The following is a 114,530-nucleotide window of genomic DNA, read 5'->3' as shown; positions in this document are numbered from 1 at the left end:
GACCACCGCGACCACCTGGGCGACGCCCACCGAGACAGCTTCCGGACCTCGCAGCATGACGTAGCCCAGCGCGGCGCTGGTGGCGATCGGAGCCCGGTTGCGCACGCGGTCGACGTTGAACTGCACCATCTCACCGACGGCGATCAGCAGGCCGAACACGACCGCGTAGTCCCAGCCCACGGTGCCGTGCTCCAGCGTCACGACGACCGACGCCAGACCGAGGACCGCGCAGACCGCGACGATCACCAGCCCGCTGCCGGAGATCCTGAACTGGATATGTTGGGCGGCCATCACAGCACCGGCCCCGCGGCGGACCCGGAGGCTCCGCCGCCCTCGCCCAGGCTGAGGTCGTCGTGGTCGATCGCGGGCTGGATCGCGCCGTCCGGCTCCGGTTGGCCGGTGGGCGCGCGCCAGCCGCGTGCTCTGATCACCTGGACGAACGCGTCGACGATATCCGGATCGAAATGCGTCAGCCGGTCCTTGAGCAGGACTTCCAGCGACTCCTCGACACTGCGCGCGGGCCGGTACGAGCGGGTCGAGGTCAGCGAATCGAATGCGTCGACAATGCCGATGATCCGGGCGAAGTACGGGATGTTGGTCCCGGCCAGACCCGCCGGGTAACCGGTGCCGTCGTACTTCTCGTGATGGTGCAGCACAGCCGACTTGACCTCTTCGAGGAACGGAATGTTGCCGATCAGCTCGACACCACGCGCCGGGTGCAGCCGCACGGCGTCCATCTCGTCGTCGTCGAGCCGGCCCGGCTTGCGGATGATGCTCGTCGGGACGCCGACCTTGCCCACGTCGTGCAGCAGCCCGGCATGCTCGAGCGCACTGAGGCGATCCGGACTGAGCCGTAGATGGCGACCGACCATGCCGACGCCTTCGCTGACCCGCTCGGAGTGGCCACGGGTGTACAGGTCCTTGGTTTCGATCACCTGGATGAACGCGCGCAACGTCGCCGCCTGCGCCTGCTTCTCCGCCTCGTACTGCGACATCGCCCAGCGGACGACGACCAGCGGGCCGAGAATCAGCACGCCGGCGAGAATGCTGAGCCCGCCGACCCAGACGACGGCCATCGCGAGCCCGAGCAGGCCGTACCCGAGGACAGGTAGCGCAGTGGTACGGACGACATGCCGGAGGAACTCGCCGACGGCGCCCAGACCGCGTTCGAGGAAGAGCACCATCGACACCAGGAGGGCATTCACGATCGGCAGTGCCGCACTCGCCGCCGCCGTCGCGAGCAGCGCCTGCGGTACCCGGTCGAAGACCTCGGCTCCGACGGGGCCGTCCGCCAGCGCGTAGGCGACGGCGGCGCCGGCCGCGGACAGAATCCGCTGCGCGCTGTTGAAGATCCGCTTGATCGGCGGCGCCGGGGCCTGGATCACTGATCCTGCCGCCGCGACGACGACCGCCGCGGCAGGGCCGGCTATGACGTAGACAGCGACCATGATGACCGAGACGAGTTCGATCTGGCGCTGGGTATGAACTGAACGAAGAGCGCTCGCGGCCAGTGCGAGCAGGCAGAGCCCGATCAGGGCCGCCAGGTGCGTCGAGATCGCAACGCAGTAGCCAAGGACAGCCAGAGCGATGACAGCCGTAATAGCGACCGCTGCACGCAACGCATCAACGCGCGGGCGCCATGTCATCTCCTGCCCTCCATGGCAGACGAATCACCAGTCCCAGATGTCGCCGGACATGTTACGCCACCTCCGTTCAGCGGTCGCTAGTCTTGCGCTCGGCGCGAGCGCAGGGGGGCAGACAGCACATCGCTGACTCGACTGGATTTTTGCTCATCAGGACTGCGCCGAAACACTGTAAGCCAGACTGTGACCCCCCGCCGCCCGCGAGCAACTCAGCGTGGTATGAGAGACTGTGACTCTTTGCAGTTGTTTCAAGGAGGCTTAGGAATGGGCAAGACCGGCCGCAAGCGCCGCGCACGCAAGAAGAAGGGCGCTAACCACGGTAAGCGCCCCAACGCGTGACATCAGGCGATTACGCAAAGCAAGGACCCCGGCCGAAAGCCGGGGTCTTTGCAATTTGGTCACAACGACGCGCGGACCAGCCGAACCACAGGTCCTGTATTCGGAGCGTCTTCGAACGCATACTGAATGCGATTTTTCAAACAGGTGTTGGGCATTCCGGGCTGAACCGTGTAACGATCCACAGCGCCGACCGGGCGATCGCTGCCGCCGAAGGGTGTGGATAACTTCCGCCGTCCGTCGGCGCAGCCTCCTATTGTTAGCCCCGGACACCCGCCCCGGCCGTCACCCGGGGTCGAGCACGGGAGGGAGGTGGGTCAGTTGGCCGAGGAGAGTCTGAGCGACCTGTTACGTCGGTACCGCAGCCGGGCCGGGCTGACCCAGGCCGCACTTGCGGCCAAGGCCGGATTGAGTGACCAGGCCATCAGCGTGCTCGAGCGCGGCACCCGCCGCCGGCCCCGGATCGACACCGTCCGGGCCCTCATCTCCGTACTTCGTCTTGACAAAGCCGAGGCCGAAAACTTCCTGGCCGTTGCACGCGGCAAGAACGGGCCGGCCGGTCCGGAAGTATCGCCTCCGGCCGGCGAAACAATGCCGCTGCCCTGGCAGTTGCCGCCGTCCGTCCCGGATTTCACCGGCCGATCTGCCCAGATCGAAGCAATTCTCGACGTCCTGCGAAATCCGCGCGGCGGCGGTTTGGTGGCTATCACCGGGATGGGCGGTATCGGCAAGACCACACTGGCCATCCACGCGGCCCACAGCCTGGCCAAGAGCTATCCCGACGGTCACCTGTATCTCAACCTCCGCGGCTACGGTCCCGGCCAGCCGATCTCCACGGCGGACGCCCTGCGTCAGCTGCTGCGTTCCCTCGGTCTCGACCTGCAGCTGATCCCGGACGACGTCGAGGCGGCGTCCGGGCTGCTGCGCTCACAACTCGCCGGCCGCCGGGTCCTGCTCCTGCTGGACAACGCGGCCGATGTGTCGCATGTCGTGCCGCTGCTCCCCGGCAGCTCGGGCTCGGCTGCGATCATCACCAGTCGCGAGTCGTTGGCGACCTTGTCGGGCGCCCGACAGATCCGGCTCGATGCGCTGTCGCAATCGGAGTCCGTCGAGCTGTTGTCCGGTGTCATCGGTCAGGACCGTATTGCCGCCGAGCCCGCGGCCGCAGCCGCGCTCGCGTCGTTCACCGGCCGGCTGCCGCTGGCTGTCCGCCTGATCGGCGGCCGTCTGGCCGCGCGTCCGAGCTGGCCGATCCACCACCTGGTCGAGCTTCTCGAAGACGAGGAGCGCCGCCTCGACACACTCGGCTCCGACGACTCGGGCGTCCGGGCCAACATTGCCAGCTCGGTCGACTTCCTGCGAACGAGCCGCCGGACCCTCGACCGGGAGGCCGCGGACGCGCTTCCGCTACTCAGCATCCCGGACGGCCCGGATCTGCTGCTCGTCGTCGCGGCGCATCTGCTCGATCGACCGATCCGGCGCGCGGGCGAGATCCTCGAGCGGCTGGTCGACCTCAACCTGCTGGAGTCGATCGCTCCGGAGCAGTACCGCTTCCACGATCTGATTCGCGTCTACGCCCGGGAGCTCGCCGAGCAGGACGTCGCCGAGTCCGTGCGAAAGGCCAGTCAGGAACGTCTTCTGCGGTTCTATGTCGGCGCCGCCTGGCAATGTCAGGCGCAGACACATCCGCGCAGTCCCCGGCTGCAGTTCGCCACCGTGCAGGTCGAGCCGGTGGCCGCGTTGGCCACGCGGGAGTCCGCGCTGCGCTGGTTCGACGACGAGCACCGCAACATCAGTGACCGGCTCGCTCCTGACGACTCCTCGTCGTTCCTCATGCCCGAGCTCGCGCTCGCGATGTTCGGGTACTACGAATCGCAGCGTCGCTGGTTCGAGATGCGCCGCATGGGCCAGGGGATGGCCGAGCTGGCGACGTCACTCGGCCGCCATGAGATCGCCGCGTGGCTGTTCCACGACCGGGCGATTCCCGAGGCGGAGAACGGCGACCTCGCGGCCGCCGCGCTGCACCTGGAGCAGTCGCTGGAGGCGTTCCGGGATTTGAAGGATCTGACCGGCCAGGCGCGCTGCACGTCGTCACTGACCTATGTCCTGGGCAACCTCGGGCGGATCGACGACGCCTTGATCTACGGCAGCCAGTCACTGCAGATCAGTCACGAGATCGGCGACAAGTCACTCGAAGGAGTTGCCTACACCGCGGTCGCCTTGCTGTTCGACCGAGCGGGTGACTATGCGAGCGCGGACGACGCGTTCGACCGCGGCATCGCCCTCGCGCGGGAAACGGGTGATATCCGATCGGAGATGAAACGCCAGATCAACGCCGGCTTCTCACACCTGCTCGTCGGCCGCCCGGAGACCGCCTTGGAGCGCGTTCTGCCGGCGCATGCCCAGGCCACCGAGCTCGGCGACGAGGTGTCGATCACGGAGGCCAGCCACCGGCTCGCGCTGGCCTACGCCTATCTGTCCGACTACATCACTGCTCAGCGTTACGCCGAACAGGCGCTGAAGCTGTCCAGGAAAACCAAGAACCCGATTCGCGAAGGTCGTCTGCACCTCGAACTGGCCAGAATTCAGGCCGCCGCCGGGAATCGAACCGCCGCACTGACCTCAGCCGCTCGGGCCGCGGCGATGCTGGCGCGGATTTCCCCTCTTCACGAGGCCGACGCCAAGGAACTCCTGACCACCTTGCGGCGCGGCGAGCCTTATCTCTACACCGTGTCGCCGCACTCGTTCTGAACCGGTCTGCCGGAGCGGTTCAGTCGGTGGTGGTGATGGTGGTTTCGACTTGGATCTGGGTGAGGCGGACGAGGATTTTCTGGCGGAGGGCGTCGGGGGCGTGGTCGGAGCCGCAGGAGCGGTGGACGAGTTTCTTGATGCAGCGTTCGAGGTCGTACTCGTCGAGGCAGGGGGCGCATTCCTCGAGGTGCTGGCGGATCTCGTCGGTGCTGGCGTCTTCGAGCTCGTTGTCGATGAAGACGTAGACGCGCTGCAGGATCTCGCTGCAGTCCTTGTCGTGGGGATCGCCGCAGCTCACGACTCCTCCTTCTTCGCGGTCGCGTCGTCGTCCGGCGCGCCGATCAGGCCGCGGTCGCGGGCGTAGTCGGACAGCAGCTCGCGCAGCTGGCGACGGCCGCGGTGCAGCCGGGACATCACGGTGCCGACCGGCGTACCCATGATGTCGGCGATCTCCTTGTAGGCAAAGCCCTCGACATCGGCCAGGTAGACGGCCAGCCGGAAGTCCTCCGGGATCGCCTGCAGGGCCGACTTCACGTCGGAGTCGGGCAGGTGCTCGAGCGCGACCGCCTCGGCCGACTTCAGGCCGCCCGGGGTGTGCGACTCGGCGGCGGTGAGCTGCCAGTCCTCGATCTCCTCGGTCGGCGACTGCGTGGGCTGGCGCTGGCGCTTGCGGTAGCCGTTGATGAACGTGTTGGTCAGGATCCGGTACAGCCACGCCTTCAGGTTGGTGCCGGGCGTGAACTGGTGGAACGAGCTGTACGCCTTCGCGAACGTGTCCTGGACCAGGTCCTCGGCGTCGGCCGGGTTCCTGGTCATCCGCATCGCGGCGGCGTACATCTGGTCGAGGAACGGCAGCGCCTCGCGCTCGAAGCGCTCGGTCCGCTGCTCGGGTGTCTCGGTGGTGGTCGGTGTCGGCATCGTGATCGAGAATACCGGGACCTTTCCAGCCTTCCGCGCCGGAGCCACACTCGTTGCCGTCATGCTGATCACAACACGCCCGGCCGCGGGGTAATTCCCGCTCAGCCGCGCCCCCGGCGGCCGTCCACTATCCGGACACTTCGCGGACGACCCACTCCAGGACCGCCTCGACGAGCACCTCGTAGCTCTCCTCCTGGGTGAGCACGGCCTTCTTCGGCACCTTGAACGCGTGGTCGGCGTCCGGGACGACGGCCATCTCGGTCAGCGGCGGGAACTCCTCGGGGGTGCCGAAGGTGTCCCGCTCCCCCTGGACGACGAGCGTCGGCAGCCCGGCGCCCTGCAGCTCAGCCACCCGCGACTTCTCCGGCTTGCCCGGCGCGTGCAGCGGAAAGGCCAGTGCGAGGACGCCGGACGCCCCCAGGCCACTCGCCGTCCGGCAGGCCACCCGCGCGCCCGCGCTGCGCCCGCCGATCACCAGCGGCGTCCGGACCCGCAGCTGCCCGATGATCGCGATCCACGCCTCGTCGAGCACCTTCGGCGCCGGCGCCAGCTTCTTCCCGGCCCGCCGCCACGGCTGCTCGATCAGGAACACGTTGATGTCCAGTTTCGGCAGCCGGGCCGCCAGCGCGGCCAGATCCCCCGACTCGATCCCGCCGCCGGCCCCATGTCCCAGTGCCAACGTCGCCACCGGCCGCCGAGCCCGATACGCCACGATCCGGGCCTCCCCGTGCGGCGTCCCCACAATCCGTTCGTCGGTCACCCGCCCCATCCTGTCATCCGCGGGCAGGTTCATCGCACACCAAACCGCCCGCGCTCAGACTCAGAACAGCGTCGTGCCGTCCTCGCCGCCGGTGGGCGGGGCGCCGTCCGGCGGCAGCGGGTCGAGCAGATGCGGGCCGTTGTTGCGGACCGAGCCGACGGCCGTCGAGACGGCGTACGCCTCGAGGCGGCCGGGGGCCGCGGGGACGAGCAGCTGGAGCAGGTCGTCGGGGTCAGAGGAGCGCGGGTCGAGCCAGGCGTCGTACCGGTCGCGCTCGACGAGCAGCGGCATCCGGTCGTGAATGCGGCCGAGGTCGTCGGTGCTGGAAGTGGTCAGCACCGTGCACGTCCAGAGCCAGGCCTCGTCGGACTCGGCGTCCGCGACGGATTTGTCCCGCCAGATCTCGTAGAGGCCGGCCATCGCCAGCACGCCGCCGTCGGCCGGGTGGATGAAGTACGGCTGTTTGACCGGTTTGCCGTTCTTCTTCTCCTCGGCCGTGTACCACTCGTAGTACCCGTCGGCGGGCAGGATGCAGCGCCGGGCGGCGAAGGCCTTCTTGAAGGCCGGCTTCTCCGCGACCGTCTCCATCCGGGCGTTGATCAGCCGGGAGCCGATCGAGGTGTCCTTGGCCCACGACGGCACCAGCCCCCACCGGACCGTCGTCAGCTTGCGGACCGTCTCGTCGGGGACCTCGCGGTTCTTCCGCTCGACGACCGCGAGCACCTCGTTGGTCGGCGCGACGTTGAAGTTCTGCCCGAGCTCCTGGACGGACTCGCGCACGTTCCCCGCCGCGATCTCGAACTCCTCGACGAGATCGGACGGCGACCGGCTGGACGCGTACCTACCGCACATACCGACAGCCTAGACAGGTCCGCCGACAAAACCGCACAGCGACGGCGGAGCGCTCACCCCGTGATGAGCGCTCCGCCGCCGGCCCGAGGCGGCCGGGCATCCCCCTGTTGACGCCCGGCCGCGAGTACTACGGCCTGGCCAACTCGTCGAGGACCCGCGCGGCCATCTGGTCGGACGTGGGCAGGCCCTCGATCCAGACCCGGGCCAGCTGCGGGACGTCGGTGTCCAGGCGCCACTGGGTGATCAGGGCTCGGACCGTCTCGACCTGCTCCGGCAGGTTCGGCTCGCGGCCGACGAGCGCCGCCGCGCGCCGTGAGCCGACGCGGCCCAGTACGTCACCGCCGCAGAAGACGATGCGCAGGCACTCCGCGACGTCGACGAGGCGGAGCTCGCGCTCGAACGGCGAGGTGCCCGGGGGATTGAGCGGCTCGACAACCACCAGTGCGTGGGTCTGCGGTACGGAAGTTCCACGGAACTCCGCCTCTCGGTAGAGCTCTCCCAGCCGGGACCGCAGGTGCGCCAGGCTGGACAGCCCGGTCAGCGGGTCTTCGCAGGACAGCGTGTGCAGGTAGATCAGCGAGGCCTCGGCCCAGCTGGAACTGAGTGCGCGTACCGCGGCGAAAGCCGGCTCGCCCCCGGCGATCGAGCGGTACAGCGCACTCAGCCCATCCAGTGCCTCCACCAGTGAGACTCCGTCGGCCGCCAAGCGGCGTCCGACCTCGTCCGATGCAGGCACGACGTCGGCCCCGTCCTGCAGCGCCTCGGCAATCGCGAGATAGGCGCTGTGGTCGGTGCCAGGTCCCCCGTGAGTTCCCCCGTGTAGTTGTGCTCCGTGCGGCTCCCTCCGACCGCGCGGACGCCCTGACGACCCCAGATCAGGGGACGACGCCTCCGACCGCACCCGGGCGGGCGACCCCGCCAGGTTGAGGGACTTCGACGGACGCAGGTCGAACCGTCGGCGGATGTCCGCGAACAGCGACATGGCCCTCCTCGAAGGTCCCTACAGTCTCCCGACCGGGTGGCCGGAAGCGTCGTTCCAGGGGTGAGACAGCCGGGGCCGCGGTTCATGACGCGGATTCGCGGAAGTTTTTTCGCGTAACTTCCGGACTGGTCATCTCGTCAGGAAAGAGGCACAGTTCCGCGTCAGAAACAGATGCGGACCGGCGTCGCACGTGGGAGCCTTGTCTCCGGCAACTTTGTGACGCAGGGTGACTGTGATGTGCCGATAGAGTGAAGGGACCGCGGGGGAGAACGATGGAGACGCCGGAAGGGCCGAGTGACGGCGAGCTGATTGCGCGCGTCCGCAACGGCGATCTGGAGGCGTACGGCGAGCTGTTCGGCCGGCACCACCATGCCGCCGAGCGGATGGCCCGCCAGCTGGTCCCGGCCAACGACGCCGACGACCTGGCCAGTGACGCGTTCGCCAAGGTGCTGGACGCGCTCCGCGGCGGCGGCGGCCCCGACATCTCGTTCCGCGCCTATCTGCTGACCACTGTCCGCCGGGTGCACGTCGACCGGATCCGCTCCGGTAAGAAGGTGCAGACGACCGACGACATCGCTGCGTACGAGCGGGAGCCGGAGTCCTTCGACGACCCGACGGTCACCGGGTTCGAGAGCGGTGCGGCGGCGAAGGCGTTCGCCAGCCTGCCGGAGCGCTGGCAGGCCGTGCTGTGGCACACCGAGGTGGAGGGTGAGAAGCCGGCCGCGATCGCTCCCCTGCTCGGCCTCACCGCGAACGGCGTCTCCGCGCTGGCCTACCGGGCGCGGGAGGGGCTCCGGCAGGCCTACCTGCAGCAGCACCTGGCCGACGTCGCCGGGGACCGCTGCCGCTGGACGACGGAGCGCCTGGGCGCGTACGTCCGCGGCGGTCTGACCAAACGCGAGAACCGGAACGTCCGCGAGCATCTGGACGACTGCGCCAAGTGCACCGCGGTCTACCTGGAGCTGGTCGAGGTCAACAGCGCGCTACCGGCGCTGCTCGCCCCGGCGCTGCTCGGCGCCGCCGGCATCGGCTACCTGGCCGCGGCGTCCGGTACCAAGATCGGTCTGGTCGGTTTCTTCGTCGGCATCTGGCGCAAGGCCACCGAGAACAGCACGCGGACGGCGGTGGGCGGCGGAGCGGTCGTAGTCGTCGCAGTGGCCGCTGTCGTGGCCGCAATGGCGCTCACCGGTAACGAGACGCCGCCTGCTGCCATCGACAAGCCGTCCGTGCCGCAGCCGACCCAGCCGCCGGCCAAGCCGCCCGTCGTCCCCCCGGTGAAGCCGCCCGCGACTCAGCCGCCGCCTCCAAAGCCGACGACGGCTCCGACTACCGCACCGACCACGGCGCCCACGACTGCGCCGACCACACCGCCGGTGCCGACGCCGACGCCAACTCCCACACCGACCCCGACTCCCCCGCTGCCGACCACACCGATCCTGGACGAGGGGCTGCTGACGATCAGCATCCCGCCGGGCCAGCGCAGTTCCGGCGGGGGCAGTGCGCCGGCCGTGGCGGCCGGTGAGGGGATGCGGTTCGTGATCACGATCAAGACCCCGGCTGCGAACACGAACCCGGTGGTGATCGGTTTCAAGTACGGCAAGGCGCTGCAGTGGCCGCTGAGCGGCAACCCGCGCGGCTGGAGCTGTGACAAGGCCGCCGGGAGCTGCACGGCCAACAACCCGGCCAAGCCGGAGCCGATGACGGTCGAGTTCGCGAACCCGACCGGCGGCTCGGCGGCGGACCGGACGTTCACTGTCTCGGCGAAGTCCGGTCGCCTGTACGACGACGACTCGCGCACGCTGGTGGCGCCGCCGCGGACCGACGAGAACCTGCTGCGGATCCTGAACGGCCCGAAGGACTCCGATGTGCATCACCGCGTCCTGGTCGTCGCTCCGGGGCTGGACCGGTCCGCCGTCACGCTGAAGCTCAGCTACGGCTCCAGTCTGTCCTGGCCGATCGGTAAGAGCCCGCTGGGCTGGAGGTGCTCGTCCAGCACCAAGACCTGTACGTCGCTGACTCCGTTGAAGCCCTTGCCGCTGAAGGCGGTGTTCGAGGTGCCCGAGGGCGGCTCGGCCGGAGCGCGGACGTACACGGTCAGTGCGACCGCGGGGCTGGTCAGCGACGTCGACTCCGAGACGCTGCCCGGCGTCCGGACGGACGAGTCGCTGCTGGAGATCCTGACGCCGTCCCCGGGGCAGGACCCGAGCCCCTTCGTCTACAACCGCTTCCTCAAGGTCAACGGCGTCACCGATCGCCGAGTGACCCTGGAGATCTCCTGGGGCCGGAACCTGCACTTCGTGTCCGCTCTGGATCGCGGCTGGACCTGTTCGCGGTCCACCGACATCCGGCGCGCGACCTGCTGGACGGACAGCTACCGCAGGCCGTTCAACTCGGAGTGGAGTGCATGGCTGCCTGGTAAGGGCTCTGCGAACGCCATCACCGTCTACGCGCGCGTAGGCGGCCGGGAGGACACCGACTCGGTGCAGATCCCGCCGGCCAAGGGCGGGCGCTGAGCAGAGCCATCGATGAAAAGGTGTTGCCGGTTGCTCTAGGCTGGGACTGTTCGCGCTGACGGAACCGAGTAGCGCCGTACGCCACGTTCGAGAGAGTCGCCGGTTGCTGTGAAGGCGGCACGTGGAGCGGTGTCGAAGACACTCCTGAGCGAATGCATGGCAAGAGGCCGGGTCACTGCGACCCGGCGAAGGTGTGGTGGCACCGCGAGATTCCCCTTCGCCCACACCTCCGGGGTTCGGATGTAGACCTGGAGGTGAAAACAGCAATGCGTATTCTCAGCCATGAGATCCCCTCAGCAGTGGGCCAGACCGTCACGGTGGCCGGCTGGGTGCATCGAAGACGACGGCTCGCCGCCGTCAGCTTCCTGATCCTGCGCGACCGGTCCGGCCTCAGCCAGATCGTCGTCAAGGGGCCGGAGGCTCAAGCCCAGCTGGACGGGCTCGGCGAGGAGACAGTCGTGCAGGTGACCGGAACGGTCGCCGCGAACCCGCAGGCGCCGGGTGGCGCCGAGCTGATCGACCCGGTGATCGAGCCGCTGACCGAACCGGCGGTGACGCCGCCGATCGAGCTCTGGCGGCCGTCGGTCGGCGCTGGGTTGCCCGTCGTCCTGGACAACGCACCGGTCGCTCTGCGGCATCCGGTGGTACGAGCCGGGTGGGAGATCGCTGCGGCGGCGCTGCACGGTTTCCGGGCCGCTGCGGACACTCAGGGCTTCACTGAGATCCAGACGCCGAAGATCGTCGGTACGGCGACGGAGTCCGGTGCCAACGTGTTCGCACTGGACTACTTCGGCGGTCCGGCGTACCTGGCCCAGTCGCCGCAGTTCTACAAGCAGACGATGGTTGGGGTCTTCGAGCGCGTCTATGAGGTCGGTCCGGTCTTTCGGGCCGAGCCGCACGACACAGTGCGGCATCTGGCCGAGTACGTCTCGCTGGACGCCGAGTTCGGCTTCATCAACGACCACCGCGACGTCCTGGCCGTACTGCGGACCGTCATCGCCGGCATGTTGGCAGCGGTGGGCGAGCGGGCGTCGTCAGCCGTGGAGCGCCTGGGCATCACGTTGCCGGAGATTCCGGTCGACGTTCCGGTCGTGCACTTCACCGAAGCACTCAAAATCGCCGGCGCGAACCCGGACGAGCCGGACCTCGCACCGGCCGACGAACGAGCCATCGGCGAGTGGGCGCTCCGCGAGCACGGCAGCGCGTTCGTAGCGGTCGAGGGCTACCCCATGGTGAAGCGCCCCTTCTACACCCACCCGCAGCCGTCCGACCCCCGATGGTCCAACTCGTTCGACCTCCTCTTCCGAGGCGTCGAGCTGGTCACCGGCGGCCAACGCCTGCACCGCTACAGCGACTACGCAGCCGCCCTCGCCGCCCGCGGCGAGTCAGCCGACGCCCCGGCGTACAGCAGCTACCTCCAAGCCTTCAAACACGGCATGCCACCCCACGGCGGCTTCGCCATCGGCCTGGAACGCTTCGTAGCCCGCCTCACCGGAGCCGAAAACGTCCGCGAGGTTACCCTCTTCCCCCGCGACCTCCACCGCCTCACCCCCTAACAAACCAGTCCGGGTCGTCCTCCCCACAACGACGACCCGGACTGGCTGTTGGGACTACTGCAGCCGGATCGCCTTACCAGCTTCAGAAATTTGCTGTTGGTACGGCGGCGGAGCTGACCGAGCGGTACGAGGCTTTGTGCCGGCCGTATCGGGAGGTGGCGTTGCCTGGTGACGATCTGGTGCACGGGGACCTGAATGTCGGCAACCTGCTGGTGTCTGATGGGCAGCTGACCGGAATCGTCGATGTGGAGGCGGCCAGCGGCGGCTCGCGGGCCTATGACCTGGTGGCGCTGGCGATGTCGGCGGCGCGGGACGGCGCGCCGGCGGGAGTCGACGCGTTGTTTTTGGAGGCGGCGTTGCGGGCTGCCGGTCGGGCGACGGTGGCGGTCTGTGCGGGGTCGGCGTGGGTGAGTATTGCTGCGTTCGCCCGCGAGCAGTGGCCTGGCTCGGAGGAGCTGGTTGCCGTGGGCGCGCGGCGCGTGCTCGAGCTGCTCGATGCATGATGTGGCGATGGTGAGTGAGGTTGAGCAGAGGGTTTTGGCGGCTGTTGACGACGAGCGGGTGGTCGCGGAGTTGCGGGAGCTGGTGCGGATCCCGAGTGTTGATGGGACTGCGGCTGAGGGGGACATCCAGGCTTGGTGCGCGGAGCGGTTGCAGGAGGTTGGGCTGCGCGTTGACCACTGGGAGGTTGATCTTCCTGCGCTCACCGGCGACAGTGCGTTTCCCGGGTGGGAGGTTGAGCGGGAGCGAGCGTGGGGCTGTGTTGGGGTGCTGGGCGGCGATGGTACGCCGGGTCTGATCCTCAATGGCCACGTGGACGTCGTACCGCCGGGTGACCTTGCGCAGTGGCCGGACGGCGATCCGTTTGCGGCCAGGGTCGAGGACGGGGTGATGTGGGGCCGTGGCACGTGTGACATGAAAGGCGGCGTCGCTGCGATCCTCGGCGCGGTGGCCGCCGTCGCTGCCGCCGGGGTGCCGCTGCGCAAGCCGCTGGCCGTGCACACCGTGTTCGGGGAGGAGGACGGCGGTGCGGGCGCGTTCGCGACGCTACGCCGCGGCCACACCGGAGAGGCGTGCCTGATCGCGGAGCCGACAGCCGGCGCGGTCATCCCCGCGAACGCTGGATCGCTCACCTTCCGCCTGGAGGTCCCCGGGCTGGCCACCCACGGCTCGACCCGCAGCCGCGGCGTCAGCGCGATCGAGAAGTTCACCGTGCTCCAGACCGCGCTCCACGCCCTCGAAGCCGAGCGCAACCTCGACCCGCACCCGCTGCTGGCTCACCTCGATCTGCCCAACCCGCTGTCGGTCGGTACCCTCCACGCAGGCGACTGGGCTAGTACCGTCCCGGACCTACTGATCGCGGAGGGCCGGTACGGCGTCCGCCTTGGAGAGTCCGTCGACGCGGCACGCGCTGCGTTCGAGGCGGCAGTCGCGACCGCCTGCGTCCAGGACGACTGGCTACGCGACCATCCGGTGACGGTCACCTGGCCGGGCGGCGAGTTCGCCTCCGGCCTGCTGCCAGAGGGCGACTCGCTGCTACCGGACACCCTGCAAGCGGCTGCTGACGCCGGTGTGCCAAGGCCGCAGGTCGCGGGCGCGCCCTACGGCTCCGACCTGCGCCAGTACGCCGCCGCGGGGATCCCGACGCTGCAGTACGGACCGGGCGACGTCCGCTACGCACATGCGAGCGACGAGCACGTCCGGCTGTCCGAGGTGCTGCACGCTACCCGCGCGTACGCCCTCCTTGCCGTCCGTCGTTGCGCTTGAGCTGATAGAAACGGCGCTATGGGGCCGTTGCGTGGTCGTTCGGAAGAGCTCGGGCGACTGTTGGAGGCGCTCCGGGTAGCTGAGGGTGGCCGGGCCTCGTTGGCCGTCATCACCGGTGAGCCCGGGCTGGGCAAGTCGGCGCTGCTCGCCGCCGCGGTGGAGCAGGCCGAGCGGCAGGGGTTCCTCGTCGCGAGCGCCACCGCCCAGCAGACCGACGACATCAGCCCGCTGTCCTCGCTCGCGCCCGCACTGCGCGCCGGGAAGCAGCCGCTGATCGACACCGAGCACTTCATGGAGCTGGCTGCGCTGAACACGCAGCCGCTCTGGCTCGCCGAGCGGCTGGCCGAGCTGGTCGGCCGCCGACTGGACGGCACCAAGGCGCTAATCGTTCTGGACGACGCCCAGTGGTCAGACCCGCTCTCGGCGTTCTCGCTGCGCGTACTGATCGCTCGCCTCTCCGGTCACCAGCTGCTCTGGCTGATCGCGACCCGACCCGCCCCAGGCGGTGTCGCCGACCAGCTCATCAGCGCGGTCAACACCCAGGTCCCGACCCAGACCGTCGAACTACGGCCGCTCAGCGCCGAGGCGATCCAAGACATCGCCAAGGACCGCCTGAACGCCCCCGTCGACCCAGGCCTCGCCGTCCAACTCGCCGGCGTCCAAGGCAGCCCGTTCCTAGCCGAGCAACTGATCGCCGGTCTCTACCTGGACGGCGCAGTGCCAGGTACCACCGGGACGACCTCACCCGTCGGCCCACTGCTGGCTGCGGCCCTCCCGGGCGGTCCGCTCTCCCCTGGTCTGGTCGAGGGCGTCCGCCGACGCAGTACCGGCCTGTCGGAGCTGGCCCGGACCCTCGTCCGGACAGCAGCTGTGTTCGGCAGCGAGTTCCGGCTTGAGGACGTCGCAGCACTGATGTCCGAGCCGGTGGCCAAGCTGGCGGCTCCGCTGGATGAGGCGATCCAGGCAGGACTTCTGATGGACGGCGGCGCCGCGCTGCGGTTCCAACATGAGCTGCTGCGCTCAGCAACGCTGGCCGACATGCCGCCGTCCGCGCAACGCGCTCTGCATGGCGCGATCGCCGACCAGCTGATGGCAGCCGGGCGGGGCGCAGCAGTCGCCGCACCACACGTGCTGGCAGTTGCACAGCCCGGCGACACTGCTGCCGTCGCCGTCCTCCGCCAAGCGGCCCAAGAGCTGTTGGCCACGATGTCGACCACAGCCGCCGAGGTCATCCAGCAGGCCTTCGACCTCACACCGGTCGACCAACCACTCCGTGCCGAGGTCGGCGCCGACGTCATCGCGATCCTGCTGGCCGCCTACCAGTGCAGTCGAGCCAAGGCATTCGCCGACGACCTGCTGGGCGGTACGCCGCTTTACCAGGGGCCGATCACCCCGGACCTCCGCGCCTCGATCCGCCTGCAGCTGGCCCCACGCGAGTGGGCTGTCGGTCACCTGGACCGCAAAGACCTGTTCGCACCCGGCGCCGCGCCGCATCTGACCGAGCGCCTCACTGCCTACCGCACCCTCTTGGCCCCCGATGAGGTCTCGCCCACCGACCTCCTCCCCCGGATGTCCGATCCGGTTGCCCGCTCGATCCTGCTGGTCGCGGCCGCCCAGATTGCCCGGGCAGAAGGCCGCTACGCGACCGCCCGCGACCAGTACGCGGAAGCGCGGCAGACGCCCGCCGAGATCGGCAGTCTGCCGGACACCCTGCTCGAGGTGGGCGAGCTCTACTGCCGTGCCGAGACCGACGAGCTTCCGGCCGCGCTGACGCGAATCCGGCAGCTCCTGACCGCCGGCGACTGGCAGGCAGCGGCTCACATCGCCGCCTTGCACACCCGGCTCGAGTACGCGGCCGGCAATCTGGATGCGGCCGAGGAGGCTGCTCGGACCGGGCTGCGGTGGATGGGCGAGTTCCACGACACGCGGATGATGCCGGCTGTGCAGCAGGTGTTGGCGCTGGTTGCTCTGCTCCGCAACCAGACCACTCAGGCTAGAGAGCTAGCCGGCACCGATCCGACCGTCAGCACGTTGCTGGCCATTGTCGACGGCAACGAGAAGGCGGTGAGCCGACTCCGTGACGTACCGCAGGGCTTCCCGGAAAGGGTTGAGCTGCTTGTCAGAGCCGACGCTGAGGACCTACTGGCAGCGCAGAACGCGGCCAGCCCGTGCCTGGCTGCGTTGGCCGCCCAGGAGCTGGTTGCGGCCGGTACGGACCTGAAACGGCTGGCTGCCGCCACCGAGCAGCTGAGGACCACGGACCGGCCGCTGCTACTCGCGCTCGCCGAGGAGCGGTACGGCCGCGCCGAGCTCGACTCAGGCGACCGCACTGTCGGCGTGGCCACTCTGGAGCACGCGCTCGACGCTCTGACCGCGCTCGGCGCGACAGCACCCGCAGGCCGGATCCAGGCCACCTTGCAGGCGGCCGGCGTCCGTCGGCGGCGCTGGGCGGCCGTCCCGGCCCGGGCCGAGGCCGGATGGGAGGCGCTGACGCCGATGGAGCGCCGAGTCGCGCTGCTGGTGGCAGAGGGGCACACCAACCGGACGGCGGCCGAGGAGCTGGTCGTTTCGGCCAGCACGGTCGGCACCCACCTGAGGTCGGTTTTCGGCAAGCTGGGGGTCAACTCCCGGGTCCAGCTCACCCGTCTGGTGCTGGAGCGGTTCGCACCTCCCCCGAACGCATGAGTTTCGGGTGCACCGGCGCTCCCGGCCCCCTGATCGACGCCTGACAAGTTCGGGTGATCGGTCGATCCGCGGGAGCGGGCGATCGGGACATTCTTCTCGCATCACCTACTGAAGGAGAGCGAGAACAATGACCGACAAGACCCCCACCGTCGTCCTGGTGCACGGGGCGTTCGCCGAGAACTCCTCCTGGACCGGCGTCATCGCCGAGCTCCAGAGCCGCGGCATCCCGGCGGTGGCGCTGTCCAACGAGCTGCACGGCCCGGCGTACGACGCCGGCCGGATCGCCGCTCAGGTCCGCGAGATCGACGGCCCGGTCGTCCTGGTCGGTCACTCGTACGGCGGCGCGGTCATCACCAACGCCGCGAACCTCGCCGACAACGTGACCGCTCTGGTCTACGTCGCCGCGTTCGTCCCGGACGAGGGCGAGAGCCTGCAGGACCTGCTCGCCAGCTTCCCCGCCAACGACTTCGGCTCCGGTCTGGTCCCGCACCAGCTGCCGACCGGTGACGGCGGCGAGGAGACCTTCCTCAGCATCGACCTGGCCAAGTTCCAGCACCTGTTCGCCGCCGACGTCGCGGACCACGACCTGCTAGGCCGCACGCAGCGGCCGATCGCCGCCGCGGCCTTCGAGGAGAAGTCCGGCCCGGCGAGCTGGAAGCGGCTGCCGGTCTACCAGCTGGTCGCCACCGGTGACGAGGCCATCCACCCGGAGGGCCAGCGGACCATGGCTGCCCGTGCCAAGGCCACCACGATCGAGGTCGACGGCTCGCACGCCGTCGCCGTCTCGCAGCCGAAGGCCGTTGCCGCCTTCATCGCGACTGCGGTCGAGGGCGGTGCGAACTGATGAAGATCCGTCGCCTGCTCGCCGCTGCCGCCGCCGTCCTCGTCACGCTGACCGGTGCCACCACCGCGGTCGCCACTCACAAGCCCCAGCCGAAGCCGACCATCGTTCTCGTCCACGGTGCGTTCGCGGACGGCGCCAGCTGGTCCGAGGTCACCAAGAAGCTGCAGCGTGACGGCTACACCGTCGTCGCACCGGCGAACCCGCTGCGCGGAATCGCCAGCGACACGACGTACCTGACCGGCGTCCTCGCAAGCATCCCCGGACCCAAGGTGCTCGTCGGCCACTCGTACGGCGGCGCACTGATCACCCAGCTCGCCGGTGCGCCCGGTGTGAAGTCGCTGGTCTACGTAGCCGCGTTCGTCCCGCAGAAGGGCGAGACGATCGGCGGACTGAACGCACAGTTCCCGGGCAGCGAGATCAACGAGAAGACCACCAACACGATCACCTACCCGGGTGGTGCGGACCTGGTGATGAAGCCGGACGCGTTCCGGTGGGTCTTCGCGGCCGACCTGCCCACCCGGCAGGCCGACGTCCTCGGCGCCTCGCAGCGTCCGGTCGCCGCCTCGGTCTTCACCGAGACCGTCCTGAAGAGCGCTCCGGCGGCGCTCCCGAAGTACGCCGTCATCGCCGGCAAGGACCGGGCGATCGCACCGGCCGGGGAGCGCTTCATGGCCAAGCGCGCCGGCGCCAAGATCGTCGAGGCGCCCGGAGCCTCGCACCTGGTGATGCTGTCGGAGCCCTCGCTGGTCACCCGCACCATCGAGCAGGCCGCCCGCTGAACCGCCGCTCGGCCGGTCCACCCCTCACCGGGTGGACCGGCCGAGCACTCGTTCCATGGCGGCCTCCCCTGCGGGCCGCCAGGTCGGTTTGCCGCCCGGAATCCCCTTCTCGCCGTTCACTGCCATCGCCAGCACGAACAGCGCCCGGAAGGCAGCCCACCCCCGAGCACGCCGGAAGGTGGCCTCGTCCATCGGGTAGGCCGCGAAGAACCGCTTGGCCGCACCGTCCGGCAGCAGCACCCAGGCGGCCGAGATGTCCACCGCCGGGTCGCCGGCACCCGCGTCACCGAAGTCGATGACGCCAGCCAGCCGCCCGTCAGCGACTACTAGGTTCGCCGGGTGCAGGTCAGAGTGAACCCACACCGGAGGCCCGTCCCAAGCCGGTGCTGCGACGGCGTCCGTCCAGATCTGCCGGACCGCCGCAGTGAGCGCGATGCTCTCGGCGAAGTTCTCGATGGTCTGCTGCCGCAGCTGCAGCCCTCCCCGGTCCTCCTTCGGCAGGTCGGCGGGAGCAGGGACATGCAGCGCTCGAAGGAAGTCCGCCAACGCTGTGCCGGACTCATCCGCAGTCACGAACTCGCGGTCCGCGGGCTCGCCTGGCACCCACTGCGTGATCAGCCACGGTGACGGGAACCGCTCCGAGGGCTCACCGACCCGCACCGGCTTCGGAATCGGCAGGGGCAGTCGCTCTGCCAGGCCCGGCAGCCACTCCTGTTCGCGACGAAGGAGCTCAGGCGCCCGCTGCGTCCGGGGCATCCGGACGGCGAGGCTGTCGCCGAGACGCCACATCTGGTTGTCCCAGCCGCCCACCACCTCGCGCAGTGGCAGATCGGCCAGATCGGGGTGCTGTTCGGTGAGCAGGGTCCGGATGAGGTCTTCGGTGAGCTCCACGCGCGTCAGACGCATCACATCCGGAATTGGTTCGACGTCGGCGGTGTTGGCAACTGTCATGCGTATTGATGTCTGGTCCGATGTCGTCTGCCCGTTCTGCTACATCGGTAAGCGCCGCCTCGAGCAGGCGCTGGCGGAGAGCGGCGACAGCGCGGAGATTGTCTGGCACAGCTTCCAGCTGGACCCGTCGTCCACGAACGACGACCCGCGCGACCTGCCGACTCGGCTCGGCGAGAAGTACGGCCGGGACCGGGCGTGGGGTGTGCAGGCCAACGAGCAGGTGACGCTGGCCGCCGCAGAGGTCGGGCTGGAGTACCACCTGGAGGATGCGAAGTCGGCCAACACGCTGGACGCGCATCGGCTGCTGCACCTGGCTCTGGACCTCCAGAACAACGGTGAGCTGCCGGCCGACGCGCAGAGCCAGTTGAAGGAGCGGTTGCTCAAGGCATACTTCGTCGACGGCCTCCCGGTCGGTGACGCTGCCACGCTGACCTCTCTGGCAGTGGAGGTCGGTCTACCGGCCGACCGCGTCGCTGAGGTGCTGGCCGGTACGGAGTACGCGGACGACGTCGCTGCGGACCAGGCGCAGGCCCTCGCGTACGGCGCCAACGGCGTCCCCTTCTTCGTGATCGACCAGAAGTACGGCGTCAGCGGCGCACAGCCGCTGGAGGTGTTCCAAGAGGCCCTGCGCCGGGCGAACGCCGACCGCAAGCCGGTCACGCTGATCAGTACGCCGAACTCGGACGACGCCACCTGCGGACCGGACGGCTGCGCCATCTGACGGTTGGCCCTGGGTACCGGGAACACCTCGTGACGTGGTGTATGAAGGAGGCATGACTGTCGTGCGTGCACTGGCCAGGCCGTTGCTGTCCGTCATTTTCGTCGTTCAGGGTGCGAACTCGGTCCGCAACCCGGAGCCGCTGGTGGCCAAGGCGCAACCAGTCACCGATCGGCTCGTACCGGTCTTACGGAAGGCCGCGCCCGCGCAGGTCGGCGATCGCATCCCGGAAACCACTGCGAACCTGGTCCGGCTGAACGGCGCTGCCCAGGTCGTCGGCGGGCTCGCACTGGCGACCGGCAAGGGCCGTCGGCTCGGTGCGACGCTGCTGGCTGCTTCGCTGGTGCCGACCACGCTGGCCGGGCATGCCTTCTGGCAGGAGGACTCGAAGGCCGCCAAGGCGCAGCAGCGGGTCCAGTTCATGAAGAACCTCGGTCTGATGGGCGGGCTGCTGCTGGCCATCGTCGACACCGAAGGCAAGCCCGGTGTGGCTTGGCGGGCGTCGCACGGCGCGAAGGCGACCAAGCGGGAGACCAAGCGCGGAGTCAAGGCTGCCAAGCGCGAAGCGCGGCAGCTGGCCCGCGAGGCGAAGGCGGCGGCTCGACTCGCCAAAGCCGAGTTGCACCTCGGCTGACCTGCCGCACCTCTAATCTGTAGGCCGTGCCTACGTACAGTGACGACGGCCAGTGGTGGTGGGACGGCCGTGCCTGGCAGCCCGTCACCCAGCAGCCTCCAGGACCCCAGCAACAGCAGCCCTACCCCGGCGCGCCCCAGCCGTTCCAGCAACCGCCTCCGCAGCCGCGCAAGCGGAAGAGCCGGACGGCGATGATCGTCGCGGGTGCGGTCGCGCTCGTCCTGATCGTCGCCGTGGGCGGAGTCCTGGTCTGGACGAACCTGTCCGGTGACGAGCCCGCCGCCGCGACCGGCGGCCCGCCGGCGGGCGCGAAGATCATCGAGCCCGGCCAGCCGGTCACCGCACAGACGCTGAGCGAGGTACACCCGCAGGCGTTCGCGGAAAGTGTCCTCAAGCGGCAGATGGTGGCCCCGATCGGTCAGCTGAAGACGATCCGGTTCGAGAACCCGGAGAAGTTCCTGGCGAAGAACGACTACTCGATCACCGACTACGCCGTCGACCACCGAACCAACAAGTTCTCCTTGGAGTACACCGGTTTCAGCGGTACCGACACCACGGACCGGAAATGCATCGACGGCAAGTCGATGATGTACATCGACGGCGAAGGGCTGGGCTGGCAGGAGGACAAGGGCGACGACGACTGCACCCGCCAACCGTTCTACACCGTGGACGGGATCGTCTCGAGCGGACTCACCGCCGAACAGGCCGACAGGGTGCTCAACTACTTCCACCAGGAGGGCGACGGCTATCTGAACGCGGCGCAGCCGACCTTGCTGACGACCGGCGGCCGCACCTACATCCGCCAAGTGGTCGACTTCAAGACCATCATCCGCGACGACCAGCCCTACGGGACCGCGGTCTCTCAGTTCGCCTTCCGCGACTGCGGGCACAACCGGGACACCGCGCGCTGGTTCTGGGCAACGCCCTTCAACCTGGCGGCGGGTCTGCACGTGGTCTATTACCTCGACACCAAGACACTGCTGCCGGTGGCGGCATACCAGGCGTCGGTACCGGCCGCGGGGTCGTACCCGGACAAGACGGTGCAGCTGGTCAACTATGCGTTCCCGGCCGCGGTCCCCCAGGTCAAGCAGCCCAAGGGGCCGGGCTCGCTCACGTTCAATCTGCCCGAAGGCTGGAAGACTCGATAATGCCTACCTACAGTGACGACGGGCAGTGGTGGTGGGACGGCCGCGCCTGGCAGCCGGTCACCCAGCAGCAACCACCGCAGCAGCAGTACCCCGCTCAGCCACCGCAGCAGTACTCCGCTCAGCCGCAGCAGCAGCCGTACGGCGCTCCGCAGCAGCCCTACCCCGGCCAGCAGCCCTACCCGGGCCAGCAGCACCCCGGTGGGCCGCAGGGCTTCTACCAGCGGCCTAAGAAGAAGAACCGCGGGCTGCTGATCGGCGCGGGCGCCGTAGCGCTCGTCCTGGTGCTCGTTGTCGGCGGTGTGGTCGCCTGGCAGGTCACCTCTGGCGACAAGGACGCGGCCACGGGTGGTGCACCGCCGAAGAACGCCAAGAACCTGGAGCCCGGCCAGCCTGTCACTGCCGAGGCGCTGGCCGAGGTGAACCCACAGGCGTTCCACGAAGGCGTCATCAAGCGGCAGATGGTCGCTCCGATCGGGCGGGTCATCTCCACGACCTTCCCGAGCGAGGAGGCCTTCGAGTCGCGCAAGCTGTACACCGTCCGCGACTACGCGGTCGACATGAAGAACAACCAGTACTACTACTTCGAGAGCCTGCTCGACGCACCGATCGAGCAGGACAAGTCGCCGTACAACATGATGTGCGTCGGCGGCAAAGAGATGGAGTGGTCGAACGTCTTCCAGCAGTGGCGACCGCCCCGGAGCCCGAGCAAGAAGTGCACCCAGAAGTTCTACCTGGGCGCGAACGACGGAGTGGCCGCCAACGGGATGACAGCCGACCAGGCGGACAAGGCGATCGAGTACATGCGCGCGGCCAAGGGTTTCGTGAACCCGGCCCAGCCGACGCTGATCTCGGCGAACGGCAAGACCTACATCCGCCAGGTGGTCGACTTCAAACCAGCAGTGCTGAGCGACGGGCAGTCCTGGGGCTCTCAGATCCCCCTGTGGTCCTACCGCGACGCGGGGCTGGACCCGAGCACCCTCCCGTGGTCGAACCCGTTCGGCCCGAAGGAGGGCATCCACATGGTCTATTACATCGACACCGAGACGCTCCGGCCGGCCGCATCCTTCCAGCGCGGCACTGAGGCCCCAGGGATGCCGGACGACGCGGACGGGATCCAGGTCGTCAACTACTCCTACCCGGACGCCCTGCCGGTGGCCAAGCTGCCGAAGAACGCCGGGACGCCGAGCCTCACGCTCCCGGAAGGCTGGAAGCTCCAGTAGCAGCACATGCCCTAGGCTCAGGGGTAGACGAGCTGAGGGAGTGGAATGAGCCAGGAGCAGGGCTGGGCGGCGCCGCGAGCGGTCGGAGCGGTCAGTGGCCGAGTGACGGTGCCGGGATCGAAGTCGATCAGCAACCGGGCCCTGATCCTCGCAGCGATCGCGGACGGCCCGTCGCACCTGACGGGCCTGCTGGCGGCGCGCGACACCACTCTGATGCGCACGGCGCTCACCTCCCTGGGTGTCGGCATTACCGAGAGCGGTACGACGGTCACCGTGACGCCGGGCTCCCTCAAGGGCCCGGCGGGCGTGGACTGCGGTCTGGCCGGCACTGTGATGCGGTTCGTGCCGCCAGTGGCCGCACTGGCCGACGGGCTGGTCGCCTTCGACGGTGACGCCTACGCGCGGGAGCGCCCGATGGGCGTCATTCTGGACGCGCTGCGCGCCCTCGGCGTCCAGATCGACGACGGCGGTACCGGCCGGATGCCGTACACGGTGTCGGGCACCGGCTCGGTCCGCGGCGGCAAGGTCACCTTGGACGCCTCCGGTTCGAGCCAGTTCGTGTCCGCGCTGCTGCTGGCCGGCGCCCGGTACGACGAGGGCGTCGACATCCGGCACGACGGCAAGCCCGTGCCGTCCCAGCCGCACCTGGACATGTCGGTGGCGATGCTGCGGGAGCGCGGCGTCCAGGTCGACGACTCCGAGCCGAACCGTTGGGTGGTTGCCCCCGGCCCCATTCAGGCGCTGGACGCCGCCATCGAGCCCGATCTGTCGAACGCCGCGCCGTTCCTGGCCACCGCCGTCCTGACCGGCGGCGAGGTGACTGTCACCGGCTGGCCGGAGCACACCACTCAACCCGGCGGCCACCTCCCCGAGATCTTCAGCCGGCTCGGCGCCGAAGCCACTCTGACCGCCGACGGGCTGACCGTCCGCGGCACCGGCCGCATTGTCGGCGCGGACCTGGACCTGAGCGAGGTCGGCGAGCTGAGCCCGGTGATCGCCGCGGTGGCCGCCCTCGCGGACGGGCCGTCGTACCTGCGCGGGATCGCGCACCTGCGCAATCACGAGACCGACCGGCTGGCCGCGCTGGAGCGCGAGTTCAACGCGCTGGGCGGTGACGTGACCCAGACGGCCGACGGCCTCGAGATCCGCCCGAAGCCGCTGCACGGCGGCCTGTTCGCGACCTACCACGACCACCGGATGGCGCACGCCGCCGCTGTGCTCGGTCTGCTCGTGGACGGCGTACTGATCGAGAACATCGGGACGACGGCGAAGACACTGCCGGAGTTCCCCGAGCTCTGGTCGGGGCTCGTCGGCTGATGTCGCGGTACGACGAGGAGGCCAAGTACGACCGGCCCAAGCGCCGCACCCGGCCACGGACCAAGGACCGCCCCTCGTACGACGACGCCGTCATCGGCTTCGTCACCACCCGGGACCGCGGCCGCTACACCTGTTGGGTCGACGACCGGCAGGTGACGGCGATGAAGGCCCGCCAGCTCGGCCGCAAGGGCGTGATCGTCGGCGACCAGGTGAAGCTCGACGGCGACTCCAGCGGCGAGGAGGGCACCCTGGCCCGCATTGTCGAGGTGGTCCCCCGGACGACGCTGCTGCGCCGGTCCGCCGATGACGACGACCCGGTGGAGCGCCCGCTCGTCGCGAACGCCGACCAGCTGGTCATCGTGGTCGCAGTGGCCAACCCGGAGCCGCGTACCGGTCTGATCGACCGCTTCCTGGTCGCGGCGTACGACGCCGGCATGCGTCCGCTGCTCTGTCTGACCAAAACCGACCTGGCCGACCCGACTCCGCTGCTGGACATCTACCGACCGCTCGGGGTCGAGTCAGTGGCCACTCAGCAGGGCGGCAACCTGGATGCGCTCCGCGAGCAGCTGGACGGTCGCACCAGCGTGCTCGTCGGGCACTCGGGCGTCGGCAAGTCCACTCTGGTCAACGGGCTGATCCCGGACGCCAACCGGGCGATCGGCATCGTCAACGAGGTCACCGGCCGCGGCCGGCACACCTCCACCAGCACCGTCGTCCTGCGGCTACCGGACGGCGGCTGGATCATCGACACCCCCGGCATCCGGTCGTTCGGTCTCGCACACGTCGAGCCCGACAAGCTCATCGACGCCTTCCCGGACCTGGCCGACATCACTGCGGACTGCCCGCGCGGCTGCACCCACACCGAGACGGCGCCGGACTGCGCCCTCGACGAAGCCGTCGCCGAGGAGCGCACCGAAGCCGACCGCGTGGCTTCCTTCCGCCGTCTGCTCGCCAGCCGCGAAGGCCGGGAGCAGCGCGACCCGGAGCCCACTACTTAGGCAGTTGCCCGTCCCAGACCGCCTTCGCACCGGCGTCCCCGGTGCGAATGGTCTGGTAGATCACCAGTACGCCGATCACGACCACGGCCGCGCTGGTAACCAGCTCGAGCGGTCGGCCACGCCCTTCCTTGGCGCCCTTGCCGCTGGCAAGGGCAGACGGCCCACCGAGCACCAGGAAGGCCACTACGGCCACCGCTGCGAAGATCAGGCAGAAAATGAACAGCAGGTCGCCATGCTGCTTATGGACCTCGACGGCCTTGGCCAGGGTCGGCACTGCGGCGACAAAGGCCTCTCCACTCGCCTTGGCGACGTACGCGAGGACCAGCGACCCCAGGCCGAGCAGCAGCACCGGCCAGCGCAGCAGCCACCGCCAGCGCGGTACCAGCGCGAAAACGATCGCGGTCAGGGCGGACACCGGTAGCACCAGCACAGCGGCGTGAATGACCAGCACGTGCATCGGCAGGTCTCCGAAGCGCTCGAACATGACGCCTCCAGGCAGTCGTGAAGTTCTGATACCCACTGCACGATCTGAACCCGCATTCGGTTCACCTCACCTACAGGCTAGCCTTCCGCCATGCCCTCGCACACGGATGACCTGCGGCTCGCCCACATCCTGGCCGACGATGCGGACTCGACCACGATGGACCGCTACAAGGCGCTGGACCTGCATGTCGCCATGAAGCCGGACATGACGCACGTGAGCGAGTCGGACAAGAAGGTCGAAGACGTGATGCGCAAGACGCTCTCCCGGGCCCGCCCGCGGGATGCGTTCGTCGGCGAGGAGGAGGGCACCACCGGCTGGGGCGTACGGCGCTGGGTCGTCGACCCGATCGACGGCACCGCCAACTACGTCCGCGGCGTCCCCGTCTGGGCCACTCTGATCAGTCTGATGATCGAGGACCAGGTAGTGGTCGGCGTCGTCTCGGCTCCGGCGCTCGGCAAGCGCTGGTGGGCGTCGTACGGCGACGGCGCCTGGACCGGTCGCGCGCTGCACTCCTCGCAGCCCTGCCGGGTCAGCGACGTGAGCAACATCGAGGACGCGTCACTGTCCTACTCCTCCCTCAAGGGCTGGGACAAGCTGGACAAGAAGGACCAGTGGGCTGGTCTGATGGACGACTGCTGGCGCACCCGTGCGTACGGCGATTTCTGGTCGTACATGCTGGTCGCCGAGGGCGCGGTCGACATCGCCGCCGAGCCGGAGCTCAACCTGTACGACATGGCCGCGCTGGCGATCATCGTCGACGAGGCCGGCGGCAAGTTCACCTCGGTCGACGGCGCCCCCGGCCCGAACGGCCCGAACGCGCTGGCCACCAACGGCCGGCTGCACGACGAGGTACTCAAGCGCCTGGCCTGATCCGACCACGTAGGGTGGCGGCATGCCCCTGAACTACCCCCTCGCGGAGCAGACGCTGGACAACGGCCTCCGGGTCGTCGTGAGCTCGGACCGCGCGGTCCCGATCGTCGCTGTCAACCTCTGGTACGACGTGGGCTCGCGGCACGAGCCACCGGGGCTGACCGGCTTCGCGCACCTGTTCGAGCACCTCATGTTCCAGGGCTCGCGCAACGTCACCTCGGGTCAGCACTTCAGCCTGCTCGAGACCGCCGGCGGCAGCCTGAACGCGAGCACGTTCTTCGACCGCACCAACTACTTCGAGTCGCTGCCCAGCGGCGGGCTGGATCTGGCCCTCTGGCTGGAGGCGGACCGGATGGGCTACCTCCTGGACGCCCTCACCCTGGAGAACCTGGACAACCAGCGGGACGTGGTGAAGGAGGAGAAGCGGCAGAGCTACGACAACCGGCCGTACGGCGACTCCTACGAGCGGCTGGTCAAACTGGCCTTCCCCGAGGGCCACCCGTACGCGCACATGACGATCGGCTCGATGGCCGACCTGGACGCCGCCTCCCTGGAGGACGTGCACCAGTTCTTCCGCACCTACTACGGCCCGAACAACGCCGTCCTGACCATCGTCGGCGACGTCTCGGTCGAGGACGCGTTCGACGCCGCCAAGCGGTACTTCGGGCACCTCCCGGCCATTCCGACGCCGCCACCCGCACCGGACGGCACGATCGGTCCGCTGACCGAGGTGCTGCGCGACGACGTCCTGGACGACGTACCGTCCGATCTGGTCACCATGATGTTCCGCCTCCCTCCGGACGGGACTCCGGAGCTGGACGCGGCCGGTCTGGCCCTCGACGTCCTGGCCGCCGGGCAGAGCGGCCGGTTGAACCGGCGGCTGGTCCGCGACGAGCAGATCGCGCAGTCGGTCTCCGGTGGCGCGCTGCCGCTGATCGGCGGCGTCTCGTTCGGCACGCTGACCGGTATCGCTTCTGACGGCGTCGACCTGCAGCAGGTCGAGGACGCGCTGCTCGAAGAGGTGGAGAAGCTGGCCGAGGGCGGAATCACCGCCGACGAGCTGGCGACCGTACAGGCCCAGGCCGAGCGGGACTGGCTGGAGCAGCTCTCGACGTGCGCGGGCCGCGCCGACGAGATCTCCCACCACGCCTTGCTGTTCGGCGACCCGAACCGGATCAACACCCGCATCGACCAGGTCCGCGCAGTGACGGTCGAGCAGGTCCAGGCCGCGGCCCGGGAGTGGATCCGCGCCGCCGGGCGGGCCCAGGTGACCTACCGGCAGAACGAGACCAGCACGGCCGAAGAGGCTGGAGAGCAGGCATGAGCCAGATTCTGACCACCCCGCCCGCGGTCGGCGCGCCCCGCCCGTGGAAGTTCCCCGAGTCGACCAGTACGGCGACCCGCGTCGGAACGCCCGTCCACATCTTCGACCGCCCCGGCCAGTACGTCGCGACCGTCCGGGTGACGATCGCGATGCCGCTGTTCGCCGAGCCGCGCGAGCTCGAAGGCGTCGCCACGATCATGTCCCGCACCCTCGACGAGGGCACCGAGCTGCACTCGGCCAACGACTTCGCCGCCGCCCTGGAGCGGCATGGCGCGGCCTACGGCGTCGACGTCAGCTCGGACGCGCTGCACGTCGAGATCTCCGTCCCGGTGTCGCAGCTGGCGCCGGCCGTGAAGCTGCTCGCCGAGGCCGTCACCCGGCCCGCCTTCAACGTGGCGGACGTCGGCCGGCACGTCACGATCCGCCTCGGCGAGATCAACCAGGAGAAGGCGAACGCCGGCTACCGCGCGCGGGAGGCGTTCGCCGCGCACCTGTTCGACGCGTCGACCCGCCGGTCCCGTCCGACCGCAGGTACGCCGGACACGATCCGCCCGCTCACCAACGTCCAGGTCGCGGAGTACTACCGGAACAACATCGGCCCCGAGCGCGCGCACATCCTCTTCGCCGGTGACGCCACCGGTGTGGACGTCGCTGCGATCGTGGACGACGCGTTCGGCGACTGGGAGTCGTCCGCCGGGCCCGCGCTGGAGGCTCCGGAGCCGCTGTACCTGCCGGGTGACCGTCTGGTTCTGGTGGACCGCCCCGGCTCGGTGCAGAGCCAGCTGGTGATCGGCTGCCCCGGTCCCGACCGCCGCGACCCGACCTGGGGTACGGCGGCCGTGGCGAACCATGTGGTCGGCGGAACGATCACCTCCCGCGTGGACACCGTGCTGCGCGAGGAGAAGGGCTACACGTACGGAACGCGCAGCAGCTTCACCGCACCGCGCAAGGGCGGCACGTTCACGCTCGGCGGCTCGGTCCGCACCGAGGTGACCGGAGCGGCGATCACGGACGCGCTGCGGATCCTCCGGGAGGCCCGCGATGGGCTCACCGAGCAGGAGGTGCGCGAGGCGAAGGACAGTCTGACCCTCACTGCTCCGCTACGCTACGAACAGGCCGACTCGATCGTCCAGCAGGTGGGTAGCAACCTCGCGAACGGCGTCCCGGTCGACTTCGCGGACACCTACATGCAGCGGATCGCGGCCACCACCGCGGCCGATGCAACCGAGGCGTACCGCCAATGGGTGGGAACCAACGGCCTGCTGGTCGTCGTCGTAGGGGAAGCCAAGGACGTCCGCCCGCAGCTCGCCGACCTCGGGCTGGGTGACCCGATCGAACTGACCTAGGAGCGCACGATGTCGACCCCCGAGCGGCCCACGGACCGGCCCGAGCAGTACTACCCGGTCCAGCCCGGTTTCCCGGACCGCCCGGCGTACGGCGTCCTGCAGGACCACAGCCGAGCCACCGTCTCCCTGGTGCTCGGCCTGGTCGCGCTCTGCGCGGGCATCATCGTTCTCGCGCCGGTGGCCTGGTGGCTCGGCAACCAGGCCGTCCGCGAGATCGACGCCACCCCCGGCGTCTACAACAACCGGGGGATGGCGCAAGCCGGCAAGATCCTCGGCATCATCGGCACCGTGCTGCTGATCATCGGCGTCATCTTCCTGCTCGGCATGATCGCGATCGTCGTCTTCGGCACCGTCTGATCACTTCGGCACGACGAGGCAGGTGGTGCCGCGGTCACCGAGGCTCCAGCCCGTCTCGACCGGGTGCAGGAAGAAGATGTTCGACGGCCGCTCGGTCTGCCGCTTGGACTCCGCCCACCGGTCGGTGCAGCCCTTCTCGGCCGCGGCCTGGACGGCGCTCAAGCCCGGCCACTTGCCCGACGGCAGCTCGAACAGAGCGAACACCTCGCCGCCGTTCGGCCCGCTGCACGGCACGATCTTGATGTCGCGGACGTCGGCGCCGTCCCCGATCGTGCCGACGCAGTCGCCGACCCGGAGCGCGGTCGGCTTCACCGTCTGCGTCGCGGTCACCTGCCCGCTCGCGTCCCGGTCCGGCTGCCCGCTGCCGCCGAACGCGATCGCCAGCCCGATCGCGACGATCCACAGCAGCGAGATCACGATGCCGGCGATCGCGAGCCCCTTGCCCTTCTGGTTCTTCGACGGGATCTGGATCAGAGCGATGATGCCCAGCACCATGCTGATCACGGTGGTGCCGAGGATCGCCAGGACGAACGAGAAGATCGCCAGCAGGCTGTACTTGCGCGGCGGTGGCGGCACCGGCGCACCCGGGTAGTACCCGCCGGCGCCGTACGGCGGGCCGTAGTCCAGCCCCGGGTTGCCAGCCAGCGGCGGCATCCCGGGGTAGGGCTGACCCGGCTGCTGCCCCGGCGGCTGCGCCGGATACGGCTGGCCCGGCTGTTGGCCCGGGTACGGCTGATCGGACGGCGGGCCGGGTGGCCCGGCCGGGGGTGGAGTCTGATTCATGATCGGACTGTAAGCCCCGCGGACCGGGCCTGACCGGAATTATCCGGCGATGTAATTGGACAGTTGCTCTTTCTCGAACTCCAGCTCGCCGATCCGGGACTTGACGACGTCGCCGATGCTGACCAGGCCGGTCAGGGCGCCGTCGACGACGACCGGGACGTGCCGGATCCGGTGTTCGGTCATCAGCAGCATCAGGTTGTCGATCAGATCGTCCGGCGTACAGGTGTGGACCTCGGCCGTCATGATCGCGCTGACCCGGACCTCCCCCGCGTCGGGGGTGCCGTTCCAGAGCCGGACGATGTCGCGCTCGGACACGATGCCGGCCACCGAGCTGCCGTCCGCACTCACGACCACGGCGCCGATGTTGCGCTCGGCCAGCACGGTGAGGAGCTCGGTCACGGTGGCCTGGGGCGAGATGGTGACGACCTCGTTGCCCTTGCCGCGCAGTACGTCGTTGATCTTCACGGAGCCTCCTGCGATGTCGAGGGGGGACCAATACACCAAGGTAGCGAAAAGACCAGCGAAGCGGCAGGTCTCATTTCCGTGACCAGTGGTGATCAAGCGATCACTTTCCGACGTGAATTCCTTCACAAGGTCGGGCGGCCGGCCGGGCTGAATCCGGGAGACGGTCGGCCGTTCCGCCCATAGGATCGCCCGGTGAGTTGGCGGGAAGATCTGGCCGTACTGCGGCACCGGGACGTGCGATTGTTCGTCTCCTCGCGGTTCGTGTCGATTCTGGGCTCGACGATCGCGCCGGTCGCGCTGGTGTTCGCCGTCCTGGACGTCTCACCCGTGGCGAGCGCGGTCGGGCTCGTGCTGGCCGCGCGGAGTATCCCGAACATCGTGTTCCTGCTGGTCGGCGGCGTGATCTCCGACCGGTTGCCCCGGCATCTCGTCATCCTGACGGCCAACGTGGTCAGCGGGCTGACGCAGGCGCTGGCGGCGGCCCTGGTGCTGTCCGGCCACGCGACGATCTGGCAGTTGGTGGTGATCGAGGCGGTGAACGGCGCGGCGTCGGCGTTCGTGATGCCCGCGATGACCGGCATCCTGCCGGCGCTGGTCGACAAGAAGGACCTCCCGCAGGCGACCGCGATCTCCGGGTTCGCCCGCTCGGTCGCGATGATCGGCGGCGGCGCGGTCGCCGGCGTGATCGTCGGGCTGACCGGCCCCGGGATCGGCCTCGCCGTGGACGCGGCGACGTTCCTGCTCGGCGCGCTGCTGATCTCCCGGCTCACGCTGCCGCCGATCGCCCGGCGGACCACCTCGATGATCGCCGACCTGCGCGAGGGCTGGAGCGAGTTCGTCGCGCGGCAGTGGGTGTGGGTGATCGTGCTCGCCTTCGGCCTGCTCAACGTGCTGTTCACGGCCTGCTACCAGACCCTCGGGCCGGTGATCGCCGACCGGACCTTCGGCCGGGCCGGCTGGGGCGCGGTGAGCGCCTGTTTCGGCGCCGGCCTGGTCCTCGGCGGAGTGCTGATGCTGCGACTCAAACCCCGGCACCCGCTCCGCGCCGGGATGGCCGGGATGTTGCTGGGCGTGCCGATCATCGTCTGCCTGGCGCTGTATCCACAGGCGGTCGCGGTCGCCGCGGCGGCGTTCGTGCTGGGGCTCGGTTTCGAGATCTTCGGGATCGGCTGGGAGACCGCGCTCGGTCAGAACATCCCGCTCGACAAGCTGTCCCGGGTCTCGTCGTACGACATGCTCGGCTCGTTCATCGCGAACCCGGTCGGCCAGCTGAGCGTCGGCTACGTCGCCGCGGCGTTCTCGATCACCGCCGTCGAGCTGACCGGCGCGGCGCTGTACACCGTGATCGTCCTCGGCACGCTCGTGGTCCCGTCGGTCTGGAAACTGCGTAGGCTGACCACATGAGTGCAATCGTTCCGGGGCCGTCGAAGAAGATCGAGCAGGAGATGGAGGCTGCACGCGCCGGTGAGAAGGCGCTGTCCGCGGGCGATCTGAACCCGACCGCGCCGAAGCACTCCGCCCTGACCGGCCTGGAGGATTGGCCCGACGCCCTGCGCAAGACCGTCGAGGCCGACTACGAGCGCAACACCGCGCTCGACACCGGGCGCCGGCGGACGGCGGACAAACACGTCCCCGCGCTGGTGACCGGGCTGCTCGAGCTCCTCGACCAGATCGAGAAACACCTGCAGTCGACCAAACCGGGCCTGCTCCGCAAGGGCCCGGCCGCCGAAGCGCCGGACGCCGTCCTCGCCGAGCTGCTCGGTCTGCCGACCGACGTGGTCGAGGCGACCCCCGGCCGTTCCGAGCACCGGGACGCCGCCCGCACGGTCAAGTCGATCCGCGACCAGCTCAAGTCGATCGAGATCCGCCTCGACCCGCTGGCGAAACCGATCCCGGTCGACCACGCCAAACTCACCCGCCAGGTGACGTTCGTCGTCCGGCTCGCGGTCGTCCTCGAGCAGGCGCCGACGGCCGCCGCGCTGATCCCGGCCGCCCTCGACCACTTCGCCGAAGGCCTGCCGGACCCGCAGTGGGAGGAGAGTTTCGCCGAGAAGCTCGAGTTCTGGCAGGAGACCTACGAGGACCTGGCCGACTGATCGGCGTACTTCTGCTCGGTGACGACCTTGGCGCCGGCCCACCACGACTCGTGCTCGCGGTACCAGGCGATCGTGTCGGCCAGGCCGGCGTCGAAGTCCACGTGCCGGGGTGACCAGCCGAGCTCGGTCCGCAGCTTGGCCGAGCTCGTCGCGTACCGCAGATCGTGCCCGGGCCGATCGGCGACCTGGTCGTACCCGTCGGCGGGCCGGCCGAGCAGCCGCAGGATCGTCTCGGTGACCTGCTTGTTCGACCGCTCCTGCCCCGAGCCGATCAGGTAGGTCTCGCCGATCCGCCCGTCCTGCAGGATCCGGCGGACGGCGTCGTTGTGGTCGTCCACATGCGTCCACTCCCGGACGTTGACGCCGGTGCCGTAGACCTTGGGCCGGCCGCCGGTCAGCACGGTCGTGATCCCGCGCGGGATCAGCTTCTCGACGTGCTGGTACGGGCCGTAGTTGTTGGCGCAGTTGGAGATCGTGGCCGCGATCCCGTACGACCTGGCCCAGGCCCGGACGAGATGGTCGGAGCTGGCCTTGGTGGCCGAGTACGGCGACGAGGGGTCGTACCGGGTCTCCTCGGTGAACCGGGTATCGGCGTCCAGCGGCAGCGCGCCGAACACCTCGTCGGTCGAGATGTGATGCAGGCGGACGTCGTACCGGCGGACGGCCTCGAGAACGTGGAACGTGCCGACGACGTTCGTCCAGATGAACGGCGCCGGGTCGCCGAGCGAGTTGTCCACATGGGACTCGGCCGCGAAGTGCACCACCGCGTCGGCCTGTTTGATCAGCCGGTCGACCAGCTCGGCGTCCCCGATGTCGCCGGTCACGAACTCGATGTCATCGGCAACCGGCGCCAGATTGCGCCGGTCGCCGGCGTACGTGAGCGCGTCGAGCACGGTGATCCGGTGCTCCCGGACGGCGCTCTGGACGAAGTTCGCCCCGATGAACCCCGCTCCCCCGGTGACCAGCATCCGGCTCATCGGCGGACCAGGCTCGGCCGGTTCAGCAACGCGAGCAGGTACTCGCCGTAGCCGGAGTTACGCAGCGGCTCGGCCAGCAGCCGGAGCTCGTCGTCGCTGATGAAGCCCTGCCGCCAGGCCACCTCCTCCACGCAGCCGACCTTCAGCCCCGTGCGGTTCTCCAGCACCCGCACGAAGTCCGATGCGTCCGCGAGCGACTCGATCGTGCCCGTGTCGAGCCAGACCGCCCCCTGAGCGACCTTCTCCGCGCGCAGCTTCCCGCGCCGCAGGTACTCGCGGTTCACATCGGTGATCTCGACCTCGCCGCGCGGACTCGGCGTCAGCCCCTTCGCGATCGCCACCACATCGTTGTCGTAGAAGTACAAACCGACCACCGCGAAGTTCGACCGCGGCTCGGCCGGCTTCTCTTCGATCCCCAACACCTGCTGATCCGCGTCGAACTCCACCACGCCGTACCGCCGCGCATCGGCCACCGGATAGGCGAACACCACCCCGCCGTCAGGCTCCACCACCCCGCCGAAGTCGTCGCCGTAGAACAAGTTGTCGCCGAGGATCAGCGCCACCGGGTCGGCCCCGATGAACTCCTCCCCCACCACGAACGCCTCGGCGATCCCGTTCGGCTCCGCCTGCACGGCGTACTCGAACCGGCACCCGAACTGCGCCCCGTCGCCGAGCAGCCGCTCGAAAGCCGCCCGGTCGTCGGGGGTGGTGATGATCAGGATCTCGTTGATCCCGGCCCCCATCAGCGTCGCCAACGGGTAGTAGACCATCGGTTTGTCGTAGATCGGCATCAGATGTTTCGAGACGCCCCGTGCCATCGGGTACAACCGCGTCCCGGACCCACCGGCGAGCAGTATGCCTTTCATCTGACCTCCGTCAGCCCTTGATCGCGCCTCCGAGTGCGAACGCACCACCGAGTTTCTTGCTCAGGAGCAGGTACAGCAACAGGACCGGCGTGGTGTAGATGAGTGAGTACGCCGCCAGCTGGCCGTAGTTCGGCTCGCCGTACTGGCCGAAGAAGGTGAAGATCGAGACCGAGGCGGGCAGGCGTTCGGGGGACAGCAGGAGCATGAACGGGACGAAGAAGTTGCCCCACATCCCGATGAAGGTGAAGATCAGGACGACGGCGATCCCCGGCCACATCAGCGGCAGGACGATACTCTTCAGCGCCCGCATGTTGGTCGCGCCGTCGACCCAGGCGGCCTCCTCCAGCGAGATCGGGACGCCGTCCATGAACGTCTTGGTCAGCCAGATCGCGAACGGGAGCGAGCTGGTGGCCATGAACATGATCGTGCCGCCGATGGTGTCGACCAGGTTGAGCTGGACGAACAGGCCGTAGACGGGGACCATCACCGCGGTGATCGGCAGCCCGGTGCAGAACAGGACGGTCAGCAGGAAGGGCCGGTTGAAACGCGACTTGAACCGCGACAGCGGGTACGCCGCCAGGACCGCGCAGACCATCGTCAGCAGCGCCGACCCGCCGCACAGCACCAGCCCGTTCAGGACCGGCCGGTACGTCGTGTCGGTGTTCAGCACGGCCTGGAAGTTCTCCAGCGTCGGCGACGTCGGGAACTCGACCCGCAGCCCCGCCGTCCGGTTGATCGAGGCGAACAGCACCCAGAGCAGCGGGAGGACGAACAAGATGCCGATGGCAAGCAGGACGAGGTTCGACGTCAGCTTGCTCAGCCGGTCGCGGGCGATCACGCTGCCTCCGAGTTGAGTCCACGCAGGTAGATCAGCGAGAAGACCGCGCCGATCGCGAGCATCACCAGGGCGATCGCGGTGCCGTAGCCGATCTGGGAGAAGCTGAACGCCTGCTCGTACATGTACAGCGGCAACGTCTGCGACTTGGTGCCGGGACCGCCGCGGGTCATCGCGTAGATCAGGCCGAACACGCTGAGCGTCTGCAGCGTGATCAGCATCAGGTTGGTCAGCACGGCGCGGCTGATCATCGGCAGCGTGACCCAGATCAGCCGCTTGCTGCCGGCCGCGCCGTCCATCTCGGCCGACTCCTCGATCTCCTTCGGGATCTCGCTGAGCGCCGCCGAGTAGACCAGCATCGAGAACGCCGTCCCGCGCCAGATGTTGGCCAGCGAGACCGCGATGATCGGGGCGGCGTACAGCCAGTCCTGCCCGGGCAGGCCGACCGCGTGCAGCATCACGTTGAGGGTGCCCTCGTCGTTGAAGAACGCCGAGAGCAGGTACGCCGCGACCACCTCGGGCAGCACCCACGCGCCGATCACGGCGGTCCCGACGAAGTTGCGGACGACCTTGTTCGCGCGCCGCATCAGCAGCGCGAGACCGAGCCCGAGGGAGTTCTGGCCGACGATCGCGGACAGCAGCGTGAAGATCAGCGTCAGCCAGATCGCGTTCGAGAACGCGCTGCTGCCGAAGGCCTTGCGGAAGTTGTCCAGCCCGACGAACGTCACGTTCGCCGCGCCGGTGCCGGTCAGCGCCATATTCGTGAACGCGGCGTAGATGCAGTAGATGATCGGGCCGGCCAGGAAGACCAGCATGAGTCCGATGGCCGGGGTGAGCGGCAGCATCTTCAGGAGGTTGGCTGCCCGCGGCTTACCGCTCCGCCCGGTCTTGCCGGACGGAGCGGAAGCGGCGGCGACTGAGGTCGTCACAGGGGAGAATCCTTCGCCGGTGGGCTACTGGCCGGAGGTCGTCTTGTCCTTGCCGACAATGCTCTCGACCGCTTCGTCGTAGTTCTTCGCGGCTTCGTCGACGGTGGACTGACCGGTCATCACCGCCTCCATCGCGGTGATGATCTCGTTGGACACCTTCGGGTACTCGGCGTACGCCGGGCGGTAGACGGTGACCGAGACCAGGTCGGTGAAGAACTGCGTGCTCTTCGAGGAACTCTTGTAGCCCGCGTCGGCGGCGACGTCCTTGCGGACGGCGATCTGCGCGCCGTCGGTCGCGTACTTGGCCGCGTTCTGCGGCGTCTGCAGGGTCTTGATCAGGTTCCAGGCGGCGTCCGGGTTCTTGGACTTGGCCGGGATCGCCCAGGTCCAGCCGCCGGAGAGGCTGACCTTGCCCTTACCGCCGCCGTCCTGGGTCGGCATCGCGGTCTGGCCCATCACCTCGGTCCACTGCGGCCACGGCTTGGCGCCGGTCTTCTGCCAGTTGCCGTAGATCCAGGAGCCGTCGAGCGCGATCCCGAGTTTGCCCTCGGGGATCAGCTCGGTGCCGACCTTGCTGCCCATGTTCGGGTCCAGCGCCTGTTTCGGCGTCGGGCCGATGCCCTCGGTGAAGACGGTCTTGACGAAGTTCAGCGAGTCCTTGAAGCCCTGGCTGCCGACGACCCACTTCTGCTGGTCGCTGTTGTAGAGCGAGTCCTTCGTGCCGTACAGGAGCATCTCGAAGCCCTGCATGGCCGAGGCCTCACCCATCGGCTTACCGGAGTAGACGTTCAGCGGCGTGACGCCAGGGACCTTCTCCTTGATCGTGCGCGCCGCGCTGAGGACGTCGTCCCAGGTCTTCGGCTGCCAGTCGGCGGGCAGGCCGGCCTTGGCGAAGACCTGCTTGTTGTACCAGAGCGCGCGGGTGTCGGTGCCGTCCGGGACGCCGTACGTCTTACCGTCCAGCGCCTTCGCGGCACCCTTGGCGGTCTCCTCGAACTGGCCCCACTGGTCCCAGTCCTTGAGGTAGTCGTCGAGCGGCCGCAGGTAGCCCGCGGTGATGTCGGAGTTGATCAGGAACGTGTCCTCGTAGACGACGTCCGGCGCGGTGTTCGGCGACCGCATCATCAGCTGCAGCTTGGTGTAGTAGTCGTTCTCACTCGCCACGATCGGCAGGACCTCGACCGTCGAGCCGGGGTTGGCCGCCTCGTACTCGGTCTTCACGCCGGCCAGGAACTTCTTCATCGTGGTGCCGGGGCCCCACTGCTGGTAGGCGATCTTGATATTCGCCGGACCGCTGCTCTGGCCGCCGCCGGCGTCCGGCTGCTTGGTCGTCGAGCCCTGGCTACAGGCCGCGACCGCGAGAAGCATCGCGGACGCGGCCAGCGCACCGGCCGCCTTGAAACGCTTTCTTGTCACCATCAGGTCCACCTTCGGGCAATCGTTGTCATCCCGGTACCACGACCCAAACAGAGCGGGCTTTTGGCGAACTTAGGAGGCTGAAGGCGAGGAAGTCAATGGGTGACAGACAACGTTGTCGCTGCCGTCAGGTGATAACGCGGTGACCTTGTCATAACAATCAGGTCACCGCGTCGGGACCTGGTTCAGACGGTAACGGGCGAAGTCTCGGGACGGCCATGAACAACGCGTTGCGACCTCATCGCGCCCAGGCCGCAGAGCAGCACGCCGAGTGCGAGCCAGGCGCTCAGGACGACGAACGCCGTCCCCGACCCGGCACCGTCGAAGAAGCTCACCGACCGCAACGCCGTACCGGCCGCACCCGGCGGCAGCAGCTGACCGAGCGTGCCCCACCCCGCCGGGAGCATCTCGGGCGCACTCGCCAGCCCGGACAGCGGGTTGCCGAGCAGCATCATCACTGCGGCGCCCACACCGAGCCCAGCCGCGCCGCCCAGCCACTCCAGGCCCAGCAACGTCAGACTGATCGCAGCGATCGACAGCGCGATCACGCCGGCGTTTGCGAAGTAGTTGCCCTCGAAAGAGCCCAGCCAGAACTGCAGTACGGCGGTCAGCGCCAACCCGCCGGCCACCGCGAGACTGACCGCGCCAACCAACCGCTGCGCGCCGGACGGCACCAGCCGGGTCAGTGCGACCGCACTGAGGATGCCGCCGAGTACCAGCGGCAGCGCACCGGCCGCGAGCCCAGCGCCACGCGGGTCATCCTTCGGCAGCGGTACGACGTCCGTCACCTTGGCTGGGTGCTCAGGCGACAGTTTGGTCGCCAGCTGGGTAAGGACCTGCGCGACCGCAGGCCCACCGGCGGACGCCGTCAGCACCTCCGGCTGCTGCGCGTCGAGCACGATCGCGCCGTACACCTCCCGGTCCTGGATCTTCTGGACGGCGCTCGCCCGGTCGGCGACCGCGGTGACCTCGAACCCGCCGGGCATCGCCTGGTCGAGCCCCGCGCCGACCTGCCCGGCGACCTGACTCGGACCGGCGACCGCGATCGGGAGGTCGCGGGGCTCGGAGCGCGCCGCCGGCCAGGCGAACGCGATCAGCAGCACCGTCAGCACGGCGGTGAGCAGGGTGACGACGGCGATCAGGGGCGGACGTCGGTGGGCACTCATGCTGAACCTCTCTCGATAAAACCGAATGACCGTTCTTTATGAGATCGAGAGTGCTCCCGGCGAGCGCGACTTGTCAAGAACGGACATTCGTTTTAGGTTGCGGAGATGCCGAAGGTCACAGCCGAGCACCGGCTCGCCCGCCGCGCCCAGATCGTCGCGGCGGCCCGCACACTGGTCGCCGAGCAGGGTTTCCACAAGACGACGATGGCCGACCTGATCGAGGTCTCCGGCCTGTCCGCGGGCGCGGTCTACGGCTACTTCAAGAGCAAGGAGGAGATCGTCGCCGCGATCGCCGAGGAGGCGCTGGGCACGGTCGAGAACCTCTTCGACGAGTTCGTCGACCCGCAGGAGCCGATGAGCCCGATCGACGCTCTGGAGCGCCTGCTCCAGCATGTCGTCAGCCTGGCCGAGCGGCCCGGCGGCGACGTCACCCGGATCGCGCTGCAAGCCTGGGCCGAGGCCCTGCACAACCCGGCCGTCATGGCGATCGCCGGCGCCAAGTACACCGACATCCGCGGCCGGTTCGAGCTCGTCGCCCGCCGCGCCCAGGCCGCCGGCATCCTCGATCCGGACGCTGACCCGCGGCACATCGCCCAGGTCCTGTTCGGCCTGCTCCCCGGCTTCGTCCTGCAGCGGCTCATCATCGGCGACACCACTCCCGAGACCTACACCGCGGGGTTGCGCGCGGTGCTTCGCGGCTAAGTCATCAGACATCCCGAAACTGAGAGTCCGTACCACTTCCCTACCCTCAGCGAGCAATTCATGACTGAGGGGTTGAGTCGCGGCACTTGCCCGGTTAAGTTGTCCGAGGTCTTCTTTCAGAGCTTGAAGAAAGGGGCGGTGGCAGCCGGGATTCAGCCAACCGACGCTGGGGAGTCGACTGGTGCGCGGACGATCTACCACGGACACTGCGACACGATCAGGCGCTGATCTGTCGTGGTACTGGAGCAGTCAGACGGCGAGTTTCGTCGGCGACCGATTGACCGGTTTCGCCGTGCCGAGTATCGCGATCCTGACGCTGGACGCGTCCGGCGCGCAGGTGGGCGTGCTGTCGGCCCTGGGCTGGTTCGCCTATCCGGCGTTCGGGCTGCTCGCGGGCGCCGCGCTCCCGCACATCCCCCGCCGCCGGGTGATGATCGGCGGCGAGCTGATCCGATGCGCGGCGTTCGCGACGATCCCGCTCGCCGCGGTCCTCGGCGGGGTGGGGATTCCACAGCTGTTCGTGGTGGTCGCCGTCGCCGGGGTGGCGATGGTCTTCGTGGACGTCGCCGGCCAGTCGTACCTACCGGCTCTGGTCGACCAGCGGGAGCTGGTCGGCGCCAATGCGAAGCTGCAGAGCTCGGACAGCGCCTCGAAGCTGGTCGGGCCGGCGCTGGCCGGTCTGCTGCTGCGAACGACCGGTCCGAGGGTCGGGCTGTTGCTGAGCGCGCTGCCCTTCCTCGCTTCGGCGTACGGACGTACTCGGATCACTGCGCTCGAACAATCGGCTGCACCAGCGACTGAGCCGCTGGTGCAGCGCATTCGAACCGGGATCGGTTTCGTACGCCGGCATCCAGTGCTGCGCCAGCAGGTTGGCGCAGCCGCCGTACGGAGCTTCGGGACCGGCATGGTGGACGCAGTGCTGCTGCTGTTCGCGTACCGGGTGCTGGGGCTGTCGAGCCTCGCCGGTGGGCTGTTGATCGCAGCAGGCTCGGTCGGCGGGCTACTGGGGGCTTTCGTCGCCAACAAGCTCGCAGCGGCGTTGGGCACCCGTCGTACGCTCGTGCTGACCGGAGTGGAAGCCCTGTGCTGGTTGGCGATCCCCCTCTGTCTGGTGACTGCGCCTGCGCTCACTCTGGTGCTGATCCGGGTGATGGCGGGTGTCTGGCTGCCGGTGTGGAACGTCGTCACCACGAGCGTGCGTCAACAGGTCACACCGGCCGCGCTGCAGAGCACTGTGCACGCAGCGGCCCGCACGCTCACCTCGTCCACCGTTCCCCTCGGTGCGCTCACCGGCGGCTTCGCCGGCGGCGTACTGAGTAATCAACTCGGGGCCGCGAGCGGCCTCGTCCTCGTCCTGGCGACAGGAGGTGTGATCGCCGGAGCCAGCGCTCTGCTCGTCGCCCGAGCCACCACTTCATCGGAGGTCTGATGCGCCCCACCACGACCCGCACGCTGAACAACAAAGAGTTCGCCGACATCCTGCACACGGTCTCGATCCGGTCGAAAGCCCGGAAGAATCTGCTGATCGACCCGTCGTACGCCGCACCGCTGCCGCAGGAGGTCAGCCTGCAGCTGACATACCGCTGCAACCTGCGCTGCACCCACTGCTACCAGTGGAACGAACAGGGCTTCTTCCGCGACTTCAGCTCCGAGCGGCAGCGCACCGAGCTCGACCTGTCGGTCATCGAGGATGTCCTGCGGACGACGGCCGAAACGCGCTCCAAGCTGTTCCTGTGGGGCGGTGAGCCCTTGATGCACACGAAGTTCGACCAGGTCGCCGCACTGCTGGAGAAGTACCCGCGGACGGTCAACATGTGCACCAACGGCCTGCTGTTCAAACGCAAGGTCGACGACCTGCTCCGGATCGGCGAGAACCTGAACCTGCTGGTCAGCCTGGACGGTCTCGGTGAGGACCACGAGGCACTGCGTGGCCGCGGCACGTTCAAGCGGACCATGGAGAACATCCAGATGATGCTGGACCTCAAACGCGACGGGAAGTGGGACGGCGAGCTGTCGTTGTCCTGCATGGTCTCGCACGTCACCGTGCACAAGATGTACGAGTTCATGGAGTGGGCCGAGGAGCTGGGCGTCAACACCGTCTACTTCCAGTTCCCCTGGTACATCAGCCCAGAGGTGGCCGAGTCGATGGACCGGCTGTACGAGAAGACGTTCTCCTGGCTGAACCCGAGTACCGACACCAAGAAGCCCACCTGGCACAGCTACACCTACCAGCTGCCGGAGGAGGAGCTGCCCGCGCTGCGCGAGTCGATGGCTCGGCTGGCCTCCCGTGCCTGGAATGTCCGGCTGCGCTACCAGCCGCAGCTCGAGGACGACGAGGTCACCGACTTCATCCTCGGCACCTCACGGCCGGCCCAGCACCGCAGCAAGTGCCTCGCGGTCTCGAACCGGATGGAGGTGCACGCCGACGGCGCCGTCAGCTCGTGCAAGTTCTTCCCGGAGTTCGTCGTCGGCAACCTCTACGAGCAGTCGGTCAACGACCTGTGGCAGAGCCAGTCGTTCCGTGAGGTCCGCCGGATCATGTCCGAGAACGGAATGATGCCGGTCTGCTCGAAATGCATCCTTCTCTACCTGAACGGAGTCTGAGGTGGACATCGAAGACCGCGTGAAACTCGTGCTGGCCAAGGTGCTCGACAACGGCACGACCGCCGAGGAGATCGGGTCGGACGCCGATCTGGTCGAGCAGTACGGGCTGGACTCGCTGCAGACGATCACGTTCCTGCTGGCGATCGAGGACGAGTTCGACCTGGAGCTCGACTACCCGTCGCTGCAGCTGGACGATCTGCGCCGGGTGAGCCAGTTCAGCGCGTTCGTGGCGCGGCTGGCCGCACCCGTGCAATGACGATCCGCTTCGGCACGTTCGACGCGGAGACGTGGTGGCGGCCCGCCGACCTGGCCGAGCTGCCGTCCGTCGGCGGCCGGGACCCGGCGGTCGACGCGATGGACGAGCTGCTGCTGGGCTTCTGCGCGCCGGACGACGTCCTGATCACCCGGTACCCGATCGACCCAGGGGTCGTGGCCGGCCTGGGCTTCCCGATCCGGCACCAGGCGGTCGACAACCCCGGACCGGGGCCGGTCGAGCGGTACCTCGGCCCCCTGACGGGTGAGGTCTCGCCGTACGCCGTCCTCCCGGACACCGCCCGGCTGGCCGGCTCCAGCCTGCCCACAGCGGAGGTGGTCGCCCAGGTCAACTCCAAGACCTGGTCGAACGAGCTGGTGATCGAACTCGGCCTACCCGGCGCGGGCCGAGTCGTTCGCACACCTGAGGAGTTGGTCGAGGCCGTCACCGCGCTCGAGTTCCGGGCGCTGGTGAAGGACCCGTACGGCGTTTCCGGCCGCGCGCTGCTGGAGGTGTCGACCCCCGGCGTCCTGCGCGCGGTAGAACGCGTACTGCGCAAACAGGTGGACGCCGGGCGCCGGGTCGAGCTCCTGGTCCAGGAGAAGCTGCCGAAGCTGCATGACTTCTCCGGGCACTTCGAGCTCGCCCCGGACGGTACTGCGGAGTTCCTTGGCCTACAGCAGATGACGAACAAGGGCTTCCGGCATCTGGGCTCGCACCGCCCAGCGCCGGCGCTAGTCGACGCAGGCTGGTACGCCGACGCCCTGACCGGCGTGACGGAGGCTCTGGCGCGTGCCGGCTACTGGGGCCCGGTCGGAGTCGATGCGATGCTGCTGACCGACGGCAGCGTCGTACCGGTGCTGGAGATCAACGCCCGGCAGTCACTCGGGCTGCTGACTCTCCAGCTGGACCAGCGGTCGCCGCTGACCGCGCATCTGTGGCAACTCGAACTGAACCTTGCTCCTGGCAAGGGAATCACCGATGTGCTGACCGCCTTCGACGGTCTGCTCAGCACCGGCGACCAGCCCGGCGTCCTCGTGCTGAACGGCAGCACGCTCGCCGCGCCTGGTGGCCGCGTCTACCTGGCGATCTTCTGCCGCACCGACGACCTCGACCAGTGGCGACGCCGCCTGGTCGACGCGGTCAACGCTGCCGGCCTGACACCACGAGGGATGACCGATGCCGCTTGAGATCGGACTGATCGGAGCCACCGGGATCGCAGCACGCACCATGCTCGCCCCGGCGGACGCCGTGAACGCGCACGTCCGTGCGGTCGCAGCCAGCGACCCGGTACGGGCCAAGGAGTACGCGAACCAGCACTGCATCGAGGTTGTGCACGACAACTACGCAGCACTGCTCGCGGACCCCAAAATCGACGCCGTCTATGTTTCACTGCACAACTCGGCCCACCACCGCTGGGCGGTCCGCGCTGCCGTGGCGGGTAAGCATGTGATCGTTGAGAAGCCCCTGTGCCTCACTGCGGACGAGGTGGCCGAGCTGGAGTTCGCAGCGGACGGCGCCGTCCACATCACCGAGGCTGTCGCCACCGCACATCACGAGTGGCAGCAGGTGGTCCGCTCGTACATCAGGGACAGCCGGTACGGCGTACTGCGCTCGGTGCACACCCGGATGACGTTCGCCGAGCCGAAGCCAGGTGGGTATCGCGACCGGCCAGAGCTGGGCGGGGGCATCTTCTTCGACTGTGCCAGCTACTGGTTGCAGGCACTCCAGGCCACAGTCGGGCTGGAGGTGACCGAGTACGCCGGCGAGTCGGCGTTCGACGGCCCGAACGGCGTCGACCGGGAGTTCCGGGCCACCCTGCGCTGGCCGGAGACCACAGCGACCTTGGACTGCGGTGTCGGGCCGAATCACGTCAGCGAGCACGTCTTCGAGTTCGAGGGCGCGACAGTCAAGCTGCGCAACTTCCTCCGGCCGGTGATCGCCGCCCTCCCGCTGAACCTGGTCGTCACCCCGGCCGGCGGCGAACGCGAAGTCATCGGCTTCGCGCCGGTCTCGTACTACGAACGCCAGCTCGCGCGGCTCGTCGACGGCCGCTCCGATCTCGCGGACGCCGTCCCGCGGATCGAGCTGATGGACGCCATCTACCAGTCCGCCCGAAAGGCCACCGAATGAACGTCAACGACCTGCTGGCCGCCGCCGGCCGCGACCCGGGCAAGCTCACTGCCGTCGCCGACCTTGCCGACGGCACTTACAACCAGGTGCAGCGGTTGAGCCTGACCGACGGCGATCTGGTGCTGAAGATCGCACCGACCGGTCCGGGGCTCACCTACGAGCAGGACCTGATCGGGACCGAGACGCTGTTCTACCAGGCGGCGCTCGGCAAGGCGCCGGTCCCAGAGGTGGTGCACACCGGCCCGGGCTTCCTGCTGATGACCGCCCTGCCCGGAGTCACGCTGCACAGCGTCGCTGACACGCGGGCGCAGTACCGGCGCGAGCTCGGCGGGATCGTCTCCAGCCTGCACGAGGTGACCGGGACGGACGGCTTCGGCTACCCGCAACGCGGGCTGAAGGCCAGCTGGAGCGCAGCCTTCCTCGGGATGTTCGACGACCTCATGGCCGACGCCGAGCGCTACAACGTCGCTCTGCCCCCGGCTGTCCGCCGGGAGCTCGTCACCGACCGGAAAGCCTTGCTGGACTCGGTGTCCGTGCCGCGGCTGATCCACTTCGACCTGTGGGACGGCAACATCCTGGTCGAGGACGGGCGGGTGACCGGGCTGATCGACGGCGAGCGCGCGTTCTGGGGTGACCCGGTGGCCGAGTTCGTCTCGCTGACGCTGTTCGCCGAGGTGGACGCCGACCTGCTGGCCGGGTACGGCGCCGACATCGACCGGGAACGTCTCGCGCTGTACCGCGTCTACCTCTACCTGATCATGCTGATCGAGGCGACGCCGCGTGGCTCGACCGACGTCGGCTTCCAGAAGCTGATCGAGCGGCACCTCGACAAGGCGCTGGCGGAGCTGTGATCGAGGTGCTCACGTCCGGTGTCGCACTGGGCGTGCACGTCCCCGGTCTGCTGCTGGCCGACCGGATTCGCGAGCAAGGCGGACAGGTGTCCGTCTCAGTGCTGGAACGGCTGATGCCGGCGAAAACCCTCGCCACGACCGCGCAGTCCAAACTGGCCTTCCACCGCGACTTCCGCGTCGCTATGGCTGGTCAGAAGATCGCAGGGAACGCCTCTCGGGCAGCAGACCCGGCCGCGGTCGCAGCGCTCTTTGCGGACTGGCATGCGCGCGGCGTGACCCGCTTCGTCGTCCTGTCCGGCTTCTGGCTCACGCTGCTCACGGAGTACGTCGAGCAGTACGGTCCGGTCGACGTGGACATCTGCCACGTGGACTCCGTGTCGTCGCCGTCGTTCGACAAGGTCGGTACGCCGTCCATTCCGGTGCGGCGTATCTGGCTGGGTGACGCGGACGCCGGGACGGTGCCCTGGAGCATCCCTGTCAGCCGAGACGAGCCAGTCCCCTGGGCTGACCGGGACCGGAGACTGCTGGTGCACGGCGGCGGCTGGGGCATGGGCACCTACCGCGACTACGCCGATGAGCTGGTCGCTGCGGGCTTCGCACTGGACGTGGTGGCCTACGAACAGCAAGACCTGACCACGGACGGCGTCCGGTACTTCATGATCGATCCGGAGTGGCATCCGTGGCTGGACGACGGCTATCCGCCGTTCGGGTTGGCCGGGGAGCCGTTCGAGCAACGCACTGGTCACCACGGGTCGTTCGACCTCTGTCGGCAGGCGCTGGCCACGGTCAGCAAGCCCGGCGGCGGGACGCTACTCGATTCGCTGTGGTCCGCGACGCCGCTGGTGCTGCTGGAGCCGTTCGGCGCGCACGAGCAGCGGAACGCGGACCTGTGGATCTCACTCGGTTACGGCATCTCGTTCGAAGACTGGGCGCGAAAGGACTTCGCCGTCGACATCCTGCAGGAGCTGCACGAGACGCTACTGAAGGCTGATGTGCCGGACTACTCGAAGGCGCTGCTGTGAGCGTTCCGACCTCGCTGTGGCAGACGTTCGCATTGCACCTGGACGCCATGCGGCCTGGGTTCGCCTGCGGGCCGTGGTTCACGATGAACGCCGTCCTGGAGATGGACGAGCCACTGGACCACAGCGCGCTGGCTGCCGCGTTTGCTGAGCTGCAGCGCCGGCACGACGTCCTGCGGACCGAGATCGTGGCTGGGCCGGCGCAGTACGTGCATCCGTTGCCGACCGCGGAGTTGGAGGTGGTCGACTCGGTTGAAGTGCATGCGGAGGTGCCGATGGCGGCGCCGGTGCGGCTGCGAGTGGCTGGTCCGCGGCTGGCCTTGCACCTGCATCACATGGTGTCCGACCCAGTGACGCTCTGGACGACATTGGACGAGCTGGCCGCGCTGTACCGCGCACAGCTGACTGGCGTCGACGTACCGCCGCCCGCTGCGCAGTACGCCGACTACACGCGGAACGAAGCTGAGCTGGTCGAGCGGCAGCACGGTGCAGCGTCGGAGTGGTGGCAGAGCCGGATCACCGAGGCCAAAGCCTGCCCGCAGCCGTCGAGTGTTGGCCGTAGTGACTTCGCCTACCGCGGGGAGCTGCTCAGCGCAGAAGAGCTCAGCAGCGTCGAGCTGCGCAGCCAGTCCTACCGCAGCACCCCGCTGGTCACGCTCCTGGCCGGGCTGGGCGCAGGCATGGCTCCGTACGTCGGCCCCGGCGACTCCCTGATACTCAACACCCTCCTCAGCAAACGGGACCGGCCGCAGTGGCAGCGAGTCCTCGGCCCCTGCATCATCCCGTCGGTCCTGGCGATCCCGCTCCCGACCGGCACGCTCGCCGACGACGTCCCCGCAGTCCGCGAGGCTGTCCTCGGGTGCGTCAAACACGCCCGCTTCCCGATCCTCGACGTGCCGGTCCCAGCGCGGACGCCGTTCTTCGAGTACGTCCCCCAGCAGTGGCCGAGCGGCTACGACTTCGGCCCGTCGCACGGCACCGTTCACGCCGTCGCCGGCCCCAAGGACACCGGCCTCGCCGACGCCCTGGCCATCCGCCTCCGCCCGACACCCGACCAACAGCTTACCGGCCATTTCAGCGGTGACGGGACCGACTGGACCAGCCCTCTGGTCTCCGAGCTCTGCACTGGGATGCGCAGCTACCTGCTCGGCTGAGTCAGCGGGCCGGTGTGGGCTCAGGGACCGGCTGGAGGGCAATAGCGGTGGCTTGGATGATGGCCGCGTTGGCACGCAGCCAGCTGGCCAGGACCACCTGCAGGTCGTCGAGGTCCCGCTCCTCGAGGATGACGCCGGGAACCGGGACGCTCGCACCCAGCTCGGCCAGCACCGGCCGCAGGTGCTGGTCGGCAAGCAGTTTGTGACTGGGCGCGGCCGAGACCGTGACCGGGACGACGACCGCGCCGGCCAGGGCCCGCGCGGGGAGCACGTCGAGGAAGCTCTTCAGTAGCCCGGTGTAGCTGCCCTTGTAGACCGGGGTCGCCGCGACGATCACCGAGGCCGAGGAGACCAGGTCGATCGCGCTCTCCAGCGCCGCCCGATCCGGCTCGGCGGCACCGGCGAAGATCGCCGGCGCGACCGTGACCAGGTCGATCAGCTCGTCGAGCCGGTACGGCGTCCCCAGCTCGGAGGCGAGCAGCTCAGCGACGCTGGCCGCGGCGGCCGCCGTCCGCGACCCGGCTCTCGGGTTGCCCACCACGGTGACGACCGACTGCGGCCAGATCTGCGGCTCGAACGCGGTTGAGGACATCTGACCCATCTCCTGTACTCGGCAAGTGATGGGTCGAGCCTAGTCAAAGTCGAGCTTTTTACTTGACTTTCTCAGCTGGTGAACGCTTGGCCCGGATCTTGACGACGACGAACCAGGTCACCGCCAGCACGGCGCCGGCGAGCACGACGTACTGGAAGACGCCGACCGACGACTCCACCACGTGCCAGCGCTCGCCGAGCTGGTAGCCGGCCACGATCAGCAGCGTGTTCCAGACGGCGCTGCCGAAGGTGGTCAGCAGCAGGAACAGCGGGATCGACATCCGCTCGACGCCCGCCGGTACCGAGATCATGCTGCGGACGATCGGCACCACCCGCCCGATCAGCACCGCCTTCGGGCCGTGCCGGTTGAACCAGTCCTCGGCCTTGTCGATGTCCTCGACCTTGACCAGCGGCAGTTTCGCGGCGATCGCGCGCGTCCGATCCCGGCCGAGGACGGCGCCCACGCCGTACAGCGCGAGAGCGCCGACCACCGAGCCGAGGGTCGTGAACACGATCGCCGCGACCAGGCCGAGGTCACCGCGGCTGGCGGCGAAACCCGCCAGCGGCAGGATCACCTCACTGGGCAGCGGGGGGAACAGGTTCTCCAGAGCGACAGCGAGACCGGCGCCCGGGGCGCCCAGTTTCTCCATCAACTCGATGGCCCACCCGGCCACACCTCCGGTTGGCTCCTGTGTGGCCTGCAACGCGGTCATCATCACCTGGTCCGTCATGTCGAGAAACGCTAGTCGCGAGACACCTTCTCGCGAATTGAGGTCAACCCCAGTCTTTCCCGGGGGCTATCCCACGGTACCCATCGGGGGGAACCCCCATCCGCACTGCGAAACCGCAGGTCAGCGTCGCCACCGCGGGACGGGAGCAAGCATAGCGGCGTGGTGCGCGGCGATCCGCGCCGCCGGGAGCTCCTTGCCGTAGACGGCCACCTTGCCGACCGCGCCCTGGAACCAGGAGCCGAAATCCCGGGTGCCGACGCGGAACGGCGCCGTGCCGTCACTGGGCACGATGATCTGCCCGCTGATACTCAGGTCGTCCTGGTCGCGGAGCACGCCGTCGCGGTAGATCTTGGTGTAGCCGTTCGGGTAGGTGGCGCTCTTCGCGTTCGCGTTGATGACCAGCACGTAGTGAATCCACGTACCGGCGCTCAGCGAGTCCTGGAAGTAGGAGCCGGCGCCGAGCCCGCCGGTGTTGTTGAACAGATAGCCGGAGATCCGGTTCGGCCGGTTCTCGGTGTTGGTCAGCGAATACATCCGGGAGACGTACTCGTGCTGCCCGGCCTCGCCCTTACCCATCCAGTGCACGTAACCGCTGCTCTGCGCGTGCGGGAACTGCAGTGTGTCCGGCCGCACCCACGCCTCCAGCGTGAGCACACCGGCCGTGGCCGGGCTCAGGACGGCGTTGTCCGGCACTTGGAAGTAGCCGGTGGCCCCGTCGAAGGCAGCAGCCGCCTCACCGTTCGGCAGCGTGGTGGCCGACCGCGTACCGGCGTACGTGCCGGTCAGCTGGGAGCCACCGACGACCGAGGCCTCACTGCTGAACCCGGCCCGCGACATTCGCCAGTACGCCGCTGGCCGGTCCTGCTGGACCGCCGCGTCGTACCCGCTGCACACAGTCGCGGTAGCGGGCAGGACAACCGCCGGAAGAAACAAGAGCCCAATCAGAAATGCCACAACTCGGTACATGGTGCCCCCTCACAGGAGATGGTCAGCCGGAACGCGGCGGCGCGGCCGTCGAGTTCCGGCGGACGACGGTGGCCTTCACACCCACTGACTCCGCCTGGTGCGTGCCCGACTCCGGGCCCGGCCCCGAGACGGGCCCCGATCCGTCGAGCAGCCTGGAGATCGCCAGTTGACCGACCCGGCCGCTCTGCCCGGTGACGGTGGTGAGCCCGGGGTGCACGAGCTCAGAAAGGATGTCGTCGTGTCCGGTCACGCTGACGTCGTCGGGGACGGACTTACCCCGTCTGCGCAGTCCTTCGACCAGACCGGCCGCAAGGACGTCGTCGAACGCCATCACCGCCGTGACGCCCAGCTCGAGCACCTGGTCCGCTGCGGCGACGCCGTCGGCGTGCGTCCCGTCGGTGGGGTCGAGCCGGATCATCTCGACGTCCAGGGCACGGGCTCGGTCTGCGACTGTCCGCCCGCGCTGGGTGTTCGACCACGAGCCGGCTGGGCCGGGCAGGTAGGCCAGGCGGCGGTGCCCCAGCTCGACCAGCTCATCCAGCAGCTCGCGCAGCGCGGCCCGCGAGTCGGTGAAGACGCTGGGGATGCCCTCGACCACTCTGTTCACCAGGACGAGCGGCACGATCCCACTCAGCTCGCGGATATGTGATGCGGTCATTCGCGGCGCACAGAGGATCACACCGCGGCTCTGCTGGGCGAACTGCTCGCACACCTCCCGCTCGATGTCCGCACTGTCGTCGGTGTCGGCGACGAACACACCAGTGGCGTGCAGCCGGGACACCTTCTGCGCAGCCTTGAGCAGCGTGGTCATGTACGGGTTGGTGATGTCGGGAACCACCAGACCGATGTTCGGCGACCGCCCGGTGATCAGCGAGCGCGCCATCACGTTCGGCGTGAAGCGGAGCTTCCTGGCCACCTCACGGACCCGCTCCGAGGTCTCCGGGGAGATGCGCCCGGGATTGGAGAAGACTCGGGACACTGTCGAGATCGAAACCCCCGCTCCCTTCGCAACGTCCTTGAGGGTCGCAGGCCTCGTTCGCTCAGTCATCTCTCGCCTCCAGCTCGGCGAAGAGGCTACCAGTGCGGACGACGCGGTCGATGAGGTCCGACAACCCTGCCGGCGCAGCGATCCGGCCCGGAGTGCCGACGAGTTCGACCGCCTTGTTCACCACGGTGACGAAGGGCTCCATCGCGTCCAGGTCGAGCAGCGGGTCCGGCGTCCCGTCCAGGTTCTTCAATGCCGCCAGCAACGGATGCGGCCCGCCGTGGTCCCGATGCGGCACAGTGATCTGCCCAGCTGTCCCGTGCACAGTGATGGCCGGTTCGTCCACGACGTCGGCAGCTGTCGTACCGACTGCCACCACGACCGGGCCAGTGGCCGACCGGATCCGCAGTACGCCGGTGTCGTCGCCAGTGATGTCGTGGACGGCGTACAGCTCCGCCTCGACGTCGGAAGGCCACCAGGTGTTGTCGATCCGCCGGGCGAGCATCAGCGCCGTGTGGACCACATGCGCCAACGGATTGAACAGAGCACCGTCGAAGACCGCCACACCGTCGTGGAACCACGTACCGGCCCACGGACTGCGCGTGTAGTAGGAATCCGGCCGGAAGAGGCAGCCGTGCGCAGTGATCCGGGTGACCTCACCAACAGCCGGCATCGCTGCCTCAACGGCCTCGATCGTCGCCCGGGCGTACTGGAAACCGACCTCGGCCCGACGCCGCGGCTGGATCGCTCGTAGCGCATTCAGCTGGGACAGCAGTGGGACCGGTGGCTTCTCCAGGTAGAGCGCGCACCCGCCCCGCAGTACTTGCTCTGCCAAGGCGAAATGCGTGTGCGGTGGCGTAGCAACCACCACCAGGTCAATGCCGGTCAGATCGAGGTCGTGACGCCACTCCGGCTTCGCACCGGCCGCTGCGACAACGGCTCGGGTTTCGTCGTCGAAACGCAGGTCTACCAGTGCAGCCAGCCGGAGCAGACCATCACGCTGCCAAGCGAGTAGCTGATCCAGATGCTGCCGGCCGTAGCCCGACGTACCGACGAGTGCGACAGTGGGCGTCATCCCTTCAGCGCTCCCTCGGCCAGGCCGCGGAAGACCTGCTTCTGCATCAGGAAGTAGACGAGCAGCGGCGGCAGCATCACGACGATCGCAGCGGCCGAGATCACCCGCTGGTCCGCCGAGAACGTCCCGGACAGGTACTGCACGCCGACGTTCACCGGGTACTTCGCTGGGTCACTCAACGAAACCAGCGGCCAGATGAAGTGGTCCCACGAGTCCAGGAAACCGAGCACAGCGACCACTGCGAGCGAACCGCGCACCGACGGCAGCATGATGTGCCAGAACACTTGCAGCGGCCCAGCGCCGTCCATGTCCGCCGCTTCGGCCAGCTCACCCGGGATCCGGACGAAGGCCTGCCGCATCACGAAGATCGACACGATCGAGACAGCCTGCGGCAGGACGACGCCGATCAGCGTGTCGTTCAGGTGCAGCCCGCGTGACACCAGCAGCGTCGACACCAGGATGACCTCGAACGGCAGCACCGCCGTGGCCAACAGAATGGTCGTGTACGCCGCACGGCCGCGAAACGCGATCCGCGCGAGCGCGTACCCGGTCAGCGTGGCCAGAACCAGATTGAGGACCATCCCCAGACCGGCGATTGCGAGCGAGTTGCCGACGTACCGCAGGAGTGGGATCTCGGTGAACGCGGTAGCGAAGTTGTCCAGGGTCGGCTGCTTCGGCAGCAGCGTGCCCGGGAAGCCGACCGCTGACTCGCTGGAGCTCTTCAGCGACATGGTGACCTGCCACAGCAGCGGTGCGAGCACCGTAGCGGCGGCGATGATCATCAGCGGCCAACGGATCAGTTTCTCTCTCATGAGCGCGCCTTCCGCGAGATGAGCCAGCTGACCGCGGACACCGACAAGACGAAGGCGAACAGCACCAGGCTGATCGCAGAGGCGTAGCCGGCGTCCGTACCGGGTGCAATGCCCTTCTGGAACAGGTAGACGACGATGGTCTCGGTCGCATCCCCCGGACCGCCGCCGGTGATCACGAACGGTTCCGTGAACACGCGCAGCGTTGCGATCGACGCCAGGATGGCGATCATGATCGTCGTCCCGCGGATCTGCGGCAGGGTGACGCTGAGCGTCCGGCGGAGCCAGCCGGCGCCGTCCAGCTGTCCGGCCTCGTCCAGCTCGGGCGACACGTTCTGCAGCGCTGCGACGGTGATCAGCGTGTAGAGCGCACAGCCCTTCCAGACCGTCACCATGGTCAGACTGATCAGTGCGAGGCTGGGGTCGTTCAGGAACGGCACTGGTCCGCTGACGACGTGCAGGCCCTGCAGGATCTGGTTGACCAGGCCGTCGGAGTTCAGTAGGTACTGGAAGACGACTGCGATCACAGCCAGCGGCAGCACCATCGGCGAGAACAGCAGCGACCGGACGACACCGGAGCCACGTAGCCGCGTGTTGACCAGTACGGCGAGAGCTGTCGACAGCACGGTCAGAACCGGCACTGCGATCAGCATGTAGAGGAAGGTCCGGCCGACGGCGTGCCAGAACGCGTCGTCCGCTGCCAGCTCGGTGAAGTTGGCCAGGCCGGTGAAGGTACCGCCGCCGATCGTGCTGGCGTTGGTGAACGCCAGAATGAAGGTGTTGGCCAGCGGGACGAACAGAAACGTCACCTGCAGGACCAGCGCAGGCCCGATGAAGAACAGTGGCACCCACCAGCGATGCCGTTGCAGCTTGCGAGCCTTCTGGCGCGCTGTCCGGACGGGGATGGCCACGGCGGTCACTGCCGACGGTCCTTGAGGATCTTGGTCAGTTTCGTCTCGGCGTCCGCCAGTGCGTCGGCCGGGCTGGTCTTACCGAGGATCGCGGGCTGCACCGCCGACCACAGCGTCGCTGCGTACTCCGAATCGGCCGCTGCCGGTTTCACCGTCGTACGGCCGTCGTGCAGGCTGGCTGCGGCGATCTTGCGGGCAGCGACCGTCAGGTCCTTGTCGTCGCCGGCAGTGAAGAACGGGTCGTTCAGCGAGGCCAGCGTGCTCGGGAAGACGCTGGACTGTTTGCCGAGCGCAAGCTGGTTCTCTGCCGACGACAGGAACTTTGCGAAGGCGACTGCGGTAGCGATGTTTCCGGACTTCTTCGGGACGGCCAGTCCGTGCGCGACGACCCAGGTCCGTTTGGTCGCGTCACCGAGCGGCTTGCCGACTGCGACCTCGCCGTACACGGCTGGGGAGTTCTGCTTGATGATCTTCAGCCGGGAGCCGCCTGCCTCCAGGTACGCCGTCTTGCCGTCGGAGAACGTCTCGATCTCGCTGCGCTCCTTGGCGGTCACACTGTCCTGCGGAATGCCGCCGGACTTGTAGAGCTCGGTGAGCTTGGCGACGAACTTCTGCGCGTCGGGTGTGTTGACTACCGCCTGGGTGGAGTCGTCGTTCACGAGGGGGACGCCGACTGTCAGCAGCGCACTGGTCAGACCGGTCTCTGTGGGCTGGTAGCCGGCCACCTTGGCCTTCTCGGCGATCTGGGCTGCTCGCTCGAACAGCTCGTCGTAGCTCGCCGGAACGGGTTGGCTGTCCAGACCGGCCTTCTTCAGGACGCTCTGGTTCGACATCAGGACCGGGGTGTTCAGGTACCACGGGAGCGCGGCGATCGCGCTGCCGGTGAAGGCGAACGACTCCCAGGCGGAGGGGACGTAGGTGCTCTTGACGTCGTTCGCGGCGGTGGCCATGTCGACGACCAGCTCCCGGCGTCCGAGCGGTGCGAGCGTGCCGGTGTCGAGGTCCATCACGTCGGGGAGCTTGCCGGTGACGGAGTCCGCGCTGACCTTGCGGGCGGCGGCGTCACTCGGGATGTCGGTCCACTCGACCTTCGTGCCCGGGTGAGCCTTCTCGAAGGCGGCGATGACGCCGTTGAGGTAGTCGTCGAAGGTCGGCGACAGCTGGACGGTCTGGAAGGTAATCGTCCCCTTGACCTCGCCGGACGTGTCGGTCTGCTCCGGTGCCGCACCGCTGCCCAGACCGCACCCTGTGAGCAGCAGCGCCGCGGCGAGCGCACCTGCAACCAACCGGTTGTTTACGAACCGCACTGACATGGCAGCCCCTCTCGAATGACCGATCTGTGCAAACCTTTGACAAACCGTAGCCGTACAGTAGGCTCGTGATCCCCGGTGGTCAACGGAAACTTGCTGATGAATTCATTCCGTGATCGCGGTTCCGTGCAAACCTTTGACACGAGGTGATCGAATGCCCGCACCGCTGAGCGATCCCGCCGCCGACCGCTGGGTGGACGACTGGCTCGGCCGGCTGACCCCGGCGCAGCAGGTCGCGCAGAGCCTGCTGGTGCTGCCCGGCGTCGGCCCGGACGGACTGCCCGACGCGGCGACCCGCCGGGCGCTCGAGCTCGGCGTCGGCACGCTGCACAGCGTCACCGGGATGACGGCGTCGGCCGCGCGGCGGTACCACGACGCCGTGGCGGAGATCTGCGCGGACGCCGGCGTCCCGCCCGCACTGATCAGCGGGAATCTGGAGGCGGGCATCATGTACTCGCTGCGACGCAGCGGGACGCACTTCCCCTACCCACGCGGCATCGGGATCTCCGGGGACGCCGAGCTGGCGTACCGCGTCGCGGCGGCGACGGCGCTCGAAGCGCGCGCGGCCGGCTACCACTGGACGTTCAGCCCGTGCATCGACGTGGTCAGCGTGCCCGACGACCCGATCCTCGGCGTCCGCGCGTACGGCGTACCGGCGCGCGAGACCGGAGCACTAGGAGCCGCCCAGATCCGCGGCTACCAGGACAACGGCGTCCTCGCCACGGCCAAACACTTCCCCGGCCACGGCGACAGCAGCATCGACAGCCACCTCGCCCAGCCCGTCATCAACCGCACCCAAGCCGACCACGACACCACCCACCTACCCCCCTTCGCCGACGCCGTAGCCGCCGGCGTGGCCACCATCATGGTCGCCCACATCGCCTACCCCACCCTCGGCGTCCACACCCCCGCCAGCCTCTCCCCCCTCGTCAACCGCACCTGGCTCCGCGACCACCTCGGCTTCACCGGCGTCATCATCACCGACGCCCTCCACATGGACGCCGTCGCCCGCCACCACACCCCCACCGCCGCCGCCCTCCAAGCCCTCACCGCCGGCGCCGACGTAGCCAACATCAAAACCCCCGCCGCCGCCCTAGCCCCCATCCTCCATTCCCTCCAAACCGCCCTCCCACCCAACACCCTCACCCCCGCCACCCGCCGCCTACTCCAAGCCCGCACCCACCTGAACCTCCACCAACCCGACCCCACCCCCCTAAACACCCCCACCCCCTGGCAAGACCCAGCCCGCCCCACCACCATCGACGTGACTGGGACAAGCGTGCTGAACCCAACAGAAAATCATGTAGTGGTTGGGGATTCGGTGTTGGCGCGGCGGTTCTACGAGCTGGGGGTTGCGCGTGGGTTGCGGTTCGAGTTGGTGGAGGAGCAGTTGGTGGACGGCGTGTTGGGGAAGGTGGGCGAACGGCGGCCCGGCGCGTGGCTGATTCCGGTGTTCGGGTGGGGCCCGACGCCTGCCGGGCAGCAGTGGAAGGAAGTGGCGGCGGTGACGGTGGGGGCTCGGTGTGCGGCGGTGGTGGTGAACTCGACGCTGGCGGCGGAGAGTTTTGGCGACGTGGGTGAGCGGGTGTTGAGCGTGCCCGCGATGGACGCGTTCGAGATCGTCACCGACGCGGCCGTCCACGCGGCCCTCGACGTACTGTGCCCGAAGACCGCAGAGGAGAACGCATGACCGTCGGCATCGACCACGCCCCGCAGATCAGCACCTACCCGACCCGGGCCGCGCTCGGGCAGGCGGCCGCGGTGTGGGCCGGGGAGCGGATCCGGGAGGCGATCGAGTGGACGTCGGGCGCCCGGGTGATGCTGGCCGCGGCGCCGAGCCAGGCCGCGACACTGACCGCGCTCGCGACCCAGCCCGAGATCGACTGGAGCCGCGTCGAGTTCTTCCACATGGACGAGTACGTCGGCCTGCCGCCGGACGCGCCCCAGGCGTTCAGCACCTGGCTGCACCGCACCTTCCTCAACCAGGTGCCCCAGGCAACCTTCCATCCGGTAGCCCCCGGCAACGACCCCGAGACCGCGGCCAGGAAGTACGAGCAGCTGATGGGTGACGCGCCGTTCGACGTCGTCCTGCTAGGCCTCGGCGTCAACGGCCACCTCGCCTTCAACGACCCGCCCGCCGATCTCGCCGACCCACGCGCCGCGAAGGTCGTCGCCCTCGACGACACCAGCCGTCGCCAGCAGGTCGACGAGGGCCACTTCGCCCGCTTCGACGACGTCCCGACACACGCCGTCACCGTGACCATCCCCCGTCTGCTGAACACCCGCGACGTGATCGCCTCCGTCCCCGGCGCACCGAAACGCCAAGCTGTGCAAGACACGCTGACCCAACCGATCGGCCCGCAACATCCCGGCACGGCGCTCCGCACCCACGCCCGCGTCCGCCTCTTCCTCGACACCGAATCCGACCCCCGCGGATGACGACGCTCACCGGCGCGACCCTCGTCGTCGACGACCAACTCGTCGACGACGCCGCACTCGTCCTCAGCGGCGGCCGGATCGAGGCGATCATCCCGGCGGACGACGTCCGCCCGGGCGCGGACGTGATCGACCTGGCCGGGCACATCGTCGTCCCAGGCCTGATCGACCTGCACGTCCACGGTGGCGGCGGCCACTCCTTCGACACCCCCGACCCCGCCGCGCACCGCGAGATCCTCGCCTTCCACGCCCGCCACGGCGTCACGACGATGCAGGCCTCGCTCGTCTCCGCTCAGCCCGCCGACCTCGAACAACAGCTGGACGCGCTGGCCGAGAGCGTCGGCGACGGGTTGTTCGGCGTCCATCTCGAAGGGCCTTACCTGGCCAAGTCGCAATGCGGCGCGCACGATCCCGCCGCTCTCCGTCCGCCCGGCGCGGGCGAGGCCGACCGACTACTTGCCCGCGGCAACCTGATCCGAGTGGTCACCGTCGCGCCCGAGCTGGACGGCGTCCCGGACTTCGTCCGTCGGCTGACCGAAGCCGGCGTGGTCGTCGCTGCCGGGCACAGCGAGGCCCGCGGCCCCGAGCTCGCCGCGGCCGTTGCCGGCGGGCTCTCGCACCTGACCCATCTCTGGAGCTGTCAGTCGACGCTCGTCCGGGAGGGCCCGTGGCGGGTCCCGGGGCTGCTCGAGGAGTCGCTCGCCGCCGACCATCTGATCGGTGAGATCATTGCCGACGGCCACCATCTCCCGCCGGCCCTGATCGAGATCGCCCGGCGCTGCCTGGGCGACCGGCTCGTCGTCGTCTCCGACGCCACCGCGGGCGCGGGTATGCCTGCTGGGTACCGCTATCGCCTCGGCGTCATCGAGTGCGAAGTCGCCTCGGGCGTCGGCATGGTCGTCGGCCAGCCGGCCTTCGGCGGAAGCACCACGCCCCTCGACGGCATGCTTCGCCACCTCCACCAAACCCTCGGCTGGCCCCTCCCCGAAGCCGTCGCCGCCACCAGCACCCGCCCGGCGCGCGTCCTCGGATTGGCCAACCGCAAGGGCCGGCTGGCCCCGGCGTACGACGCCGACCTCACCATCCTCTCCCCCGCCCTGACCGTTGTAGCCACCCTCCGAGCCGGCGAATGGCTGCACCGTGAGCTTGCTTGACGAGTACGCCGTCCGCCTCACCCAGGCGATCAACGACCTGGCTCGTGACGAGGCCGACGCCATCGACCGCGCCGCAGCCGTCGTCGCCGACCAGCTCCGCCGCGACCGCAGCGTCTACCTCTACGGCCCCGGCGCCCACTCAGCCCTCGCTGTCCAAGACGTGATCTGCCGAGCCGGCTGCCCGGCCAACCTCGTCCCCATCACCGACCCCAGCACCACCCTCGCCGCCGGCGCCCTGGCCGCCACCGCCGCCGAACGAACCCCCGACCAAGGCGCCGACCTGATCAGAACCTCCGGCCTGTCCGCCGGCGACCCCCTCATCATCATCAACGCCTTCGGCATCAACGCCGCCGCCATCACCGCCGCCCGAACCGCTCACGCCCTGGGCGCCACCGTCATCGCCCTCACCTCCCCCGCCGCCACCGCGACGCTCCCCGCCAACCACCCCGCCCGAGCCGCCGACGTACACCTCGCCGACCTGGCCGACGTCCACATCAACACCCACGTCCCCACCGCCGACGCCCTCCTCCACCTCCCCGACACCCCCACCGCCGGCGCCTCCACCATCCTCAACTCCTTCACCCTGCACGCCCTCCTCGCCACAGCCCTAACCCACCTCCAAACCACCAACCACCAAACCCCAATCTGGCGCTCCAGCTACACCAAAGACGGCGACACCCACAACCAGTCCCTAGCCACCCCTCGCCCCAGCACGTAGAACAGGAGGTACTCCCCCTCCAGCCCCCCACCCAAGCGTCGCCCTCCAACCAGCACCCCCGTCCCGACGTCCACCTCCTGTCCTTCAAGCCAGCCAGTAAGCCTCACCCCACCTCCCCGGCCCACACCCGCCCCGCCCGCCGCTGCGCCACCCCACGCCGCCGTGTGCTGGTCCGGCCAGCCCGCAGCCAACCGTCTTCGGCCGACCCACCCATTGATTGCCGGGTTCACCCACGCGGTGGAGCAGGACGAGCGCCGGTTCGCGGGCCAGCCCAGGAACTGAGTCACCGGGCCAACGAACGGGTAGAGGTTGGAGCCGTGGCGGGGTTTGCCTCGTGACGCGGGGCTGATTGTCCGGCGGGCGACTACTAGTACCCGTTCGTCGGTACGGCGAATTGGGTCGCGCGGGCGCGGGCGGCGGGTGGGAGCACGCCCGGCGCGAGCCGGCCGACGGCGGCCGGAACGTTCGCCTGACCCAAGTCCCCACTGGCCGCTGAAGAAGGTGCGACCGCGCCTACGAGGAGAGGTCGGGTGGGAGCACGGTCAAGTCGCCGGGGACGCGCCCGGCGCGGGCCTGCCGACGGCGGTCGGACGGCGAGGGTCCGGGCGAGGGCGGTCGGACGGCGAGGGTCCGGGCGAGGGCGGCCCAGGAGGTGATCGATGGGCCGACGAGCGGGTAGAGGTTGGCGGCGCAGCGGGGTGTGCCGTGTGCCGCGGGGCTGATTGTCGTGGGGGCGACGACTAGTACCCGTTCGTCGGTACGGCGAATTGGGTCGCGTGGGCGCGGGGGCGGGTGGGAGCACGCCCGGCGCGGGCTTGCCGATGGCGGCCGGAAGGTTCGCTCGACCCAAGTCTCCACCGGCCGCTGAACGAGATGCGAGCGCGCCTGCGAGGAGTGGCACCGGCTGGTGGGTGGGTGGGTGGGTGGGTGCACGCCCGCCGCGGGCCGGGCGATGGCGGCCGGAGCGTTCGCCTGACCCAAGTCCCCACCGGCCGCTGAACGAGATGCGAGCGCGCCTGCGAGGAGAGGTCGGGTGGGAGCACGGCCAAGTCGCCGGAGACGCGCCCGGCGCGGGCCTGGTGACGGCGGCCGGAGCGTTCGCCTGGCCCGAGTCCCCAGCGGCCGCTGGAGGAGGTGCGAGCGCGCCTGCGAGGAGGGTGGGAGCACGCCCGGTGCGGGCGTGCCGACGGCGGGCGGACGGCGAGGGTTCGGGCGAGGGCCCAGGAGGTGGTCGATGGGCCTACAAACGGGTAGAGGTTGCTGGCGCAGCAGGGTGCGCCACGTGGCGCGGGGCTGATTGTCGTGGGGGCGCCTACTAATACCCGTTCGTCGGGACGGCGAATTGGGTCGCGTGGGTGTGTAGGGGTTGGGTGGGTGCACGCCCGGCGCGGGCCGGGCGATGGCGGCCGGAACGTTCGCCTGGCCCACGTCCCCAGCGGCCGCTGGAGGAGGTGCGAGCGCGCGGCTGTGAGGAGGGGTGGGTGGGAGCGCGACTGGTGTGGGTTTGCTGGGGGTGGGCGGGCGGCGAGGGGCCGGGCAAGGGGGCTAGGGGTGGTCGGCGGGCCCATGGGCCTGTGGGCGGGTTGGGGGCGTGGTGGGGTGGGCCACGAGGTGCGGGGCTGATTGTTGTGGGGTGGCTGCTTGTGGCTGGTTGTTGGGGCGGGGAAATGGGTCGCGGGGGTGGGGAGGGGTTGGGAGGATGGCTGGGTGGAGTGGGTTGGTGGGGATGAGGTGGCTGCGGGGTTGCGGGTGGGTGGGGTGCCGGCGGGTGGGGTTGTGATGGTGCATGGGCGGTTGTCGGCGTTGCCTTGGGTGGTGGGTGGGGTTGAGGGGGTGGTGCGGGGGTTGCTTGCTGCTTGTGAGGGGACGGTGGTGGCTTATGCGGGGTGGGAGGACAATCCGTTCCATCTGCGGGAGTGGCCGGCGGAGCGGCAGGCGGCGTACCGGGGCGGGATGCCGGCGTTCGATCCGGCGGTGTCGGAGGCGCGGCGGTCGCATGGGCGGTTGCCGGAGCGGATCCGGACGTGGCCGGGTGCGCGTCGGAGCGCGCACCCGGAGATGAATCTGGTTGCTGTTGGCCCTCAAGCTGAGTGGTTGACGGCGGGTGCGTACGACGACGACCCGTGGGGAGTGGGGTCGCCGCTCGCTCGGCTGGTGGAGGCGGACGGCGTCGTCCTCCTGCTGGGTGCTCCGCTCGACTGCATCACGCTCGTCCACCATGCCGAGCGGATCGCGACGGCTGAGCCGAAGCGGTGGGTGACGTATGAGATGCCGGTCCGTACGGACGACGGCGTCCGGTGGCACACGTTTCGCGAGATCGACACGTCAGCTGGTGCTTACGAGTACGCCGAAGCCGACTACATCGAGGTGATCGCGCGGTCCGCGCTGGCGGCGGGCATCGGCCGGCGGTTCGAGCTGTTCGGCGCCGAATGCCATCTGTTTCCGGCGCGGGGGCTGGTCGAGCACGCGGTCGGGTGGATCGACCAGCGGTTCTAGGCGTGAAGCTCGGCCAGGTCGAAGAGGTTGCCTTCGGGGTCGGCGAGCGTGATCCAGTGCGTGCCGTACTCGTTGTGCTCGTCGTGGCGTTTGGCGCCGAGGGAGACCAGGCGGTCGACCTCGGCGGCCCAGTCGGCGGTCGCCAGGTCGACGTGCAGGCGGTTCTTCGCCGTCCGCGGCTCGGGGACCTGGAGGAACATGAAGGTCGGGGTGTCGGCGGCGCGGTTGACGGTGGCGAAGAACTGGTTGCCGTCCGCATCGACCGAGGACGACAGGACGCCGGCCCAGAAGGTGGCGAGGGCGGCCGCGTCGGCGCAGTCGAAGGTGATGTTCTCGAGGGTGATGGACATGGTTCAGCCTTTCAGGACAGGGAGTTGCTGGATCGGCCAGCAGACTTCGGTGCGATAGTTCGATTCGTCCGGGGTGTCCCCGGGGGAGACGACGTACAGCTCGCGGATCGGGCCCGGAGCGACGGCGCAGTGTTCGGCGACGTGTGAGCCGAGGGCGCCGTACGTGCGGTCGAAGTCGGCCATCGGGCCGGCGTGGACGGCGATCGCGAAGTACCCGCCGGGCAGGTCCACCAGCTCGAACCCGTCGGCCGGCTCCTGACTCGGCGCGACCGGCAGGAACGCGACCACGGCGCCGGCGTCCTCGGTGAAGAACTCGTCGCCGTACGTCGCTCCCGCCGTGGCCCGGATGTCGTACGCCGCCGCCACCGCGCTCAGCCGGCCGAACGCGTCCACGCACCACGGCCCGATCTGCTCCCGCTCGACATGATCGCGGACGCCGTACGCCCGGAACGGCGGGATGTACCGGTACTCGACGCGCAACGGCTCCGGCGCATCCGTCAGCAGCCCCCGCAACGAGGTGACCACCTCACGCGTCACCTGGAGCTCACGCTCCATCCGGTCAAGATGCCCGCGCAAAGTCTCCTCGCGCGCACCCTCATCCCCCGCCAGCACCACCGCCCGCACGTCCGGAATCGGCATCCGCAGATCCCGCAACCGCCGGATCAGCAACGCCACCCCCACCTGCTCCGTGCCGTACCGCCGATACCCCGACGAAGCATCCACCTCGACCGGCGCCAGCAACCCGATCTCGTGGTAGTGGTGCAACGTCTTCACACTCAAATGCGTCAAGCGGGAGAACTCCCCCACCGTCACCGTCGCCGTCATGTCCCCACCCTCCACCCTCCCCTAACCGGAGAGTCAACAACACACGGAAAAGGGCGGGCTGCCGCTTCAGCGGGGGAAGCGGCAGCCCGCCCAGGTCCAGGGTGGGGTGTGCCCGCCCGGGGGCGGACGGGCGGGCACGGGGTCAGGTCAGGAGAGGGTCCATCTTTGGTTGGCGCTGCCGGCGCAGGTCCAGAGTTGGAGGGGGGTGGCGTTGGCGGAGTTGTTGCCGGTGACGTCCAGGCACTTGTTGGCCTGGGGGTTGACGAGGGTGTTGTTGGAGTAGGTCCATTGCTGGTTGGGGCTGCCGGGGTAGCAGGTCCAGAGCTGGACGCGGGTGCCGTCGGCGGTTCCGCCGCCGGTGACGTCGAGGCATTTGCCGAGGGCCTGGATGGTGTTGCCGGAGCGGGTCCACTGCTGGGCCGCGGAGCCGTTGCAGTCGTAGAGCTGGACGGCGGTGCCGTCGGCGGGGTTGGCGCCGGCGACGTCGATGCACTTGCCGACGAGTCCGGTGATCTGGCCTCCTCCGCCGCCGCTCTGGTTACCGCTCCAGGTGAAGGTCGCGGAGGTCTTGGTGGGCAGCGAGTAGATGAAGGACTGCGAACCCCAGTTGACGCGGACGGACTGCGTGCTGCCGGTGCTGTTGAACGCGATCAGGGCCTTGGATCCGTCCGGGTTCTTCCAGGCGACGTTCTTGACCGCGGTGTTCGCGGTGGAGTCGATCCGCAGCGCGCCCGGCCGGACGTACTTGGTCAGGTGGCCCATCGTGTAGTACTCGACATTCTTGGTGACCTGCCCGCGCAGGCTGTCGTTGCGGTGCACCGTCACCAGACCCGTGCACACATTGCAGCCGGCGCCGACGAACGGCAGGTGGTCCTCGTCGAGCGCGATCCCCCACTTGACCCAGGACTTGTCCCAGTTCCGGGTGTAGTCGATCAGGTTGTTCATGTCCTCGACCTGCTGGTTCGGGATCCAGGTCCCGCCCGAGTGCTCGGTCATGTACGCGTTCACCGACGGGTACTGGTTGTGGATCTGCGTCTGCAGGCTCACGTCACCGCCGTACCCGTGCCAGGCGATCCCGCCGAACAGCGGGTCGTTGCGCAGCCCGGCGTCCGCGAGCGGGACCGAGCCGAGGTCGTTGTAGTTGCCCCAGTTGTAGTCCAGCACCATCACCTTGGTGGTGATCCCGGCCGCCCGGAACGCCGGGAACAGGTGGTTCTTGGTGAAGTTCAGCAGGCCGGCGCCGTTCCAGTTCATCGAGGCGTAGCCGGTGTTGTCCGAGCCGCAGCAGGTCGGCTCGTTCTGCACGGTGACGTAGTCGATCGGGTTGCCCTGCGCGGCGTTCTGCTGGATGTACTTCACGAAGTACTGCGCGTACATCGGGTAGTACTCGGCCTTCAGCCAGCCGCGGTTGGTGAACTTGTTGTTGTCCTTCATCCAGGCCGGCGCGCTCCACGGCGAGCCCATCACCTTGGTCGCCGGGTTCAGCTGCCGCGCCTGCTTGGTCAGCGGGACCACGTCCGCCAGGTCGTGGTTGATGCTGAAGTCGTTCAGGTCACAGCAGGTGTCGTCGTAGGAGTAGTTGAACCGGGCCAGGTCGGAGGCGCCCATCGGGTTGCGGATGAACGACAGCCCGATCCCGTTCACCGGGTCGAACAGGTCCTTCATCACCTGGTTGCGGGTCGCGGCCGAGATCGTGTTGCTGCTGTTCAGCAGCCAGGCCGAGCTGTCGGCGAACGACGCGCCGCCGCCCTCCCAGCTCTGGTACGTCGTGTTCTCGTTGACCGTGATCGTCTGATTGGCCGTACCGCCGGCCGGGCCGAAGTTGACCGGCGTCTGCTGCTGCAGGCCGCGGGTGACGTTCTGGCCGGCGGCGTCGTTCGTGGTGGTCAGGAAGATGTTGACCTGCTCGCCGGCGGCCTGGGCCGTCGGGGCGGTCGCGGTGCCGTAACCGACTCCGGCGGCGGCCACCAGGACGGCGGCGACGGCGGAGGTGAGGAGGCGTCGCCTACGGGCATGGCGAGGTGACCCGATCGCGGGCATGGGCGGACTCCCTTGTGCGCAAAGGAAAATCAACAGGGGCGTGTCGTGGCGTCTGCCCGCGCCGCAACGGTGTGTCAGCACGAGGGAACCATCGGCGACCGGCCCTGTCAACGTCCCGGCCCGGACTTTTTTCAGGTCTTTTATTTAGTCCCGACCTTGACGTGAAAGCGTTCTCACGGCACGCTGCGGGACCAAATCCCTGTCTCGTCCCAACCCGCCCCCGTGGAGATTTGAGGCACGTATGAAACTGCAGCGTTCCCGTGTCGCGGCTCTGTTCGCGATCGGCGCCACCCTGGTCGGCGCCAGCCTTCTGCAAGCACCAGCCCAAGCCGTACCCCAAGCCGTGCAGGCCCCGCAGGCCGAGCAAGCCGTCCAGGCGGTCACCTTCGAGGACAACTTCGACGGTCCCGCCGGTCAGGCGCCCGACTCGAACAAGTGGCGCTACGACATCGGCGGCGGCGGCTGGGGCAACAACGAGCGCCAGTACTACACCAACAGCACCCGCAACTCGGCCAAGGACGGCAACGGCAACCTGGTGATCACCGCTCGGCGTGAGAGCGGCGGCTTCCAGTGCCACTACGGCACCTGCGAGTACACCTCGGCCCGGCTGCTCACCGCGGCCACCTTCAGCCAGACCTACGGCCGCTTCGAGGCCCGGATCAAGATCCCCGGCACCCAGGGCGTCTGGCCGGCGTTCTGGATGCTCGGCCAGGGCGGCAACTGGCCGCACAACGGCGAGATCGACATCCTGGAGAACATCGGCCGCGAACCCACCACCGTGCACGGCACGATCCACGGCCCGGGGTACTCCGGCGGCGAGGGCATCGGCGCCGCGTACCAGTCGCCGAACGGCGTCCCGTTCCGCAACGACTTCCACACCTACCGCGTCGACTGGACGCCGAACTCGATCACCTGGTTCGTCGACGGCGTGCAGTACCAGCGCCGGACGCCGGCCGACCTCGGCGGCGACCAGTGGGTCTTCAACCGCAACCACTTCATGATCCTGAACGTCGCGGTCGGCGGGAACTGGCCGGGCTACCCGGACGCCTCCACCGTGATGCCGCAGCAGATGCTGGTCGACTACGTCCGGGTCTCGACGATCGACGGCGGTAGCACCAACGGCCAGATCAAGGGCCTGGCCGGCAAGTGCCTGGACATCGCCGGCGCCAACGCCGCCGACGGCACGACCGTCCAGCTGTACGACTGCAACGGGACGGCGGCGCAGTCGTGGAGCCGGCCCGGCGACGGCACGATCCGTGCCCTGGGCAAGTGCCTGGACGTCGCGAACGCCGGCACCGCCGACGGGACCCGGGTCCAGATCGCGACCTGTAACGGCAACGCGGCCCAGCAATGGAGCTACGCCAACAACGACATCGTGAACCGCGGCAAGTGTCTCGATGTCACCGGCAACAACTCGGCGAACGCCACCCCGACCCAGATCTGGACCTGCGGCGGCGGCGCGAACCAGAAGTGGACCATCAGCTAACCAGGTAAGGCTCCGCCGTCCCGGAGCAACCGCAGCACGGGCAAGGTCGCGGCGCCGAGTGCAACGGCGTCGCGACCGAGCTCGCAGAGCACGATCGAGACCTGGGCGTACGGCTGCCGGAGCGCATGCCGCCCGACCTCCTCGCGCAGGCGCGGCAGGTAGCGCTCCCCCAGCAACAGACCGGCCCAGCCGCCGAGCACGATCCGCTCGGGATTGACCAGGTTGACCAGATTCGCGAAGCCGGCCGCGAGATAGCCGATCGTGTCGTCCACGATCGCCGCCGCGGACGCCGACGTCCCGGCCAGCTCGAGCAGCTCGGCGAACGCCGCCTCCTCGTCGATCGCGGTCAGCGCGGCACCGGTCTCCCGGTACCGGCTCAGGACGTCCTCGGCCCCGACGTACGCCTCCAGGCAACCGGCCGCGCCGCAGCGGCAGCTGCGACCGCCGTACACGATCGTCGTGTGGCCCCACTCGCCCGCGCTGCTCCGCGTCCCGCGGTAGCTGGAGCCGCCGGCGACCAGCGCGGCGCCGACCCCGGAGCCGACCAGCGCGACGACGGCGTCGGTCGCGCCGCGGCCCGCGCCGAACCACATCTCGGCCTGGCCGAGGGTGTTCGCGCCGTTGTCGACGAGGATCGGAATATCGGTGCCCTCGGCAAGCATCTGCCCGAGCGGGACGGCGTCCCAGCCGAGCGTCTGCGCATGGACGACGCCGTCCGCGTCGACGATCCCGAAGACCGCGACGCCGACGCCGAGGATCAGTTCGGACCGGACGCCGGAGGTCGCGACGACACTCGAAAGCCCTTCCAGGACATGCTTCACGACCATTGCGGGCTCGGGCGCGTCGATCGAGTGGTCGACCGTGGCGAGGACGTTCATGGCCAGATCGAACAGCTCGACCCGGACCCGCGTCTCACCGACCTCGGCGCCGACGACGTACCGGAACTCACGAGCGACGCGGAGCAGGACGCGCGGCCGGCCGCCCTCGGACTCGACCGATCCGGCCTCCTCGACGACGCCCTCGGCGATCAGTTCGGTGACCAGGTTGCTGACGCTGGCGGGGCTCAGCGACGTCCGTGTGCTCAGCTCCTGCCGGCTGAGCGGCCCGTCGCGGTAGATGCCGGTCAGAATGACCGACCGGTTGGACCGGCGCATGTCGCGCACCGTCGTCCGGCGTACCTCCATGAAACCAAGCCCCTAGCTGCCCCGGCCCCTCGCAGACCGCTCCCCGAAGTCCATCACGTCAGAGCGTCACCCAGGAAGAGCTGGCTTTTTCTAACTCGTGAATTAAGTCGTGATTCGTTACCGACCCGTGATTGACGAGACCTGGCTCACTCGGCTTCACTCTACGGAACCGCTTCCGAAACCGGTTCCGCAACATCACCGCAACACGTCAGCAACGCAAGCCCCCAACCGCCCGAGGGGAGTTCCACCGTGTCGATCACCATCGCCGATGTCGCGGCACGTGCCGGCGTCAGCAAGACGACCGTGTCACGCGTCCTGAACGGCAAGGGCGAACTCGATCTCCGCACCGCGGAGCGCGTCCGGGCGGTGATCGCCGAGCTCGGCTACGTGCCGAGCGCCCGCGCGGTCGGGCTGGCCCGCGGCCGGACCAGGGTCGTCGGGATGCTGGTCCCCTCGCTGACCTGGCCCTGGATGGGCGAGGTCCTGCAGGGCGCGGTCGACATCGTCGAGAGCGAGGGTTACGGACTGCTGCTCTTCACCTTCAACCGGGGTGAGGAATCCATGCACCAGTTCGCCTCGCAGGTCTCGGCGCAGTCGTTCGACGGCCTGCTGGTGATCGAGCCGGAAGGAACGCTCACCTACATCGAGCAGCTGCATGCCCGCGGTCTGCCGGTGGTCCTGATCGACGACCGGGACAAGCGTCCGCAATTCCCCTCGGTCGCCACCACGAACTACGCCGGCGGGCAGTCCGCCGCCCGGCACCTGATCGAACTCGGCCGTACCTCGCCGCTGGTGATCACCGGCGTCGAGCGGTTCGGCTGTACCCACGAACGTCTGGACGGCTTCCGCGACACCTACGCCGAGGCCGGTATCGAGCTCGACCCGAGACTCGTGTTCGAGGGCGATTTCACCCACGAGAGCGGGCGCCTCGGCGTCCAGCACGCGCTGGACCAGCGCCTCGACTTCGACGCGATCTTCGCGCACAACGACCTGTCCGCCGGCGGCGCCGTCCAGGCCGTCCGGGAGACCGGGCGGAACGTGCCGAACGACGTGTCGGTCGTCGGTTTCGACGACATCCCGTACGCCGAACACACCGAGCCGCCGCTGACCACGGTGCATCAGCCGATGCGCCAGATGGGCCAGGCCGCGGCCCGGATGTTGATGGGCTACTTCGGTGGCACTCCGTTACCGAACGAACCCCAAGTGTTGCCGACGACGCTGATCGTCCGCAGCTCAACCGCTCCCAAGTCCACCCCGAGGACCAGACCCGCCCCGAGAATTCGGTCCCACTGACGGTCTCACCGGATCGCGCCCGAAGCTCCGGCGGCGGGGCAGCTGCCCCTGCTCCGCCGCCGGCGAACACTCTCGATACCGATCCGTTAAGGCGCCCGCTCTTCCCATGAGAGCGCTTTCACGCCACCATGCACTGGCCCACACGGCTCAGGTGTGGACCATCCGCCAACACAGATTCACAGGAGGAACCGATGCGAGCACGACGGAGCGTCGCGCTGGCCCTGACGGGCTTGCTCGCGGCAGCTGCACTGGCTGCCTGTAGTAACGGGGACGGGAAGACCAACACCGGCGCGGCCGGCGGGGCGACCGTGCTGAACGTCGGCATGCCGAACGGCCCCCAGACCGAGAACCACAACCCGTTCCTCGGCTCCTCCTCGGGCGCCTCGCTCGGGTACCGGTGGATGATCTTCGAGCCGCTGGTGATGATCAACGGCATCAAGCCCACCGAGGCGGGTAAGCCGTGGCTGGCCACGGAGTGGAAGTGGGAGGCGAACTTCACCAAGCTGTCGTTCACCATCCGCGACGGCGTCAAGTGGTCCGACGGCAAGCCGATGACCGCCGAGGACGTCGCCTACACGTTCCAGCTCCGCAAGGACAACGACGGGCTGAACTCCGACGCCATCCCGTACAAGACGGTCACCCAGACCGGGAACAAGGTCGACCTGACCTTCGAGCGGTCCCAGTTCGTCAACCAGAACAAGCTGCTGACGGTCTTCGTGATCCCGAAGCACCAGTGGTCGACGCTGAAGGACCCAAGCCAGGACACGCTCAAGCAGCCGATCGGCACCGGCCCGTACAAGCTGAAGTCGTTCACCCCGCAGACCACCACGCTGGAACTGCGCGACTCGTACTGGCAGGAGCTCCCGAAGGTCAAGGAGCTGCGGTACACGTCGTACAACGACAACAACGCGCAGACCACCGCGCTGGCCAACGGCGCCTCGGAGTGGAGCTTCGTCTTCGTCCCGAACGTGAAGGCCGTCTACCAGGACAAGGACCCGAAGAACCACAAGCTGTACTTCCCGGCCAACCTGGGTATCCACGGCCTGTGGATCAACACCACCAACAAGCCGTTCGACGACCCGGCGCTGCGCCGGGCGATGGACAAGGTGATCAACCGCGACGACATCTTCATGCAGGGTGAGGCCGGCTACTTCTACCCGAAGGTCGAGTCGATCACCGGCATCCCGACCCCGGCCGGTGAGTCGTTCATCGCGCCGGAGTTCAAGGACAAGTTGCACGCGGTCGACGTCGAGGGCGCCAAGGCCGACCTCGCCGCCGCCGGGTACAAGCTCGAGGGCGACGTCCTCAAGGACAAGACCGGTAAGCCGGTCGAGATCACGCTGACCAACCCGGCCGGCTGGTCGGACTACATCACCGACCTCGAGATCATCAAGGACAACCTGTCCACGATCGGCATCAAGGCGACCGTCGACAAGGCCAACCAGGACGCGTGGTTCAAGGCCTTCGACGAGGGCACCTTCGAGGCCGGGATGCACTGGACCAACGGCGGCGCGACGCCGTACGACATCTACCAGAACATCATGGACGGCAAGATCCTGAAGCCGGTCGGCAAGGGCGGGATCAGCGGTAACTACGGGCGCTTCTCCAGCCCGGAGGCGACCCAGCTGCTCGACACCTACGCCAACGCCACCGACGACGCGACCCGGACCACGGCGCTGAACGGCCTGCAGAAGATCATGGTCGAGCAGATGCCGGTGATCCCGACGTCCGCCTCGAACGTCGGCGGTCTGTACAGCACCAAGAACTGGACCGGGTGGCCGGACGAGCAGAACTCGTACGCGCCGGGTCAGCCGACCCAGCAGAACGCCCTGGAAATCGTCCTGAAGCTGAAGCCCGCCGGCTCGCAGTGAGGCCGGGCCGGGGGGGGGGGGGGGGGGGGGGGGGGTTCGGGGGGGGGGGGGTGCCCCCCCCCTGGGAGGCTTCTTCCCCCACCTCCCCCTCTGCGTCCTTTATCCTCCCGGTCGGGGGGTGACTGTCTCCACCCCCCCCCCCCCCCCCCCCCCCCGCCACGATTCGAGGAGTCTTGTAACCATGACGGTGACCGACCCAGCGGTGGCCCCAGCGGTGGTCCCTGAGGTAGTTCTCGAGGCCGACGGCCTCACCAAGCACTTCCCGGTACGGCGCGGTATCCGGGACCTGTTGACCCGTGAACGCAAGGTCGTACACGCGGTCGACGACCTGAACCTGACGTTACGCCGCGGTCGCGTGACCGCCCTGGTCGGCGAGTCCGGCTCGGGCAAGTCCACGGTCGCCCGGCTGCTGGCCCAGCTCCACCACCGCACCGACGGCGACATCCGCCTGCACGGCGAGTCCGTGACAGTGCGCGGCGGCCGGAAGTTCCGGGCGTACTGCCGCCAGGTGCAGATGATCTTCCAGGACCCGTTCGCGTCGCTGAACCCGACGCACACCGTGCGGTACCACCTGACCCGCGCGCTGAAGATCCACGGCCGGGCCGGTAACTCCAAGGCCGAGCTCGAGACCAACCTGCGCGACCTGCTGCTGCGCGTCCAGCTGACTCCCCCGGAGCGCTACCTGGACAAGTTCCCGCACGAGCTGTCCGGCGGTCAGCGCCAGCGCGTCTCGATCGCCCGCGCCCTCGGCGCCGATCCGCAGGCCCTGCTCGCCGACGAGCCGGTCTCGATGCTCGACGTCTCGATCCGCCTCGGCGTCCTGAACCTGCTGCGGGACCTCAAGGAACGGCTGAACCTGGCCATCCTCTACATCACCCACGACATCGCCTCGGCCCGCTACTTCGCCGACGAGACGATGGTGATGTACGCCGGCCGCATGGTCGAGGGCGGCGACTCCGAGACCGTCACCCAGCACCCGGCGCACCCCTACACCCGGCTGCTGATCGAGAGCGCGCCCGACCCCGACCGGCTGGACCGCGTCGGCGACCTGCGCGCCCCGGAGGACCAGGGCAGCGGCGAGCCGCCGAGCCTGATCGCGCCGCCGACCGGCTGCCGGTTCCACCCGCGCTGCGTGCACGCGATGCCGAAGTGCTCGACCGACCTGCCGCCGCGTTTCGAGCTACCGATCGTCGAGAGCGGTCAGAGCCACTGGGCCGCTTGCTGGCTCTACGAGGAAGGAGCAGCCAAGTGAAGTTCCTTCTGCAACGCATCGCGTTCTACCTCTTCACCGCCTGGGCCGCACTGACGATCAACTTCTTCATCCCCCGGCTGATCCCCGGTGACCCGGTCACCTCGCTGATCAACCGGTACCAGGGCCAGATCAGCACCGAGGCCATCCAGTCGCTGTACGTCCTGTTCGGTCTGGACAAGGACGCCAGCCTGTGGAGTCAGTACGTCGACTACTGGGGCCAGGTCTTCCGCGGCGACCTCGGGCTGTCCTTCACCTTCTTCCCCACCCCGGTCGCGGAGGTCCTCGGGCAGAGCCTGCCGTGGACGATCGCACTGGTCGGCCTGACCACGCTGGCCAGCTTCGCGATCGGCACCGGCCTCGGCGTCCTGGCCGGCTGGCGGCGCGGCTCCTGGCTGGACGGCCTGCTGCCGGTGACGACGTTCCTGTCGTCGATCCCGTACTTCTGGCTCGGTCTGCTGGCGATCACGCTGCTGGCCGGTCCGGACAGCATCTTCCCGTCGTCCGGCGGTTACGAGCCCGGCCTGGTGCCGTCCTGGGACGGCGCGTTCATCAGCAGCGCGATCCAGCACAGCCTGCTGCCGGCGATCACGATCCTGATCTCGTCGGTCAGCGGCTGGATCCTCAGCATGCGCAACATGATGGTGACGGTCGCCTCCGAGGACTACATCACCGTCGCGCACGCCAAGGGCCTGCCCGAGAAGCGCGTGATGATGAGCTACGCCGCGCGGAACGCGCTGCTGCCGAACGTCTCCGGTTTCGCGCTGTCGCTGGGTTTCATCGTCGGCGGCACGCTGCTGGTCGAGATCGTCTTCTCCTACCCCGGCATCGGCTACAACCTGTTCCAGGCCGTCGGCTCCAAGGACTACCCGCTGATGCAGGGCGTCTTCCTGGTCATCACGCTCTCGGTCCTGGTGGCGAACCTGATCGCCGACGTCGCCTACCTGTTGCTCGATCCCCGCACCCGGAAGGAGGGCTGAGATGTCCGCACCCACCAGCACCGTCACCACGGTGAGCCCGGAAGGCCCCGCGGTCGAGGCCAAGCCGGCCAAACGCCGCCGGTTGCGGTTCGTTGCCAACGGCAAGGCCGCTACCGGCCTGATCGTGCTCGGATTCTTCTGCCTGATCGCGATCATCGGCCCGTGGATCGCGCCGTACGACCCGTCGGCGCGCAGCAGTGACCTGATCCAGCCGCCGTCGTCCGAGCACTGGTTCGGGACGACGCACCTCGGTCAGGACATCTTCAGCCAGATGCTCGTCGGCACTCGGGGCGTGATGTTCGTCGGCCTGCTGGCCGGCCTGGTCGCGACCGCGCTGTCGATCCTGATCGGCGTCAGCTCGGGCTTCCTCGGCGGCGCCGCCGACGAGGGTCTGTCCGCGCTGTCGAACGTCTTCCTGGTCATCCCGGCGTTGCCCCTCATCATCATCGTCGCCTCGACCATCCCAGGCGCGGGTGACCTGATGGTTGCCCTCGTCATCGGTTTCACGTCGTGGGCCTGGGGTGCGCGGGTGTTGCGCGCGCAGACCCTGTCACTGCGCCGGCGTGACTACGTCGAGGCCGCCCGGGCGACCGGTGAGAGCACCTGGCGGATCATCACCGCCGAGATCATGCCGAACCTGACCGCGATCATCGCCTCCAGCTTCGTCGGCACGGTGATCTTCGCGATCATGTCCGAGATCACGCTGGCCTTCATCGGGATCTCGACGATCTCGGAGTGGAACTGGGGCACGATCCTGTTCTGGGCGCAGAGCCAGCAGGCGCTCGCCCAGGGCGCGTGGTGGTGGTTCGTCCCGGCCGGTCTCGCGATCGCGATCCTCGGCACGGCGCTGTCGCTGATCAACTTCGGGATCGACGAGTTCGTCAGCCCGCGGCTGCGCAGCAGCGGTCACCACCACAAGACCAAGGACGGCCAGCCGATCCGGATGCGCGTCGGCTTCACGCCGATCCTCCCGAAGCCGGAGCAGAACGCGACGCCCGTCGTCCGGAAGAAGAAGGAGGCGGCGGTATGAAGGCCAAGGAGCCGGTCCTCGAGATCAAGGACTTCAGCGTCGACTACGGTCTCGGTGACGAGGGCGTCCAGGCGGTCCGCGACGTCACGCTGACCCTGCACCGCGGTGAGGTGCTCGGGCTCGCGGGGGAGAGCGGCAGCGGCAAGTCGACGCTCGCGTACGGCGTCACCCGGCTGCTCCCGCCGCCCGGCGTGATCAGCGGCGGCGAGGTCGTCTACCACCCGCCGGGCGGCGACCCGTACGACGTCATGAGCCTGACGAACGCCGAGCTGCGGGCGTTCCGCTGGGCCGAGACGTCGATCGTGTTCCAGGGCGCGATGAACTCGCTGAACCCGGTGCACAAGGTCTCCACTCAGATGCTCGACGTGATCAAGGCCCACGAGCCCGGCCTGTCCCCCGAGGCGCGGATCGCCCGGGCCAAGGACATGCTCAAACTCGTCGGCATCTCCGCCGACCGGATGGACGCCTACCCGCACCAGCTGTCCGGCGGTATGCGGCAGCGGGTGATGATCGGGATGGCGCTCGTCCTCGAGCCGCAGATCGTCATCATGGACGAGCCGACCACCGCGCTCGACGTCGTCATGCAGCGCCAGATCCTGGCGCAGCTGGTCGAGTTGCGCGAGCGGCTCGGCTTCTCGGTGCTGTTCATCACGCACGACCTGTCGCTGCTGGTCGAGTTCTCCGACCGGATCGCGATCATGTACGGCGGGCGGATCGTCGAGGAGGCGAAGTCCGCGGATCTCTACAAGGACTCGCTGCACCCGTACAGCGAGGGGCTGCTGAAGTCGTTCCCGGCGTTGCGCGGCCCGCGCAAGGAGCTGGCCGGGATCCCCGGCTCGCCGCCCGACCTGCGCGGGATGCCGACCGGCTGCTCGTTCCACCCGCGCTGCCCGCACGCGTTCGACCGTTGCTCCGAGGAGGTCCCGCTGCTCGGGATCCCCGCGGCCCGCAACGACCCCAGCCGGTCCGTAGCGTGCTGGCTGCCCGGCCGCGTTCCGGTCGGCTGAATCCCTCCTACTGTTGTCTGAAAGGCGAATATGAGCACCACTTCCGTCTCGGCGGCGGCTGACCTGATCGCGGGTCTGCCGGCCGACTTCCGCTGGGGCGTCGCGACCTCGGCGTACCAGATCGAGGGCGCGATCGCCGAGGACGGCCGCACGCCGTCGATCTGGGACACCTACTGCAACACCCCGGGCGCGATCGACAACGGGGACGTCGGCGACATCGCCTGCGACCACTACCACCGGATGCCCGAGGACGTCGCGCTGATCAAGAGCCTCGGCATGGACACCTACCGGTTCTCGGTGGCCTGGCCGCGGGTGCAGCCGCACGGCAAGGGCCCGGTCAACCCGGCCGGCCTGGCCTTCTACGACAAGCTGGTCGACGAGCTGCTTGCCCAGGGCATCGACCCGTGGGTGACGCTGTACCACTGGGACCTGCCGCAGGAGCTCGAGGACGCCGGCGGCTGGCCGAACCGGGACACGGCGTACCGGTTCGCCGACTATTCGATGATGGTTTTCGACGCGCTCAAGGACCGGGTGAACACCTGGACCACGCTGAACGAGCCGTGGTGCTCGGCGATGCTCGGCTACGCCTACGGCGCGCACGCGCCCGGCCGCCGCGAGTTCCCGCGCGCGATCGAGGCGGTGCACCACCTGCTGCTCGGGCACGGCCTGGCCACCACCCGGATGCGGGAGGCCTCGCCGCGCAAGCTCGACATCGGCATCACGCTGAACGTCGCCACGGCGTACCCGGCCAGTGACGCCGCGCCGGACGTCGACGCCGCCCGCCGCGCCGACGGCATGGGCCGCCGGATCTACCTCGACCCGCTCGTGCACGGCCACTACCCGGCCGACGTGATCGCCGACCTCGCCGCCGAAGGCGCCGAGCTCCCGGTCCAGGACGGCGACCTCGAGCTGATCTCCGCCCCGATCGACGTCCTCGGCGTGAACTACTACTTCAGCCAGAAGTTCAGCGGTTTCGACGAGGACGGCAACACCACCACCGCCGACGGCCTGCCGGTCAGCCGGACCATCCCGCTGAACAAGCCGCGGACGGCGATGGACTGGGAGATCGTCCCCGAGGGCTTCACCGACCTGCTGCTCAGCATCGCCAAGGACTACCCGAGCCTGCCGATGGTGATCACCGAGAACGGCGCCGCCTTCGAGGACACCCCCGACGAGAACGGCTTCGTCGCCGACGAGGGCCGCACGGCCTACTTCACCTCGCACCTGGCCGCGGTCGCCGAAGCCATCAACCAGGGCGCCGACATCCGCGGCTACCTGGCCTGGTCCCTGATGGACAACTTCGAATGGGCCTACGGCTACGTCAAGCGCTTCGGCATCGTCCGGGTCGACTACGACACCCAGGTCCGCACCCCGAAGCAGTCCGCGCTCTACCTCAAGGAGATCGCCGAGCGGCACCGCTCGAACCGCTAAGAACCGAGATACTCGTTGACCGTCGTGCGCAGGTGTCCATAGACACCATGCGCACGGCGGTCGACCGTTTTCAGAGTCGACTTCGGCAGCTTCGCGTGCAGCTCCTGGGCCCAGCGCAGCGGAATGTTGTCCCGCTCGGCTTGCACGATCAGCATCGGTACGTCGTTGCCGATCGTCAGCTCCGGCTCCGCCGTCCGCTGCGTCCAGTACGCGCACGGCAGGAACGTCGTGTGGAACAGCGGCTCACGCGCCTTCGTCCGCTGCACATCTCGCCAGTACGGCGCAGGCCCGCGCGGCCAGCCGTTGTCGTTACAGGTGAACGCCACCGACGCCGCCGCAAACCGGGACACCGCCGGCTCGATCTCGAAGTACTGCCGCAACCACCCGGCCAACTCCGCCGACGGCGTCACCGGCTTACCCTGGGCCGCGTCGAGCAACTGCCGCACGTTGCGCGCCATCAACTCCCGCTCGCTCTCGTCGCCCATCCCCAACTGCACCACCCACGGCATCGCCGCGCCGTCCAGCCGATACCCTCCCACCGCGACCGGCCTCCGCGCCGCCTGCTCGATCAACCGCGTCACGGTCGTCCGCACCTGCGTCCCCGTCCGCCCCAGCCGGTACTTGTCATCCCGCCAAGCCACCCACGCGGCCCACTCGTCGAACGCCGCCTCAGCCCGCTCCCCCGTCGCCAGATGCCGATACTCCGACCCTTCGACATCCGTCACGCTGTCGACGACCATTCGATCCACCCGCCCCGGAAACAGCTGGCTGTAGACGACCCCGAGATCAGCACCCCACGAAACCCCGTAGTACGAGATCTTCTGCTCTCCCAGCGCCGCCCGGATCACATCCAGATCCCGCGCCACATTCCGGATCCCCGCATACTCCAACCGATCGTCCCGACACCGCCCCACGAACCCGCTCGCCAACCGCCCAGCCTGCTCGAACTCGACCCGACTCCGCGACGACCGAAACACCTCCGCGATCCGCACCGGCCCACAATCCACCGGCTCACTCCTCCCCATGAACCGCGGATCGATCCCGATCACGTCGTACTCCTTCGCCACCTCCCCCAGAAGCGGCCGCAACTCCAGCGGATACCCAACCCCCGGCCCCCCAGGCCCACCCGGATTGGTCAGCAACACCCCCCGCCGCTTCCCCGGATCCGCCTTCAGCCGCGAGATCGCGACCCCAACAGTCCGCCCATCCGGCCGCAGATGATCCAACGGCACCCGAACCGTCGCACACTCCATCCCCCGCAACTCCCCACACGGCCCCCAATCGATGCCATCAGCAACAACCGGCGAAACCCCACCCGCCACCAGCCCCATCACCACCGCAAGTTTCCACATAAGGCGACGCTAGGGCTGTCCACCCGAGCAGTCGCCCCGCCCAACGCCCGTCCCGAGGTAGCGCGCGGGCTACCTGAGGGTGAGTTCGGGTTGGGCGAGGATGGCGAGGAGTTGGGCTTTGGTGACGACGCCGAAACGGCGGGTGTCGTGGTTGATGGTGCGGACCCAGATGAGGTCGCCGGTGGGGGTGGTGCGGGTTGCGCCGAGTTCCTGGTCCGGGGTGCCGCGGAGGTCGCGTGGGCCTTCGCTGAACTCGGCGGGGGCGCCGTTCGGGAGGGTGACCGGCGTACAGGTGTCGCGGGCCAGTTGTTCGGGGCAGGTCACTGGGTGCGGGCCGGGGATGATTCCGAGCTCGACCATGGTCTCCTTGCCGTTGTCGATCGAGGCCAGCGCCGACCACTCGGCGCTGAACGTTCGGTCGTCGGGGTGGGCCTCCACTTTTCCGGGCAGGACCCGGCCGACGGCGGCCGCGACGTGGTCGAGGGACGGCGCGCCGCTCGCGATCCGGAGGTTCGCCGCGAGCTCCGCCTCCGTGACCGGCGGCAGGTTCAGCTCCGGGTCGGTGACGAACGCGAACAGCTGGGCGTCGGTGATCTTCATCCCCTCGACCCGCGGCAGGCCGTCCAGCCTTGATCCGTCGACGGCGAGGTAGGCGACCTCGCCGTCCGGCTGGAGGTACCTGAGCTCGGCCACGCGGCCGGCGCGCGCGAGTGTCGCCGTACCGCCGTCCGGCAGGGTCACCTGTCTGCACTGCGGCTCCGGAGTCTTCCCGTCGAACAGCTCGCCGCAGGGGTTCTCTGTGTGCTTCTCGGTCCGGGTCAGCCGGATGTGGATGATGCCCCAGCGCCCGCGTTCGGCCGCGGGTTCGGTCCAGGCCGCCTGGTCCTGGACGCCGCGCAGGTTCTTGCTGTCCTGGATCCGGAAGCGGCCGGGAAGGAACTTCAGGTTCGCGCCACCCGGGTCGAGATGTTTGCCGATCAGTTCGCGCATGGTGGTGTCGATGCTCTTGACCTGCTGGTCGGCCGGTGGCGCATCCTCGCCGGTGGCCCGATTGACGATACCCGGGACGCCGACCGTTGCGGCGACGACGGCACCTGCGGCGATGAGCGCCGCGGCTCCGGTGACGAGGCGGTGGCGGAGTAGGCGTCGGCGGCCGGCGGCGAGGTCGTCGGCGAGGTCGCGCGGGAGCAGGTCGTCCTGCTCGGCCGCGGTGGCCAGGAGGTGTTCCTGGAGGGTCTTCTCGTCGATCATCGGGGGCCTCCTACGGCCCGGAAGTCCGGGGTCAGTAGTTCGTTCAGTCGGGCGAGGGCGCGGGAGCTCTGGCTCTTCACCGTGCCGGTCGAGCAATGCAGGTCGGTGGCGGTCTCCTCGACGGTCAAACCGACGAAGAACCGCAGTACGACGACGCGGCGTTGGCCGGGCGGCAGGGTGTTCAGCGCCGCGAGCAGGGCGCCGCGGTCCTCGAACGCGAGGCCTTCGTTAGCCACTGGGTCGAGACCGTCCAGGCCGGCGTTCTCGCGGCGCCACGGACGGCGACTCTCGTCGATCCCGGAGTTGACCAGGATTCGGCGTACGTAGGCGTCGACGTTGCCGGTGCGCTGCACGCGGTTCCAGGCGACGTACAGCTTCATCAGGGCCGTCTGGACCAGGTCCTCGGCCTTGTGCACGTCACCGCAGAGCAGATAGGCGATGCGGCGCAGCTGAGTACGCCGCTGGGCGACGTACTCGCTGAACTCCTCGTCCCGTGCCATTCGTTTCCCCTCACTCGTTCCGTCACCGATCAGTACGGAACGAGTGCGGAAAGGGTTGTCAGCCCTTCTGCGTGACTCTCGTCAGAGGCGCCGGTGTGAGGACCTTGTGGGCGCGCAGGTACGCCGTGAAGGTCTCGTGATCAGTGTCGGCGCGTACGGGGTCGGTCGCGGCCTTGAACGCCTGGTAGCCGTCGGCACCGATCACCGTGTACGCCAGCGCCGCCACCCGGTAGGTGCGCGCCGGGTCCAGCTGCGCGCCGTTGATCCGTACGTCGGCCGGTGCGATCCGATCACCGACCGGACGGCTCGCATCGAAGCTGTAGGTGACATTGGCCGACGCTGCGAGCGGTGCGAACTTCACTGTCCCGTTGGACTGCGTCTGCCACTGCTGCTCCAGTACGGCGTCCAGCTGCGCGCCTGTCAGCCCAACTGTCAGCACTGGGTTGCCATAGCCGTAGGCCTCCCAGGACTCCCCCAGCAGCACGCGTCCGTCCACGTCACCGGGTTTGCCGCTGTTCGCCATGAGCAGGTCACCGCGAAGCGCAGTACTGCCCGCGGCGGGCTTGGCCGCGACCAGACCGAGGTCGGCCTTGCCGCGGGCGGTCCAGAGGTGGACGTCGGCGGCCAGGTCGGCCATCGTGCTCTCGCCGACCGCGTTCGGCGTCCGGGTGAAGTCGCCGGTGACGGTTGCGACCGGTTCGGCGTACTTGCGGTCGCCGGCCGCGGCCCAGTAGTCGACGATGCGCTGCAGCTTCGGGTCCGGCTGGACGTCGCGCGTCACCGGGTGATTGGTGGACGTCGTCCGATCGCGCAGGACTTCGCCTGTCCGCCGGTCGAGGCGCAGGTTGATCTCACTGATCAGCCGGCCGTGGTTGGCGGCTTCGACGACCGGGCGCGGGTTGCCGTTCGGATCCGGGATGCTGCAGTTGAAGGCCGCGTGCCAGTGCCCGGTGACGATCGCGTCGATCTGCGGCGTGACCTTGCGGGCCAGGTCGATCGCGGGGCCGGTCGGGTTCACGCAGTCGTTGTACGTCGGCGAGGCGTCCGTCCCGCCGTCGTGCATGTTCAGGACGATCGCCTTCACCCCGCGCCGGGTCAGCTCGGCCGCCGCCCGGTTCGCGGACTCGAGCGGGTCGAGCGCGGTCAGCTCCGGCTGGTACGACGTCGATCCGACCGGGGTGTCCGGGACGGTCAGCCCGATGAAGCCGACCGGGTAGCTGCGGCCGTGGTCACGTACCCAGCGGATCGTGTACGGCGCCACGATCGGGCGGCCCTTCGCGTCAACGATGTTGGCCGACTGGAAGTCGAAGTCCGCGCCGCGGAACCGGCGTCCGGTGGAATCGGCGAAACAGCTGTCGACACCGGGTTTGCCGAAGCACTTGCCGCGCGCCATGTGGTCGACGAGGAAGCTCTTGGAGACGTCCAGCTCGTGGTTGCCGACGCTGGAGAACTCGATCCCGAGCGCGTTCAGCGCCTCGATCGTCGGCTCGTCGGCGTGCGCGTCGACCTCGAACGGCCAGCCGGAGAAGCTGTCGCCGTTCGCGAACAGGATCGAGTTCGGCTGCCGGAGGTTCTTCAGGTGGGTGGCCAGGTAGGCGGCGCCGCCGACCACCTGAGTGGTTCCGCCGGGGCCGGCGATGGTGCCGCCGTCCGCGGGGGACGGCGGTCGCAGGTAGCCGTGGAAGTCGGTGATCGAGAGCAGTTGGACGTCGACGGGGTCGGGGGCGGCGGCCGCAGGCGCGGGAACGAGCCCGGCGGCGGTGATTCCGAGGAGCGCTGTCACTGTTCGTAGCTGCATGGGAAAGTATCTAACCGCACAGAAAGGAACATAGAAAGAATTCGCCGTTGACATCGATCTCCCCACACCGGGCCGGATCTGGTCCAATGACTGCGTGGTGGCCGGCGGTCCCGCGAAGCTTCCGGCCATCACCCCGCCCACCACGACCTGGGGACAGGTGAGCCATGCGCGCAACCACCGCTGTCCGGACTCTCGTCACTCTCGCCCTGCTGCTCCTCCCACTCACCCCGGCCGCCGCCGCGCCGCCGGAGCCCGCGACGCCGTCGAAGGCCGCCGCGCTGGTGCCGGCCTGGAGCGCTCCGCTGAGCACGCGCGGGCGCTGGATCGTCGACGCCGACGGGAATCGTTTCCGGCTCAAGTCGGGGAACTGGCACGGCGCCAGCGGCACCTGGAACGGCTCCGGCGACCAGAGCGACAACGCCAACCACCACGCCGGGGAGAACGGCAACCGGATCCCGCTCGGCCTCGACCGGGCCCCGATGGCCTCGATCATCGACGGCTTCGCCGAGCTGGGTCTGAACAGCATCCGGCTGCCGTTCTCGAACGAGATGGTGCACGACACCCGCCCGGTCACGGACGGCGCGGTCGCGGCGAACCCGGGCCTGCGCGGCAAGACGCCGCTCCAGGTGTACGACGTCGTCGTCCAGCAGCTCACCGCCGCCGGCTTCGCGGTGATCCTGAACAACCACACCAACACGACCCGCTGGTGTTGCGGTGTCGACGGCAACGAACGCTGGAACACCAGCCAGTCGGCCGCGGCCTGGGAGAGCGACTGGCTGCTGATGGCCAACCGCTACAAGACCAATCCGCGCGTCGTCGGCGCCGACCTCTACAACGAAGTCCGCCGGAACATCCTGGACGACCCGAACTGGGGCTGGGGCAACGACCACGACTGGTTCGCGGCCACCCAGCGGCTCGGCGACCGGATCCTGACCGAGGCGAACCCGAACCTGCTGATCGTTGTCGAAGGCATCAACTGGACGGGCATCCCGGTCGACGGTTTCCCGCACGACCGGCCGACGCTCACCCCGGCCCGGACGCTCTCGCACACGCTCGTCGCCTCCAACAAACTCGTGTACGCCGCGCACTTCTACGGCTACACCGGCCCGCGGCACAGCGGTGCGACCGGGACGGGCGAGACGACCGATCCGCGGTACCAGGATCTGTCGCCGGAGGAGCTGATCAGCGAGGTGAACCGGCAGGCGCTCTTCGTCAGCGGCGAGGAGGGTCACTTCACCGCGCCGGTCTGGATCAGCGAGTTCGGCGTCGGCGGTCGCGAGGAGACCGGCGCCAAACCGCGCGCCTGGTTCGAGCGCTTCGTCGACCATCTGATCCGCAGCGACGCCGACTTCGCCTACTGGCCGCTGGTCGGCTGGCACAACAACCGCACCGGCAACGGCTGGGCCCTCCTGCACTGGGATTCCGCTGGCCAGCGAATGGGCCTGTACGACGGTGACGACTGGCGCGCCGCCGCGTGGAACCGGCTGATCACCGCGCCGTCCCGAACCGGCGCCGTGCCGACGTCCACCGGCTGGAAGATGCTCAGCCCCGACCACGGCGACTTCGTCCAATCCCTGCGGATGCGCTCCGCCGGCGACTGGGACAACGGCGCCCGGAAGGCCGCCTGTCCCGACGGCCTCCGCCTGATCGGCCTCTCCCACACCGGCAACCGCGGCCTCTGCACCTCCGGCGGCCCAGTTGCTGCCAGCAACTACCAGGTCGTCAAGGACGAACGGCACGTCTCCCCCGACTGGGCCTCCGGCTACACCAAGTTCCAATGCCCGCCCGGCCACTTCGCCACCGGCTACGCCGTCCGCGGCGCCCGCGTCTCGTCCCTCCTCTGCACCGCCACCTCCCAATCCCTGTCCACCACCGGCCGCACCCTCTGGTTCGACCGCTCCGACAACCGCGGCTCCGCCCCCGGCGGCGACTTCGCCTCCGGCCACTACAAAGGCCAATGCGCCGCCAACGAGTACATCGCGGGCCTCGCCTTCACCACCCGCGTAGGCGCCACCGGCACCCCCGACGCCCTCTACTGCCGCACCATCGCCTGACCGCCACCACCCTCCAACCCCATCCAGCCGCAGCCGCCACGCCAAGTCCGAGCGTGGCGGCCGGATACCACCCAGGGTTGGTGGGTGGCAGCGGTCCCGAGCCCTTGGAGCCCGACATGATTCCCAAGCCCTTCGAGGTCGGCGCCGGCGAGGGCACCGCGGCAGTTGAGCTTGATGCCGTGAGTGTGACGATCGACGGGAATGGGCTGGACGGCGCGCCGGTCGCCGCGGGGGTGCGGGCGGACGGCGCGGTCGTGGACGAGCGGTACGGGCTGGAGATCACGGCGGACGGCAGCCGGGTGTGGGGGTCGTCGGACGAAGCCGTCTTCCGGGGGCTGACGACGTTGCGGCAGCTCGTCGCGATTCATGGGGACGCCGTGCCGTGTCAGCGGATCGTCGACGGGCCGCGGTTCGCGTGGCGCGGGTTGTCGTTCGACGTCGTCCGGACGTTCCACCCGCCGGAGACCGTGCGGCGGGTGATCGACATGTGCGCGCTCTACAAACTCAACGTGCTGCACCTGCATCTCACCGACGATCAGGGATGGCGGTTCGAGGTGCCGTCGCGCCCGGAGCTGGTGAAGTTCGGCGCGACCGGGGCGGTCGGCGACCGCCCCGGCGGCTACTACACCCAGGCGGACGTCGCGGAGCTGGTCGAGTACGCCGCCGAGCGGTTCGTGACGCTCGTCCCCGAGGTCGACATGCCCGGTCACACCCAGGCCGTCTTCCGCAGCATCCCCGAGCTGGCGCCGGCCGAGATCCGGACCATCGACCTGGGCAACGACACCCGCATCGAGCTCGGCACCCTCGACCCGGATCGCGCCGCGACCTGGGCGTTCGTCGACGACGTCCTGGACGCCGTGATCGCACAGTTCCCGCAGAGCGCCTACGTGCACCTCGGGGGTGACGAGGCCTGGGGTATGCCGGACGACGCCCACGCGGCCTTCGTCGAAAGAGCTGCCGCCGCCGTCCGGGCCCGCGGCAAGCGCGTGGTCGGCTGGCAGGAGATCGCCCGCGCCGACCTCGACCCGACCGACGTCGTCCAGTACTGGATCGAGACCACCGAGCTCCTCGCCTCAACCAGCAGCGCCGAGGTCCCCGCGGAGCTCCTTCCGATCCTCGTTGAGCATCTGGAGAAGGCCCGTCAAGACCTCCCCAAGGCCCACGCCCAAGGAACCCGAGTCCTCGTCTCCGCCCACAAATGGCTCTACTTCGACCGCCCCCACGGCGACGCGTCGACCGACCCCGCCCAGGAGGAACGACGCCAACACGTCGGCCTCCCCCACTACCCGCCGACCACTATCCAGGCCGGCTACGACTGGGACCCGCTCGACGCGACCCCAGGCGCCGACTCCGACGACCAACTCGCCGGCGTCGAAGCCGCGATCTGGTGCGAGACGATCACCGACCGATCCGACCTCGAGTTCATGCTGCTCCCCCGCCTCCCCGCGGCCGCCGAGAAGGCCTGGTCCCACACCCGCGACACCTGGCCGGAGTACGCCGTCCGCCTCGCCCGGCACTCGACCATCTGGCGCGACCACGGTTGGACCTACTTCAAGTCCGCGGCGATCGACTGGAAGTAGGCCCAGGGGATCAGGCGGGTTCGATCGACAGGTCGGTGACCAGGTCGTCCTGCGTCGCGAACCTGAACGCGAAGGTCAACGGGCTCCCCGGGAACTGCCCCGCACCCGAAGCGAGCAGCCGGTCGTTCTCGAACGAGATCGGCGTGATCACGATCTCGGGCTCGATCAGGTGCGCTTGGATCCACGCGCGAATCTCGGCTCCGCTGCCGTAGGTGTTCCCGTCGTCGAGGACGGCGGCGCTGTCGCCGAAGACCGCGAACAGCGCTTCCGGGTCGTGGGCGTTGGTGGCTGCGACGAAGTTCTCGACGGCCTTCGGGAGGGTGGCGGCGCTCCCGCCGGCGTCGAAGTCCGCACTCCGCGAGAGCTTCTCGTTCTCGCGCAGCTCGGTGAGTGCGTTCTCGTGCATGGCGACCACGGCGTCGTAACCAGAATTGCCGAGGACGAGCCGCTGCGGCGGAACGGGTGCGTTCAGCGCGCTGATCACGGCCTGCACACCGCGCACGGGATCGCCGTCCTGCTTGCCGTTCTGGCCCACGAACGCAGCCTTGACACTCTCGACCAGCGGCAGGTAGGCGTCGACGGTTTCGTCGACCGGCTCACTCCGGAAGCCGGCGTAGGCCTTGGTACGGAACGCTCCCGGCTCCACGACGAGGACCCGCACGCCGAACGGCTCGACCTCGTGGCGCAAGGTCTCCGACAGCCCTTCGAGAGCGAACTTCGCCGCCGCGTAGTAGCCGAAGCCCGGGGCGCCGACGAGGCCCGCCACCGACGACATGTTCACGATCCAGCCGTTGCCCCGCGCCCGCATCCCCGGCAGCACCGCCCGGACCACCTCGACCACCCCGAACAGGTTCAGGTCGAGGGTGCGGCGGATCGTCTCGTCCCGAGCACCCTCGACCGAACCGAACCAGCCGCGGCCCGCGTTGTTGACGAGGACGTCGATCCCACCGAACCGCTCCTCCGCCGTCCGGACCGCCGCTCGCACCTGATCCACATCGGTCACGTCGAGCTCGAGGACCAAGGCCCGGTCGCCGTAACGAGCGGCCCAGTCCTGCAGTTCGGCCGGCCGCCGCGCGGTCACCACCACCTGATCGCCCTGGTCCAGCGCGGCCTCGGCGTAGGTCAGGCCGAATCCGCCCGGCGTTCCACCCGTGATGAACCAAGTCTTCATGGACTACTCCTCTGCGCTATAGGAACTCATGTATCGCTATAGCGAGCAATATAGCGATACATGAGTTAATATAGCAACATGCAGAACGCACGGGATCGACTGCTCCTCGCCGCAGCGGAGTTGCTGCAGAGCACCGGAACGGTGTCCACCAGGGCGGTGTGCGAACGAGCCGGCGTGCAGGCGCCGACGCTGTACCACCATTTCGGCAGCAAGCAGGGCCTGATCGACGCGGTGGCGAACCACGGCTTCACCCAGTACACGGCCGTCGAGAGCTCGGGCGACCCGCTCGGCGACCTGCGCGAGGGGTGGGACAAACATGTCCGGTTCGGGCTGGAGCACCCGTCGTTCTACGCCCTGCTCTACGGCCGGGCCGAGCCGGGAAAGCCCTGTGCCGTCACCGCTCCGGCCCACGCCGCGTTACGCGAGCGGTTCAGCGAAGCGGCGACGAAGGGGCTGCTGAAGGTGCCCGCGGAAGCCGCTGCCCAGCAGCTCTTCGCCGCGAACATCGGCGTCACACTGATGTTGATCACCCAACCCGTCCCGGACTTCGAGCTGTCCGAACGCGTCCGTGAGGCCGCGCTCGCCGGCGCTCTGAACTCCACCGCGCAAGACGCCCCGGCGACCCGTGCAAGTGCCGCGCTGACCCTAAGCGCGATGCTCAGCGACGACCCGGGCGACCTCACCTCGGGAGAACACGCATTGCTGGCCGAACTACTCGATCGTCTCGCTCGCTGATGGTGATACCGGTCCATGACGACAAAGGGGCGGACCAAGACGGTCCGCCCCTTCACCTCGGGTAGGTCAGCAGGTGGCGGTCGGAGCCGCCCAGTCGGCGCGGTCGTTGTAGCCGCCGTCGCCGGCGTCGCCGACGACCAGGTCGAGGACGCGGACGCCGGTCAGGTCGACGTCGAACGCCTTCGGGGTGAAGCGGTCGACGGTCCCGCTGTCGAACAGGACCTTGCCGTCGCCGACGACCTGGAAGGTCGAGGTGCCGCCGTCCGGGCCGACGTTGTTGACGACGTCGTCGATCCCGACGGTCCCGGCGAGGCGGGTGCAGGACTTGCCGAGGTAGTAGCGGACGAGGGACGGCGAGGCGACGCCGATACCGGTCTCGTACGTCGTACCGGTCAGCTTGATCGGGTTGCCGCCGCCGACGCTCTCGTCGATGGCCGGCGTCATCCAGCCGCTGGTCGCGGTGATCCACTTGTGGTGCGAGAGCGGGACGGTCCCGTCCGGCGGGGCCGGGGCGACGACGACCGGCGCGAGGACGGTCGTCTGCTTCTGGACGCCGTACCCGATCGCGTCGTACGCCGTCGTCGCGGTCAGGCTCGCGTTACCGGGAGCCGCGCCCGCGGGCAGCTGGACCCTGAAGGCGAAGGTCGCCTGCTTGCCGCCGGCAAGGAGAATCGGAGCCTTCGTCAACGGCTTGACCCGCCATTCGTTGCCACCCGCAATGGTCACGGCCGGCTTCAGGACCGGCAGCAGCCCGTCGTTGCGGACGGTCACCTGGACGGTCAGCTCGTCGCCACCAGCAACGACTGGCGCGGAGCCCTCAGGCTGAGCATCCGTGCCGACCTTGGTCACCTGCGGGATGCCAGCGGTGACGTGCGGGACGCCGGGCACGCCACGCGCCGGCTCGACGCGGATGAGCGCTGTACCGTGCGCCGGAACCGCCGCGCTGATCGTGCCCGCGCTCTCGGTGACCTTGTTGGTCCAAGCGTTCTTCAGCGTGAACCGAGCACCATGCAGCCCAACCGCCTTCGCGGTCGTCGTGATCGTCTTGGCGCTGTCACCACGGTTCAGCAGGACGACGGCGCGCCCGCCGTCCGCGAGCCGCTTCACCCAGGTCTCGGTCGTACCGGCCGGGCCGACGCGAACGGCCTGGACGGCGGCCTTGTCCTGGTTGATCGCCAGGACGTCGGGGTCGGTCAGCATCGAGATCGTGGTCGCGCTGAGCTTACGCACGTCGCTGCCGATCACCAGCGGCGCCGCGGCCGCGGCCCACAGCGTCAGCTGGGTCTTGAACTCCTCGTCCGACATACCGAGCTCGGGAGCGAGGTAGTCCGGGTCGGAGAACGCGCCCGGCTTCACGACCTCCGGGTGCCGCGCGTTGGCGTCGTAGTTACGCAGGACGTCCTTGAACTTGATGTCGCCCATGAAGCCGACATCGGTGTAGGTCCGCCACGACTGCGCGATCCCCGGCGCGTACGACCAGGAGTTGATCGACTGCTGCGACTCGGGGTAGTTGCCCCAGTCCGGTGACGTGACCGGGTTGCAGAGGTTGAAGATCATCGGCCGCTTGCTCGCGTTGTTGCGCAGCGCCTGGGCGAACTCGGTGAACACGGTCTTCGGGTCCAGGTCGGCGGCGATCCCGCACAGGTAGTCGACCTTGACCGCGTCGAAACCCCAGGCCGCGAACTGGTCGGCGTCGCGCTGGTAGTAGCCGCCGGAGCCGAGGCCGCACTTCCCCGGGATGTACGGGCCGGCGTCGGTGTAGATCCCCGCCTTCAAGCCCTTGCCGTGGATGTAGTCGACCAGCGGCTTCAGGCCGTTCGGGAACTTGGCCGGGTTCGGCACCAGGTCACCCGCGGCGCTCCGCGACTGGTCGGCCTGCCAGCCGCCGTCCAGCCAGACGATGTCGTAGCCGGCCTTGGCCAGCCCGCGGCTGACCAGCGAGTCGGCGACCGACTTGATCGACTCCTCGGTGAAGTCGCCGCCGAGGCCGTAGTAGGTGTTCCAGCCCTGGTAGGGCGTCGGGCTGAGGACCGGAGCTGTGGCCTGAGCCGCCACAGCTGCGGTCGTCGCGGTGGCCGTGAACGCGCCGGCCAGCAGCGCCGCCGCGATCACCCCACCCACAACCCGCCGAACCCCACCACCAGTTGGTTTTCTCATTTGCCTTGTTCTCTTTTCTTCCGTTGAGCGGAACGGCGGTCAGTCGAGTGTTTCGACGACCAGGCAATGCGAGTCGGCGGAGTCGAACTCGACCCCGACCTGCAGCAGATAGCTGCCCGGGAGGGTCTCGGACCCCACCCGGTAGTTCTTCGCCGGGTCCAGCCCGGCCAGCGGCATCCGTCGAACCCGGCGCGGCAGCGTTCCACGCACGTTGCCGTCACCGGTCTCCCAGCGGAACACCACGGACCGCCGGTCGCCGACGTACTGGACGCCGTCCGGCAAGCCGTAAACCTTGCCGTCGACAACCAGGTCGCGGATGTCCTTGTACTGCTCGATGTGCCGAGCAGCGGCCTTCAGCTGGTCATCGCTCCAACGCGACAGGTCCGCGCCGATCCCGAGGACGCCGGCCATCGCGACATGGAAGCGGAAGTCGAGCGAACGCTCCCGGCCGTCGTGGGTGCCCTCGGCATCCGTCACCCAGGAGCTCATCAGATGCGGCGCGAAGCCGGTCCGGAAGCCCTGCTGGATACGCAGCCGATCGAGCGGCGCCGTGTTGTCACTCGGCCAGAGCGTGTCGACGCGTTGCGCCATCCCCAGGTCGACCCGGGCGCCACCTCCGGCGCAGCCCTCGACGACGACGTCCGGATGCTCGGCGCGGAGCCGATCGAGGACGCCGTACAGGTTGGTCACGACTCGGCCGTCGAGATCGCGGCGCTGGTCACCGGCGTCCAGGCGCGGCCGGTTCGCGTCCCACTTGAGGTAACTGATGTCGTACGTCGACAGCAGCCGATCCAGGGTCGACCAGACGAACTCGGCCACGTCGTCGCGACTCAGATCGAGGAGGAGCTGGTTGCGGACCAGGATCGGCTCGCGGCCCGGCGTCCGCAGAATCCACTCCGGATGCTCGGCCGCCAGCTTCGACCGCGGGTTGACCGACTCGGGCTCCACCCACAGCCCGAAGTCCAGCCCGAGCTCCTTCAGCTGCCCGATGAACCCGTCGAGGCCGTTCGGAAACTTCGCCGGGTCGACGTCCCAGTCGCCGAGCCCGCCCGCGTCGTCCACGCGCCCCGTGAACCAGCCGTCGTCGACCACGAAGGTCTCGACGCCGATCCCGGCGGCCCGCTTCGCCAGCTCCAGCTGGTGCTCGGCCCGGATGTCGAACTCGGTCGCGAACCACGAGTTGTACAGCACCTTCGGCGTCCGCCGCCGCGATCGCGCTCGTTCGTACTCGTGGAACACGCGCGCCAGCCCGTCGGCGCCCTCCGCGCTGAAGGCGCCCACCGCCTTGGGCGACGTCCAGGTGTCTCCCGGCAGCAACTGCAGCCCCTGACTGGACGAGACCCGGCCAGCCTGAATCCGCACGGTCCCCGTGGTGTCCGCGTCTGCGGTCAGCTCCCACGAGCCGCTCCAAGCCAGCTGCACGCCGTACCCGCCGACAGCCAGGAACGGCGAGTAGGAATGCCCGGTGATCCCCTGCGCACTGTTGACGGTGAACCGTCCCCGGTCGAGCGTGATCTCGGACTGCTGGAACTCGCTGTTCCACTCACCCCACAAGTACTTGATCGTGTTGCCACTGGGCACGGTGAACCCGGCCGAGTCATGCCGATGCAGTACCAGCGCGTCTCTCCCGTCGTTGCCGACAGCAACCCACCGCTCCACCGCGTCACCCTCGATGCGGTAGTGCAGCGAGAGCCGCACACCCCGCACGGCGTCGGCGAACACCAACTCCAAACCATCTTCTTCAACTGCTTGTACGAAGAGCGGGCGGAGCTCGTCGGACCCGTCCGGGCCGCTCACGACCAGGTCTACCGGGGCCGCGTAGCGGACGCCGCGGACGGCGTACTCGAGGGGTTCTACATCGGCGCGCGGGAGGAAGTGTTCGGTGCCGACCGGAGCGACCGTGGACGGGCCTTCGGCAACGGCATGTGGGCCCCAGGCAACGAGTTGGGCCCACTGGCCGTGGTCGGGGACGCCGACCACGTACGAGGTGGTTGCACCGCGCAACGTCCAGGTCTTCACTTGACCGCTCCGATCGCCAATCCGCCGACGAAGTGCTTCTGGAACCGCAGGAACACCGCCACCGTCGGGACCGCGGCGATCACGGTGCCGGCGGCGATCACGTTCCACGATGACACGAACAGACCCTGCAGACCGAGCAGCGCGGGTGTCACCGGCATCTTCTCGCCGGAGCGGATGACGGTGATCGACCAGAGCAGGTCGTTGAAGATCCAGGTGAACGACAGCGCGCCGAGCGCCGCCATCGCCGGCCGGGTCAGCGGCAGGATCACACTCGCGTAGATCTTCCCCGGACCGGCGCCGTCGATCGTCGCGGCCTCCTGGATCTCCTTGGGCAGATCCCGCATGAAGCCGTGCAGGACGAACGTGTAGAACCCGAGCCCGAACCCGACATGGACCGCGATCAGCGCGATCAGCGTGTCGTAGTAGCCGATCAGCTCGACGAACCGCGAGATCGGGATCAGCAGGATCTGCGGCGGCAGCAGGTTGCCCATCAACATCAGCAGCAGCACCGTGCGCCGGAACGGGATGTTGTACCGCGCCAGCCCGTACGCTGCGATCGACGCCAATCCCAGGCTCAGCAGCACCGCCGGGATCGTCACCAGCAAGCTGTTGATCAGCGCCCGGAACTCGTCGGCGTCCTGCCACGCCTGGACGTACGTCGAGAACGTGAACGAATGCGGTAACGAGCCCAGACCGTTCGCGGCGACGTCGTCGAAACTGCGGAACGAGATCACGATCACCCAGAGGATCGGCGCGATCCACAGGAACGAGATCAGCCCCATCGACAGGTGGTAGCCGGTCGTCTTCAGCCGGTTCACGTTTCCTCCCGGAAGGCGCGGATCAGGTAGCCGAGGATGACGGCCAGGGCGAGCAGGAAGATCACCACGGCGAGCGCGGAGGCGTAGCCGAGCTGGGTGGACTGGAACGCGGTCGAGTACATGTAGGTGCTGAGCAGCTCACTGGAGTGGTACGGGCCGCCCTTGGTCATCGACCAGACGATGTCGAAGGATCTGAGCGAGTCGATCACGATCACCGACAGGACGACGGAGTTCACGCCCTTGAGCTGCGGGATCGTCACGTACAGCGTGCGCTGCCAGGCGTTCGCGCCGTCGACGCGGGCGGCCTCGTAGAGGGCCGGGTCGACCGCCTTCAGGCCGGCCAGGTACAGCACCATCACGTACCCGATCTGCCGCCACAGGGCCGGCACGATCACGGCGTACAAGGCGGTGTCGGGGTCGGCGAGCCAGGGCCGGATCAGCTCACCCAGCCCGATCGTCCGCAGAATCGAGTCGACCAGGCCGTCCGGCTGGTAGAACACGCGCCAGATCAGCGCCGTCACCACCAGCGAGAACACCACCGGCGTGAACAACGCGGCCCGGTAGATCCCGACCCCGCGCCGCTCGCGCTGCAACAGCAACGCCATCCCGAACCCGCCGAGCACACTCAGCCCGCCGAACAACACCAGCCAGATCGCCGTGTTCTTCAGCGCCGTCCCGAAGATCGGGTCCGACAGCATGTCCCGAAAGTTGCCCAACCCCACGAACGTAGGCGCCGACAACCCGTCCCACTTCGTCAAAGCCAGCCAGAACCCCTGCAAAGCAGGCCAGAACACCCACACCGCCTCGACCACGAACGGCACGAACACGAACACCAAAATCAGCGGCGAGACCCGATGGAGCTTCGAACGCTTGGGACGAGGTGAGGCGCCCCCGGCGCCGCCTCGCCGAGCCGGAGCCGCCGGCTCCACAACAGTCGAAGTCACACGACCACCTCCTCACCGGCTACCCCAGCCCACGGAGCGGGGCGCCTTGCTCCCCCTCCGTCTTTCCCTTCCCGCGTGTTCCGCCGCAGGCGGGGCGCGCGGGCGACGGCTGCGTCGAACCTGCTCACGCCTTGAAGACCTTTTCGGCGGCGGCTTGCCAGGTCTTGAGGATGTCGTCGATCTGGTCGGGCTGGTCGAGGAACTTGGTGAGCGCGGCGTCGGCGGTGGGCTGGAGGGCGTCGGAGGAGTCGCGGTTGAAGAACTGGGTGAGCTCGGCGGCGCTCTCGATCATCGCCTTGCCCTTCTGCACCAGCGGGGTGTCCGCGGACTTGCCGTCCGGGTTCGCGGGGATCGCCGTCCCGGACGAGCTCTGGACGTAGATCTCCTGCGCCTCGGCGGTCGCCAGCCAGGTCATGAACTTCTTCACGCCCTCGGGGTCCTTGGCCTTCTTCGACGCGAAGTACCCGTCGGTCGGCGCCTCCTCGGCGACCGGGACGGCCGGGTCGATGATCGGGAACTGGAAGAAGTCGATGTCGTCCAGCGCGTCCTTCGGCGCGGAGTCGGCGAAGAAGGTGCCGATCAGGAACATCCCGGTCTTCCCGCCGAGCAAGGCGGACGTCGCCTCCTGGAACGGGAACGACTTCCCCTTCGGGTCGAAGTACGGCAGTACCTCCTGCCACTTCGTGAAGACCGCCTTCACCTTCGGGTCGTCGAACCGCCCGCGCCCGGCCAGCAGGTCGCGGTGGAACGGCGCGCCGTTGATCCGGATGTTCAGGTAGTCGAACCAGGCCGAGGCCACCCACGGGGTATCGCCGAGACCGATCCCGATCGGCGGGACGCCCTTGCTCTGGATGGTCTTGCAGACCGCGAGGAACTCGTCCCAGGTCTTCGGCGGCGTGACGCCCCACTTCTCGAAGTTCGACTTGCGGTAGAACATGCCCCACCAGTAGTAGCTGGTCGGCACGAAGATCTTCTGCCCGGCGGTGCTCGTCGACAGCGTCTGCATCGCCTTCGAGTAGTTGCCCATCCCCTCCCACACGCTCGACACGTCGAGCAGCAGGTCCTTCTTCGCGTACGAGTCGGCGACCGATCCGGCGTACCAGGTGTAGACGTCCGGCGGGTTGGCCGACGTCAGGTACGTCGGGAGCTGCGTCCGGTAGATCTCCGACGCGACGGTGTTGAGCTTGACCTGTGCGCCACCGGTCTTGTTGTACGCGGCAACGAGCTTCTCCATCGCGCCCTTGGCCTGCTCGGCCGACAGGTTGGACTGCAGCGAGAGCTCACCGGTTGCCGCGCCGCCCCCGCTCCCCGGACTCGACGTCGAGGTCGCGCATCCGGGCACCAGGGCAGCCGCCCCGAGCACCCCGAGCCCCTTGAGGAAAGTACGCCGATCCGCTGCCAGACCCGTCATGCCTGAACTCCTGAGATCTGCTCGACCAGCGTGCCAGTCGAGTGAGTGGTGTGTTGCCGACGATCTTGCGGCGAGCGATCCCGAGTGTCAATATTAATTCGTAAATTACGAGCAAATAGCTTGACGTGATCAGCCGATCACGATCAACTGATCCGGCGCTCGCCGCAGGTTGGTCAATCGTTGTAAGGGCCCTGCCCACGTGCTTGGGTAGGAGAGACGTCGAAGGAGGCACGCGTGCGGCTGGCTGGGCGGGTGATCGTGGTGACCGGTGCCGCGTCGGGGATCGGCGCAGCCTGCGCCGAGCGCGCCCTGACCGAGGGCGCCGCGGTGGTGCAGGTCGACATCCAGCCGTCCCGCGAGGTGCCGGGCAGAGCGCTCAGCATCGTCGGCGACGTCACGTCCCCGGACACCTGGGCGGAGGTGGTGTCCCGCGGCCGCGACGAGCTCGGCCCGATCGACGGCTTCGTCAGCAACGCCTACGTCTCCGACGTCCGGCCGGCACACGAGCTGACCCCGCAGTCCTGGCAGCGGCAGCTCGACGTGAACCTCAGCGCCGCGTTCCTCGGCTTCCGCGCGCTGCACGAGGATCTGGCCGCCCGGCAGGGTTCCGTCGTCCTGGTGTCGTCGGTGCACGCGCTGGCCGGCATCCCCGGGCACGCGGCGTACTCGGCGAGCAAGGGCGCGCTGGTCGCGCTCGCCCGCGAGCTGGGCGTCGAGTACGGCGGCTCGATCCGGGTGAACTCGGTGCTGCCCGGCCCGATCAAGACCCAGGCGTGGGACCGGTACGGCCCGGAGGACCTGGCGCGGAGCGCGAAGGCGACGGCCGCCGGCCGGCTCGGGCAGCCGGACGAAGTGGCGCAGGCAGTGGCATTCCTGCTGTCGGCGGAGGCGTCGTACGTCACCGCCGCCAGCCTGGTGGTCGACGGCGGTTGGTCCGCGGTCAAGGACTCGGCATGAGGGAGAGCAGTGTGGCGGGGATTCAAAGGGGCCTGCACGGACAGATCGTGGAGGTGATGGCGCAGCGCATTCTCTCCGGGCAGATCGCGGAGGGCGCGACCATCAACGTGCCTGATCTGCAGGCCGACCTCGGGGTCAGTCTGACCGCGGTCCGGGAGGCGCTCAAGGTGCTGACCGCCAAGGGGCTGGTCGACGCGCGGCAGAAGCGCGGCACGTTCGTCCGCCCGCGGACGGACTGGAACCTCCTCGACCCGGACATGATCCGCTGGCACTTCAGCGACTCCGACGTCCGGCCCGAGCTGCTCGAGGAGCTGCACGAGGTGCGCGGCATCGTCGAGCCGGCCGCGGCCCGGCTGGCCGCGCTCCGCGCCGAGGAGTCGCACCTGGAGGCGCTGGACGTCGCGATGGCCGCGATGGAGTCGGCGTCCGACGACCATGCCGCGGTGGCCGCCGATCTCGCCTTCCACCGCGCGTTGCTGGCGGCAACGGGTAACGAGCTGCTGACCAAGATGGAAGTGATCATGGAGACCGGCCTGGCCGATCGCGATCGCCTGGTACACAAGGTGAAACCGTCCGACGACCCGGTGCCGAGCCATCGCCGCGTCCTGGACGCGATCCGCGCGCACGACCCGGTCGCCGCCGAGCAGGCGATGCGCGAGCTGCTGGCCAAGGCCGCCGAGGACCTCACCGAGGTGCGCGGCACGCGGCGCGGGCGGCGCGGATGAAGATCGAACGGATCGAGACGTTCCTGGTCCCGCCGCGCTGGCTGTTCTGCCGGATCGAGACCAGCGACGGCGTCGTCGGCTGGGGCGAGCCGGTGGTCGAGGGGCGCGCCGAGGTGGTGCGGACGGCGATCGACGTCCTGTCGGAGTACCTGATCGGGCAGGACCCGCTGCAGATCGAACGGCACTGGCAGACCCTCACCAAGGGCGGCTTCTACCGCGGCGGGCCCGTTCTGAGCAGCGCGGTCGCCGGGCTGGACCACGCGCTCTGGGACATCGCGGGCAAGGTGTACGGCGCTCCGGTGTCGGCGCTGCTCGGCGGCCGGGTCCGGGATCGGGCCCGCGTGTACGCGTGGGTCGGCGGTGACGAGCCGGCGGCCGTGGCCGACCAGGTCGCCGAGCAGGTCGCGGCCGGGATGACCGCGGTGAAGATGAACGGCAGCGGCCGGATCTCGCCGTCCCCATCGGTTGCCGAGATCAACGACATCGTCGCGCGGCTGAGCGCGGCGCGCTCCGCGCTCGGCGATACCCGGGACGTCGCCATCGACCTGCACGGCCGGGTCGGCGTCGCCGGCGCGCGGCGGATCCTGCATGCGGTCGAGGATCTCGCGCCGATGTTCGTCGAGGAGCCGGTGCTGCCCGAGCACATGCTGCATCTCGCGGACGTCGTCCGCAGTTCCACGGTCCCGGTCGCGCTTGGGGAACGCCTGTACCACCGCGCCGACTTCGCCGGCCCGCTGAACGCCGGGATCGCCGTCGTCCAGCCGGATGTCTCGCACGCCGGAGGGATCTCCGAGCTGCGACGGATCGCCGCGCTGGCCGACACCCACGGCGCCATGCTCGCGCCGCACTGCCCACTCGGCCCGATCTCGCTGGCCGCCAGCCTGCAGGTCTCCTTCGCCACCCCCAACTTCCTCATCCAGGAGCAGAGCCGGGGCATTCACTACAACGTCGCCAACGACCTCACCTCGTACGTCGTCGATCCCACCCCCTTCACCTGGGTGAACGGGCACGCGGAGTACAACCCGCTGCCCGGTCTGGGCATTACCGTCGACGAGACCGCCGTCCGCGAGGCCGACAAACTCGGCCACACCTGGCGAAACCCGGTCTGGACCCAACCGGACGGCACCTTCGCCGAATGGTGACGATCGACGCACTGGACGGCGGCCGGTGGACCTCACTCCACCTGGCCGGCCGGGAGTGGCTCTGGGCCGACCCCGGCCTCATCGACGGCCCCCGCGCCGGCCACACCGTCTTCACCGACGCCGGCGGCCTCGACGAGTGCTTTCCCACCGTCCGCGGCACCCCCGACCACGGCGCCCTCTGGAACCAGCCCTGGTCGGATGCGGTCACCTATCAGGAAGCTCAGCTGACCCGCACGTTCACCACGACTGCGGACACAGTTGCCGTCGACTACCACCTGACCGCGTCACCCGGCTACCGCTTCATCTGGGCCGCCCATGCCTTGCTGGACTGCGAGGTCGGCGCAACCATCTCCGTTGCCGACGGCACCCAATGCCGCCTCTACCCCGAAGCCGCTCCGCTCCTGCCCGACCCGTGGCCGTCGGGTGCCCCGTGGGTGACCCGGGCCTGGCCGCGGCCGGGCGGGATTGATCTTGGGACCTATGGGCCGTCCGACGGGACGGCGGTTGGCGCCGTGCTCGTCGACTGCGCTTCGTCGACCGTGCGTGATCGCGGGGCTGAACTGACGTTGAGCTTGAGTTGCCCGGGGCAACCGGTCTCGACCGCGCTCTGGCGGAATCTGGGCGGTTTTCCGGCCGGGGCGCCGTACCGGAGCTTGGGGGTCGAGCCGATGCTGGGGAGGGTGTTCGACCTGGCGGAGGCCGGGCCGGGTGACGCCGCCGTCGTCCCGGCGAGTGGTGACCTGGCCTGGCGGCTGACGCTCACCGCCAGGCCGGTCTGATGTCAGCCGAGCGGGAGGTCCAGGACGACGTTCGGCACGGTGGTGCTGTTGGTCGTCCGGATACTGCCGATCTCGGCCGCGGTCAACGCCCGCTTGTAGAGCCGGACCTCGTCGAACGCGCCGTCGAAGTGGTGTACGCCGTCGATCCGCTGCCCGACATACATCTTGAACGGCCGCCCGGGGCTGACCGAGCCCGCGGGCGCGGCGACGGTGGCGACCTGCGCGCCGTCCACCCAGATCGCCAGCGTGCCGGCCTTGCGCTGCAACGCCACGTGATGCCACGCGTTGTCGTTGTAGGCCTTGGCTGTCTGGACGACGGCCGTCTTGCCGCCGGTCGTGATGAGGCCGCGGATCCGGCTGTCGGCGGGTTCGGCCCGCAGCCAGAACTGCGAGTACTCGTTGATGTTGTACCCCCAGAAGATCGCCTGCGGCCCGGTGCTCGCGCCGTAATTGATCCACGCCATCGCCGTGAAGTCACCAGCCCCGACCGCGAGCGACTCGGCGAACGGGAGCTGGATGGCGTCGTCCACGCCGTCGAGATCGCGCGCCTGGCCGAACTTCCCGGCGACGGACGTCGTGCCGCCGCGCAGGTAGCTGTGGTTCCCGAGACCCGATACGTCGGGCGTCGTCGTACCGAGCGGGGCGTCCGGGTGGCCGAGGTCGTTCTCGGTGAAGCGGGCGAAGCGGATCTGGTCGCGCGCGTCGACCGAGCCGCCTTCGTACAGCAGGCCGATCTCGCCGGTGTCGAGGATCGCCAGATCGGAGTATCCGGACCAGTCGCTGGTGATTCGGGTGCCGTCGGCAACGGATTGCCAGGTCTTGCCCTCGTCGAAGCTGGACCGGATCGTCAGGTACCGGCGCCGCTCCGGATCGGCCGGCCCGGCAAACAGGATCCGGTTGTACTTGTCACCGCGATCGACCGCCCGCAGCCGTTGGAGCGAGGTCTGCACGACCGGCGTCGTCAGCCCGGCGACCGTCGCGTACGGCGCGGCGTACGTCTGGCCGCCATCGTTGCTGACGGCCGTCATCCGATTCGCACCCGGGCCGCCGGCGTTGTTGCGCGCCATCGCGAGGACGCCGCCGTCGACCTTCTCGACGACGCTGATCTCCTGTGGCGTCGCGCCGTCCGTCCGCAGGTCCGTCGCACCCTTGTGCCAGGTCTCGCCGCTGTCGTCGCTGTAGACGAGCTGGGCGGCGTCCTTACCGCCGACGTCGTAGTTGGTCCCGGCGACCAGGCGGCCGGCGTGCGCGCCGCGGGTGAGCTGGATGCCGTGCACCGGCCCGGTCGCGTACCAGCCCCAGGCCGGGTCGTCGATCTGGTCGGCGATGTTCTTCGCCTTGCTCCAGGTCTTCCCGTCGTCGTCGCTGAACTGGACGTACGGCGTCCGCGGGCGGCTCGACGTCCCGGGGTCCATCGTGGTCAGCAGCACCACCCGGCCGGTCTCCAGGTCGACGATCGGCGCCGGGTTGCCGCGGGTGGTCGGCGCGTTCGGGTCGGTGTCGGAGCCGGACAGCACGGTCTTCGCGGCCGACCAGGTGCGGCCGTCGTCGTCCGAGCGCTTCAGCACCAGGTCGATCTCCTGCGAGTCGTCGCACCACGTCCGCCGGGCCTCGGCGAACGCGAGCAACGCACCCGTCTTCGTCTTCACGATCGCGGGGATGCGGTAGCAGCCGTAGCCGGCGTCCCCCTTGTTGAACAGCACGGTCTGGGTGATCGCGGCGGGTTGCAGATCGGCTTGGGCACTGACGGCCGGCACCAGCAGTGCGGCGGCCAACAGCAGCGCGAGTCGTCGTGTGGGCATGGGCGGATGCCTCCAAAGGAACGGAAAGTGAACGACCTCATGGGCTGTTCGCTGGGTAATTTATCGCCTATCGCGCGCGCAGACCAGAGAACATCTGACGTCCTATGTCTTAACGTGAAACCCCAGGAGGACCCATGGACCTACTAGCCGAGCTCCGGACCCGCAAACTGCTCGCGATCATCCGCGCCGACTCCGCCGCCACCGCGATCGCCTGTGTCGACACCCTCGTCGAAGCCGGCGTCACCGCGCTCGAGATCTCCCTCACCACCCCGGACGCCGGCGCCGCCATCGCCCAGGCGCGCGCCACCCACAACCCCACCATCCTGATCGGCGCCGGCACCGTCCTCACCGCCGCCCAGGCCGACCAGGTCGCCGCCGCCGGCGCCACCTTCGCCGTCACCCCCGCCATCACCCAAGGCGCCCACCGCGCCGTCCACCTAGGCCTCCCCCTCCTCTGCGGAGCCCTCACCCCCACCGAGGTAGTCACCGCCCTAGACCTGGGCGCCACCGCCATCAAGATCTTCCCCGCCAAAACCCACGGCCCCTCCTACCTCCGCGAACTAGCCGCCCCCCTCCCCCAAGCCCCCCTCATCGCCGTAGGCGGCATCGACGCCACCACAGCCCCCCTCTACCTAGAAGCCGGCGCCCTAGCCGTAGGCATCGGCTCCCCCCTCCTAGGCAACGCCGCCACCGGCGGCCCCCTCCCCGCCCTAACCACCCGAGCCACCACCCTCCGCACCGCCCTCAACCTCTGATCCGGAGCCGGACAATGACCGATCTGCTGACCATCGGCGAGACGATGGTCTCCCTCCGCACAGCCCGCGCGATGCGTCTCGGGGGTGACGCGCAGTTGTCGATCGCCGGCTCGGAGACGAACGTCGCGATCGGCGTCGCGCGGCTCGGGCACGCCGCGGCGTGGTTAGGTGCTGTAGGCAACGATGAGCCGGGCCGCCTGATCGAGCGCACGCTCCGGGCCGAGGCCGTGGACACCACCCACATGCGGTTCGACGACGCCAACTTCACCGGTTTCATCGCCTTCGACCAGCCGTCGCACGACATCACCCGCGTGAGCTACCACCGCCGCGGCTCCGCCGGCTCCACCCTCACCGAGGCCGACTGCACCCGGGCGCTCGAAGCCACCACCCCACGCCTCCTGCACGTCACCGGCATCACCCCCGCCCTCTCCCCGACGACCAGAGCCGCCACCCTGGCCGCCGTCCGGGCAGCCACCGCCGCCGGCGTCCAGGTCTCCCTGGACGTGAACTACCGCGCCCGCCTCTGGTCCCGGTCCGAAGCGACCGCGCTACGCGAGCTCCTCCCCCACATCCACACCGTCTTCGCCTCGGACGACGAACTCGACATCCTCACCGACGCCGAGGACCCCGTAGCCGACCTCCTCACCACCGCCACCGAGGTAGTAGTCACCGCCGGCGGCAAAGGCGCCTGGTCCCACACCACATCAGGCACCCTCCACCGCCCAGCCCTCCAAGTCACCGTCCTCGACAGCATCGGCGCCGGCGACGCCTTCGTCTCCGGCTACCTCTCCGCCACCCTCGACAACCGCACCCCCGAAGAACGCCTCGACCGCGCCACCACCTCCGGTGCCTTCTGCGTAACAGCCCTAGGCGACTGGGAGTCCCTCCCCACCCGCCAAGACCTCACCCTCCTCACCCACGCCCAAGGCACAGCCCTCCGCTGACTCCCCACACGCCGTCGAACGCGGGCGGGGACACCCGTCCGTCGTTAGCATCGAAACGTGGGGGAATCTCGGCAGTATGCGCTGACCGCGCGCGCTGACCAGCTGATGCGCCAGTACGCGTCCACGGGCGACCGTGCCGTGCTGGCGCAAGCGATTGTGCTGTACCGCGACGCAGCCGCTCTCGGCGGCAGCAGCGCCGGACAGGCACTCCTCCTGGCGAATCTCACCACCGCCCTACGCACGGCGTACGTACACTCCCCTGACCCTGCTCTGCTCGCCGAAGCGCTCGACGCGGCCCGGGCGTCAGCGGCGCTGACCCGGCCCGGCGACACCTACTGGACGAACCGCCATCTGGCGCTCAGCGAACTGGGACGCCAATGGTTCATGCAGACGAGTGACGTCGACGTACTCCAGGAGGCCGTCACAGCGGGCCAGGAGGCGGTCTTCGGAGCTACCGACGCAGACCTCCCCATGGTCCTCAACACGCTCGCCAACACGACGCTCACCCTGCACCTCTACACCGGCGCGTCAGAAGAGCTCAACGACGCCATCGAGCTCTGGACGACGGCCGTCGAGACCACACCCGTCGAGCACCCGTACTACAGCTCGCTCCTGACCGGCTACGCCACCGGGCTGTTCCACGCCTACCGGGCCGGTGCCCCGTACGAAGTGCTCGAGCTGGCTGAACACTTCGGCCGGCAAGCCGTCGCTGCGCTACCCGCGGGCAGCCCCACCTGGGCGAAGGCCGCTGGAAACCTCGGCATCGTGCGTCGCAACGTCTTCCTCCGGACAGGCGACCTCTCAGCACTCCTCGAAGCAGTGCAGCTCGGCCGCGACGCGCTGCACGCCAGCAGCGAACAAGACGATCGCTTCCGCTACCTCACCAACCTGCACGCCGCGCTCCAAGTCCAGTACGCCCGGACGAGCGAGCTGGAGATCCTCGAAGAGGCCCTCGCCATCGGCACCGAGGCGCTCAACACCCTCGACCCCAGCCACACCAACTGGTCGATGGTCGCCTGCAACCTGGTCATGACCCTCAAGCAGTACTCCGAACGCGGCTACGCCAACGAAGCGCTGGAAGAGGCCTTCGAGCTCGGCCGGACCGCCCTGGCCATGCTGCCGGCCGGGCACCCGGGCCGCGTCTCGCTCCTGCAGGCAATCAGTCAAGTCTGTGAGGCGCGCTTCGAGCTCGGCTTCGACGAGGAGCTGATCCGGGACGCCGTCCAGTACGGCGAGCTGGCCGTCGCTGAGACACCTACCAACCATCTCCTCCGGCCCAGCGTGCTGCTACTGCTCGCCCACGCGCTGGAAACTCGAGGGCGGATTCTGCACGACGACGATGCCAACCACCGCGCAGCTGCCTTGGGCCACGAAGCGCTCGCGCTGCTCCCGCCGGACCAACTCCTCCTCCCAGAGGTCTTGTCCATGACCGGAGCTGCCCTGCAGAACCTTGGCATGGCGGCGGAAGCCCGGTGGCTCTACGAGCAGGCGATCGACTTGCCGGCGATGACAGTCACCCGGCTCGGGGCCTACCGCGGGCTGGCGGCGTCACATCTCGCACAGGGTGCGCCTGACCGCGCGCTGGCCTGTTTCGAGGAGGCTCTGGCCGTTGCAGCCGCTCTGAGTCCCCGGGTCTTGTCACGCGGCGACCGTCAGTTCCGGCAGACGTTTCTCGATGGCCTCGCACAGGACGCAGCCGCGTGCGCCGTACTGGCCGGACATCCTGAGCGGGCGGTCGAGCTCGCCGAGCAGTTCCGCGGCGTCCTGCAGGCTGAAGTGCTGCAGCAACGACAGGATCACCGTGCTGCGGAGCGTGCGGCCCCACAGCTCGCAGCTGAGGTCGCCGAGCTGCGCGAGCGGCAGGCGGACCTGGAGTACGCCCTGTGGGGCGGGCAACCGACCGACGCCGCAACATCGCAGCTGACTGCCGATCTCGAGGCCGTCACCGAGCGGCTGACTGAGCTGATCGCCCAGATCAGACAGCTGCCTGGCAACGAGACCTACCTGTGCCCGATGAGCTTCGACCGACTGCGCCGGCAGGCGCACGACGGGCCCATCGTCATGCTCTACAACACCGAGTGGCGCAGTGACGCGCTGATCGTCACCGCCGATGGCGTAGAGGTCCTTCCGCTGCAGCTGAGCGGTCGTCACACCGCACTGAAGTCCGGCCTCAAGCTGGTCGAGGCGTGGGTCGCCGCCGCGACCACGCCGAGCAGCGCGGCCGACGCCCAGCGGGCCATCAGTGAAGTCCTGGAGTGGACCTGGGACAACGTCACCGCACGCATCATGCAGTACCTCGGTTGTACGCCGAAGCCCGTGGCCGAGCAGCCGCAGATCTGGTGGTACGCCCTGGGTGACTTCGCCACTCTGCCGTTACATGCGTCCGGTCGGCACTTGGAGGCTGGCCAATCGGTCCTGGATCGCGCGGTCTCGTCCTCAGTCACGACCATCCGAGCCCTCGAGTTCGCCCGCCGGCCTGCGGACGGCGGGGCGGCCGACACCGCAGCCGTCGTCGCGGTACCGGAGCTGCCCGGCCAGGCGCGGTTGCCGCACAGCGTCCGCGAAGCACACCTGATCGCCGAGCTGATTCCCGGGTCCGAGCAACTGATCGATGCGACCTTTGCGCGCGTCCGGTCGGCGTTGCCGCGGCACCGCATCGCGCATTTCGCCTGCCACGGCGTGTTCAGCGTCAGCGATCCGGGTGAGAGTCTGCTGATGCTGCCCGACTACGAGAGCGATCCGTTGACGGTGGCAGTCATCGAGCAGTGGGAGCTGCCAGGGGCCGAGCTGGCGTTCCTGTCGGCCTGCGTGACGGCGCTCGCCACCGGCATGCTCGCCGACCAGGGCATTCATCTCGCCTCGGCCTTCCAGACCGCCGGCTACCGACAGGTGATCGGCACCCTCTGGCCAGTGCCCGACGCCACCGCACTGGTGCTGGCCGACGCGTTCTACCAACGGCTGACCAACGGCGGCACGACCGCGCCGCGAACGTCGGACGCCGCACGCATCCTGGCCGAATCGGTCCAACAGCTCCGCGCAGCAAATCCCGAGGCCGTCTCCAGCTGGGCCGCCTATATTCATCTCGGCGCCTCGGAAAGGTAGACAGCTGTGGACACTCACCGGCTCGACCGGCAGCTGCTGGCGGAGGTGCGGCACTGGCAGGCAGATGCGCTCGGCTGGGCACAGATCGAGCGCCTGCTGACCCAGATCACCCACAGCCTCGACAGCGGCGATCTGACCGGTGTACGCCGCGACGTCACCGGCCTCGCCCTCCTCGGCCCCACCCGCGTCAGTACGCCGATCAACCCCGACATCGCCGCGGTCGACCAGACCCGGACCGTGCCCGAGCACGTCGCCGAGTTGCTCAACACCTTGGTCGACCGACTGACTCCCGACCAGCCCGATGAGTGAGGCACCGCTGCAGCCCGCGCTGCTGACCCACCTGTGGTTCGCGGTGGACGACGTCCGCCGTTCGCCGGCCGCGTTGTCGCAGCTCTGGACTGACCTCGCCGAACTCGGCTTGGACCAACCGGTGCCTGGTCTGCCGACAGACCTGCAGCCGCCGACCACCCGAGAGCGCCTGACCGTGCTCGGCGCACGAGCAGCAGGCGGAGAGGGCGTCGAGCAGGCCATCGTCGTCCAGACGCACGATGTCATCACAGTCAGCGTCATGCTCGCCCCACGCCCGCACGTCTCCTGGGCAGAACTCTCCGAACGCTGGCAGCCGCCTGAGGGCGCGCTCGGCTCCGCCACGCTGTTCATCGGCCAGACCAAGAAGGCGCTGACCTCGTCTGACACAGCTGCCGCCACCGCGCGCGCCTACCACGAGCAGGTGCCGGCTGTCCCCGCTGGCCGCTGGGAGGAGCAGGCCGTGCTGCTCCACGACGGCATCTGCCTGTGGGAGCTTCCGTTGGGCGCGGACGACGCAGCGGGAACGCATCGACGCCTACTAGCGCTGTCGCCGGTCGCTGCGGAGGCCAGCTTGGACCGCTGGCTCTGGAGTGACGAAACCCCTGGTCTGGTTCCCTTCACTCGCTACCTCCTCCATGCCGCGAAGCTGCGCTACGAGCAGGCCGTGCTCGTCCGGGAGTTCCCCGAACTACGGGCGCTGGCTGCAGAGGCCGACGCCCTGTGTACCGCACTCGCTGCTGCCGTCGAGCGCGGGACGGTGCCGCCGGAGCGGCTACGGGAGACCGCCCGCGCCCTGACCGGGCTTCAGACCAGCGGCACCGGTCTGCTCGTCGCTACCAGCAGACTGCGCTCACTTGACGGCACAGTACGAGCGGCACAGCGGAACATGTCCCGAGCGATGGCCGTACTGGACAGCGACCAGCAGCTGATCGACTGGACGTTGGAGCAGGCCAACCTGGAGCACACCTATCTGGCGGCCGCTGCAGACCGGGCGGATCACGTCCTCAACCTGACCAAGGCCGCTGTCGACGACGTACGACGGGCACGGCAAGAGTCCCTGACTCTGCTGCAGACCTCCTTGCTGGGCAGCCTGATCACCGCGCTGGCGGTGATCCAGAGCCTGCAGTACAAACCGCCGCTGGACGCCGCGCTCTACCCGCCTGTGATCGCGTTCCTGACCGCAGTCGCACTCTGGCTGCCCGCCGCGGTCCTCTACTGGCCGCCGGGCTCCCGCGCGTCTGCCCGCTGGCGCAGCACCGACTGCCTGACCACCGGCCTCGTCGGTGGCACCCTCGCCTGGTTGATCGCGGAGGTCGTGGCGGCGCCAGCGGCCTGGCTCGCAGTTGCAGTCGCCGTAACAACCGGTGTGGTCATCACCGCAACCACCTGGGTGCTCGCGACCAGACGGCTCAAGCGCGCGGGCTGAGCGCTTCTGCCGGGGTTTGGGCTGCGCCGATGGCGTACTCGGCTTGGAATTGGACTTCGCCGATGGCGGCCAGGGCTTTGGTGCGGACGGCGGCCAGTTCGAGGGCGTCGTCGGGGTCGGGGATTTGGGCGATGGCAGCGTAGGCCGAGTCGGTGAGGCCGACCATGCGGGCGGCGTACGGGTGGTCGCCTTCGGCGGAGGCGAGGGCGGCTGCGGCGCCGCAGACGTAGGGGAGGAAGGAGTCGTAGCCCTGGCGGAAGACGCGCTCGCGCCCGGCGAGGAACAGCTCGCGGGCCCGGGGCAGGTTCCCGAGGTTCAGCTCGGCGAACGCCAGGTTGTGGTACTCGGAGTTGACCATCTCCGGCTGCCCGAGCTCCTCGTTCAGTGCGATGCTCTCCAGGTACAGCTCGCGCGCTCGCGCGAAATCGCCCGCCATCCGGGTGACACCGGCCAGCACGTGCCGCGGCCGCTCCTCCAGCCGCCGGTCGCCAGACCGCTCCGCCACCCCGAGTGCCTCGCTGGCCAGCTCGGTAGCTCGTGGCAGGTCGTCAGCACGAATCGACACCCGCGACATCGCGTACAGCGCCTCTACCTCCCCCGCAGCGTCCCCTGCGGCCCGAGCGCGCTCCAGCTCCGCGCCCGCCATCCGCATCACCTCAGCGCTGTCCCCACGCCGAAACGCCGCCCGCACATCCACCTCAAAGCTCACCCCGTCAATCTACCGACACGCCGCCACACCAAACGCAGCGCGGCGGCCGACTCCAGAGTGGACGGCGTGCAGAGTTCACGACGAGGTTTCCTGGGCATGGCGGTCGTCGCAGCAGTCGGCACCCACGGCCTGACCGCAACCGCCGCTGTCGCCGCCGACAAGTACCCCTCCAACACCGCCCTGTACGCCGACCCGGCGCTGACCGAAGGCGACCACTACGCCCGCCGATCGCGGCGGCACGAGTGGTTCGACGACCACCTCACCCAGCGGTACGGCGTCCAGCGGACGGCGATCCTGGCGCCGCACGGCGGCGGCATCGAGACCGGTACGTCGGAACTCTGCCTCGCCATCGCCGGCTACCACCCCGCCGACCTGACTCCGACCGGCCCGCTCCACGACTACTGGATGTTCGAGGGGCTACTTGCTACCGGCAACGGCGACCTGCACGTCAAGTCCACCAACTGCGACGACCACACCGCACGCTCCCTGGCCGCCGGCTCCCTGAACGCAATCGGCTTGCACGGCTGCAAACCCGCCCAAGCCGGACTCCCCGAGGGCACCCAGGCCGTCCTCGTCGGCGGCCGCAGCGCGGCCCTCAAAGCCCGCCTGCTGACCCGGCTGAACGCAGCCGGCGTGCGCGCCATCGACGCCGCCTCGGTCCCCGACCTGAACGGCGACGACCCGGCCAACATCGCCAACCGCACCCTCCTCGGCGCCGGCGCCCAGCTCGAGCTCACCACTCCACTACGCCAGGCGATGTTCCGCACCAACACCCGCCCCGAGCGCAAGAACACCACACTCACCCCGTTCTGGACCTTCGCCAACGCCACCCGCGCAGCCATCACAGACGTCGAGGCCACCCAACAGATCCGCTGATCAGAGCCGCTCCGACAGCAGCGCCTGCCCGGCCCGGTCGTAGTAGGTGATTGTCAGCGCCTCGGTGTCGAACGTCCACTTCTCCACCCCGAGGCCGGCCAGCCCACGCGACATCTCGACGTACGACACCACGCCCGCCTCGACCTGCTGCAACAGCTCGACCACTGCGGCCTGGTCACTGGTCGCAGCCACCTCGAACACCTCATGCGCGGGCTCAGTCGTCACCGAGAACCCGCCCGCGCCGTAGTACGTCGTCCGCCCATCAGTCAGGTACGAATCGCTGGTCAGCACTCCTACCGCCCGCAACGCACCCAGGTACGCCGGCAGCGTCGACGCGTTGCCCAGCCGGTCGTGAATGTCCTCGACCTGCGCCAAGGTGAACCCGGCCGGCCGCTCGAACAGGAGCTCCAGTCCGTCCTCCTCGTCCCACTGCTCGCCGACCTGCACGAACCCGAATTTGGCGACTGTGGCCAGTGACGCCACGTTGTCCGGGCTGATCGAGGCCCGCACGACCCGGACGGCGGGCTCCGCCGCGGCTCGCTCCAGGAGCGCCCGCAACATCGCCGTCGCGTAGCCCTGGCGCCGGTACGCCGGATCGACGGTGTAGCCGACCTCTACCATCCCGCGCTCATCAGGCGGGCCGTGGTAGCCCGTGTAGCCGACCACTGCTCCGGTCGGCTCAGCAACCACCGCCCGGGCGATCCACGCGGCCGCCTCCGGCTCTCGCTCGAGCTGCTGCAGGCGGTAGTTCCACAACCACTTCGCCCGCTCGTCGACGAACAGCTCCCCCAGCTCGACCCCGACGATGGCCCGGGCGCCGGCCAGGTCCCCAGCCAGTAGCGCCGTCATTGCGGCCGCCGGTAGCTCCACCAACCGAATCTCAGGATGATCCACGCGCTCGATCATCCTGAGCCGGTCAGCGGCTGTCCACGGAATTCAGCTGATCAGGTCGGCCTGGGCCTGGATCTCGGCTTCGGGGTTGATCGGGAGGACGATCGTGAAGGTCGTGTTACCGGGTTCGGAGTGGACGCGGAGGTCGCCGTGGTGTTTCTTGACCACGATCCGCCAGGAGATGTCGAGGCCGAGGCCGGTGCCTTCGCCGATGGGTTTGGTGGTGAAGAAGGGTTCGAAGATGCGGGTGCGGATATCGGCCGGGATGCCGGGGCCGGTGTCACCGATCTCGACGACGGCGTACTGACCGTCGCGCCGCGTCCGCAGGGTCAGGGTGCCGTCGCCGTTCATGGCCTGGACGGCGTTGTCGATGATGTTCGTCCAGACCTGGTTGAGCTCGGCGGCGTACGCCGGGATCTGCGGCAGCTCGGGGTCGAACTCCTTGACGACCGTCAGCCCTGCGAGCTTGCCCGACATCATCACCAGCGTCGACTTGAGCAGCTCGCGCAGATCGACGACCTGGTAGGGCGTGCGGTCGATCTGCGAGTACTGCTTGGCCGCGCCGACCAGAGTGGAGATGCGCGTGACGGAGTCGTCGATCTCGTTCATCAGCGACTCGGTGTCGATCGTGTACATCAGCCAGCGGACGGCGCCTTCGAGGTACTCGTCGCCGACGGCTGCCCGGACGCCCTCCATCCACGGCGCATCCAGACCGACGGCGGCCAGCACCGGTGCGACGTCCCAGCTGTCCCGGACGCCGTGGTCGTCGAGCCAGTCGGACAGCTCGTCCTCGGCGTCGCTCTGCTCCATCGCGGACATGTCGCGCGCCTTGGCGACCCGCTCGACGGCGTCCTCCTGGATGGCGACGATCTTGTGCAGCTTGGTCGCGTCGAGGGTGCCGTCGGCAAGCATCGCCAGCTTGTGCCGCATGCCGGCCACACGCTGCCGCAGCGTCGCGGCAGCGCGCACCGCGGCGGCGGCCGGGTTGTTCAGCTCGTGGGTCAGACCGGCCGACAGCGAGCCCAGCGCCAGCAGCCGCTCCCGCTGGCCGACAGTCTCGTTGCTGCGCCGCGTCCCCATCACGAAGCCCTCGATCAGGTGCACCGCCATCGGGAACCACGTGCTGATCATGCCGGCCATGGTGCGGGCGTCGATCACGTAGAAGTCCGACGGTTCCAGCACGTACATCGAGGCGTTGTAGGTGTTGCTGTGGTCGTCGTCCCCGAAGAACGCGCCGAAAGCACCGGAGTAGACACCGCGCTGGGAGCTGCGGTTGGTCTCGACCTCCTCACCCTGCAGCAGCTTGCACATCCGGAGCGCCCCGGAAAGCAGCATGTAGCAGCAGGTCGCCTCCGCGCCCTCCTGGAAGACACGCCCCTCCTCGACGTGGATGACGTAGCCCTCGCGCGCGATCCAGTCGAGCTGCTCGTCGGACAGCGCCTCGAACAGGAAGAGCGTGCGCAGCTCGTCCCGCGTCATCCGGCGCAGCTCGCCCGCGTCCTCGTTCGGCACTGCGGTCTCAGCAGTCATCAGAGCATCTCCAGGTATCGGTGCACCAAGGTCACGGCCATCGCGCCGTCACCGACCGCCGAGGCGACCCGCTTGACGGACTCCGCCCGCACATCCCCCGCGGCGAAGACGCCGGGCATGCTCGTCTCCAGGTGGTAGGGGTCGCGGTCCAGGGCCCAGCCCGGCGGCCGTCCGCGCAGATCCGGACCGGTGAGCACGAAGCCGCGCTCGTCGCGCAGCAGGTCGCCGGGCAGCCAGTCCGTCCGCGGGGCCGCTCCGATGAACACGAACATCCACTCCGTGTCCACCTCCCGGCTCTCCCCGGAGGCGCTGTCGATCAGCGTCACGCGCTCCAAGTGTTCCGAACCCTTGCAGGAGACCACCTGCGTGCAGGTGTGCACCTCGATGTTGTCGATGCCGGCGATCTGATCGATCAGGTACGACGACATGGTCGCCTCGAGTGAGGGACCTCTGACCAGCATATGCACGCGTGCTGCGTGTTTCGAGAAATACACCGCGGCCTGACCGGCGGAGTTCGCCCCGCCGACGATGTAGACCTCCTGGCCGGCGCAGTTGGGCCCCTCGGTCGTTGCGGCGCCGTAGTAGATGCCCCTGCCGCACAGGTCGTCCATACCGGGCGCATCGAGCTGCCGGTACGCGACACCGGTCGCGAGGATGACGGAATGCGCGGAGATCTCGCTGCCGTCGGAGAACTTCAGTCTGCGGGCAGAGCCGAGGGTCTCGAGCCCTACTACCTGTCGGGCGGTCAGCAGCTCGGCGCCGAAACGGACCGCCTGTCGCCGGGCGCGGTCGGTGAGCTGCGCGCCGGATACGCCGTCCGGGAAGCCCAGGTAGTTCTCGATGCGGCTCGACTGACCTGCCTGGCCGCCAGTAGCGACCTGCTCGACCAGAACCGTCCGCAGCCCCTCGCTGGCACCGTAAACGGCCGCACCGAGCCCAGCCGGGCCGCCGCCGACTACGACGAGGTCGTAGAACTCCTCAGTCGGATGCGTGGCCAGACCGACCTTGTCGGCGAGCTCCGCCTCACTCGGGGCCACTAGTACTGACCCGTCCGGGGTGATGACGACCGGCAGCGTCGTCCCGTCGACACCGGCGGCCTCCAGCAGCCGCTTGCTCTCGTCGTCGTCCACACCGAGCCACTGGTACGGGACGGCGTTCCGCGCGAGGAAGTCGCGGGCCACGAAGGACGGCGCCGACCAGCGGTGGCCGATCACCCGGGTCTCGTCCGACGACGCCACCGGCGTCGACTTCCAGAGGTCGAGCATCGAGTCGACCACCGGGTAGAGCTTCTCCTCCGGCGGGTTCCACGGTTTGAGCAGGTAGTGGTCGAGGTCGACCACGTTGATGGCCTGGATCGCGGCGTCGGTGTCGGCGTACGCCGTCAGCAGGACGCGCCGGGCGAGCGGGTACAGGTCCATCGCGGCTTCGAGGAACTCGATACCGGACATCTGGGGCATGCGGTAATCAGCCAGGAGCAAGGCCACCGGCTCGCCCCGGAGCTTGAGCTCCTTGAGGGCCTCCAGCGCCTGGGCCGGGGTCTCCGCCCGGACGATCCGGTGGTCCTCGGCGTACCGCCGGCGCAGGTCACGGGCGATGGACCGGGAAACGCCCGGATCGTCGTCCACGGTGAGGATCACCGGGCGGGAAGTCGACGCAGTCATACCTCCTTCATACCAGCGCGAACCCACATTTAGGGATCAGCTGTCCACTGGCCCGGCTCGGTCCGGGGGGCGGGCACGGACCGAGCCTCAGGCCAGGGCCTGCAACCGCCGTGTTACGGGAGGGCGGCGAGGAACGGGGCGTGGCTGTTGCGGAACTCCCAGTTGTAGTACTTGTCCCAGTTGATCGACCAGGTCATCAGGCCGCGGAACGCCGGTGAGATGCCGCCCCGCAGCGTGTAGCCGCCGCAGCTCTGGCCCTTGACCAGGCAGTTGACCGCGGCCTGCACCTGCGCCGGCGGCGTGTACCCGTTACCGGCACTGGTCGCGGCCGGGACGCCGAACGCGATCTGGTCCTCCCGGAGGCCGGGGAAGGTGTGCCCGGTGGTACCGACCGGGAAGCCGGCCTTGATCATGTCGGTCATCGCGATGTGGAAGTCCGCGCCGCCCATCGTGTGGTACTGGTTGTCCAGCCCCATCACCGGGCCGGAGTTGTAGTCCTGGACGTGCAGCACGGTCAGTGCGTCCCGCATCGCGTGGATCACCGGCAGGTAGGAGCCTCGGCGGTTGTCACCGCCGTTCGTCCCCGGGCCGTAGAACTGGTAGCCGATCTGGACGAAGAACGTCTCCGGAGCCATCGTCAGCACGAACTTCGCGCCGTACTTCGCCTTGAGCGACTTCAGCGCCGAGATCAGGTTCACCACGACCGGAGTGGTCGGGTTGCGGAAGTCGGTGTCGTTCGGGTCCAGGTAGAGCGAGTGGCCCTCGAAGTCGACATCCAGACCGTCCAGGCCCCAGCGGTCGATGATGGCGCCGACCGAGTTCACGAACGCGTCCCGGGCCGCGGGAGTGGTCAGCGAGACCTGACCGTTCTGGCCGCCGATCGAGAGCAGCACCTTCTTCCCGGCGGCCTGTTTGGCCTTGATCGCGGCCAGGAAGTCCGCATCGCTCTCCACATTCGGGCACTCCGCCACCGGGCAGCGGTTGAACCGGATGTCCCCCGAGGTCGGCGTGGTCGGCTCACCGAAGGACAGGTTGATGATGTTCCACTCACTCGGCACATCCGCCATCCGCACGTACCCGGAGCCGTTGGCGAAGCTGGCGTGCAGGTAGCCGATCAGCGCATGCTTCGGCAGCCCGGTGTTCGTACAGCCGGTCGTCGCCGCCGACACAGCGGCCGACTTGGCCGACTCACCGACGCTGTTGTACGCCGCGACCGTGTACGAGTGACTCGTACACGCGGCGAGCCCGCTGACGGTCGCCGTCGTCCCGGTGACGGTCTGGACAACGGAAGCTCCTTCATAGACTCGGTAGCCGGTGACCGTGCCACTCGACGCACCCCAGCTCAGCGAGATCGCGCTGTTCGTCGTACCGGTCACGGACGGCGCGCCCGGCGCCCCCGGCGTCGCCGGGTTCGGATTGCCGCCCGGACCGTCCAGGCTGATGTCATCGGCCTGGTACGCCGGCTGGCCGTACCAGCCGTGGACGAAGATCTGGGCCGAGGTCTGACTGGCGCCGGTGGTGAAGGAGACGCTCAGCTGCGTGAAACTCGCGGCCGACGGCGTCCAGGTCGAGGATCCGCCGGTGACCCCCAGATAGACGTAGGAACCGCGCACCCAGCCGGACAGCGTGTACGCCGTGTTCGGCTGGACGGACACCGTCTGGCTGCACTGCGCGAAGTCCGAACTCGACACCGCGCCGTTGAGCGCGTAGCCGCCGCTACGGACCGGGCTGCTGACGACCGAGCCGCCGGAGCAGCTCCAGCCGCTCAGCGAGCCGGTCTCGAAACCCGGATTGGTCAGGATGTTCGCGGCCTGCGCGGTCTGGGCGCCGCCGACGACGAGTAACAACAGCAAGCCGAGGACGGCGGCAAGGCACCGTGAACGCATGGTGGACCTCCGGGGCGGTGGGGAGTGGATTAAGTAGAGAGGCTCCGTAACTAGGTGGTCAATGCGCAACGGCTGTCGGATTGCCGCCGCTGTCCGATCACCGCCACCTCAGGGACCGCAACTCAGGCACGGCCACACCTGGCCGCACCGCACGCACGAACCGTCGATCCCGGGCGCCGGCAACCACACCGCGGCAGGTACGTCCCGGGGGGGGGGGGGTTGTGGGGGGGGGGGGGGGGGGGGGGGGGGGGGGGGGGGGGGGGGGGGGGGGGGGGGGGGGGGGGGGGGGGGGGGGGGGGGGGGGGGGGGGGGGGGG

Annotated in this window: 101 protein-coding genes (1 of these 101 running past the window's edge); 56 read left to right on the top strand and 45 right to left on the bottom strand. The window is 68.9% G+C overall.

What is annotated here, in order from left to right; all coding sequences use genetic code 11:
• On the bottom strand, nt 1-291 hold the 5' portion of the coding sequence (locus tag ACZ6ZD_RS36160) for an HD-GYP domain-containing protein (protein ID WP_465678995.1). 978 nt of this gene lie to the left of the window's left edge; only the first 291 of its 1,269 coding nucleotides appear in the window; it begins with the start codon at nt 289-291; its stop codon lies beyond the left edge, outside the window.
• The gene (locus ACZ6ZD_RS36155; RefSeq protein WP_465678994.1) at nt 291-1,646 is read right to left on the bottom strand and encodes an HD-GYP domain-containing protein; all 1,356 of its coding nucleotides are present in this window, start codon (nt 1,644-1,646) and stop codon (nt 291-293) included. Before ACZ6ZD_RS36155 ends, ACZ6ZD_RS36160 begins: the two co-directional genes overlap by 1 nt.
• Nucleotides 1,647-1,907: 261 nt before the next feature.
• On the opposite strand from ACZ6ZD_RS36155, the gene ACZ6ZD_RS36150 reads away from it, so the two are divergent.
• Both ACZ6ZD_RS36150 and ACZ6ZD_RS36145 read left to right on the top strand, forming a co-directional pair.
• The gene (locus ACZ6ZD_RS36150) at nt 1,908-1,982 is read left to right on the top strand and encodes a 50S ribosomal protein bL37 (protein ID WP_369759046.1); all 75 of its coding nucleotides are present in this window, start codon (nt 1,908-1,910) and stop codon (nt 1,980-1,982) included.
• Nucleotides 1,983-2,300: 318 nt separating this feature from the next.
• The gene (locus tag ACZ6ZD_RS36145; protein ID WP_465678993.1) at nt 2,301-4,730 is read left to right on the top strand and encodes a helix-turn-helix domain-containing protein; all 2,430 of its coding nucleotides are present in this window, start codon (nt 2,301-2,303) and stop codon (nt 4,728-4,730) included.
• 19 nt (nt 4,731-4,749) lie between these two features.
• On the opposite strand, the gene rsrA is transcribed toward ACZ6ZD_RS36145, so the two are convergent.
• The 5 genes from rsrA to ACZ6ZD_RS36120 form a co-directional block, all read right to left on the bottom strand.
• A complete protein-coding gene (gene rsrA / locus ACZ6ZD_RS36140) occupies nt 4,750-5,028 on the bottom strand; it encodes a mycothiol system anti-sigma-R factor (protein WP_465678991.1) in 279 nt (92 codons plus the stop codon).
• A complete protein-coding gene (locus ACZ6ZD_RS36135; protein ID WP_171676585.1) occupies nt 5,025-5,648 on the bottom strand; it encodes a sigma-70 family RNA polymerase sigma factor in 624 nt (207 codons plus the stop codon). Before ACZ6ZD_RS36135 ends, rsrA begins: the two co-directional genes overlap by 4 nt.
• Before the next feature lie 127 nt (nt 5,649-5,775).
• Entirely contained in the window at nt 5,776-6,417 is a 642-nt protein-coding gene (locus tag ACZ6ZD_RS36130) for an alpha/beta hydrolase family protein (protein ID WP_465678990.1), read from the bottom strand.
• 51 nt (nt 6,418-6,468) lie between these two features.
• The gene (locus ACZ6ZD_RS36125) at nt 6,469-7,260 is read right to left on the bottom strand and encodes an SOS response-associated peptidase (protein ID WP_465678988.1); all 792 of its coding nucleotides are present in this window, start codon (nt 7,258-7,260) and stop codon (nt 6,469-6,471) included.
• A gap of 127 nt (nt 7,261-7,387) precedes the next feature.
• Nucleotides 7,388-7,942, bottom strand: a complete 555-nt coding sequence (locus ACZ6ZD_RS36120) for a hypothetical protein (RefSeq protein ID WP_465678987.1) — start codon at nt 7,940-7,942, stop codon at nt 7,388-7,390.
• 572 nt (nt 7,943-8,514) lie between these two features.
• Here ACZ6ZD_RS36120 and ACZ6ZD_RS36115 point away from each other — a divergent pair.
• The 7 genes from ACZ6ZD_RS36115 (at nt 8,515) to ACZ6ZD_RS36085 (ending at nt 18,386) form a co-directional block, all read left to right on the top strand.
• Nucleotides 8,515-10,755, top strand: a complete 2,241-nt coding sequence (locus tag ACZ6ZD_RS36115) for a sigma-70 family RNA polymerase sigma factor (RefSeq protein ID WP_465678986.1) — start codon at nt 8,515-8,517, stop codon at nt 10,753-10,755.
• Between the two features lie 266 nt (nt 10,756-11,021).
• Complete coding sequence (aspS, locus tag ACZ6ZD_RS36110; protein ID WP_465678984.1) at nt 11,022-12,311, top strand: aspartate--tRNA(Asn) ligase; 1,290 nt, start codon at nt 11,022-11,024, stop codon at nt 12,309-12,311.
• Between the two features lie 41 nt (nt 12,312-12,352).
• On the top strand, nt 12,353-12,814 hold the full coding sequence (locus ACZ6ZD_RS36105) for a phosphotransferase (RefSeq protein ID WP_465679154.1): 462 nt from the start codon (nt 12,353-12,355) through the stop codon (nt 12,812-12,814).
• Nucleotides 12,815-12,821: 7 nt separating this feature from the next.
• A complete protein-coding gene (locus ACZ6ZD_RS36100; protein WP_465678983.1) occupies nt 12,822-14,078 on the top strand; it encodes an ArgE/DapE family deacylase in 1,257 nt (418 codons plus the stop codon).
• Nucleotides 14,079-14,096: 18 nt separating this feature from the next.
• A complete protein-coding gene (locus ACZ6ZD_RS36095; RefSeq protein WP_465678982.1) occupies nt 14,097-16,763 on the top strand; it encodes an ATP-binding protein in 2,667 nt (888 codons plus the stop codon).
• A 127-nt stretch (nt 16,764-16,890) separates the two neighbouring features.
• Nucleotides 16,891-17,607, top strand: coding sequence for an alpha/beta hydrolase (locus ACZ6ZD_RS36090; RefSeq protein ID WP_465678980.1), 717 nt, complete (start codon nt 16,891-16,893; stop codon nt 17,605-17,607).
• A complete protein-coding gene (locus ACZ6ZD_RS36085; protein WP_465678979.1) occupies nt 17,607-18,386 on the top strand; it encodes an alpha/beta fold hydrolase in 780 nt (259 codons plus the stop codon). The genes ACZ6ZD_RS36090 and ACZ6ZD_RS36085 overlap by 1 nt, the downstream gene beginning before the upstream one ends.
• Nucleotides 18,387-18,410: 24 nt before the next feature.
• On the opposite strand, the gene ACZ6ZD_RS36080 is transcribed toward ACZ6ZD_RS36085, so the two are convergent.
• On the bottom strand, nt 18,411-19,337 hold the full coding sequence (locus tag ACZ6ZD_RS36080; protein WP_465678978.1) for an aminoglycoside phosphotransferase family protein: 927 nt from the start codon (nt 19,335-19,337) through the stop codon (nt 18,411-18,413).
• On the opposite strand from ACZ6ZD_RS36080, the gene ACZ6ZD_RS36075 reads away from it, so the two are divergent.
• From ACZ6ZD_RS36075 to rsgA, 6 genes are read left to right on the top strand one after another with little or no spacing between them, the layout of a single operon-like run.
• Nucleotides 19,336-20,058 carry a DsbA family oxidoreductase gene (locus tag ACZ6ZD_RS36075; protein WP_465678977.1) on the top strand — a complete coding sequence of 241 codons (723 nt, stop codon included), beginning with the start codon at nt 19,336-19,338 and terminating at the stop codon, nt 20,056-20,058. The two genes, ACZ6ZD_RS36080 and ACZ6ZD_RS36075, sit on opposite strands and share 2 nt — an antisense overlap.
• A 52-nt stretch (nt 20,059-20,110) precedes the next feature.
• On the top strand, nt 20,111-20,689 hold the full coding sequence (locus ACZ6ZD_RS36070; RefSeq protein WP_465678976.1) for a DoxX family protein: 579 nt from the start codon (nt 20,111-20,113) through the stop codon (nt 20,687-20,689).
• A 26-nt stretch (nt 20,690-20,715) separates the two neighbouring features.
• Entirely contained in the window at nt 20,716-21,837 is a 1,122-nt protein-coding gene (locus ACZ6ZD_RS36065) for a flagellar basal body-associated FliL family protein (protein ID WP_465678975.1), read from the top strand.
• On the top strand, nt 21,837-23,057 hold the full coding sequence (locus ACZ6ZD_RS36060) for a hypothetical protein (RefSeq protein WP_465678973.1): 1,221 nt from the start codon (nt 21,837-21,839) through the stop codon (nt 23,055-23,057). Before ACZ6ZD_RS36065 ends, ACZ6ZD_RS36060 begins: the two co-directional genes overlap by 1 nt.
• A 45-nt stretch (nt 23,058-23,102) precedes the next feature.
• A complete protein-coding gene (aroA, locus tag ACZ6ZD_RS36055) occupies nt 23,103-24,374 on the top strand; it encodes a 3-phosphoshikimate 1-carboxyvinyltransferase (RefSeq protein WP_465678972.1) in 1,272 nt (423 codons plus the stop codon).
• Complete coding sequence (gene rsgA / locus ACZ6ZD_RS36050; RefSeq protein ID WP_465678971.1) at nt 24,374-25,372, top strand: ribosome small subunit-dependent GTPase A; 999 nt, start codon at nt 24,374-24,376, stop codon at nt 25,370-25,372. The genes aroA and rsgA overlap by 1 nt, the downstream gene beginning before the upstream one ends.
• Here rsgA and ACZ6ZD_RS36045 read toward each other — a convergent pair.
• Nucleotides 25,365-25,856 carry a DUF2231 domain-containing protein gene (locus ACZ6ZD_RS36045; protein WP_465678970.1) on the bottom strand — a complete coding sequence of 164 codons (492 nt, stop codon included), beginning with the start codon at nt 25,854-25,856 and terminating at the stop codon, nt 25,365-25,367. The two genes, rsgA and ACZ6ZD_RS36045, sit on opposite strands and share 8 nt — an antisense overlap.
• A gap of 90 nt (nt 25,857-25,946) precedes the next feature.
• Between ACZ6ZD_RS36045 and ACZ6ZD_RS36040 the strand changes: the two genes are divergently transcribed.
• From ACZ6ZD_RS36040 to ACZ6ZD_RS36025, 4 genes are read left to right on the top strand one after another with little or no spacing between them, the layout of a single operon-like run.
• Nucleotides 25,947-26,726 (top strand): inositol monophosphatase family protein, encoded by a 780-nt coding sequence (locus ACZ6ZD_RS36040; protein WP_465678969.1) that lies wholly within the window; start codon nt 25,947-25,949, stop codon nt 26,724-26,726.
• A 22-nt stretch (nt 26,727-26,748) separates the two neighbouring features.
• Nucleotides 26,749-28,050, top strand: coding sequence for a M16 family metallopeptidase (locus ACZ6ZD_RS36035; RefSeq protein WP_465678967.1), 1,302 nt, complete (start codon nt 26,749-26,751; stop codon nt 28,048-28,050).
• Nucleotides 28,047-29,396 (top strand): M16 family metallopeptidase, encoded by a 1,350-nt coding sequence (locus ACZ6ZD_RS36030; protein WP_465678966.1) that lies wholly within the window; start codon nt 28,047-28,049, stop codon nt 29,394-29,396. Before ACZ6ZD_RS36035 ends, ACZ6ZD_RS36030 begins: the two co-directional genes overlap by 4 nt.
• Nucleotides 29,397-29,405: 9 nt before the next feature.
• Nucleotides 29,406-29,753 carry a DUF4190 domain-containing protein gene (locus ACZ6ZD_RS36025; RefSeq protein WP_465678965.1) on the top strand — a complete coding sequence of 116 codons (348 nt, stop codon included), beginning with the start codon at nt 29,406-29,408 and terminating at the stop codon, nt 29,751-29,753.
• Here ACZ6ZD_RS36025 and ACZ6ZD_RS36020 read toward each other — a convergent pair whose 3' ends face one another.
• Both ACZ6ZD_RS36020 and ACZ6ZD_RS36015 read right to left on the bottom strand, forming a co-directional pair.
• Complete coding sequence (locus tag ACZ6ZD_RS36020; protein ID WP_465678963.1) at nt 29,754-30,536, bottom strand: DUF4190 domain-containing protein; 783 nt, start codon at nt 30,534-30,536, stop codon at nt 29,754-29,756.
• A 39-nt stretch (nt 30,537-30,575) separates the two neighbouring features.
• Entirely contained in the window at nt 30,576-31,001 is a 426-nt protein-coding gene (locus ACZ6ZD_RS36015) for a CBS domain-containing protein (RefSeq protein WP_465678962.1), read from the bottom strand.
• A gap of 192 nt (nt 31,002-31,193) precedes the next feature.
• Here ACZ6ZD_RS36015 and ACZ6ZD_RS36010 point away from each other — a divergent pair, with 192 nt between their 5' ends.
• Together ACZ6ZD_RS36010 and ACZ6ZD_RS36005 are read left to right on the top strand one after the other, a co-directional pair.
• Nucleotides 31,194-32,405, top strand: a complete 1,212-nt coding sequence (locus ACZ6ZD_RS36010) for an MFS transporter (RefSeq protein WP_465678961.1) — start codon at nt 31,194-31,196, stop codon at nt 32,403-32,405.
• A complete protein-coding gene (locus ACZ6ZD_RS36005) occupies nt 32,402-33,097 on the top strand; it encodes a hypothetical protein (protein WP_465678959.1) in 696 nt (231 codons plus the stop codon). The genes ACZ6ZD_RS36010 and ACZ6ZD_RS36005 overlap by 4 nt, the downstream gene beginning before the upstream one ends.
• On the opposite strand, the gene rfbB is transcribed toward ACZ6ZD_RS36005, so the two are convergent.
• The 6 genes from rfbB to ACZ6ZD_RS35975 form a co-directional block, all read right to left on the bottom strand.
• Entirely contained in the window at nt 33,076-34,074 is a 999-nt protein-coding gene (gene rfbB / locus ACZ6ZD_RS36000) for a dTDP-glucose 4,6-dehydratase (RefSeq protein WP_465678958.1), read from the bottom strand. The genes ACZ6ZD_RS36005 and rfbB overlap by 22 nt on opposite strands.
• Nucleotides 34,071-34,940 carry a glucose-1-phosphate thymidylyltransferase RfbA gene (rfbA, locus tag ACZ6ZD_RS35995; protein WP_465678956.1) on the bottom strand — a complete coding sequence of 290 codons (870 nt, stop codon included), beginning with the start codon at nt 34,938-34,940 and terminating at the stop codon, nt 34,071-34,073. Before rfbA ends, rfbB begins: the two co-directional genes overlap by 4 nt.
• A 10-nt stretch (nt 34,941-34,950) precedes the next feature.
• A complete protein-coding gene (locus ACZ6ZD_RS35990) occupies nt 34,951-35,778 on the bottom strand; it encodes a carbohydrate ABC transporter permease (RefSeq protein ID WP_465678955.1) in 828 nt (275 codons plus the stop codon).
• On the bottom strand, nt 35,775-36,704 hold the full coding sequence (locus tag ACZ6ZD_RS35985) for a carbohydrate ABC transporter permease (protein WP_465678953.1): 930 nt from the start codon (nt 36,702-36,704) through the stop codon (nt 35,775-35,777). Before ACZ6ZD_RS35985 ends, ACZ6ZD_RS35990 begins: the two co-directional genes overlap by 4 nt.
• Before the next feature lie 24 nt (nt 36,705-36,728).
• On the bottom strand, nt 36,729-38,123 hold the full coding sequence (locus ACZ6ZD_RS35980) for an extracellular solute-binding protein (protein ID WP_465678952.1): 1,395 nt from the start codon (nt 38,121-38,123) through the stop codon (nt 36,729-36,731).
• Between the two features lie 182 nt (nt 38,124-38,305).
• Nucleotides 38,306-39,286: a hypothetical protein gene (locus tag ACZ6ZD_RS35975; protein WP_465678951.1), complete on the bottom strand. Its 981-nt coding sequence runs from the start codon at nt 39,284-39,286 to the stop codon at nt 38,306-38,308.
• A 105-nt stretch (nt 39,287-39,391) separates the two neighbouring features.
• Here ACZ6ZD_RS35975 and ACZ6ZD_RS35970 point away from each other — a divergent pair, with 105 nt between their 5' ends.
• From ACZ6ZD_RS35970 to ACZ6ZD_RS35930, 9 genes are all read left to right on the top strand, one after another.
• A complete protein-coding gene (locus ACZ6ZD_RS35970; RefSeq protein ID WP_465678949.1) occupies nt 39,392-39,988 on the top strand; it encodes a TetR/AcrR family transcriptional regulator in 597 nt (198 codons plus the stop codon).
• 181 nt (nt 39,989-40,169) lie between these two features.
• A complete protein-coding gene (locus tag ACZ6ZD_RS35965; RefSeq protein ID WP_465678948.1) occupies nt 40,170-41,417 on the top strand; it encodes an MFS transporter in 1,248 nt (415 codons plus the stop codon).
• A complete protein-coding gene (locus tag ACZ6ZD_RS35960) occupies nt 41,417-42,592 on the top strand; it encodes a radical SAM protein (protein ID WP_465678947.1) in 1,176 nt (391 codons plus the stop codon). The genes ACZ6ZD_RS35965 and ACZ6ZD_RS35960 overlap by 1 nt, the downstream gene beginning before the upstream one ends.
• A 1-nt stretch (nt 42,593) precedes the next feature.
• Nucleotides 42,594-42,848, top strand: a complete 255-nt coding sequence (locus ACZ6ZD_RS35955; protein WP_465678945.1) for an acyl carrier protein — start codon at nt 42,594-42,596, stop codon at nt 42,846-42,848.
• Complete coding sequence (locus ACZ6ZD_RS35950) at nt 42,845-44,035, top strand: ATP-grasp domain-containing protein (protein ID WP_465678944.1); 1,191 nt, start codon at nt 42,845-42,847, stop codon at nt 44,033-44,035. Before ACZ6ZD_RS35955 ends, ACZ6ZD_RS35950 begins: the two co-directional genes overlap by 4 nt.
• Nucleotides 44,025-44,978 (top strand): Gfo/Idh/MocA family protein, encoded by a 954-nt coding sequence (locus ACZ6ZD_RS35945; RefSeq protein ID WP_465678942.1) that lies wholly within the window; start codon nt 44,025-44,027, stop codon nt 44,976-44,978. Before ACZ6ZD_RS35950 ends, ACZ6ZD_RS35945 begins: the two co-directional genes overlap by 11 nt.
• Nucleotides 44,975-45,829, top strand: a complete 855-nt coding sequence (locus ACZ6ZD_RS35940; protein WP_465678941.1) for an aminoglycoside phosphotransferase family protein — start codon at nt 44,975-44,977, stop codon at nt 45,827-45,829. Before ACZ6ZD_RS35945 ends, ACZ6ZD_RS35940 begins: the two co-directional genes overlap by 4 nt.
• Nucleotides 45,826-46,851 (top strand): hypothetical protein, encoded by a 1,026-nt coding sequence (locus ACZ6ZD_RS35935; protein ID WP_465678940.1) that lies wholly within the window; start codon nt 45,826-45,828, stop codon nt 46,849-46,851. Before ACZ6ZD_RS35940 ends, ACZ6ZD_RS35935 begins: the two co-directional genes overlap by 4 nt.
• Nucleotides 46,848-48,002 (top strand): condensation domain-containing protein, encoded by a 1,155-nt coding sequence (locus ACZ6ZD_RS35930; protein WP_465678938.1) that lies wholly within the window; start codon nt 46,848-46,850, stop codon nt 48,000-48,002. Before ACZ6ZD_RS35935 ends, ACZ6ZD_RS35930 begins: the two co-directional genes overlap by 4 nt.
• Before the next feature lies 1 nt (nt 48,003).
• Here ACZ6ZD_RS35930 and ACZ6ZD_RS35925 read toward each other — a convergent pair whose 3' ends face one another.
• From ACZ6ZD_RS35925 to ACZ6ZD_RS35890, 8 genes are all read right to left on the bottom strand, one after another.
• Nucleotides 48,004-48,594 carry an NADPH-dependent FMN reductase gene (locus ACZ6ZD_RS35925; RefSeq protein ID WP_465678937.1) on the bottom strand — a complete coding sequence of 197 codons (591 nt, stop codon included), beginning with the start codon at nt 48,592-48,594 and terminating at the stop codon, nt 48,004-48,006.
• A gap of 58 nt (nt 48,595-48,652) precedes the next feature.
• The gene (locus ACZ6ZD_RS35920) at nt 48,653-49,324 is read right to left on the bottom strand and encodes a DedA family protein (RefSeq protein WP_465678936.1); all 672 of its coding nucleotides are present in this window, start codon (nt 49,322-49,324) and stop codon (nt 48,653-48,655) included.
• A gap of 120 nt (nt 49,325-49,444) precedes the next feature.
• Nucleotides 49,445-50,278 carry a LamG-like jellyroll fold domain-containing protein gene (locus tag ACZ6ZD_RS35915; protein WP_465678934.1) on the bottom strand — a complete coding sequence of 278 codons (834 nt, stop codon included), beginning with the start codon at nt 50,276-50,278 and terminating at the stop codon, nt 49,445-49,447.
• 34 nt (nt 50,279-50,312) lie between these two features.
• Complete coding sequence (locus tag ACZ6ZD_RS35910) at nt 50,313-51,338, bottom strand: LacI family DNA-binding transcriptional regulator (RefSeq protein WP_465678933.1); 1,026 nt, start codon at nt 51,336-51,338, stop codon at nt 50,313-50,315.
• Nucleotides 51,331-52,350, bottom strand: coding sequence for a Gfo/Idh/MocA family protein (locus ACZ6ZD_RS35905; RefSeq protein ID WP_465678932.1), 1,020 nt, complete (start codon nt 52,348-52,350; stop codon nt 51,331-51,333). Before ACZ6ZD_RS35905 ends, ACZ6ZD_RS35910 begins: the two co-directional genes overlap by 8 nt.
• On the bottom strand, nt 52,347-53,162 hold the full coding sequence (locus ACZ6ZD_RS35900) for a carbohydrate ABC transporter permease (protein ID WP_465678930.1): 816 nt from the start codon (nt 53,160-53,162) through the stop codon (nt 52,347-52,349). Before ACZ6ZD_RS35900 ends, ACZ6ZD_RS35905 begins: the two co-directional genes overlap by 4 nt.
• Nucleotides 53,159-54,079 (bottom strand): carbohydrate ABC transporter permease, encoded by a 921-nt coding sequence (locus tag ACZ6ZD_RS35895; protein ID WP_465678929.1) that lies wholly within the window; start codon nt 54,077-54,079, stop codon nt 53,159-53,161. Before ACZ6ZD_RS35895 ends, ACZ6ZD_RS35900 begins: the two co-directional genes overlap by 4 nt.
• Entirely contained in the window at nt 54,076-55,383 is a 1,308-nt protein-coding gene (locus tag ACZ6ZD_RS35890; protein WP_465678928.1) for an ABC transporter substrate-binding protein, read from the bottom strand. Before ACZ6ZD_RS35890 ends, ACZ6ZD_RS35895 begins: the two co-directional genes overlap by 4 nt.
• Nucleotides 55,384-55,534: 151 nt before the next feature.
• On the opposite strand from ACZ6ZD_RS35890, the gene ACZ6ZD_RS35885 reads away from it, so the two are divergent.
• From ACZ6ZD_RS35885 to aac(3), 5 genes are all read left to right on the top strand, one after another.
• Nucleotides 55,535-57,070: a glycoside hydrolase family 3 N-terminal domain-containing protein gene (locus ACZ6ZD_RS35885; RefSeq protein WP_465678926.1), complete on the top strand. Its 1,536-nt coding sequence runs from the start codon at nt 55,535-55,537 to the stop codon at nt 57,068-57,070.
• Complete coding sequence (locus ACZ6ZD_RS35880; RefSeq protein ID WP_465678925.1) at nt 57,067-57,819, top strand: 6-phosphogluconolactonase; 753 nt, start codon at nt 57,067-57,069, stop codon at nt 57,817-57,819. The genes ACZ6ZD_RS35885 and ACZ6ZD_RS35880 overlap by 4 nt, the downstream gene beginning before the upstream one ends.
• A complete protein-coding gene (locus ACZ6ZD_RS35875; protein WP_465678924.1) occupies nt 57,816-58,970 on the top strand; it encodes an N-acetylglucosamine-6-phosphate deacetylase in 1,155 nt (384 codons plus the stop codon). Before ACZ6ZD_RS35880 ends, ACZ6ZD_RS35875 begins: the two co-directional genes overlap by 4 nt.
• Nucleotides 58,957-59,688: a sugar isomerase domain-containing protein gene (locus ACZ6ZD_RS35870; RefSeq protein ID WP_465678922.1), complete on the top strand. Its 732-nt coding sequence runs from the start codon at nt 58,957-58,959 to the stop codon at nt 59,686-59,688. Before ACZ6ZD_RS35875 ends, ACZ6ZD_RS35870 begins: the two co-directional genes overlap by 14 nt.
• A 1,707-nt stretch (nt 59,689-61,395) precedes the next feature.
• The gene (gene aac(3), locus ACZ6ZD_RS35865) at nt 61,396-62,184 is read left to right on the top strand and encodes an aminoglycoside 3-N-acetyltransferase (RefSeq protein WP_465678921.1); all 789 of its coding nucleotides are present in this window, start codon (nt 61,396-61,398) and stop codon (nt 62,182-62,184) included.
• On the opposite strand, the gene ACZ6ZD_RS35860 is transcribed toward aac(3), so the two are convergent.
• The 3 genes from ACZ6ZD_RS35860 to ACZ6ZD_RS35850 all read right to left on the bottom strand — a co-directional run bounded on the left by ACZ6ZD_RS35860 (nt 62,181) and on the right by ACZ6ZD_RS35850 (nt 65,399).
• On the bottom strand, nt 62,181-62,534 hold the full coding sequence (locus tag ACZ6ZD_RS35860) for a VOC family protein (protein WP_465678920.1): 354 nt from the start codon (nt 62,532-62,534) through the stop codon (nt 62,181-62,183). The two genes, aac(3) and ACZ6ZD_RS35860, sit on opposite strands and share 4 nt — an antisense overlap.
• A gap of 3 nt (nt 62,535-62,537) precedes the next feature.
• Nucleotides 62,538-63,359, bottom strand: a complete 822-nt coding sequence (locus ACZ6ZD_RS35855; RefSeq protein WP_465678918.1) for a MerR family transcriptional regulator — start codon at nt 63,357-63,359, stop codon at nt 62,538-62,540.
• A 147-nt stretch (nt 63,360-63,506) separates the two neighbouring features.
• The gene (locus tag ACZ6ZD_RS35850; RefSeq protein WP_465678917.1) at nt 63,507-65,399 is read right to left on the bottom strand and encodes an RICIN domain-containing protein; all 1,893 of its coding nucleotides are present in this window, start codon (nt 65,397-65,399) and stop codon (nt 63,507-63,509) included.
• A gap of 241 nt (nt 65,400-65,640) precedes the next feature.
• On the opposite strand from ACZ6ZD_RS35850, the gene ACZ6ZD_RS35845 reads away from it, so the two are divergent.
• Nucleotides 65,641-66,885 (top strand): family 16 glycosylhydrolase, encoded by a 1,245-nt coding sequence (locus ACZ6ZD_RS35845; RefSeq protein ID WP_465678916.1) that lies wholly within the window; start codon nt 65,641-65,643, stop codon nt 66,883-66,885.
• Here the strand turns inward: ACZ6ZD_RS35845 and ACZ6ZD_RS35840 are convergent.
• Entirely contained in the window at nt 66,882-68,069 is a 1,188-nt protein-coding gene (locus ACZ6ZD_RS35840; protein WP_465678914.1) for an ROK family transcriptional regulator, read from the bottom strand. The two genes, ACZ6ZD_RS35845 and ACZ6ZD_RS35840, sit on opposite strands and share 4 nt — an antisense overlap.
• Before the next feature lie 249 nt (nt 68,070-68,318).
• On the opposite strand from ACZ6ZD_RS35840, the gene ACZ6ZD_RS35835 reads away from it, so the two are divergent.
• The 7 genes from ACZ6ZD_RS35835 to ACZ6ZD_RS35805 all read left to right on the top strand — a co-directional run bounded on the left by ACZ6ZD_RS35835 (nt 68,319) and on the right by ACZ6ZD_RS35805 (nt 76,930).
• Nucleotides 68,319-69,362, top strand: coding sequence for a LacI family DNA-binding transcriptional regulator (locus tag ACZ6ZD_RS35835; protein ID WP_465678913.1), 1,044 nt, complete (start codon nt 68,319-68,321; stop codon nt 69,360-69,362).
• A 191-nt stretch (nt 69,363-69,553) separates the two neighbouring features.
• Entirely contained in the window at nt 69,554-71,233 is a 1,680-nt protein-coding gene (locus tag ACZ6ZD_RS35830; RefSeq protein WP_465678912.1) for an ABC transporter substrate-binding protein, read from the top strand.
• 181 nt (nt 71,234-71,414) lie between these two features.
• A complete protein-coding gene (locus ACZ6ZD_RS35825; protein ID WP_465678910.1) occupies nt 71,415-72,485 on the top strand; it encodes an ABC transporter ATP-binding protein in 1,071 nt (356 codons plus the stop codon).
• Nucleotides 72,482-73,462, top strand: coding sequence for an ABC transporter permease (locus ACZ6ZD_RS35820; RefSeq protein WP_465678909.1), 981 nt, complete (start codon nt 72,482-72,484; stop codon nt 73,460-73,462). The genes ACZ6ZD_RS35825 and ACZ6ZD_RS35820 overlap by 4 nt, the downstream gene beginning before the upstream one ends.
• A gap of 1 nt (nt 73,463) precedes the next feature.
• Complete coding sequence (locus tag ACZ6ZD_RS35815) at nt 73,464-74,492, top strand: ABC transporter permease (RefSeq protein WP_465678908.1); 1,029 nt, start codon at nt 73,464-73,466, stop codon at nt 74,490-74,492.
• Nucleotides 74,489-75,499 carry an ABC transporter ATP-binding protein gene (locus tag ACZ6ZD_RS35810; RefSeq protein WP_465678906.1) on the top strand — a complete coding sequence of 337 codons (1,011 nt, stop codon included), beginning with the start codon at nt 74,489-74,491 and terminating at the stop codon, nt 75,497-75,499. The genes ACZ6ZD_RS35815 and ACZ6ZD_RS35810 overlap by 4 nt, the downstream gene beginning before the upstream one ends.
• Nucleotides 75,500-75,529: 30 nt before the next feature.
• Nucleotides 75,530-76,930 (top strand): GH1 family beta-glucosidase, encoded by a 1,401-nt coding sequence (locus tag ACZ6ZD_RS35805; protein WP_465678905.1) that lies wholly within the window; start codon nt 75,530-75,532, stop codon nt 76,928-76,930.
• Here the strand turns inward: ACZ6ZD_RS35805 and ACZ6ZD_RS35800 are convergent.
• The 4 genes from ACZ6ZD_RS35800 to ACZ6ZD_RS35785 all read right to left on the bottom strand — a co-directional run bounded on the left by ACZ6ZD_RS35800 (nt 76,927) and on the right by ACZ6ZD_RS35785 (nt 81,831).
• On the bottom strand, nt 76,927-78,282 hold the full coding sequence (locus ACZ6ZD_RS35800) for an alpha/beta fold hydrolase (RefSeq protein WP_465678903.1): 1,356 nt from the start codon (nt 78,280-78,282) through the stop codon (nt 76,927-76,929). The genes ACZ6ZD_RS35805 and ACZ6ZD_RS35800 overlap by 4 nt on opposite strands.
• Nucleotides 78,283-78,351: 69 nt before the next feature.
• Nucleotides 78,352-79,533 carry a hypothetical protein gene (locus tag ACZ6ZD_RS35795; RefSeq protein ID WP_465678902.1) on the bottom strand — a complete coding sequence of 394 codons (1,182 nt, stop codon included), beginning with the start codon at nt 79,531-79,533 and terminating at the stop codon, nt 78,352-78,354.
• A complete protein-coding gene (locus ACZ6ZD_RS35790; RefSeq protein ID WP_465678901.1) occupies nt 79,530-80,033 on the bottom strand; it encodes a SigE family RNA polymerase sigma factor in 504 nt (167 codons plus the stop codon). The genes ACZ6ZD_RS35795 and ACZ6ZD_RS35790 overlap by 4 nt, the downstream gene beginning before the upstream one ends.
• 58 nt (nt 80,034-80,091) lie before the next feature.
• On the bottom strand, nt 80,092-81,831 hold the full coding sequence (locus tag ACZ6ZD_RS35785; protein ID WP_465678900.1) for a bifunctional metallophosphatase/5'-nucleotidase: 1,740 nt from the start codon (nt 81,829-81,831) through the stop codon (nt 80,092-80,094).
• 164 nt (nt 81,832-81,995) lie between these two features.
• On the opposite strand from ACZ6ZD_RS35785, the gene ACZ6ZD_RS35780 reads away from it, so the two are divergent.
• Together ACZ6ZD_RS35780 and ACZ6ZD_RS35775 are read left to right on the top strand one after the other, a co-directional pair.
• Entirely contained in the window at nt 81,996-83,885 is a 1,890-nt protein-coding gene (locus ACZ6ZD_RS35780) for a glycoside hydrolase family 5 protein (RefSeq protein ID WP_465678899.1), read from the top strand.
• 116 nt (nt 83,886-84,001) lie between these two features.
• Nucleotides 84,002-85,465 carry a family 20 glycosylhydrolase gene (locus ACZ6ZD_RS35775; RefSeq protein ID WP_465678898.1) on the top strand — a complete coding sequence of 488 codons (1,464 nt, stop codon included), beginning with the start codon at nt 84,002-84,004 and terminating at the stop codon, nt 85,463-85,465.
• A gap of 10 nt (nt 85,466-85,475) precedes the next feature.
• On the opposite strand, the gene ACZ6ZD_RS35770 is transcribed toward ACZ6ZD_RS35775, so the two are convergent.
• On the bottom strand, nt 85,476-86,636 hold the full coding sequence (locus tag ACZ6ZD_RS35770) for an SDR family NAD(P)-dependent oxidoreductase (RefSeq protein ID WP_465678897.1): 1,161 nt from the start codon (nt 86,634-86,636) through the stop codon (nt 85,476-85,478).
• 78 nt (nt 86,637-86,714) lie between these two features.
• Here ACZ6ZD_RS35770 and ACZ6ZD_RS35765 point away from each other — a divergent pair, with 78 nt between their 5' ends.
• Complete coding sequence (locus ACZ6ZD_RS35765) at nt 86,715-87,371, top strand: TetR/AcrR family transcriptional regulator (protein WP_465678895.1); 657 nt, start codon at nt 86,715-86,717, stop codon at nt 87,369-87,371.
• A gap of 66 nt (nt 87,372-87,437) precedes the next feature.
• On the opposite strand, the gene ACZ6ZD_RS35760 is transcribed toward ACZ6ZD_RS35765, so the two are convergent.
• The 5 genes from ACZ6ZD_RS35760 to ACZ6ZD_RS35740 form a co-directional block, all read right to left on the bottom strand.
• Nucleotides 87,438-89,528, bottom strand: a complete 2,091-nt coding sequence (locus tag ACZ6ZD_RS35760) for an NPCBM/NEW2 domain-containing protein (RefSeq protein WP_465678894.1) — start codon at nt 89,526-89,528, stop codon at nt 87,438-87,440.
• 39 nt (nt 89,529-89,567) lie between these two features.
• Entirely contained in the window at nt 89,568-91,547 is a 1,980-nt protein-coding gene (locus ACZ6ZD_RS35755; protein ID WP_465678893.1) for an alpha-galactosidase, read from the bottom strand.
• Complete coding sequence (locus ACZ6ZD_RS35750; RefSeq protein WP_465678891.1) at nt 91,544-92,365, bottom strand: carbohydrate ABC transporter permease; 822 nt, start codon at nt 92,363-92,365, stop codon at nt 91,544-91,546. Before ACZ6ZD_RS35750 ends, ACZ6ZD_RS35755 begins: the two co-directional genes overlap by 4 nt.
• The gene (locus ACZ6ZD_RS35745; protein WP_465678890.1) at nt 92,362-93,309 is read right to left on the bottom strand and encodes a carbohydrate ABC transporter permease; all 948 of its coding nucleotides are present in this window, start codon (nt 93,307-93,309) and stop codon (nt 92,362-92,364) included. Before ACZ6ZD_RS35745 ends, ACZ6ZD_RS35750 begins: the two co-directional genes overlap by 4 nt.
• A 124-nt stretch (nt 93,310-93,433) precedes the next feature.
• Nucleotides 93,434-94,720 carry an ABC transporter substrate-binding protein gene (locus ACZ6ZD_RS35740; protein ID WP_465678888.1) on the bottom strand — a complete coding sequence of 429 codons (1,287 nt, stop codon included), beginning with the start codon at nt 94,718-94,720 and terminating at the stop codon, nt 93,434-93,436.
• A 234-nt stretch (nt 94,721-94,954) separates the two neighbouring features.
• Here ACZ6ZD_RS35740 and ACZ6ZD_RS35735 point away from each other — a divergent pair, with 234 nt between their 5' ends.
• Genes ACZ6ZD_RS35735 through ACZ6ZD_RS35720 form a run of 4 tightly spaced genes read left to right on the top strand, consistent with a single transcriptional unit; the run spans nt 94,955 to nt 98,323 of the window.
• Nucleotides 94,955-95,677: an SDR family NAD(P)-dependent oxidoreductase gene (locus ACZ6ZD_RS35735; RefSeq protein ID WP_465678887.1), complete on the top strand. Its 723-nt coding sequence runs from the start codon at nt 94,955-94,957 to the stop codon at nt 95,675-95,677.
• On the top strand, nt 95,674-96,402 hold the full coding sequence (locus ACZ6ZD_RS35730; RefSeq protein ID WP_465678886.1) for a FadR/GntR family transcriptional regulator: 729 nt from the start codon (nt 95,674-95,676) through the stop codon (nt 96,400-96,402). Before ACZ6ZD_RS35735 ends, ACZ6ZD_RS35730 begins: the two co-directional genes overlap by 4 nt.
• Nucleotides 96,399-97,544, top strand: coding sequence for a galactonate dehydratase (dgoD, locus tag ACZ6ZD_RS35725; protein WP_465678884.1), 1,146 nt, complete (start codon nt 96,399-96,401; stop codon nt 97,542-97,544). Before ACZ6ZD_RS35730 ends, dgoD begins: the two co-directional genes overlap by 4 nt.
• Nucleotides 97,538-98,323, top strand: coding sequence for a hypothetical protein (locus ACZ6ZD_RS35720; RefSeq protein WP_465678883.1), 786 nt, complete (start codon nt 97,538-97,540; stop codon nt 98,321-98,323). Before dgoD ends, ACZ6ZD_RS35720 begins: the two co-directional genes overlap by 7 nt.
• A gap of 2 nt (nt 98,324-98,325) precedes the next feature.
• On the opposite strand, the gene ACZ6ZD_RS35715 is transcribed toward ACZ6ZD_RS35720, so the two are convergent.
• Nucleotides 98,326-100,125: an exo-alpha-sialidase gene (locus tag ACZ6ZD_RS35715; protein WP_465678882.1), complete on the bottom strand. Its 1,800-nt coding sequence runs from the start codon at nt 100,123-100,125 to the stop codon at nt 98,326-98,328.
• A 134-nt stretch (nt 100,126-100,259) separates the two neighbouring features.
• Between ACZ6ZD_RS35715 and ACZ6ZD_RS35710 the strand changes: the two genes are divergently transcribed.
• The 5 genes from ACZ6ZD_RS35710 to ACZ6ZD_RS35690 are packed head-to-tail and all read left to right on the top strand — an operon-like array spanning nt 100,260 to nt 106,661.
• Entirely contained in the window at nt 100,260-100,880 is a 621-nt protein-coding gene (locus ACZ6ZD_RS35710; RefSeq protein ID WP_465678881.1) for a bifunctional 4-hydroxy-2-oxoglutarate aldolase/2-dehydro-3-deoxy-phosphogluconate aldolase, read from the top strand.
• A gap of 14 nt (nt 100,881-100,894) precedes the next feature.
• Complete coding sequence (locus ACZ6ZD_RS35705; RefSeq protein WP_465678879.1) at nt 100,895-101,824, top strand: sugar kinase; 930 nt, start codon at nt 100,895-100,897, stop codon at nt 101,822-101,824.
• 57 nt (nt 101,825-101,881) lie between these two features.
• Nucleotides 101,882-104,926: a CHAT domain-containing protein gene (locus ACZ6ZD_RS35700; RefSeq protein WP_465678878.1), complete on the top strand. Its 3,045-nt coding sequence runs from the start codon at nt 101,882-101,884 to the stop codon at nt 104,924-104,926.
• Nucleotides 104,927-104,932: 6 nt separating this feature from the next.
• Entirely contained in the window at nt 104,933-105,235 is a 303-nt protein-coding gene (locus ACZ6ZD_RS35695) for a CATRA system-associated protein (protein ID WP_465678877.1), read from the top strand.
• Nucleotides 105,228-106,661 (top strand): CATRA conflict system CASPASE/TPR repeat-associated protein, encoded by a 1,434-nt coding sequence (locus ACZ6ZD_RS35690; protein ID WP_465678875.1) that lies wholly within the window; start codon nt 105,228-105,230, stop codon nt 106,659-106,661. Before ACZ6ZD_RS35695 ends, ACZ6ZD_RS35690 begins: the two co-directional genes overlap by 8 nt.
• On the opposite strand, the gene ACZ6ZD_RS35685 is transcribed toward ACZ6ZD_RS35690, so the two are convergent.
• Nucleotides 106,645-107,370, bottom strand: a complete 726-nt coding sequence (locus tag ACZ6ZD_RS35685; RefSeq protein ID WP_465678874.1) for a hypothetical protein — start codon at nt 107,368-107,370, stop codon at nt 106,645-106,647. The two genes, ACZ6ZD_RS35690 and ACZ6ZD_RS35685, sit on opposite strands and share 17 nt — an antisense overlap.
• A 96-nt stretch (nt 107,371-107,466) precedes the next feature.
• Between ACZ6ZD_RS35685 and ACZ6ZD_RS35680 the strand changes: the two genes are divergently transcribed.
• A complete protein-coding gene (locus tag ACZ6ZD_RS35680; protein WP_465678873.1) occupies nt 107,467-108,246 on the top strand; it encodes a poly-gamma-glutamate hydrolase family protein in 780 nt (259 codons plus the stop codon).
• Here ACZ6ZD_RS35680 and ACZ6ZD_RS35675 read toward each other — a convergent pair whose 3' ends face one another.
• The 4 genes from ACZ6ZD_RS35675 to ACZ6ZD_RS35660 form a co-directional block, all read right to left on the bottom strand.
• The gene (locus tag ACZ6ZD_RS35675) at nt 108,247-109,140 is read right to left on the bottom strand and encodes a GNAT family N-acetyltransferase (RefSeq protein WP_465678872.1); all 894 of its coding nucleotides are present in this window, start codon (nt 109,138-109,140) and stop codon (nt 108,247-108,249) included. It abuts the gene before it with no gap.
• Nucleotides 109,141-109,182: 42 nt separating this feature from the next.
• Nucleotides 109,183-110,667 carry an ATP-binding protein gene (locus ACZ6ZD_RS35670; RefSeq protein ID WP_465678870.1) on the bottom strand — a complete coding sequence of 495 codons (1,485 nt, stop codon included), beginning with the start codon at nt 110,665-110,667 and terminating at the stop codon, nt 109,183-109,185.
• Nucleotides 110,667-112,328 carry an FAD-dependent oxidoreductase gene (locus ACZ6ZD_RS35665; protein ID WP_465678869.1) on the bottom strand — a complete coding sequence of 554 codons (1,662 nt, stop codon included), beginning with the start codon at nt 112,326-112,328 and terminating at the stop codon, nt 110,667-110,669. Before ACZ6ZD_RS35665 ends, ACZ6ZD_RS35670 begins: the two co-directional genes overlap by 1 nt.
• Nucleotides 112,329-112,441: 113 nt before the next feature.
• Nucleotides 112,442-114,214: a chitinase gene (locus ACZ6ZD_RS35660; RefSeq protein WP_465678868.1), complete on the bottom strand. Its 1,773-nt coding sequence runs from the start codon at nt 114,212-114,214 to the stop codon at nt 112,442-112,444.
• Between the last annotated feature and the right edge of the window lie 316 nt (nt 114,215-114,530).

Source organism: Kribbella sp. NPDC104218, assembly GCF_055584105.1.
The sequence above is the reverse complement of the archived record's forward strand: the minus strand, read 5'-3'. Positions and strand labels throughout refer to the sequence as shown.

Bases quoted from the DNA above. Each gene is read 5' to 3' on its own strand.
- ACZ6ZD_RS36155 (WP_465678994.1), bottom strand. From the start codon at position 1,646: ATGACATGGCGCCCGCGCGTTGATGCGTTGCGTGCAGCGGTCGCTATT.
- ACZ6ZD_RS36135 (WP_171676585.1), bottom strand. From the start codon at position 5,648: ATGCCGACACCGACCACCACCGAGACACCCGAGCAGCGGACCGAGCGC.
- ACZ6ZD_RS36130 (WP_465678990.1), bottom strand. From the start codon at position 6,417: ATGGGGCGGGTGACCGACGAACGGATTGTGGGGACGCCGCACGGGGAG.
- ACZ6ZD_RS36125 (WP_465678988.1), bottom strand. From the start codon at position 7,260: ATGTGCGGTAGGTACGCGTCCAGCCGGTCGCCGTCCGATCTCGTCGAG.
- ACZ6ZD_RS36115 (WP_465678986.1), top strand. From the start codon at position 8,515: ATGGAGACGCCGGAAGGGCCGAGTGACGGCGAGCTGATTGCGCGCGTC.
- aspS (WP_465678984.1), top strand. From the start codon at position 11,022: ATGCGTATTCTCAGCCATGAGATCCCCTCAGCAGTGGGCCAGACCGTC.
- ACZ6ZD_RS36100 (WP_465678983.1), top strand. From the start codon at position 12,822: ATGGTGAGTGAGGTTGAGCAGAGGGTTTTGGCGGCTGTTGACGACGAG.
- ACZ6ZD_RS36095 (WP_465678982.1), top strand. From the start codon at position 14,097: ATGGGGCCGTTGCGTGGTCGTTCGGAAGAGCTCGGGCGACTGTTGGAG.
- ACZ6ZD_RS36090 (WP_465678980.1), top strand. From the start codon at position 16,891: ATGACCGACAAGACCCCCACCGTCGTCCTGGTGCACGGGGCGTTCGCC.
- ACZ6ZD_RS36085 (WP_465678979.1), top strand. From the start codon at position 17,607: ATGAAGATCCGTCGCCTGCTCGCCGCTGCCGCCGCCGTCCTCGTCACG.
- ACZ6ZD_RS36075 (WP_465678977.1), top strand. From the start codon at position 19,336: ATGCGTATTGATGTCTGGTCCGATGTCGTCTGCCCGTTCTGCTACATC.
- ACZ6ZD_RS36080 (WP_465678978.1), bottom strand. From the start codon at position 19,337: ATGACAGTTGCCAACACCGCCGACGTCGAACCAATTCCGGATGTGATG.
- ACZ6ZD_RS36070 (WP_465678976.1), top strand. From the start codon at position 20,111: ATGACTGTCGTGCGTGCACTGGCCAGGCCGTTGCTGTCCGTCATTTTC.
- ACZ6ZD_RS36060 (WP_465678973.1), top strand. From the start codon at position 21,837: ATGCCTACCTACAGTGACGACGGGCAGTGGTGGTGGGACGGCCGCGCC.
- aroA (WP_465678972.1), top strand. From the start codon at position 23,103: ATGAGCCAGGAGCAGGGCTGGGCGGCGCCGCGAGCGGTCGGAGCGGTC.
- rsgA (WP_465678971.1), top strand. From the start codon at position 24,374: ATGTCGCGGTACGACGAGGAGGCCAAGTACGACCGGCCCAAGCGCCGC.
- ACZ6ZD_RS36045 (WP_465678970.1), bottom strand. From the start codon at position 25,856: ATGTTCGAGCGCTTCGGAGACCTGCCGATGCACGTGCTGGTCATTCAC.
- ACZ6ZD_RS36040 (WP_465678969.1), top strand. From the start codon at position 25,947: ATGCCCTCGCACACGGATGACCTGCGGCTCGCCCACATCCTGGCCGAC.
- ACZ6ZD_RS36035 (WP_465678967.1), top strand. From the start codon at position 26,749: ATGCCCCTGAACTACCCCCTCGCGGAGCAGACGCTGGACAACGGCCTC.
- ACZ6ZD_RS36030 (WP_465678966.1), top strand. From the start codon at position 28,047: ATGAGCCAGATTCTGACCACCCCGCCCGCGGTCGGCGCGCCCCGCCCG.
- ACZ6ZD_RS36025 (WP_465678965.1), top strand. From the start codon at position 29,406: ATGTCGACCCCCGAGCGGCCCACGGACCGGCCCGAGCAGTACTACCCG.
- ACZ6ZD_RS36020 (WP_465678963.1), bottom strand. From the start codon at position 30,536: ATGAATCAGACTCCACCCCCGGCCGGGCCACCCGGCCCGCCGTCCGAT.
- ACZ6ZD_RS36005 (WP_465678959.1), top strand. From the start codon at position 32,402: ATGAGTGCAATCGTTCCGGGGCCGTCGAAGAAGATCGAGCAGGAGATG.
- rfbB (WP_465678958.1), bottom strand. From the start codon at position 34,074: ATGAGCCGGATGCTGGTCACCGGGGGAGCGGGGTTCATCGGGGCGAAC.
- rfbA (WP_465678956.1), bottom strand. From the start codon at position 34,940: ATGAAAGGCATACTGCTCGCCGGTGGGTCCGGGACGCGGTTGTACCCG.
- ACZ6ZD_RS35980 (WP_465678952.1), bottom strand. From the start codon at position 38,123: ATGGTGACAAGAAAGCGTTTCAAGGCGGCCGGTGCGCTGGCCGCGTCC.
- ACZ6ZD_RS35975 (WP_465678951.1), bottom strand. From the start codon at position 39,286: ATGAGTGCCCACCGACGTCCGCCCCTGATCGCCGTCGTCACCCTGCTC.
- ACZ6ZD_RS35970 (WP_465678949.1), top strand. From the start codon at position 39,392: ATGCCGAAGGTCACAGCCGAGCACCGGCTCGCCCGCCGCGCCCAGATC.
- ACZ6ZD_RS35960 (WP_465678947.1), top strand. From the start codon at position 41,417: ATGCGCCCCACCACGACCCGCACGCTGAACAACAAAGAGTTCGCCGAC.
- ACZ6ZD_RS35950 (WP_465678944.1), top strand. From the start codon at position 42,845: ATGACGATCCGCTTCGGCACGTTCGACGCGGAGACGTGGTGGCGGCCC.
- ACZ6ZD_RS35945 (WP_465678942.1), top strand. From the start codon at position 44,025: ATGCCGCTTGAGATCGGACTGATCGGAGCCACCGGGATCGCAGCACGC.
- ACZ6ZD_RS35940 (WP_465678941.1), top strand. From the start codon at position 44,975: ATGAACGTCAACGACCTGCTGGCCGCCGCCGGCCGCGACCCGGGCAAG.
- ACZ6ZD_RS35925 (WP_465678937.1), bottom strand. From the start codon at position 48,594: ATGTCCTCAACCGCGTTCGAGCCGCAGATCTGGCCGCAGTCGGTCGTC.
- ACZ6ZD_RS35920 (WP_465678936.1), bottom strand. From the start codon at position 49,324: ATGACGGACCAGGTGATGATGACCGCGTTGCAGGCCACACAGGAGCCA.
- ACZ6ZD_RS35910 (WP_465678933.1), bottom strand. From the start codon at position 51,338: ATGACTGAGCGAACGAGGCCTGCGACCCTCAAGGACGTTGCGAAGGGA.
- ACZ6ZD_RS35905 (WP_465678932.1), bottom strand. From the start codon at position 52,350: ATGACGCCCACTGTCGCACTCGTCGGTACGTCGGGCTACGGCCGGCAG.
- ACZ6ZD_RS35900 (WP_465678930.1), bottom strand. From the start codon at position 53,162: ATGAGAGAGAAACTGATCCGTTGGCCGCTGATGATCATCGCCGCCGCT.
- ACZ6ZD_RS35890 (WP_465678928.1), bottom strand. From the start codon at position 55,383: ATGTCAGTGCGGTTCGTAAACAACCGGTTGGTTGCAGGTGCGCTCGCC.
- ACZ6ZD_RS35885 (WP_465678926.1), top strand. From the start codon at position 55,535: ATGCCCGCACCGCTGAGCGATCCCGCCGCCGACCGCTGGGTGGACGAC.
- ACZ6ZD_RS35880 (WP_465678925.1), top strand. From the start codon at position 57,067: ATGACCGTCGGCATCGACCACGCCCCGCAGATCAGCACCTACCCGACC.
- ACZ6ZD_RS35875 (WP_465678924.1), top strand. From the start codon at position 57,816: ATGACGACGCTCACCGGCGCGACCCTCGTCGTCGACGACCAACTCGTC.
- ACZ6ZD_RS35860 (WP_465678920.1), bottom strand. From the start codon at position 62,534: ATGTCCATCACCCTCGAGAACATCACCTTCGACTGCGCCGACGCGGCC.
- ACZ6ZD_RS35855 (WP_465678918.1), bottom strand. From the start codon at position 63,359: ATGACGGCGACGGTGACGGTGGGGGAGTTCTCCCGCTTGACGCATTTG.
- ACZ6ZD_RS35850 (WP_465678917.1), bottom strand. From the start codon at position 65,399: ATGCCCGCGATCGGGTCACCTCGCCATGCCCGTAGGCGACGCCTCCTC.
- ACZ6ZD_RS35845 (WP_465678916.1), top strand. From the start codon at position 65,641: ATGAAACTGCAGCGTTCCCGTGTCGCGGCTCTGTTCGCGATCGGCGCC.
- ACZ6ZD_RS35840 (WP_465678914.1), bottom strand. From the start codon at position 68,069: ATGGAGGTACGCCGGACGACGGTGCGCGACATGCGCCGGTCCAACCGG.
- ACZ6ZD_RS35830 (WP_465678912.1), top strand. From the start codon at position 69,554: ATGCGAGCACGACGGAGCGTCGCGCTGGCCCTGACGGGCTTGCTCGCG.
- ACZ6ZD_RS35825 (WP_465678910.1), top strand. From the start codon at position 71,415: ATGACGGTGACCGACCCAGCGGTGGCCCCAGCGGTGGTCCCTGAGGTA.
- ACZ6ZD_RS35815 (WP_465678908.1), top strand. From the start codon at position 73,464: ATGTCCGCACCCACCAGCACCGTCACCACGGTGAGCCCGGAAGGCCCC.
- ACZ6ZD_RS35810 (WP_465678906.1), top strand. From the start codon at position 74,489: ATGAAGGCCAAGGAGCCGGTCCTCGAGATCAAGGACTTCAGCGTCGAC.
- ACZ6ZD_RS35805 (WP_465678905.1), top strand. From the start codon at position 75,530: ATGAGCACCACTTCCGTCTCGGCGGCGGCTGACCTGATCGCGGGTCTG.
- ACZ6ZD_RS35800 (WP_465678903.1), bottom strand. From the start codon at position 78,282: ATGTGGAAACTTGCGGTGGTGATGGGGCTGGTGGCGGGTGGGGTTTCG.
- ACZ6ZD_RS35795 (WP_465678902.1), bottom strand. From the start codon at position 79,533: ATGATCGACGAGAAGACCCTCCAGGAACACCTCCTGGCCACCGCGGCC.
- ACZ6ZD_RS35790 (WP_465678901.1), bottom strand. From the start codon at position 80,033: ATGGCACGGGACGAGGAGTTCAGCGAGTACGTCGCCCAGCGGCGTACT.
- ACZ6ZD_RS35785 (WP_465678900.1), bottom strand. From the start codon at position 81,831: ATGCAGCTACGAACAGTGACAGCGCTCCTCGGAATCACCGCCGCCGGG.
- ACZ6ZD_RS35780 (WP_465678899.1), top strand. From the start codon at position 81,996: ATGCGCGCAACCACCGCTGTCCGGACTCTCGTCACTCTCGCCCTGCTG.
- ACZ6ZD_RS35775 (WP_465678898.1), top strand. From the start codon at position 84,002: ATGATTCCCAAGCCCTTCGAGGTCGGCGCCGGCGAGGGCACCGCGGCA.
- ACZ6ZD_RS35770 (WP_465678897.1), bottom strand. From the start codon at position 86,636: ATGAAGACTTGGTTCATCACGGGTGGAACGCCGGGCGGATTCGGCCTG.
- ACZ6ZD_RS35765 (WP_465678895.1), top strand. From the start codon at position 86,715: ATGCAGAACGCACGGGATCGACTGCTCCTCGCCGCAGCGGAGTTGCTG.
- ACZ6ZD_RS35760 (WP_465678894.1), bottom strand. From the start codon at position 89,528: ATGAGAAAACCAACTGGTGGTGGGGTTCGGCGGGTTGTGGGTGGGGTG.
- ACZ6ZD_RS35740 (WP_465678888.1), bottom strand. From the start codon at position 94,720: ATGACGGGTCTGGCAGCGGATCGGCGTACTTTCCTCAAGGGGCTCGGG.
- ACZ6ZD_RS35730 (WP_465678886.1), top strand. From the start codon at position 95,674: ATGAGGGAGAGCAGTGTGGCGGGGATTCAAAGGGGCCTGCACGGACAG.
- dgoD (WP_465678884.1), top strand. From the start codon at position 96,399: ATGAAGATCGAACGGATCGAGACGTTCCTGGTCCCGCCGCGCTGGCTG.
- ACZ6ZD_RS35720 (WP_465678883.1), top strand. From the start codon at position 97,538: ATGGTGACGATCGACGCACTGGACGGCGGCCGGTGGACCTCACTCCAC.
- ACZ6ZD_RS35715 (WP_465678882.1), bottom strand. From the start codon at position 100,125: ATGCCCACACGACGACTCGCGCTGCTGTTGGCCGCCGCACTGCTGGTG.
- ACZ6ZD_RS35710 (WP_465678881.1), top strand. From the start codon at position 100,260: ATGGACCTACTAGCCGAGCTCCGGACCCGCAAACTGCTCGCGATCATC.
- ACZ6ZD_RS35705 (WP_465678879.1), top strand. From the start codon at position 100,895: ATGACCGATCTGCTGACCATCGGCGAGACGATGGTCTCCCTCCGCACA.
- ACZ6ZD_RS35690 (WP_465678875.1), top strand. From the start codon at position 105,228: ATGAGTGAGGCACCGCTGCAGCCCGCGCTGCTGACCCACCTGTGGTTC.
- ACZ6ZD_RS35680 (WP_465678873.1), top strand. From the start codon at position 107,467: ATGGCGGTCGTCGCAGCAGTCGGCACCCACGGCCTGACCGCAACCGCC.
- ACZ6ZD_RS35670 (WP_465678870.1), bottom strand. From the start codon at position 110,667: ATGACTGCTGAGACCGCAGTGCCGAACGAGGACGCGGGCGAGCTGCGC.
- ACZ6ZD_RS35665 (WP_465678869.1), bottom strand. From the start codon at position 112,328: ATGACTGCGTCGACTTCCCGCCCGGTGATCCTCACCGTGGACGACGAT.
- ACZ6ZD_RS35660 (WP_465678868.1), bottom strand. From the start codon at position 114,214: ATGCGTTCACGGTGCCTTGCCGCCGTCCTCGGCTTGCTGTTGTTACTC.